Source organism: Pseudomonas sp. IT-P258 (assembly GCF_949767825.1).
GTDB lineage: Bacteria > Pseudomonadota > Gammaproteobacteria > Pseudomonadales > Pseudomonadaceae > Aquipseudomonas > Aquipseudomonas monachiensis.
Genome location: NZ_CATKPU010000043.1, coordinates 227464 through 342806, shown reverse-complemented (window position 1 = coordinate 342806; position 115343 = coordinate 227464). Strand labels below are relative to the sequence as shown.

At 60.9% G+C, this 115343-nt stretch carries 101 protein-coding genes and 3 pseudogenes (2 of these 104 only partly in view); 49 read left to right on the top strand and 55 right to left on the bottom strand.

What is annotated here, in order from left to right; translation table 11 throughout:
- The 3 genes and pseudogenes from ACM6G4_RS17470 to ACM6G4_RS17460 form a co-directional block, all read right to left on the bottom strand.
- Nucleotides 1-763 (bottom strand): annotated as a pseudogene (locus ACM6G4_RS17470) (cache domain-containing protein) (its annotated part extends 281 nt beyond the left edge of the window); the annotation flags it as partial.
- Nucleotides 764-908: 145 nt separating this feature from the next.
- The gene (locus tag ACM6G4_RS17465) at nt 909-1211 is read right to left on the bottom strand and encodes a cell division protein ZapA (protein WP_007981180.1); all 303 of its coding nucleotides are present in this window, start codon (nt 1209-1211) and stop codon (nt 909-911) included.
- Nucleotides 1208-1417 (bottom strand): hypothetical protein, encoded by a 210-nt coding sequence (locus ACM6G4_RS17460; protein WP_056725587.1) that lies wholly within the window; start codon nt 1415-1417, stop codon nt 1208-1210. The genes ACM6G4_RS17465 and ACM6G4_RS17460 overlap by 4 nt, the downstream gene beginning before the upstream one ends.
- 327 nt (nt 1418-1744) lie before the next feature.
- On the opposite strand from ACM6G4_RS17460, the gene ACM6G4_RS17455 reads away from it, so the two are divergent.
- The 4 genes from ACM6G4_RS17455 to trxC all read left to right on the top strand — a co-directional run bounded on the left by ACM6G4_RS17455 (nt 1745) and on the right by trxC (nt 8910).
- Nucleotides 1745-3487, top strand: a complete 1743-nt coding sequence (locus ACM6G4_RS17455) for a potassium/proton antiporter (protein WP_056725589.1) — start codon at nt 1745-1747, stop codon at nt 3485-3487.
- Nucleotides 3488-3521: 34 nt separating this feature from the next.
- Nucleotides 3522-6890 carry a mechanosensitive channel MscK gene (mscK, locus tag ACM6G4_RS17450; protein ID WP_414914193.1) on the top strand — a complete coding sequence of 1123 codons (3369 nt, stop codon included), beginning with the start codon at nt 3522-3524 and terminating at the stop codon, nt 6888-6890.
- 48 nt (nt 6891-6938) lie between these two features.
- Complete coding sequence (selO, locus tag ACM6G4_RS17445; RefSeq protein ID WP_414914192.1) at nt 6939-8402, top strand: protein adenylyltransferase SelO; 1464 nt, start codon at nt 6939-6941, stop codon at nt 8400-8402.
- Between the two features lie 73 nt (nt 8403-8475).
- Nucleotides 8476-8910, top strand: a complete 435-nt coding sequence (gene trxC, locus ACM6G4_RS17440) for a thioredoxin TrxC (protein ID WP_414914191.1) — start codon at nt 8476-8478, stop codon at nt 8908-8910.
- A gap of 93 nt (nt 8911-9003) precedes the next feature.
- Here trxC and ACM6G4_RS17435 read toward each other — a convergent pair whose 3' ends face one another.
- Nucleotides 9004-9774, bottom strand: a complete 771-nt coding sequence (locus ACM6G4_RS17435; protein ID WP_015093167.1) for a ParA family protein — start codon at nt 9772-9774, stop codon at nt 9004-9006.
- 356 nt (nt 9775-10130) lie between these two features.
- Between ACM6G4_RS17435 and ACM6G4_RS17430 the strand changes: the two genes are divergently transcribed.
- The 19 genes from ACM6G4_RS17430 to ACM6G4_RS17340 all read left to right on the top strand — a co-directional run bounded on the left by ACM6G4_RS17430 (nt 10131) and on the right by ACM6G4_RS17340 (nt 27653).
- Entirely contained in the window at nt 10131-10856 is a 726-nt protein-coding gene (locus tag ACM6G4_RS17430; RefSeq protein ID WP_414914190.1) for a beta-ketoacyl synthase chain length factor, read from the top strand.
- Nucleotides 10832-11641, top strand: coding sequence for a lysophospholipid acyltransferase family protein (locus ACM6G4_RS17425; RefSeq protein ID WP_223541755.1), 810 nt, complete (start codon nt 10832-10834; stop codon nt 11639-11641). Before ACM6G4_RS17430 ends, ACM6G4_RS17425 begins: the two co-directional genes overlap by 25 nt.
- Nucleotides 11622-11882, top strand: coding sequence for a phosphopantetheine-binding protein (locus ACM6G4_RS17420; RefSeq protein WP_056725601.1), 261 nt, complete (start codon nt 11622-11624; stop codon nt 11880-11882). The genes ACM6G4_RS17425 and ACM6G4_RS17420 overlap by 20 nt, the downstream gene beginning before the upstream one ends.
- Before the next feature lie 9 nt (nt 11883-11891).
- Complete coding sequence (locus ACM6G4_RS17415; protein WP_007992314.1) at nt 11892-12146, top strand: acyl carrier protein; 255 nt, start codon at nt 11892-11894, stop codon at nt 12144-12146.
- Nucleotides 12143-12688: a hypothetical protein gene (locus tag ACM6G4_RS17410; protein WP_056725603.1), complete on the top strand. Its 546-nt coding sequence runs from the start codon at nt 12143-12145 to the stop codon at nt 12686-12688. Before ACM6G4_RS17415 ends, ACM6G4_RS17410 begins: the two co-directional genes overlap by 4 nt.
- On the top strand, nt 12685-14364 hold the full coding sequence (locus ACM6G4_RS17405; protein WP_414914189.1) for an AMP-binding protein: 1680 nt from the start codon (nt 12685-12687) through the stop codon (nt 14362-14364). Before ACM6G4_RS17410 ends, ACM6G4_RS17405 begins: the two co-directional genes overlap by 4 nt.
- A complete protein-coding gene (locus ACM6G4_RS17400; RefSeq protein WP_414914188.1) occupies nt 14357-15091 on the top strand; it encodes a glycosyltransferase family 2 protein in 735 nt (244 codons plus the stop codon). The genes ACM6G4_RS17405 and ACM6G4_RS17400 overlap by 8 nt, the downstream gene beginning before the upstream one ends.
- A complete protein-coding gene (locus ACM6G4_RS17395; RefSeq protein ID WP_414914187.1) occupies nt 15088-16029 on the top strand; it encodes a glycosyl transferase in 942 nt (313 codons plus the stop codon). Before ACM6G4_RS17400 ends, ACM6G4_RS17395 begins: the two co-directional genes overlap by 4 nt.
- Nucleotides 16010-17554, top strand: coding sequence for an HAL/PAL/TAL family ammonia-lyase (locus ACM6G4_RS17390; RefSeq protein ID WP_056725628.1), 1545 nt, complete (start codon nt 16010-16012; stop codon nt 17552-17554). The genes ACM6G4_RS17395 and ACM6G4_RS17390 overlap by 20 nt, the downstream gene beginning before the upstream one ends.
- Nucleotides 17547-17972 (top strand): acyl-CoA thioesterase, encoded by a 426-nt coding sequence (locus tag ACM6G4_RS17385; protein ID WP_056725634.1) that lies wholly within the window; start codon nt 17547-17549, stop codon nt 17970-17972. Before ACM6G4_RS17390 ends, ACM6G4_RS17385 begins: the two co-directional genes overlap by 8 nt.
- Nucleotides 17973-18169: 197 nt before the next feature.
- Nucleotides 18170-18718 carry an outer membrane lipoprotein carrier protein LolA gene (locus ACM6G4_RS17380; RefSeq protein ID WP_414914297.1) on the top strand — a complete coding sequence of 183 codons (549 nt, stop codon included), beginning with the start codon at nt 18170-18172 and terminating at the stop codon, nt 18716-18718.
- Nucleotides 18702-21041, top strand: a complete 2340-nt coding sequence (locus ACM6G4_RS17375) for an MMPL family transporter (RefSeq protein WP_414914186.1) — start codon at nt 18702-18704, stop codon at nt 21039-21041. The genes ACM6G4_RS17380 and ACM6G4_RS17375 overlap by 17 nt, the downstream gene beginning before the upstream one ends.
- A complete protein-coding gene (locus tag ACM6G4_RS17370) occupies nt 21038-22198 on the top strand; it encodes a sodium:proton antiporter (RefSeq protein ID WP_414914185.1) in 1161 nt (386 codons plus the stop codon). The genes ACM6G4_RS17375 and ACM6G4_RS17370 overlap by 4 nt, the downstream gene beginning before the upstream one ends.
- Nucleotides 22185-23432, top strand: a complete 1248-nt coding sequence (locus ACM6G4_RS17365; RefSeq protein ID WP_414914184.1) for an NAD(P)/FAD-dependent oxidoreductase — start codon at nt 22185-22187, stop codon at nt 23430-23432. The genes ACM6G4_RS17370 and ACM6G4_RS17365 overlap by 14 nt, the downstream gene beginning before the upstream one ends.
- A gap of 94 nt (nt 23433-23526) precedes the next feature.
- Nucleotides 23527-24051, top strand: coding sequence for a hypothetical protein (locus ACM6G4_RS17360; protein ID WP_056725644.1), 525 nt, complete (start codon nt 23527-23529; stop codon nt 24049-24051).
- A complete protein-coding gene (locus ACM6G4_RS17355; RefSeq protein ID WP_414914183.1) occupies nt 24048-25244 on the top strand; it encodes a beta-ketoacyl-[acyl-carrier-protein] synthase family protein in 1197 nt (398 codons plus the stop codon). The genes ACM6G4_RS17360 and ACM6G4_RS17355 overlap by 4 nt, the downstream gene beginning before the upstream one ends.
- Nucleotides 25241-25699 carry a hotdog family protein gene (locus tag ACM6G4_RS17350; RefSeq protein WP_056725648.1) on the top strand — a complete coding sequence of 153 codons (459 nt, stop codon included), beginning with the start codon at nt 25241-25243 and terminating at the stop codon, nt 25697-25699. Before ACM6G4_RS17355 ends, ACM6G4_RS17350 begins: the two co-directional genes overlap by 4 nt.
- Nucleotides 25699-26427 (top strand): 3-oxoacyl-ACP reductase FabG, encoded by a 729-nt coding sequence (fabG, locus tag ACM6G4_RS17345; protein ID WP_056725650.1) that lies wholly within the window; start codon nt 25699-25701, stop codon nt 26425-26427. Before ACM6G4_RS17350 ends, fabG begins: the two co-directional genes overlap by 1 nt.
- On the top strand, nt 26427-27653 hold the full coding sequence (locus ACM6G4_RS17340; protein ID WP_056725652.1) for a beta-ketoacyl-ACP synthase: 1227 nt from the start codon (nt 26427-26429) through the stop codon (nt 27651-27653). The genes fabG and ACM6G4_RS17340 overlap by 1 nt, the downstream gene beginning before the upstream one ends.
- A 93-nt stretch (nt 27654-27746) precedes the next feature.
- On the opposite strand, the gene ACM6G4_RS17335 is transcribed toward ACM6G4_RS17340, so the two are convergent.
- Together ACM6G4_RS17335 and ACM6G4_RS17330 are read right to left on the bottom strand one after the other, a co-directional pair.
- Entirely contained in the window at nt 27747-28013 is a 267-nt protein-coding gene (locus ACM6G4_RS17335) for a DUF6124 family protein (protein WP_414914182.1), read from the bottom strand.
- A 520-nt stretch (nt 28014-28533) separates the two neighbouring features.
- Nucleotides 28534-29436, bottom strand: a complete 903-nt coding sequence (locus ACM6G4_RS17330) for a LysR family transcriptional regulator (RefSeq protein WP_056725655.1) — start codon at nt 29434-29436, stop codon at nt 28534-28536.
- 118 nt (nt 29437-29554) lie between these two features.
- On the opposite strand from ACM6G4_RS17330, the gene ACM6G4_RS17325 reads away from it, so the two are divergent.
- On the top strand, nt 29555-30835 hold the full coding sequence (locus ACM6G4_RS17325; RefSeq protein ID WP_056725657.1) for an MFS transporter: 1281 nt from the start codon (nt 29555-29557) through the stop codon (nt 30833-30835).
- Here ACM6G4_RS17325 and gspM read toward each other — a convergent pair.
- From gspM to ACM6G4_RS17205, 24 genes are all read right to left on the bottom strand, one after another.
- Entirely contained in the window at nt 30828-31259 is a 432-nt protein-coding gene (gspM, locus tag ACM6G4_RS17320) for a type II secretion system protein GspM (protein WP_056725659.1), read from the bottom strand. The genes ACM6G4_RS17325 and gspM overlap by 8 nt on opposite strands.
- Nucleotides 31256-32362 (bottom strand): type II secretion system protein GspL, encoded by a 1107-nt coding sequence (gspL, locus tag ACM6G4_RS17315; protein ID WP_409078543.1) that lies wholly within the window; start codon nt 32360-32362, stop codon nt 31256-31258. Before gspL ends, gspM begins: the two co-directional genes overlap by 4 nt.
- Complete coding sequence (locus tag ACM6G4_RS17310) at nt 32359-33210, bottom strand: general secretion pathway protein GspK (RefSeq protein ID WP_409078542.1); 852 nt, start codon at nt 33208-33210, stop codon at nt 32359-32361. Before ACM6G4_RS17310 ends, gspL begins: the two co-directional genes overlap by 4 nt.
- On the bottom strand, nt 33207-33749 hold the full coding sequence (locus ACM6G4_RS17305) for a type II secretion system protein GspJ (protein WP_056725666.1): 543 nt from the start codon (nt 33747-33749) through the stop codon (nt 33207-33209). The genes ACM6G4_RS17310 and ACM6G4_RS17305 overlap by 4 nt, the downstream gene beginning before the upstream one ends.
- Nucleotides 33742-34125: a type II secretion system minor pseudopilin GspI gene (gene gspI, locus ACM6G4_RS17300; protein ID WP_409078541.1), complete on the bottom strand. Its 384-nt coding sequence runs from the start codon at nt 34123-34125 to the stop codon at nt 33742-33744. Before gspI ends, ACM6G4_RS17305 begins: the two co-directional genes overlap by 8 nt.
- Nucleotides 34118-34585, bottom strand: a complete 468-nt coding sequence (gspH, locus tag ACM6G4_RS17295) for a type II secretion system minor pseudopilin GspH (protein WP_409078540.1) — start codon at nt 34583-34585, stop codon at nt 34118-34120. The genes gspI and gspH overlap by 8 nt, the downstream gene beginning before the upstream one ends.
- A gap of 3 nt (nt 34586-34588) precedes the next feature.
- Nucleotides 34589-35044, bottom strand: a complete 456-nt coding sequence (gene gspG / locus ACM6G4_RS17290) for a type II secretion system major pseudopilin GspG (protein ID WP_414914181.1) — start codon at nt 35042-35044, stop codon at nt 34589-34591.
- A gap of 3 nt (nt 35045-35047) precedes the next feature.
- Complete coding sequence (gene gspF / locus ACM6G4_RS17285) at nt 35048-36256, bottom strand: type II secretion system inner membrane protein GspF (RefSeq protein ID WP_056725675.1); 1209 nt, start codon at nt 36254-36256, stop codon at nt 35048-35050.
- Between the two features lie 3 nt (nt 36257-36259).
- Complete coding sequence (gene gspE, locus ACM6G4_RS17280; RefSeq protein ID WP_414914180.1) at nt 36260-37732, bottom strand: type II secretion system ATPase GspE; 1473 nt, start codon at nt 37730-37732, stop codon at nt 36260-36262.
- A gap of 4 nt (nt 37733-37736) precedes the next feature.
- Complete coding sequence (gene gspD / locus ACM6G4_RS17275; protein WP_414914179.1) at nt 37737-39656, bottom strand: type II secretion system secretin GspD; 1920 nt, start codon at nt 39654-39656, stop codon at nt 37737-37739.
- 8 nt (nt 39657-39664) lie between these two features.
- Nucleotides 39665-40207: a hypothetical protein gene (locus ACM6G4_RS17270; RefSeq protein ID WP_414914178.1), complete on the bottom strand. Its 543-nt coding sequence runs from the start codon at nt 40205-40207 to the stop codon at nt 39665-39667.
- Nucleotides 40208-40211: 4 nt separating this feature from the next.
- Nucleotides 40212-40580 carry a cytochrome b/b6 domain-containing protein gene (locus tag ACM6G4_RS17265; RefSeq protein ID WP_414914177.1) on the bottom strand — a complete coding sequence of 123 codons (369 nt, stop codon included), beginning with the start codon at nt 40578-40580 and terminating at the stop codon, nt 40212-40214.
- 59 nt (nt 40581-40639) lie between these two features.
- On the bottom strand, nt 40640-42106 hold the full coding sequence (gbpA, locus tag ACM6G4_RS17260) for an N-acetylglucosamine-binding protein GbpA (protein ID WP_414914176.1): 1467 nt from the start codon (nt 42104-42106) through the stop codon (nt 40640-40642).
- A gap of 290 nt (nt 42107-42396) precedes the next feature.
- On the bottom strand, nt 42397-43464 hold the full coding sequence (hemE, locus tag ACM6G4_RS17255) for a uroporphyrinogen decarboxylase (RefSeq protein ID WP_056725688.1): 1068 nt from the start codon (nt 43462-43464) through the stop codon (nt 42397-42399).
- Between the two features lie 252 nt (nt 43465-43716).
- Complete coding sequence (locus ACM6G4_RS17250) at nt 43717-45135, bottom strand: FAD-dependent oxidoreductase (protein ID WP_007975602.1); 1419 nt, start codon at nt 45133-45135, stop codon at nt 43717-43719.
- Nucleotides 45136-45167: 32 nt separating this feature from the next.
- Nucleotides 45168-49613: a glutamate synthase large subunit gene (gltB, locus tag ACM6G4_RS17245; RefSeq protein ID WP_414914175.1), complete on the bottom strand. Its 4446-nt coding sequence runs from the start codon at nt 49611-49613 to the stop codon at nt 45168-45170.
- Nucleotides 49614-49962: 349 nt separating this feature from the next.
- On the bottom strand, nt 49963-51552 hold the full coding sequence (locus tag ACM6G4_RS17240) for an AAA family ATPase (protein WP_414914174.1): 1590 nt from the start codon (nt 51550-51552) through the stop codon (nt 49963-49965).
- 10 nt (nt 51553-51562) lie between these two features.
- On the bottom strand, nt 51563-52663 hold the full coding sequence (gene aroB, locus ACM6G4_RS17235) for a 3-dehydroquinate synthase (RefSeq protein WP_056725692.1): 1101 nt from the start codon (nt 52661-52663) through the stop codon (nt 51563-51565).
- A gap of 150 nt (nt 52664-52813) precedes the next feature.
- Complete coding sequence (gene aroK / locus ACM6G4_RS17230; protein ID WP_056725695.1) at nt 52814-53332, bottom strand: shikimate kinase AroK; 519 nt, start codon at nt 53330-53332, stop codon at nt 52814-52816.
- 4 nt (nt 53333-53336) lie between these two features.
- Nucleotides 53337-55406: a type IV pilus secretin PilQ gene (gene pilQ / locus ACM6G4_RS17225; protein WP_414914173.1), complete on the bottom strand. Its 2070-nt coding sequence runs from the start codon at nt 55404-55406 to the stop codon at nt 53337-53339.
- Nucleotides 55407-55419: 13 nt separating this feature from the next.
- The gene (locus tag ACM6G4_RS17220) at nt 55420-55944 is read right to left on the bottom strand and encodes a pilus assembly protein PilP (protein WP_056725698.1); all 525 of its coding nucleotides are present in this window, start codon (nt 55942-55944) and stop codon (nt 55420-55422) included.
- Nucleotides 55941-56564: a type 4a pilus biogenesis protein PilO gene (locus tag ACM6G4_RS17215; protein WP_414914172.1), complete on the bottom strand. Its 624-nt coding sequence runs from the start codon at nt 56562-56564 to the stop codon at nt 55941-55943. The genes ACM6G4_RS17220 and ACM6G4_RS17215 overlap by 4 nt, the downstream gene beginning before the upstream one ends.
- On the bottom strand, nt 56561-57127 hold the full coding sequence (locus ACM6G4_RS17210) for a PilN domain-containing protein (RefSeq protein WP_414914171.1): 567 nt from the start codon (nt 57125-57127) through the stop codon (nt 56561-56563). The genes ACM6G4_RS17215 and ACM6G4_RS17210 overlap by 4 nt, the downstream gene beginning before the upstream one ends.
- Nucleotides 57127-58191 (bottom strand): pilus assembly protein PilM, encoded by a 1065-nt coding sequence (locus ACM6G4_RS17205; protein WP_414914170.1) that lies wholly within the window; start codon nt 58189-58191, stop codon nt 57127-57129. Before ACM6G4_RS17205 ends, ACM6G4_RS17210 begins: the two co-directional genes overlap by 1 nt.
- Before the next feature lie 217 nt (nt 58192-58408).
- Between ACM6G4_RS17205 and ACM6G4_RS17200 the strand changes: the two genes are divergently transcribed.
- On the top strand, nt 58409-60850 hold the full coding sequence (locus ACM6G4_RS17200; RefSeq protein ID WP_409078612.1) for a penicillin-binding protein 1A: 2442 nt from the start codon (nt 58409-58411) through the stop codon (nt 60848-60850).
- A 279-nt stretch (nt 60851-61129) separates the two neighbouring features.
- Here ACM6G4_RS17200 and ACM6G4_RS17195 read toward each other — a convergent pair whose 3' ends face one another.
- The 3 genes from ACM6G4_RS17195 to rpmE all read right to left on the bottom strand — a co-directional run bounded on the left by ACM6G4_RS17195 (nt 61130) and on the right by rpmE (nt 63623).
- Complete coding sequence (locus ACM6G4_RS17195) at nt 61130-62398, bottom strand: malic enzyme-like NAD(P)-binding protein (RefSeq protein WP_056725708.1); 1269 nt, start codon at nt 62396-62398, stop codon at nt 61130-61132.
- Nucleotides 62399-62580: 182 nt separating this feature from the next.
- Nucleotides 62581-63369 carry a thermonuclease family protein gene (locus ACM6G4_RS17190; protein WP_414914169.1) on the bottom strand — a complete coding sequence of 263 codons (789 nt, stop codon included), beginning with the start codon at nt 63367-63369 and terminating at the stop codon, nt 62581-62583.
- A gap of 35 nt (nt 63370-63404) precedes the next feature.
- Complete coding sequence (gene rpmE / locus ACM6G4_RS17185) at nt 63405-63623, bottom strand: 50S ribosomal protein L31 (protein ID WP_008047849.1); 219 nt, start codon at nt 63621-63623, stop codon at nt 63405-63407.
- Nucleotides 63624-63918: 295 nt separating this feature from the next.
- Here rpmE and ACM6G4_RS17180 point away from each other — a divergent pair, with 295 nt between their 5' ends.
- The 10 genes from ACM6G4_RS17180 (at nt 63919) to ACM6G4_RS17135 (ending at nt 76921) form a co-directional block, all read left to right on the top strand.
- Entirely contained in the window at nt 63919-66138 is a 2220-nt protein-coding gene (locus ACM6G4_RS17180; RefSeq protein WP_414914168.1) for a primosomal protein N', read from the top strand.
- A 209-nt stretch (nt 66139-66347) separates the two neighbouring features.
- The gene (gene argS, locus ACM6G4_RS17175) at nt 66348-68084 is read left to right on the top strand and encodes an arginine--tRNA ligase (RefSeq protein ID WP_056725713.1); all 1737 of its coding nucleotides are present in this window, start codon (nt 66348-66350) and stop codon (nt 68082-68084) included.
- 1 nt (nt 68085) lies between these two features.
- A complete protein-coding gene (locus ACM6G4_RS17170) occupies nt 68086-68799 on the top strand; it encodes an SPOR domain-containing protein (RefSeq protein ID WP_007975583.1) in 714 nt (237 codons plus the stop codon).
- 252 nt (nt 68800-69051) lie between these two features.
- Nucleotides 69052-69582 (top strand): ATP-dependent protease subunit HslV, encoded by a 531-nt coding sequence (gene hslV / locus ACM6G4_RS17165; RefSeq protein ID WP_007975582.1) that lies wholly within the window; start codon nt 69052-69054, stop codon nt 69580-69582.
- Nucleotides 69583-69636: 54 nt separating this feature from the next.
- On the top strand, nt 69637-70974 hold the full coding sequence (gene hslU, locus ACM6G4_RS17160) for an HslU--HslV peptidase ATPase subunit (RefSeq protein WP_056725716.1): 1338 nt from the start codon (nt 69637-69639) through the stop codon (nt 70972-70974).
- A 143-nt stretch (nt 70975-71117) separates the two neighbouring features.
- Nucleotides 71118-71495, top strand: coding sequence for a gamma-butyrobetaine hydroxylase-like domain-containing protein (locus tag ACM6G4_RS17155; protein WP_414914167.1), 378 nt, complete (start codon nt 71118-71120; stop codon nt 71493-71495).
- 259 nt (nt 71496-71754) lie between these two features.
- Nucleotides 71755-73434: a class II poly(R)-hydroxyalkanoic acid synthase gene (gene phaC / locus ACM6G4_RS17150; protein WP_056725720.1), complete on the top strand. Its 1680-nt coding sequence runs from the start codon at nt 71755-71757 to the stop codon at nt 73432-73434.
- A gap of 156 nt (nt 73435-73590) precedes the next feature.
- On the top strand, nt 73591-74445 hold the full coding sequence (phaZ, locus tag ACM6G4_RS17145) for a poly(3-hydroxyalkanoate) depolymerase (protein WP_056725721.1): 855 nt from the start codon (nt 73591-73593) through the stop codon (nt 74443-74445).
- Between the two features lie 116 nt (nt 74446-74561).
- On the top strand, nt 74562-76244 hold the full coding sequence (gene phaC / locus ACM6G4_RS17140) for a class II poly(R)-hydroxyalkanoic acid synthase (protein ID WP_414914166.1): 1683 nt from the start codon (nt 74562-74564) through the stop codon (nt 76242-76244).
- Between the two features lie 59 nt (nt 76245-76303).
- Nucleotides 76304-76921 carry a TetR/AcrR family transcriptional regulator gene (locus ACM6G4_RS17135; protein WP_223541769.1) on the top strand — a complete coding sequence of 206 codons (618 nt, stop codon included), beginning with the start codon at nt 76304-76306 and terminating at the stop codon, nt 76919-76921.
- Between the two features lie 132 nt (nt 76922-77053).
- On the opposite strand, the gene ACM6G4_RS17130 is transcribed toward ACM6G4_RS17135, so the two are convergent.
- The 3 genes from ACM6G4_RS17130 to ACM6G4_RS17120 all read right to left on the bottom strand — a co-directional run bounded on the left by ACM6G4_RS17130 (nt 77054) and on the right by ACM6G4_RS17120 (nt 78829).
- On the bottom strand, nt 77054-77914 hold the full coding sequence (locus tag ACM6G4_RS17130; protein WP_056725726.1) for a phasin family protein: 861 nt from the start codon (nt 77912-77914) through the stop codon (nt 77054-77056).
- 10 nt (nt 77915-77924) lie between these two features.
- On the bottom strand, nt 77925-78347 hold the full coding sequence (locus tag ACM6G4_RS17125; protein WP_056725728.1) for a phasin family protein: 423 nt from the start codon (nt 78345-78347) through the stop codon (nt 77925-77927).
- Nucleotides 78348-78553: 206 nt separating this feature from the next.
- Nucleotides 78554-78829: a polyhydroxyalkanoic acid system family protein gene (locus ACM6G4_RS17120; protein ID WP_150811973.1), complete on the bottom strand. Its 276-nt coding sequence runs from the start codon at nt 78827-78829 to the stop codon at nt 78554-78556.
- A 155-nt stretch (nt 78830-78984) separates the two neighbouring features.
- Here ACM6G4_RS17120 and ubiE point away from each other — a divergent pair, with 155 nt between their 5' ends.
- The 12 genes and pseudogenes from ubiE (at nt 78985) to ACM6G4_RS17060 (ending at nt 90744) form a co-directional block, all read left to right on the top strand.
- A complete protein-coding gene (gene ubiE / locus ACM6G4_RS17115; protein WP_007989286.1) occupies nt 78985-79755 on the top strand; it encodes a bifunctional demethylmenaquinone methyltransferase/2-methoxy-6-polyprenyl-1,4-benzoquinol methylase UbiE in 771 nt (256 codons plus the stop codon).
- Entirely contained in the window at nt 79755-80378 is a 624-nt protein-coding gene (locus tag ACM6G4_RS17110; protein ID WP_150717341.1) for an SCP2 domain-containing protein, read from the top strand. Before ubiE ends, ACM6G4_RS17110 begins: the two co-directional genes overlap by 1 nt.
- Nucleotides 80375-81979 carry a ubiquinone biosynthesis regulatory protein kinase UbiB gene (ubiB, locus tag ACM6G4_RS17105; RefSeq protein ID WP_056725732.1) on the top strand — a complete coding sequence of 535 codons (1605 nt, stop codon included), beginning with the start codon at nt 80375-80377 and terminating at the stop codon, nt 81977-81979. The genes ACM6G4_RS17110 and ubiB overlap by 4 nt, the downstream gene beginning before the upstream one ends.
- An 81-nt stretch (nt 81980-82060) precedes the next feature.
- Entirely contained in the window at nt 82061-82462 is a 402-nt protein-coding gene (hisI, locus tag ACM6G4_RS17100; protein WP_007975565.1) for a phosphoribosyl-AMP cyclohydrolase, read from the top strand.
- Nucleotides 82455-82787 carry a phosphoribosyl-ATP diphosphatase gene (locus ACM6G4_RS17095; protein ID WP_056725734.1) on the top strand — a complete coding sequence of 111 codons (333 nt, stop codon included), beginning with the start codon at nt 82455-82457 and terminating at the stop codon, nt 82785-82787. Before hisI ends, ACM6G4_RS17095 begins: the two co-directional genes overlap by 8 nt.
- 25 nt (nt 82788-82812) lie before the next feature.
- Nucleotides 82813-83085 carry a twin-arginine translocase TatA/TatE family subunit gene (locus ACM6G4_RS17090; protein WP_007989280.1) on the top strand — a complete coding sequence of 91 codons (273 nt, stop codon included), beginning with the start codon at nt 82813-82815 and terminating at the stop codon, nt 83083-83085.
- A gap of 10 nt (nt 83086-83095) precedes the next feature.
- On the top strand, nt 83096-83548 hold the full coding sequence (gene tatB, locus ACM6G4_RS17085) for a Sec-independent protein translocase protein TatB (protein WP_082562979.1): 453 nt from the start codon (nt 83096-83098) through the stop codon (nt 83546-83548).
- Nucleotides 83545-84339: a twin-arginine translocase subunit TatC gene (tatC, locus tag ACM6G4_RS17080; RefSeq protein ID WP_007989278.1), complete on the top strand. Its 795-nt coding sequence runs from the start codon at nt 83545-83547 to the stop codon at nt 84337-84339. Before tatB ends, tatC begins: the two co-directional genes overlap by 4 nt.
- Nucleotides 84336-85043: a 16S rRNA (uracil(1498)-N(3))-methyltransferase gene (locus tag ACM6G4_RS17075; RefSeq protein ID WP_414914165.1), complete on the top strand. Its 708-nt coding sequence runs from the start codon at nt 84336-84338 to the stop codon at nt 85041-85043. The genes tatC and ACM6G4_RS17075 overlap by 4 nt, the downstream gene beginning before the upstream one ends.
- A 144-nt stretch (nt 85044-85187) precedes the next feature.
- Nucleotides 85188-86249, top strand: a pseudogene (locus ACM6G4_RS17070) (methyl-accepting chemotaxis protein); the annotation flags it as partial.
- Entirely contained in the window at nt 86232-87104 is an 873-nt protein-coding gene (locus ACM6G4_RS17065) for a methyl-accepting chemotaxis protein (RefSeq protein ID WP_414914296.1), read from the top strand. The pseudogene ACM6G4_RS17070 and the gene ACM6G4_RS17065, both read left to right, overlap by 18 nt.
- Before the next feature lie 232 nt (nt 87105-87336).
- Nucleotides 87337-90744: a fibronectin type III domain-containing protein gene (locus ACM6G4_RS17060; RefSeq protein WP_414914164.1), complete on the top strand. Its 3408-nt coding sequence runs from the start codon at nt 87337-87339 to the stop codon at nt 90742-90744.
- Nucleotides 90745-90845: 101 nt separating this feature from the next.
- Here the strand turns inward: ACM6G4_RS17060 and mdoH are convergent, their stop codons facing one another.
- The 17 genes from mdoH to hutC all read right to left on the bottom strand — a co-directional run bounded on the left by mdoH (nt 90846) and on the right by hutC (nt 112416).
- Nucleotides 90846-93416, bottom strand: a complete 2571-nt coding sequence (gene mdoH / locus ACM6G4_RS17055; RefSeq protein WP_414914163.1) for a glucans biosynthesis glucosyltransferase MdoH — start codon at nt 93414-93416, stop codon at nt 90846-90848.
- Nucleotides 93409-95223 carry a glucan biosynthesis protein gene (locus ACM6G4_RS17050; RefSeq protein WP_056725743.1) on the bottom strand — a complete coding sequence of 605 codons (1815 nt, stop codon included), beginning with the start codon at nt 95221-95223 and terminating at the stop codon, nt 93409-93411. The genes mdoH and ACM6G4_RS17050 overlap by 8 nt, the downstream gene beginning before the upstream one ends.
- A 321-nt stretch (nt 95224-95544) precedes the next feature.
- Nucleotides 95545-95982, bottom strand: coding sequence for a D-aminoacyl-tRNA deacylase (dtd, locus tag ACM6G4_RS17045; RefSeq protein WP_414914162.1), 438 nt, complete (start codon nt 95980-95982; stop codon nt 95545-95547).
- On the bottom strand, nt 95979-96950 hold the full coding sequence (gene pip, locus ACM6G4_RS17040) for a prolyl aminopeptidase (RefSeq protein WP_056725745.1): 972 nt from the start codon (nt 96948-96950) through the stop codon (nt 95979-95981). The genes dtd and pip overlap by 4 nt, the downstream gene beginning before the upstream one ends.
- A 104-nt stretch (nt 96951-97054) precedes the next feature.
- On the bottom strand, nt 97055-97960 hold the full coding sequence (locus ACM6G4_RS17035) for an alpha/beta hydrolase (RefSeq protein ID WP_414914161.1): 906 nt from the start codon (nt 97958-97960) through the stop codon (nt 97055-97057).
- Between the two features lie 58 nt (nt 97961-98018).
- A complete protein-coding gene (locus tag ACM6G4_RS17030; RefSeq protein WP_056725749.1) occupies nt 98019-98975 on the bottom strand; it encodes a choline ABC transporter substrate-binding protein in 957 nt (318 codons plus the stop codon).
- A gap of 265 nt (nt 98976-99240) precedes the next feature.
- The gene (gene hutG, locus ACM6G4_RS17025; RefSeq protein WP_056725750.1) at nt 99241-100044 is read right to left on the bottom strand and encodes an N-formylglutamate deformylase; all 804 of its coding nucleotides are present in this window, start codon (nt 100042-100044) and stop codon (nt 99241-99243) included.
- Nucleotides 100045-100054: 10 nt separating this feature from the next.
- Nucleotides 100055-101260, bottom strand: a complete 1206-nt coding sequence (gene hutI, locus ACM6G4_RS17020) for an imidazolonepropionase (protein WP_056725752.1) — start codon at nt 101258-101260, stop codon at nt 100055-100057.
- Nucleotides 101261-101277: 17 nt separating this feature from the next.
- Nucleotides 101278-102684 carry an amino acid permease gene (locus ACM6G4_RS17015; RefSeq protein WP_056725755.1) on the bottom strand — a complete coding sequence of 469 codons (1407 nt, stop codon included), beginning with the start codon at nt 102682-102684 and terminating at the stop codon, nt 101278-101280.
- A 124-nt stretch (nt 102685-102808) separates the two neighbouring features.
- A complete protein-coding gene (gene hutH, locus ACM6G4_RS17010; RefSeq protein ID WP_409078526.1) occupies nt 102809-104341 on the bottom strand; it encodes a histidine ammonia-lyase in 1533 nt (510 codons plus the stop codon).
- Between the two features lie 113 nt (nt 104342-104454).
- On the bottom strand, nt 104455-105978 hold the full coding sequence (hutH, locus tag ACM6G4_RS17005; protein ID WP_414914160.1) for a histidine ammonia-lyase: 1524 nt from the start codon (nt 105976-105978) through the stop codon (nt 104455-104457).
- Nucleotides 105979-106086: 108 nt separating this feature from the next.
- The gene (locus tag ACM6G4_RS17000) at nt 106087-106917 is read right to left on the bottom strand and encodes a quaternary amine ABC transporter ATP-binding protein (RefSeq protein WP_110658356.1); all 831 of its coding nucleotides are present in this window, start codon (nt 106915-106917) and stop codon (nt 106087-106089) included.
- Complete coding sequence (locus ACM6G4_RS16995) at nt 106914-107765, bottom strand: ABC transporter permease (protein ID WP_046039591.1); 852 nt, start codon at nt 107763-107765, stop codon at nt 106914-106916. Before ACM6G4_RS16995 ends, ACM6G4_RS17000 begins: the two co-directional genes overlap by 4 nt.
- Nucleotides 107766-107835: 70 nt before the next feature.
- The gene (locus ACM6G4_RS16990; protein ID WP_056725760.1) at nt 107836-108804 is read right to left on the bottom strand and encodes an ABC transporter substrate-binding protein; all 969 of its coding nucleotides are present in this window, start codon (nt 108802-108804) and stop codon (nt 107836-107838) included.
- Nucleotides 108805-109014: 210 nt separating this feature from the next.
- Entirely contained in the window at nt 109015-110697 is a 1683-nt protein-coding gene (gene hutU / locus ACM6G4_RS16985) for a urocanate hydratase (protein WP_056725762.1), read from the bottom strand.
- Nucleotides 110698-111139: 442 nt separating this feature from the next.
- Nucleotides 111140-111709 (bottom strand): HutD family protein, encoded by a 570-nt coding sequence (locus ACM6G4_RS16980; protein WP_414914159.1) that lies wholly within the window; start codon nt 111707-111709, stop codon nt 111140-111142.
- Nucleotides 111706-112416, bottom strand: a complete 711-nt coding sequence (gene hutC, locus ACM6G4_RS16975) for a histidine utilization repressor (RefSeq protein WP_162135916.1) — start codon at nt 112414-112416, stop codon at nt 111706-111708. Before hutC ends, ACM6G4_RS16980 begins: the two co-directional genes overlap by 4 nt.
- 146 nt (nt 112417-112562) lie before the next feature.
- Here hutC and ACM6G4_RS16970 point away from each other — a divergent pair, with 146 nt between their 5' ends.
- Entirely contained in the window at nt 112563-113927 is a 1365-nt protein-coding gene (locus ACM6G4_RS16970) for a formimidoylglutamate deiminase (protein ID WP_414914158.1), read from the top strand.
- A gap of 117 nt (nt 113928-114044) precedes the next feature.
- On the opposite strand, the gene ACM6G4_RS16965 is transcribed toward ACM6G4_RS16970, so the two are convergent.
- Both ACM6G4_RS16965 and ACM6G4_RS16960 read right to left on the bottom strand, forming a co-directional pair.
- Nucleotides 114045-114614: a lipocalin family protein gene (locus ACM6G4_RS16965; RefSeq protein ID WP_056725768.1), complete on the bottom strand. Its 570-nt coding sequence runs from the start codon at nt 114612-114614 to the stop codon at nt 114045-114047.
- A gap of 30 nt (nt 114615-114644) precedes the next feature.
- Nucleotides 114645-114899 (bottom strand): hypothetical protein, encoded by a 255-nt coding sequence (locus ACM6G4_RS16960; RefSeq protein ID WP_056725770.1) that lies wholly within the window; start codon nt 114897-114899, stop codon nt 114645-114647.
- Between the two features lie 281 nt (nt 114900-115180).
- Here ACM6G4_RS16960 and ACM6G4_RS16955 point away from each other — a divergent pair.
- Nucleotides 115181-115343: pseudogene (locus tag ACM6G4_RS16955) on the top strand (cache domain-containing protein) (its annotated part continues 872 nt past the right edge of the window); the annotation flags it as partial.

Below are 115343 nucleotides of genomic sequence, written 5' to 3'. Positions count from 1 at the left end.
GCAAGCTCAACGCCAGATAATCTTCGCCATCACGCTGGAAGCCACTGTTGGTGGCGGACGCTTTGGAGGTAGAGAGTTGACCCATCACCGCTTGCGCTGCCGTAGCACCAATCTGCTCGGCCAAGGTACGTTTGCCGCTGAATTGCGCCTCGGGATGCACCTGGATCAAACCATCCGAACGCACGAGATAGACCTTGCCGCGCTCTCCGAAGCTGAAGTTGTGGATCAGCTCCGACAGCTCTTTCATGCTCAGGCCAAGACCCGCAACACCAACGATTTTGCCCGCCTGCTCCACCTTGAGATCGATGAAAAGCGCCAATTCTCCGGTCGCCGTGTCATTGTCGATATTGAGGGTGCGCGGCTGGTTGCTGTCGAGGAACGAGTAGAACCAGGCGTCTTTGGGATTGGAACGACTGAGGGTGCGGTCCAGGCCTTTTTCGCTGATGTAATGGCTGGACGCGGTGCCGATGATCAGCGCGGTAAAGGCTTTGTGCTCGGCGCGGATGCCTTCCAGGTACTGCGCGAAGCTTGCGGTTTGGGCACTGTCTTCACCCCCGGCCAACCAGTTGCGCACCATGCTGTTGCTGGCAATGTCCTTGGCGGCGGTGAGGGGTTGAACGAGGACCCGCTCGATATCGTTGCGCATCGCTTCGATGCTCGACGGCAAGGCTTGCTCGACCAGATAGCTCTGGGCGAGGCGGTTGACCACCAGGGTATAAATGCCAACCACGATCAGGATACTGACGAGCAGAGCGGTGCCCATGCTCAGGATCAACTGCCATTGAATACTGCGTCGCCAGAACTGCATGGAGCACCCCCAAAGAATAAGAGGCTGAAACACTGCAACAGCCGTGCCGATTGTATACAAGCCAACCGACAATTTATTCTTTGGTTGTGCGCAAAGCCGATCAGGCCTGATTGATCGTCTTGGAAATCACTTCAACCGTGGCGCTGACTTGCTCTTGGTAACGGTCGAGTTCGAGCTTGTGCTGCTTCTGCATTTCGATCTGCTGGGAGCACAGATTCATCGCCGCCAGCACCAGCAGTCGGTCACCGATCAGCGTCGGGTACTTCCTCTTGGTTTCGGCCAGGGCTGCCTTCAACATCATCGCGGCGTCCAGCAGGGTCTGTTCTTCCCCGGCCGGTGCCTTGATCGAATAGTCCTCCCCCAGGATCGAGACGACTTTTACCCCTGCGGCGTTGTAACTCATGCGCTGACAGGGCCTGCGCTGACGCGCTCAACCAGGGCCTGGATGCGAGCCGCCGTGGCGCCTTGCTTTTCTTCGTGCTCCATCAGGCTCAGTTGCAGGCTTTCGTTTTCATCTTTGGCCTGGGCCAGTTCCGCGGCCAGGTTCTGGTTCTGTTGCACCAGGTCGCTGACCAGTTGTTCCAATTGGCTAAGGGATGCTTCCAACATTTTGATTTTCCGGGCATTTTCAAAGGGCGCGTACGATAAAGAAAAGTCACCCTGGATGCCAGGGTTATACAGGCGCAAAGCCTTGATTTTGCTGACGGGCAACCTTCCTCGCGAGTTTTAAAGACTGTGATTGGCCAATCTGGTTCCTGCACTTCGTCGCCACAAGGTGCAACCGGTGGAAACGAGACGCGCTCAAGACCTCAGTCCGGCGCTCTGTGATGACACAAAACCTTTTTGACAGCATCACATTTCAACAGGTTAGAATCGCTGGCACGCAGACTGCATGGTCAGTTTGCGCCCGCCTTTCAGCTTTTTGGAGTACTGCCTTTGAATGCGACGACCATCAACAGCCTGTTCTTGATCGGCGCGTTGCTGGTAGGTGCAAGCATTCTGGTGAGCTCACTTTCGTCCCGCCTCGGCATCCCGATTCTGGTGATCATCCTGGCCGTCGGCATGGTGGCCGGTGTCGATGGCGCCGGCATTCTTTTTGATAACTACCCCACGGCTTATCTGGTCGGCAACCTCGCACTGGCAGTGATCCTGCTCGACGGTGGCTTGCGCACCAGGGTGTCGAGTTTTCGCGTGGCGTTATGGCCGGCGCTCTCTCTGGCCACGGTCGGCGTGCTGATTACCACCGGGCTGACCGGCATGGCGGCCGCATGGCTGTTCAACCTGAATCTGATCCAGGGCCTGCTGATCGGCGCCATCGTCGGCTCCACCGACGCCGCCGCGGTGTTCTCGCTATTGGGTGGCAAGGGCCTGAATGAACGGGTAACCGCCAGCCTTGAAATCGAATCCGGCAGTAACGACCCGATGGCGGTGTTCCTCACCGTCACCCTGATCGACATGCTCGCCAGCGGCCAGACCGGCCTGCACTGGAGCCTGCTGACCCACTTGCTGCGCGAGTTCGGTATCGGCGGCGTCATCGGTCTCGGTGGCGGTTGGCTGATGCTGCAATTGGTCAACCGCATCAATCTGGCCACCGGTTTGTATCCGATTCTGGTCATCGCCGGCGGGTTGGTCGTCTTTGCCCTGACCAACGCCCTGCACGGCAGCGGCTTCCTGGCGGTGTACATCTGCGGCCTGGTGATCGGCAACCGTCCGGTGCGCAGCCGCCACGGCATCCTGCACATGCTCGACGGCATGGCCTGGCTGGCGCAGATCGGCATGTTCCTGGTGCTGGGGCTGCTGGTGACGCCTCACGACCTGCTGCCTATCGCCTTGCCGGCACTGGCCCTGGCGCTGTGGATGATTCTGTTTGCCCGGCCACTGTCGGTGATGGTTGGCCTGCTGCCGTTCAAGGCATTCCATGGTCGCGAAAAGGCTTTCATTTCCTGGGTCGGCCTGCGCGGCGCGGTCCCGATCATTCTCGCGGTGTTCCCGCTGATGGCCGGCCTGCCCAACGCCCAGCTGTACTTCAACCTCGCGTTCTTTATCGTGCTGGTGTCGCTGCTGGTTCAGGGCACGAGCCTGCCATGGGTCGCCAAGCTGCTAAAGGTGACGGTGCCCCCGGAGCCTGCGCCCATCTCCCGCTCGGCCCTGGAAGTACACGTCACCAGCGAGTGGGAGCTGTTCGTCTATCGCCTCGGCGCGGAAAAATGGTGCATCGGTTCACCCCTGCGCGAGCTGAAAATGCCCGAAGGCACCCGTATCGCCGCTTTGTTTCGTGGCCAACAATTACTCCATCCGTCGGGTAGTACGGTACTGGAAGTCGATGATTTGCTGTGTGTTATCGGCCATGAACACAACCTGCCGGCCCTCGGAAAACTCTTCAGCCAAGCGCCGCAACGGGGCCTCGATCTGCGTTTCTTCGGCGACTTCGTACTCGAAGGAGACGCCCAGCTGGCCGCGGTTGCGGCACTGTATGGCCTGAAGGTCGAAGGCATCGATCCGGACATGTCCCTGGGCCACTTCATTGCCCAGAAGGTTGGCGGCGCGCCGGTGGTGGGTGACCAGGTGGAATGGAACAACACCATTTGGACCGTGGCCGTCATGGACGGGAACAAGATCGGTAAAGTGGGCGTCAGATTCCCCGAAGGAAGTCGCCCGGGCCCCGGACTCTTCCTCTAAACTGCTTCCACTCTCACTTGCTTGACCGGTCTTTATGCCTAACCTGCGCTCCATTTTCGCCATTGCCCTTTTGGGTTTGAGTCTCTCTGTCGGCACCCTTGGTTTATCGCAAGCGGCGCAAGCGGCCGAACCGCCTTCCAGCGAAGCCGTGCAAGCGAGCCTGGACAAGATTGCCGACCGCAAACTGCCGGAAGCCGATCAGAAGGCCCTGCAGTCGGTCCTGCAAGGCACGCTGAACCAGCTCAACAACAAGCGCGACTACGAGCAGAAGCTGATCGCGCTCAAGCAGCAATTGAGCAGTGCGCCCAAACAGACCATCGAGAACCAGCGTGAACTGACCCGCCTCAAGGCCAGTTCCGTGGTGCCGGTGGCGCAGCGTTTCGCCAAGGAACCGATCCAGCAGCTGGAACAATTGCTCACCGAGCGCTCCACCCAGCAAAGCGACCTGCAAAAGGCCCTGGCCGATGCCAACAGCCTGATCATCACCGCCCAGACCCGCCCCGAGCGCGCCCAGGCGGAGATATCCAGCAGCCAGACGCGCATTCAGCAGATCAACAACACCCTCAAGAACGGCAAAGACGCCGGCAAGACCCTGAGCCCCGAGCAGCGCGACCAGCTCAATGCCGAGCTGGCAGCGCTGAACGCCCTGATCCCGTTGCGGCGCCAGGAACTGGCCGGCAATACCCAGTTGCAAGACCTCGGCAACAGCCAGCATGACCTGTTGTCGGAGCGATCCGACCGCCTGGATCGGGAAATCCAGGAACTGCAAACCCTGATCAACCAGAAGCGCCTGGCGTTGTCCCAGGAAACGGTCACCCAGCAATCCATCGAAGCGCAGAAGGCCGGCGGCAGCAGCCTTTTGGCCACCGAAAGCGCGGCCAACCTGAAGCTCTCGGACTACCTGCTCAAAAGCACCGACCGCCTGAACGAAGTCACCCAGCAGAACCTGCAGACCAAGCAGCAACTGGACAGCCTGACCCAGAGCGATGCGGCCCTGGACGAGCAAATCAACGTGCTCAAAGGCAGCCTGCTGCTCTCGAAGATTCTCTACAAACAGAAACAGGCGTTGCCGCGCCTGCGGCTCGACCGCAACCTGGCCGACCAGATCGCCGACATTCGCCTGTATCAGTTCGAAGTCAGCCAGCAACGGGAATTGCTGAGCAACCCGACCACCTACGTCGAAAACCTGCTGTCGACCCAACCCCCCGAGCAAGTCACGGCGCAGCTGCGCAAAAGCCTGATGGAGCTGGCCACCACCCGCGCCGACCTGCTGGAGCGACTGAACCGCGAGCTGAGTGCGGTGCTCAATGAATCCATCACCCTGCAACTGAACCAGAAGCAATTGCTCAGCACCGCGCAAAGCCTGCGGGCGACCCTGGATGAGCAGATGTTCTGGATTCCCAGTAACAAGCCGCTGGACCTGGAGTGGATTCACAGCGTGCCGGATCGCCTGCAGCGGCAACTCGATTCGCTGCCGGTACTGTCAAGCCTGAGCGAACTGACCGACGGCCTGACCCAGCGCCCACTGCTGTTCCTGCCACTGGCCCTGCTGATCGGCGCGTTGCTGTGGCGGCGCAAGAATCTGTACGCGCGACTGAACAAGGTTCACCAGGACATCGGTCACTTCAAGCGCGATAGCCAGTGGCACACGCCGCAGGCGATTCTGATCAACATTCTGCTGGCGATGCCGGTTTCCCTGGGCCTCGCCTTGTGCGGGCTGGCCTTGCAGATCGACGCCCGTGGACAGAACGCCAATATGGGCGCGGCGCTGCTGCAAATGGCCGGGGCCTGGCTGGTGTTCTACACCGCCTACCGGATCCTCGCGCCAGGTGGTGTGGCAGAACTGCATTTCCGTTGGGAAAAGCCCCAGGTGGAATTCCTGCGCAGGTGGATCCGCCGCCTCGGTATCGTGGTGATGGCACTGGTGACCGTCGTCGCCGTTGCCGAACTGCAACCGGCGGCACTGGCCGATGACGTGCTCGGCATGCCGGTGGTGCTGATCTGCTACGCCTTGATGACCTTGCTGCTCAGCCGCCTGCTCAGCAGCAGCCCGACCCACGAAAACGCTTCGCTGTTCCGCAAACTGGTGGGGGTCCTGTTCACCGCCCTGCCCGTCGCCCTGTTCGTGGCGGTGTGCTTCGGCTACTACTACACCGCGCTGAAGCTCAGCGACCGTTTGATCAACACCCTGTACCTGCTGATGTTCTGGCTGGTGATCGAAGCCACCTTCGTGCGCGGCCTCAGTGTGGCGGCGCGGCGCCTGGCCTACCAGCGCGCCCTGGCCAAGCGGCTGGCCGCCAAAGAGGCCGGCGATGGCGAAGCGGTGATCGAAGAACCGACGATGGACATCGAGAAGGTCAACGAACAGTCCCTGCGCCTGATCCGCCTGGCACTGCTCGGCGGCTTCATGGCGGCACTGTATTGGGTCTGGGCCGACCTGATCACGGTGTTCTCGTACCTGGACAACGTCACCCTCTACGAATACACCAGCGGTACCGGCGCCAACATGAGCATGGTACCGATCAGCATCGGCGACATGCTCGGCGCGCTGATCATCATCGGCATCACCTTCGCCCTGGCGCGCAACCTGCCGGGCTTGCTCGAAGTGTTCGTGCTGTCGAAGCTGAATCTTGCCCAGGGCAGCGCCTACGCCACCACCACACTGCTGTCTTATGTGATCGCCGGCGTCGGTTTCGTCTCGACGCTGTCGACCCTCGGCGTGAGCTGGGACAAGCTGCAGTGGCTGGTGGCGGCCCTGTCGGTCGGCCTCGGTTTCGGCATGCAGGAGATCTTCGCCAACTTCATTTCCGGCATCATGATCCTGTTCGAACGCCCGGTGCGGATCGGTGACACCATCACCATCGGCAACCTGTCGGGCACCGTGAGCAAGATTCGCATCCGTGCCACGACCATCACCGACTTCGACCGCAAGGACATCATCGTCCCGAACAAGACGTTCATTACCGGGCAACTGATCAACTGGTCGCTGACCGACACCATCACCCGGGTGACCCTCAAGCTCGGCGTCGACTACGGCTCGGACCTGGACCTGGTGAAAGAGCTGCTGCTCAAGGCCGCACGGGATAACCCGCGCGTGCTGAAAGACCCGGAACCCCACGTGTACTTCCTCAACTTCGGCGAAAGCACCCTCGACCACGAGTTGCGCATGCACGTGCGCGATCTCGGCGACCGCAACCCCGTGCTCGACGAGGTCAACCGCTTCATCAACCGCGAATTCAAGAAGCAGCACATCAACATCTCGTTCCGGCAGATGGAGGTCTACCTCAAGAACCTGCACGGCCAGGAATACAAGATGGTGCCGATCGAACCGGAAGCGAAAACCATCGTGCCGATCGTCGACGGCAAGCCAGCGCAAGAACCGCCCGCCGCCAAACTCGACTAACCGGACTTTCCCCAGCAGAATGCTCGGACATTCTGCTGGAGCCGGCCCTTGAAAGCCCTCGACGAACTCACTTTCGATAACCGCTTCGACCGCCTGGGCGATGCGTTTTCCGCCCATGTGCTGCCCGAGCCCATCGATAATCCGCGCCTGGTCGTGGCCAGCCCCGCCGCCATGGCGCTGCTGGACCTTGATCCGGCCGTGGCCGAAACCCCGGAGTTCGCCGAACTGTTCAGCGGCCACAAGCTCTGGACCGACGCAATTCCAAGGGCGATGGTCTATTCGGGGCATCAGTTCGGTTCCTACAACCCGCAACTGGGCGACGGTCGTGGCCTGTTGCTCGGCGAGGTGTACAACGAGGCCGGCGAACACTGGGACCTGCACCTAAAAGGCGCCGGCCAGACGCCGTTCTCACGCATGGGCGATGGTCGGGCGGTACTGCGTTCGTCGATCCGCGAATTCCTCGCCTCCGAAGCCCTGAACGCGCTGAATATCCCGACCACCCGCGCCCTGTGCGTGATCGGCTCCGACACCCCGGTGTGGCGCGAAAAACAGGAGCGCGCGGCCATGGTCCTGCGCCTGGCGCCGAGCCATGTGCGCTTCGGGCACTTCGAATACTTCTACTACACCAAGCGCCCCGAGCAGCAGAAAGAGCTGGGTGATCACGTGCTGGCCATGCACTTTCCGCAGTGCCTGGAACAACCGGAGCCGTACCTGGCGATGTTCCGCGAAGTGGTGGAGCGCAATGCCGAACTGATCGCCAAATGGCAGGCGTATGGCTTCTGCCACGGGGTGATGAACACCGACAACATGTCGATCCTGGGCATCACCTTCGATTTCGGCCCGTTCGCCTTCCTCGACGACTTCGACGCCAACTTCATCTGCAACCACTCCGACGACCAGGGCCGTTACTCCTTCAGCAACCAGGTGCCAGTTGGCCAGTGGAACCTCAGCGCCCTGGCCCAGGCCCTGACGCCGTTCATCAGCGTCGAAGCCCTGCGCGAAACCCTCGGCCTGTACCTGCCGCTGTTCCAGGCTCATTACCTGGACCTGATGCGCCGCCGCCTCGGCCTGACCACCGCGGAGGATGACGACCAGAAATTGCTGGAGAACCTGCTGCAACTCATGCAAAACAGCGGCGTCGACTACAGCCTGTTTTTCCGCCGCCTGGGTGATGAAGCACCGGAACAGGCCATCACCCGCTTGCGTGATGACTTCGTCGACCTCAAGGGCTTTGATGCCTGGGGCGAACTCTACGTCGCCCGGGTGGCACGTGAAGGCACGCTTGATCAACAGCAGCGCCGCCAGCGGATGCACGCGGTCAACCCGCTGTACATCCTGCGCAACTACCTGGCGCAGAAGGCCATCGAGGCGGCGCAGAACGGCGACTACTCGGAAGTCCGCCGGCTACACGCCGTGCTGAGCAATCCGTTCGAGGAACAACCGGGGATGCAAAGCTACGCCGAGCGACCACCGGAATGGGGCAAGCACCTGGAGATCAGTTGTTCGTCGTGAGGCACTGCACGATTGAAAATCTGCAGTCCTGTCTCCAGATAAGGATCATTCGCTTTCGACTGGACGTTTTGTCATGACCGACCCACTCCTCATCCCCTGCCCCCACTGCAACGGCCTCAACCGCATTCCCGCCGAGCGCCTGAACGACCACCCGAAGTGCGGGCGCTGCAAGGCTGAAGTCCTGCTGAGCAAACCGTTTGAATTGAAACAAGGCGACTACGCCAGCCAGATCAAGGGCGATCTGCCGCTGCTGGTGGATGTGTGGGCGGACTGGTGCGGGCCGTGCAAGTCGTTTGCACCGCTGTTCGAGCAGGCGGCCGGGCAACTGGTGGGCAAGTGCCGACTGGCCAAGCTGGACAGCGAGGCGAACCAGCAGTTGTCGGCGCAATTGGGGATTCGCTCGATTCCGAGCCTGATCCTGTTCAAGAACGGCCGGGAAGTCGCCCGGCAGAGCGGGGCTTTTCCGTTACCGCAGTTGATGAGCTGGTTGCGTAGCCAGGGGATCTGAGACTGCCCGGAAAGATCGCAGCCTGCGGCAGCTCCTACAAGGACATCAGCGCCCAATCTGTAGGAGCTGCCGCAGGCTGCGATCTTTTGATCTTCAGGCGTTTTCCAGCAGGTTGTGCAACTCGACAAACTGCTGGGTCAGCTTGTGCCGCGGGTCGAGATGGATCAGTGGCGTATTGGCCTGGTGGGATTCGCGCATGCGTACCGAGCTGGCCAGGTACACCGGCAACACCGGCAGGCCTTCGGCGATCAACTCATCGAGAATCTGCTGGGGCAGGCTGGCGCGGGCCTGGAACTGGTTGACGACAATGCCTTCGACTTCCAGGCCTTCGTTATGGTCGTCCTTCAACTCTTCGATTTCCGCCATCAGGCCATACAGTGCCTGGCGTGAAAAGCTGTCGCAATCGAAGGGAATCAATACACGATCAGCGGCAATCAACGCTGAAACCGCATAGAAGTTCAGCGCGGGCGGGGTATCGAGGTAAATCCGGTCGTAGTCTTCGCTCAGCTCTTCAAGCAACTTACGCAGCTTGTTGATCTTGTGCTTGGCTTCAAGTTTTGGCTGCAAGTCCGCCAGTTCGGCGGTGGCGGTAATGACATGGAGGTTATCGAAGGGGGTTTCGTAGATGTCGACCTGATTCTTTTTGGAGAACGGCCCGGAAGACAGCGTCTGCTTGAAGAAATCGGCGATGCCCATCGGGATATCGCTACCGGTGAGCCCCGTCAGGTACTGAGTGGAGTTGGCCTGGGCATCGAGATCCACCAACAAGGTGCGAAAACCCTCGCTGGCACTGACCGCCGCCAGATTGCAGGCAATGCTGGATTTGCCAACGCCACCTTTCTGATTGAACACCACGCGCCGCATGTCAAAACCTCCGTGTATCAAAGAATGACCGAGTGTAGTGGTCCCCGGCATGGCTACGCTACCTCACCAGTGCAAGGACTACACAGTCAGTTGCCTTCTCCTGCTTGAAAGGCCCTGAACAGCCCGGCGATTCGACGCCAGAACTGACAGACGGAGTCATAATTCTGTGAATAATTACCAATCGTTCAATTTTTGCGAGCCAGTCGCTTCATCTTGCTGAGCAAAATGTAACCAGCATTTGCTACACGTTCCCGGCACCGGGATAATGCGCGCCACTCGGCGCCAAACGCCACGCAGGGTAAGTCCCGGCTTTCGGCCACTCCCCCGCGTCAAGTAAGCCCGTGAGGGTGGAATGAATGTCTGTGATCAACTTCAACATCGCCCAATGGCGCGCCTGGGCCCCTGGGCTTGATAGCGTGTCCGATTGGCAGGCCTGGTGCCGACAACCGGTTGTGCTGCCGGACAGCGATGCCGCTCCCGACGTTTCCTTTCTGCCGGCCATGCAGCGTCGGCGGCTCAGCCGTCTGGCGCGCATGGCATTCAGTGTCGGCTGGCCATTGGCCGAAGGCCGGCAGGATCTGCCATTGGTCTTTGTTTCCCGTCACGGCGAAACGCCCCGCACGATCGAGATCCTCAGCGACCTGGCCACCGATCAACCGCTGTCGCCAACCCGCTTCAGCTTGTCGGTGCATAACGCGATCATTGGCCTGTGGTCGATCATGCGTGGTGAAACCAGCGAAATGACCGCCCTGGCCGCCGCAGGCGATGGCCTGGAACATGGCATGCTCGAAGCTGCCGCGCTGCTGGCTGAAGGCGCTGGCGCGGTACTGCTGGTAGTCACCGAAGAGCGGCCGCCCGAGGCTTACTCGACCTGGATCGACGACGTACCGTTCCCTTATGCCGTCGGCCTGCTGATCACGCCCGGCACCGACTGGCGGTTGTCCCTGAACAGCCCCCCGGATGCGTTGTCCAAATCCCGCTGGCCCCACGCGCTGAATCTGCTGCGTACGCTGCTCGGCCAGCAAACCACCTGCCAACATGCCTGGAAAAATCGTGTATGGACCTGGCAACGCAACCCGTGACCGAGAAAAACCGCGACGCCTACCACTGGCGCTTGCTGGCCACCGCCGCGAGCTTTGCCCTGTTCGGGTTGGGCGGGCTGTGCCTGCGCCTGGTGATTTTCCCTGTGCTGAACTGCCTGCCGGGCGACGCCCGGACCCATCGGCTGCGGGCCCGGCAAACGGTCAGCCGCTGTTTCTGGATTTTTGTGCGTTTCATGGCCCGTACCGGGGTACTGACCTATAACATTGAAGGCGCGGAAAAACTCGGTCGTCCCGGGCAAATGATCATTGCCAATCACCCATCGCTGATCGACGTGGTCTTTCTGATCGGTCTGGTGCGTCACGCCAACTGCGTGGTCAAGCAAAGCCTCTGGGAAAACCCTTTCACTCGCGGGCCGCTGCGCTGCACCGAATACATCAGCAACGACGGCAGCATGGACATGCTCGACGCGGCTGCCGACGCGCTGAAAGACGGCCAGACCCTGATCATTTTCCCGGAAGGTACGCGCACCCGACCCGGCCAGCCGCCGGCCTTTCATCGGGGCGGCGCGGCAATCGCCCTGCGGGGTGCGAAAATCCTCACCCCGGTCATTATCAAGGTCAGCCCGACCACGTTGACCAAGGCCGAGCCCTGGTATCGCATCCCCAAGCGGCGCGTGCACTTCAGTTTTCGGGTCGGGGCCGATATAGACCCACAGACCTTCGCCACGCAGGGGCCGGCTCCGCAGGCCTCGCGCAAGCTCAACGATTATCTACATTCTTACTTTATTAAGGAGCTCGCCGAAGATGAGCGATCTGCACCGTGATATCAAAATGCTTATCATCGACGCCCTTGGCCTGGAAGACATCAGTGCCGACGACATCGGCAATGAGCAGACCCTGTTCGGCGAAGGCCTGGGCCTGGACTCGGTGGACGCCCTGGAACTGGGCCTGGCCATCCAGAAAAAATACGGCATCAAGATCGACGCCGATGCCAAGGACACGCGCAATCACTTCAGTAACGTGGCGAGCCTTGCGGCGTTCGTCATTGCAAAACAGGCAGCTTGAGACCGGACCATGCAAACTCGTGACGACATTTTCAACACCCTGCGCGATGCCTTGGTCGAGCTTTTCGAGCTGGACCCTGAGCGTGTGAGCCTGGAATCCAACCTGTATCAGGACCTGGAAATCGACAGCATCGACGCGGTCGACCTGATTGATCACATCAAACGTCAGACCGGCAAGAAAATCGCCGCCGAAGAATTCAAATCGGTGCGTACCGTCAGTGACGTGGTCGAGGCGGTCTACCGTCTGGTTCAACCGGCCGCATGAATCGACTGATTGGCCTCGGCCTGCTGCTGGCGGGCCTTTTGTATCCCTTTGCGGTGTATTTCGGCATGGAGCATTTCGCCCCGTGGCAGTTCGGGATGCTGCTGGGCGCACTGTGGCTGGGCCGGGCGCTGACCGGCAAGCGACGGCCTGGCAGCCGGTGGATGGCCACGGTGGCCATTATGTTCTGCCTGTTGCTGGCACTGTTCGACAGCCCGGCGCTGTTGCGCTGGTATCCGGTGCTGATCAGCAGTTTCATGCTGGCGCTGTTCGGATCGAGCCTGATATTCGGCCCACCGATCGTTGAACGCCTGGCCCGGGTACGCGAGCCGCATTTGCCCGCCAAGGGTATTCGCTACACCCGTCAGGTAACCATCGCCTGGAGCGTTTTTTTTCTATGCAACGGTTTGTGTGCCGCCGCCCTGACACTCTGGGCGCCGCTGAGCTGGTGGACGCTGTACACCGGGCTGATTTCCTACGGATTGATAGGCCTGATGTTTGCCATTGAATGGCTCATACGACAAAGGGTACGAGGCCGCCCATGAATTGGATAAAACTTGAGCACCTGCTGCTCAAGGCTCAGCCTGAGCGTGCCGTAACGACCGCCCCGGCACTGGATCACGCCCGACTGTGCGAACAGGCACTGCGCCTGGCCGCCGGCCTGCAAGCCCGGGGTGTGCGGCAGATGGCCGTGCACCTTGAGGATGCCGCCGACCTGGCGATTGCCCTCTTCGGCGCCTGGCGTGCCGGGGTCAGTGTGCTGCTGCCGTCCGACCTGCAACCCCAGACCCGCCAACGCTGGTCAGGTGAAGTCGATCTGTGGCTGAGCGATCAGCCCGACGATGCGCACCTTGGCGACCTACAACAGCAGCCACTGAGTGCCGCCGCCCTGGACCTGGATAACTGCCGACTCAGCCTGTGCACCTCCGGCTCGAGTGGCGAACCCAAGCGCATCGAAAAAAACCTGCGCCAACTGGCCAATGAAGTCGAAGCCCTGGAACAGCTGTGGGGCGCCGACCTGGGCCCGGCATGCATCATTGGCAGCGTCGCCACCCAGCACATCTACGGCCTGCTGTTCCGGGTGCTGTGGCCGCTATGCGCCGGGCGCCCGTTCGTACGTCGGCAGTTGGCCTTTCCGGAAGACCTGCAACGCGCCAGCCGCGAGCACCCGGCCTTCGCCTGGGTGGCCAGCCCGGCGCTGCTCAAGCGCATGGGCGACAACCTCGACTGGCCTGCCTTGAGTTCCGTACGCCGGGTGTTTTCCTCCGGCGGCGCATTGCCGGTCGAGGCCGCACAGAGCCTGCATGAGCGTCTGGGGCAATGGCCAACGGAGATCTTCGGCAGTTCGGAAACCGGTGGCATCGCCTGGCGTCAGGGCGCGGAACTCTGGCAGCCCTTTGCCGGTGTCACGCTGACCCAGGACAGTGACGGTGCACTGCTGATCGCTTCGCCGTATTTGCCCCATGGCCATGTCGAACACACGGCCGATGCCGTGCGTATCTCTGTCGACGGTCGTTTCGAATTGCTTGGGCGACTGGACCGGATCGTCAAGCTGGAAGAAAAACGCATCTCGCTGCCGATGCTGGAACAAGCGCTAACGGCCCATGAATGGGTCATCGAAGCGCGGCTCGGTGTCGTTCAGGAAAACCGCGCCTCCCTGGGGGCATTGCTGGTGCTGAGCGATGCCGGTCTGCATGTGCTGCGCAATCAGGGGCGACGCAGCCTCACCGAGCAATTGCGCCAGCACCTGAGCCAACACTGCGAAGCCCTGGCCCTGCCAAGACGCTGGCGCCTGCTGCGCCAACTGCCGCTGAACGCTCAGGGCAAACTGCCCCAGGCCGACGTCGACGCCCTGCTGTTGGCGCCGCGCCCCAAGGCGCCCGAAGTGCTGGAACAAACCGAAAGCGATGGCGAGTGGAGCCTGCAACTGGCGGTACCACCGGACCTGGCCTATTTCAGCGGACACTTCCCCACGGCGCCGGTGTTGCCTGGCGTGGTGCAGGTGGACTGGGCGCTGAGCCTGGGCCAGCAACTGATGAACCTGCCGAAAAAATTCGCCGGCATGGAAGTCTTGAAGTTCCAGCAACTGGTGCGTCCGGGGGATGAAATCCAGCTGCACCTGCGCTTCGACCCGGCCCGCGGCAAATTGTATTTCACCTATCGCGACGAAACCGCCACCTGCTCCAGCGGGCGGATCTTGCTGGAGGCGGCGCATGCATAGCCCCTGCGCCATCGTCCCGGTGTATAACCACGAAACAGCCATTACCACGGTGGTCGATGCGCTGATCGCCAGCCATCTGCCGTGCATCCTGGTGGACGATGCCAGCAGCCCGCGTTGCGCCCGGGTGCTGGATCGCCTGGCCCAGCGTGAAATGGTTTACCTGATCCGCCTGGCCGAAAACCAGGGCAAGGGTGGCGCGGTCATGACCGGTTTGCGCGAAGCTTCGCGCCTGGGTTTCAGCCATGCCTTACAGGTGGATGCCGATGGCCAGCACGATTTGCAGGACGTCCAACGCTTCATCGAACAGTCACGCCGCTACCCACGAGCGTTGATTTGCGGTTATCCGCAATATGACGCCAGCGTGCCGAAAGGCCGTTTGTATGCACGCTACCTGACTCACGTCATGGTCTGGATCAACACCCTGTCATTGCAGATTCGCGACTCCATGTGCGGTTTCCGGGTCTACCCTTTGGCACCGGTCCTGGCGTTGATCGAGTCAGCAAAAATCGGCAAGCGCATGGACTTCGACTCGGACATCCTGGTGCGCCTTTCCTGGCGCAATCAGCCGATGTTATGGCTGCAAACCAAGGTCCATTACCCGCTGGACGGCGTTTCGCACTTTCGGATGTTCCACGACAACGTCCTGATTTCCAGCATGCACACGCGGCTGTTCTTCGGCATGTTGCTGCGTGCGCCAGTGATCCTCTGGCGACGGTGGCGGGCATGAGTGCAGACAAGCAACACTGGGCCGACCGCAAAGAACGGGGCAGTTTCTGGCTGATGAAGCTCACTGCGTTCGGCGCCAAAGTGCTGGGCCGTCGAGTACTGAGCCCAGTGTTGTACGGCATCGTCCTGTACTTTTTCCTGTTCGGTCGCAGCGCCCGACACAGTGCCTGGCAATACCAGCAACGACTGGCCGACTGGAGCGGTCGCAGCGAATTGCGCCCGAGCCATTGGCGGGTGTTCGGCCAGTTCATGGCTTTCGCCGATTCGATGCTCGACAAACTCGACGTATGGAACGGCAAGCTGAGCATCGAACAAATCGAAATCATCGACCCGGCGCTGCTGCGTGACCAGCTGCGCGGTGCCCGCGGGCAGATGCTGGTGGGCGCACACCTGGGCAATCTGGAAGTCTGCCGCGCACTGGCGGAGATCGGCGAAAAGGTCACGATGAACGTGCTGGTGCACACCAAGCACGCCGAACAGTTCAACCGTTTACTGGGTGAAGCCGGGGCGACCAATTTGCGCTTGATCCAGGTCAGCGAACTGGACCCCGGGATCATGCTGCAACTGAGCGAGCGCCTGGAGCGTGGCGAGTGGCTGGCGATCGCCGGCGACCGCGTGCCGCTGCATGGCGGACGCTGCGCGACCGTGGACTTCCTCGGTCATCCGGCCAGGTTCCCCCAGGGCCCGTGGCTGCTGGCCGGCCTGCTGAAATGTCCGGTCAACCTGCTGCTGTGCCTGAAAAAGCCCGACGGTGACTATCGACTGACCATCGAGCCGTTCGCTGAGGCAATCACCTGGAAACGTACTGACCGCGAACAGGTCATTCATCAGTGGGCCTCCCGCTACGCCGAACGCTTGGGTCACTATTGCCTTGAAGCGCCCCAACAATGGTTCAACTTTTACCCTTTCTGGAAGACCGATGACGACGCCAACGCTTGAGCCGGTAACCTTCGGCGAACGCCCTTTGCGCATAGAAGATGTGCTGGCACTGGCCAACCGCAAAGTGCCGACGCTGTTGCAAAGCGATCCCGCCTACCGCGAGCGCATCGCCAAGGGCGCGCGTTTTCTGGACTCTCTGCTGGACAAGGAAGGCGTGATCTACGGCGTGACCACCGGTTACGGCGACTCTTGCGTGGTCGCGGTACCGCTGCATCACGTCGAGGCGCTGCCCCGTCACCTGTACACCTTCCACGGCTGTGGCCTGGGCAAACTGCTCGACGCCCAGGCCACCCGCGCGGTACTGGCGGCGCGTTTGCAGTCGTTGTGCCACGGTGTTTCGGGAGTGCGGGTGGAGCTGCTGGAGCGCCTGCAGGCGTTCCTTGAACACGACATCCTGCCGCTGATTCCAGAGGAAGGCTCGGTGGGCGCCAGTGGTGACCTGACGCCGCTTTCGTACGTGGCCGCCACGCTGTCCGGTGAACGCGAGGTGATGTTCCGCGGCGAGCGCCGGCAAGCTGCCGATGTGCACCGCGAACTCGGCTGGCAGCCACTGGTGTTGCGTCCGAAAGAAGCCTTGGCGCTGATGAACGGCACCGCTGTGATGACCGGACTGGCCTGCCTGGCGTACGCCCGCGCCGATTACCTGCTGCACCTGGCCACGCGCATTACCGCGCTGAACGTGGTCGCCCTGCAAGGCAACCCGGAGCACTTCGACGAGCGCCTGTTCGCCGCCAAGCCACACCCGGGGCAGATGCAGGTCGCCGCATGGTTGCGCGAGGATCTGGCCATCGACGCGCCCACCGCGCCCTTGCATCGTCTGCAAGATCGCTACTCCCTGCGTTGCGCCCCCCATGTGCTGGGCGTACTGGCCGACAGCCTGAACTGGCTGCGCTCATTCATCGAGATCGAGCTCAACAGTGCTAACGACAACCCGATCATCGACGCCGAGGCCGAGCGAGTGCTGCATGGTGGGCACTTCTACGGAGGCCACATCGCCTTCGCCATGGACAGCCTGAAAAACCTCGTGGCCAACGTCGCCGACCTGTTGGATCGACAACTCGCGCTGCTGGTGGACGAGCGCTACAACCATGGCTTGCCGAGCAACCTGTCGGGTGCCACTGCCGACCGCGCCATGCTCAACCACGGCTTCAAGGCGGTGCAGATCGGCACCAGCGCCTGGACTGCCGAAGCCCTGAAGAACACCATGCCGGCCAGCGTCTTCTCGCGCTCCACCGAATGCCACAACCAGGACAAAGTGAGCATGGGCACCATCGCCGCCCGGGATGCGATCCGCGTGCTGGAACTCACCGAACAAGTGGCGGCCGCCACGCTGCTGGCGGCCAATCAGGGCGTCTGGCTGCGCGGCCAGGCCGAAGATGCACGCCCCCTGCCACCCGCTTTGGCTACCATGCACGAAGCCTTGGCCAAGGACTTCCCACCGGTCATCGAAGACCGCGCGCTGGAAGGCGAATTGCGCCTGTGCCTGCAACGCATCGCCGAACAACACTGGAGGCTGCATGCGTAGCAAGGGATTTCTCTACACCGACACGGAAATCGTCGTACCGTTCTTTGACGTCGACAGCATGCACGTGGTCTGGCACGGCCATTACGTCAAATACCTGGAGGTGGCCCGCTGTGCGCTGCTGGACAAGATCGGCCACAACTACACGGCGATGAACGAATCCGGCTATGCCTGGCCGGTGATCGACCTGCAATTGCGCTACGTGCGCGGCGCGGTGTTCGGCCAGACGCTCAACGTGCGCGCCAACCTGGTGGAGTGGGAGAACCGCTTGAAGATCAACTACCTGATCAGCGACCTGCAAACCGGTGAGCGCCTGACCCGAGCCATGTCGGTACAGGTGGCCGTCGACATCGCCAGCCGCGAGATGCAACTGGCCTCGCCGACAGTGTTCACCGACGCGGTTGAGAGGGTACTGGGATGATCGATATTTCCCTTGAGACCAGCCGCCCCGCCTGTGGCGAGCGAGCTTGCTCGCGCTCGAGTGCGCAGCACTCGCAACCCCGCCGAGGTTTGCTGACGTATTGGGGCCGCTACGCAGCCCAGCGCGAGCAAGCTCGCTCGCCACGTTTCTCAGTGTTCAAATTCCTCAGTGTTTTGGCGTTACTCGGGGTGTCGTCGATGGCCAGCGCCTTCGACCTGCAACAACTCAGCGATCAACTGGCCAGGCCCGAGGTGATCCACGGCAGTTTCATCCAGGAAAAACACCTGCGCGCCCTGCCCCAGCCGCTGACCAGCAAGGGCACGTTCGTGCTGGCCAAAAACCACGGCTTGTTGTGGCTGCTGAAAACGCCACTGCAACAGGACTATCGCATCACCGCCAAAGGCATTGCCCGGCGCGACGGCATTGTCTGGCAAATGCTGCCGGGCAAAAGCGCCGGTGCCGAGCAGAACCGTTTGTTCCTCGCCGTTCTGCAAGGCGACAGCAGTGGCCTGCAACGGGATTTCGAACTGTCCCTGAGCGGCGATGCGCAGAACTGGAAACTCACGCTGCTGCCGCGCTCGATGCTGCTCAAGCAGGTGTTCAACCAGATCAACATTACCGGCGCAGAACTGGTGCACAGCATCGAACTGCTCGAGACCCAGGGCGACAGTACGTTATTGCGCATGCAGGACAGCACCAGCAGCCAGCCGTTGAGCGACGCGGAGCAGCATGACTTTGCCGAGTGAACGGTGGTTGCCACGGTTGTTCCTGATCCTGCTGCTGGCAGTACTGGCGCTCGCCGGTTGGCAATGGCGTGACGCCGCGCCGCTGTCGGCCAACCTGATGGACCTGGTGCCCGGTACGGCGCCCGACGCTCTGGAACTGCGCGCCGAACAACGCATGCAAGAGCCGCTGAACCGCGAAATGCTGGTGCTGGTCGGCCACCGTGATCGCCAGCAGGCCGTCGCCATGGCGCAGACACTCGGCGAGCAATGGCAGGCCAGCGGCTTGTTCGAAAAGGTCCAGTGGACCCTGCAAGCCGACTTGCCGGCGTTGCGCACACAATTGCTGCAAGGTCGCCTGGCGATGCTCCAGGCGGCGGACCGGCAACTGCTGATCGAGCACCCCGACACCTTTATCCAGCAACGGGTGCAAGCGTTGTTCGACCCGTTCAACGGGTACAGCCTGGTGCCGAGCCAGGACGACTGGCTGGGCCTGACCGGGCGCATCCAGAACAGCCAGCCGCAACGTGGTTCGGTGCAACTGGACATCGGCAGCGGCGCCCTGGTCGCCGATGCCGATGGCAAGAGCTGGGTGCTGCTGCGCGCGCGCACCACCGGCAACGCCTTCGACATGAACCTGCCGCTGCAGGTGGCCGACCTGCTTGAACACAGCCGCGAGGAAGCCGCCCGGCACGACGTGCAACTGCTCGCCGCCAGCGGCCTGTTGTACGCCGCCAGCGGTCAACGACAGGCCGCCCGGGAGATGACCTGGGTCGGTGGCGGTGCCACCGTGGGGATTTTGTTGCTGCTGCTGTTGGCCTTCCGGCGCTGGCGCGTCTTGCTGGCGTTCGTGCCGGTGCTGGTGGGCATGCTCTTCGGTGCGGTGGCCTGCGTTGCGTTGTTCGGCCATATGCACGTGATGACCCTGGTACTGGGCTCAAGCCTGATCGGTGTCGCCGTCGACTACCCGCTGCATTACCTGTCCAAGAGCTGGAGCCTGAAACCCTGGCACAGCTGGCCGGCCCTGCGCCTGACCCTGCCCGGGCTGACCCTGAGCCTGATCACCAGCGGCATCGGCTATCTGGCCCTGGCCTGGACACCCTTCCCGGCGCTGACCCAGATTGCCGCCTTCTCTGCCGCCGGTTTGCTCGGCGCCTATTTATCCGCCGTGTGCCTGCTGCCGGCATTGCTCAAGGGCGTAGACCTGCGCCCGGCGCAATGGCCATTGCGCGTTTGCGAGTTTTTGCTGGGCTGTCGTGAAGCACTGCTCAAACACCTGAAAACGCCAGCCTTGCTGGCACTGCTGATCGCTTTTTGCGTGGGTGGCCTGCTGCAACTGGACAGCAAAAACGACATTCGTCAGTGGATCAGCGCGCCGCAACAATTGACCGACGAAGCCCAGGCTATTGCCCGGATCACCGGCTATCAACCCACCAGCCAGTTCTTCCTGATACGCGCCGCCGATCAGCAGCAGTTGCTCGAACGCCAGACCGCCCTGAGAGAGCGGCTGGATCAATTGATTGGCCTGGAAAAGCTCCAGGGCTATCTGTCGCTCAATCAACTGGTCAGCCCGCCGAACGAACAGCAACAGGTGCGCGAAACGCTGAACAAACTGCCTTCCTTCTGGCAACCCTTGCTCGACATCGGCGTACCGGCCGAGGCGCTGCAAGCCGAGCTGACGAAGCTACAGGCACTGCCGACCGTGGACATCGACGCAGCGCTCAGCGGCCCGTTGGCAGAACCCTACCGGCCCTTGTGGCTGGGGCCGACCGATGACGGCGTGGCGGCGATGGTCAGCCTGCAAGGCATCAACAACCCGGCCCTGCTGCGGCTCCAGGGCGAGGACTTGCCCGGCGTGACACTGGTGGATCGACTGGGTGAGTTGAACAACGTCTTCGCGGCCACCCAAATCAGTGCCGCTGAACTGAAGCTCGCCTCCTGCGTGCTGATCGTGCTGGTGCTGATCCTGCCATTCGGCCTCGGCGGCGCGTTGCGAATCGTGTCCCTGCCCCTGCTGGCGGCGTTGTGCAGCCTGGCCAGTCTCGGCTGGCTGGGGCAGCCGCTGACCCTGTTCAGCTTGTTCGGCCTGCTGCTGGTGACGGCGATCAGCGTCGATTACGCGATCCTGATGCGCGAACAGGTCGGCGGCGCAGCCGTGAGCCTGCTGGGCACCCTGCTGGCGGCGTTGACCACCTGGCTGTCGTTCGGCCTGCTGGCGGTGTCGAGCACCCCGGCGGTGAGCAACTTCGGGCTGTCGGTGAGCCTGGGCCTGATCTTCAGCTTCCTGCTCGCACCGTGGGCCGGTCGCCAGGTGCATGAGCCCACGGCCATGGAGCGGGCAATATGATGGTCGTTCTGTTCTGGGCGATGGCGTTGGTGTTGTTCGCCCTGGCGACCCGTGCCGGCCGGCATTTCGGCCTGATTCCCATCGTCAGCCAATTGTTGCTGGCGACCCTCGGCCTGCCGCTGTTGATGTATTTCTGGATCGAGCCCCAATGGCAATTGAGCGGTGCGCTGCTGGTGTCGCCGGGCTGGCTGAAGAACCTCTACAGCCTGAGCTTTGCCCTGTTGCTGGGCTACATCCTCAGCGATGTGATCGACCTGCAACTGGATCGCCAAAGCCTGAAAATCGCCCTTCCCAGCTTTTGCATTCCGTTTGCCTGCGGCCTGGCCACGGCGGTCTGGTTGTTGCCGGCACAACCGTGGATCAGCTCGCTGGCCGTCGGCCTGTTGTTCGCCATCACCGCGATTCCGGTGCTGTACCTGTACCTGCGGCACATCGATTACCCACCCGCCGCCACCCGACGTCTGGTGCAAACCGCGATCCTCATCGACCTCGCCTGCTGGACGCTGTTCGGCATCGCCCAGGGCAGCCTGCACCTGAGCAGCCTGTTGCTGCCGTTGGCCGGCGCGTGCCTGCCGGTGCTGCTGCGGTTGCTCGGTTTGCGCCAGACATGGCTTTACAGCCTGAGTTTTTTCGCCCTGCTGGTCGTCGCCGAACACTTCAAGCTCAATGCGCTGATTTTCGGCATCGGATATGTGTTGATCATGGCCGCGCTGAAAGCCCCACTGGTCCTGCCACTGCCAGCCGTGTGGATGGGCCGCTTGCAGACGTACATCGCCATCCCGCTGATCCTTACGTTCGGCATTGTGCAGATCAATGTGCACAGCGCGATGGACAGCCTCGGTTGGGTGCAACTGCTCGCCCTGCTGCTGTTGCCGATGCTGAGCAAACTGCTGGGCAACTGGCTCGGCCTCGGCTGGGCCGGGGCCTCGTTCCAGGGCGCCAGCCGCTGGCGGGAAAGTGTGCTGCTGAACATCCGCGGCTTGAGCGAGATCGTTTTTCTCAACCTGCTGCTGCAACAACAACTCATCAGCCCGCCGCTGTACTTTGCCCTGATGCTGATGGGCCTGATCGCTACACTGCTGCCAGCCCTGACCGGCATGCACCGAATTCCCCTGAAAGCCGCTGTCCCCGCAAGGAGCCCCCATGCCAACCGTTGAAATGGAATGTCGCCAGGTCGTGGTCATCGGCGCCGGTCCATCCGGCGCCATCGCCGCCGCGTTGCTCAAGCGCAAGGGACACGATGTGCTGGTGATCGAGCGCCAGCATTTTCCAAGGTTTTCCATCGGTGAAAGCCTATTGGCCCATTGCCTTGATTTCGTCGAAGAGGCCGGCATGCTCGACGCCGTCAACGCCGCCGGCTTCCAGCTGAAAACCGGTGCCGCGTTTGCCTGGGGCGAGCGCTACAGCGCGTTCGATTTCGGCGAGACGTTCAGCCACGGCAAATCGACGACATATCAGGTCCTGCGTGCCGATTTCGATAAGCTGCTGGCCGATCAGGCTACGTTGCAAGGCGTGGAGATCCGCTATGGCGAAACCATCGTCGACGTCAACATTACCCCCGAAAAACCGCAGCTCGGCGTGCGCCGCGAAGACGGTAGCGAGTACCGCGTCGAGGCCGGTTTCCTGCTCGATGCCAGTGGCTACGGTCGCGTACTGCCGCGCTTGCTCGACCTCGAGGCGCCGTCGAACTTCCCGGTGCGTCAGGCCGTGTTCACTCACGTCGAAGACCGTATCGACCTCCCGACCTTCGATCGCAGCAAGATCCTGGTGACCACTCACCCGACCCTGCGCGACGTATGGTTCTGGACCATCCCGTTCAGTAACGGGCGTTGCTCGGTCGGCGTGGTCGCCGCCGAGGAACGTTTCGCCGGCCGCAGCGATAATCTGGACGAGTGCCTGCGCAGCTTTATTGCCGAGACGCCAAGCCTGGCCAGCGTGTTGCAAAATGCGCAGTGGGATACCGAGGCCCGAACCATCGGCGGATACTCGGCCAACGTCAAAACCCTGCACGGTCCGGGCTTCGCGCTGCTGGGCAATGCCGCGGAATTCCTCGACCCGGTGTTTTCCTCCGGCGTGACCATCGCCATGCGTTCGGCGAGCATGGCCGCCGGGGTTTTGCACCGTCAGCTGCAAGGCGAAGCCGTCGACTGGCAAACCGAGTTCGCCGAACCGCTCAAGCGCGGCGTCGACACGTTCCGCTGCTACGTCGAAGGCTGGTACGCGGGGACCTTCCAGGATGTGATCTTCCATGAGGGCAGTTCGCCGGAAATCCGCAGGATGATCAGCTCCATACTTGCCGGATATGCCTGGGATCAAAGCAACCCGTTCGTCAGCGAAGCCAGGCGCCGGTTGAAGGTGATATCAGAATTCTGTGCAAGGGATGCGTCATGAACCACTCGTGTGTGCAAGCCAGCCCCCTTTGGCCAACGGGAAGACCCTCTGGTCAATGTGATGGCGCGCAAAAACCTTTTGAAGGAACTGTGTGATGTTGATTAGCCGTCGCTTGAACTGCACAGGGGTAGCCAGTGCATTGCGATTGCTGTTAATCGCCGCAACCCTGCTTTTGAGCGCCTGCGCCGGCCGGGCGCCGCTGCCCGTGCACAATCCGGATCTGCCGCTGCCGCTGCAATTGCACATCCAGCGCGGGCAGGCCGACGAACGCGAGGACTGGGTGCTGGTGATCCAGCGTGAAGAGGCGGGTATCCGCTGGTCGATGATGGACCTGTTGGGCATTCCCCAGGCCCGCCAGAAATTGGTCGATAAAACCTGGGAGTCCGATGGTTTATTACCGCCCAACCCGCGAGCCCGGGAGCTGTTCGCGGCGCTGCTGTTTGCGCTGACGCCGCAAGATGAACTGGCGGCCAACTATCCCGGCGCCTGGCAGCACGGCAGGCAACGGTACCTGCCCGAGCGCTGGGACATCCACTACGTACAACCGCAGAATTTTGAGTTGAAGCTACCGCGTGGTCCGGCCTATCAAGTCACCCCCCTGAGCGGTGAAACGCCATGACGGCTTACCTCAATGCCCTCGGATTGGTCTGCGCGCTGGGCCGCGACAAGCAGGAAGTTGCCCGCAACCTGTTTGCCGGCGACTGCGGCGGCATGCGCGAACAAACCGGTTGGGTGCCACAACGCACGCTGCCGGTCGGTGCGGTCCAGGGCAAACTGGCAAGCATTCCAGCCGATATGTCGCGCCATCACAGTCGCAACAATCAGTTATTGCTGGAAGCCACGCTGCAAATCCGCCCGGACATCGACAGCGCGATCCAGACCTACGGCCGCGACCGCATCGGTGTGGTGCTGGGCACCAGCACCTCGGGCATCGACGAGGCCAGCCAGAGCCTGGCGCATTACCTGCGCGAAAAACAGTTCCCTGCCGAGTACGACTATCAGCAACAGGAACTCGGGGCACCGGCGGACTTCCTCGCCGAGTGGCTGCAGTTGAGCGGGCCGGCCTATGTCATTTCCACGGCCTGCACCTCCAGCGCCCGGGCCTTGATGAGCGCCCAGCGCCTGTTGGACCTGGGCATTTGCGACGCGGTGCTGTGTGGCGGCGTCGACACCTTGTGCAAGCTGACCCTCAACGGTTTTTCGGCGCTCGAAGCGGTCTCGGAACAACGCTGCAATCCGTTTTCGGTGAACCGCAACGGCATCAACATTGGTGAAGCGGCGGTGCTGTTCCTGATGACCAGGCGTGCAGGCGACAGCCAGCCGATTGCCTTGCTCGGCAGCGGCGCCAGTTCCGATGCGCATCACATATCCGCCCCGGAGCCGACTGGTCGTGGCGCCCTGCAAGCGATGCGCAAAGCCCTGGGCCGCGCCAACCTGCAACCAGAGCAGATCGCTTATCTGAACCTGCACGGCACCGCCACCCAGCACAACGACGCCATGGAAAGCCAGGCCGTGGCGACGCTGTTCCCGGCCGGCGTGCCCTGTTCGTCGAGCAAACCCATGACCGGCCACACCCTCGGTGCCGCCGGGGCGCTGGAAGCGGCGTTCTGCTGGTTGAGCCTGAGCCCGGACAATCGAGAGCATGCCCTGCCGCCACACGTCTGGGACGGACAGCCCGACCCCGAATTGCCGCCGCTGCAATGGGTGACCCCGGCCACGCGCCTGACGTCCATTGCACCTCGCTACCTGATGAGCAATTCCTTTGCCTTCGGTGGCAACAACGTCAGCCTGATTATCGGAGACGCCCCATGATTGACTGGCCGATCGCTGAATTGCTGCCCCACGCTGGCGACATGATCCTGATCGACCGGATCCTGGCGTTCGATGAAGAACAGATTCACACGCGCCTGACCGTCAAGCCCGATGGCCTGTTCAATCTCCCCGACGGCAGCCTGCCGGCCTGGGTCGGCATCGAACTGATGGCCCAGAGCGTGGCCGCCTTCGCCGGTTGCCATGCGCGCCAGCGCGGTGATGAGGTGGAATTGGGCTTCCTGCTCGGCAGCCGCAAATTCGAATGCAACGTCGAAAGTTTTCCGGCCGGTACCGAGTTGACCATCCACGGTATTCGCTCCCTGGAAGACGATAACGGCATGGGCGTGTTCGAATGCCACATCAACGCCCCCGGCATTCACGTTACCGCCCGTCTGAACGTGTACCGCCCACCCCAGGCCGCTCAATATCTCCATGAACCCGAAGGAGTCCAGTGATGACTGAATCCGTACTGGTCACCGGTTCCAGCCGTGGCATCGGCCGCGCCATCGCCTTGCGCCTGGCCCAGGCCGGGCACGACATCGTGTTGCATTGCCGCAGCGGCCTGGCCGACGCCGAAGCCGTCAAGGCCGAAGTCGAGGCCCTGGGCCGTCGTGCGCGCATCCTGCAGTTCGACGTGTCCGACCGCGCCCGTTGCAAGGAAGTTCTCGAAGCCGACGTGGAAACCCACGGTGCCTATTACGGTGTGGTGCTTAATGCCGGGCTGACCCGCGACGGGGCCTTTCCGGCCCTGAGCGAGGAGGATTGGGATGTGGTGATGCGCACCAACCTCGACGGTTTCTACAATGTGCTGCACCCGGTGATGATGCCGATGATCCGTCGTCGCGCCGCCGGGCGGATTGTCTGCATCACTTCGGTGTCGGGGCTGATCGGCAACCGTGGCCAGGTCAACTACAGTGCCTCCAAGGCCGGGTTGATCGGCGCGGCCAAGGCATTGGCGATCGAGCTGGGCAAGCGCAAAATCACCGTTAACTGTGTCGCACCCGGCCTGATCGACACAGCCATGCTCGACGAGAACGTGCCGGTGGAAGAACTGATGAAAATGATCCCCGCACAACGCATGGGCACCCCTGAAGAGGTGGCCGGCGCGGTGAATTTCCTGATGTCGGCGGAAGCCTCGTACATCACCCGGCAGGTTCTGGCCGTCAACGGAGGCCTGTGCTGATGAAGCGCGTCGTCGTCACCGGCATGGCCGGCATCACCTCACTGGGCAGCGACTGGGAGACCATCGCCGGCAACTTCGCGGCCAACCGCAGCGGCATCCGCCGGATGGACGAGTGGGATCGTTTTACCGAACTCAACACGCGCCTGGCTGGCCCCATCGATGACTTCAAGGTGCCGAGCCACTGGACCCGCAAGCAACTGCGCAGCATGGGCCGGGTTTCGCGGCTGGCCGTCGGCGCGTCGGAACTGGCACTGGCCGACGCCGGATTATTGGGTGACGAATCGATCAAGGACGGGCGCATGGGCGTCGCCTGCGGCTCCTCCACCGGCAGCACCGACGAGATCAAGGCGTTCGGCAACATGCTGCTCAACTCAGTGGCCGAGGGCCTGAACGCCAACTCCTATGTGCGCATGATGCCGCACACCACGGCAGCCAATATCAGCATCTTTTTCGGCCTCACCGGTCGCCTGATTCCCACCTCCAGCGCCTGCACCAGCGGCAGCCAGGGCATCGGCTATGCCTACGAGGCCATCAAGTTCGGGCGCCTGCCACTGATGCTCGCTGGGGGCGCCGAGGAACTGTGCCCGACCGAAGCCATGGTCTTCGACGCGCTCTACGCCACCAGCCTGAAAAACGACACCCCGCAACGCAGCCCGCGCCCTTACGACACCGCACGCGACGGCCTGGTGATCGGCGAAGGCGGCGGCATGCTGGTGCTCGAAGAACTGGAACACGCCCTGGCCCGTGGTGCGCGCATCCATGCCGAGATCGTCGGTTTCGGCAGCAACGCCGACGGCCAGCACACTACCCGTCCCGAACAAGTCACCATGCGCCGGGCCATGGAACTGGCCCTGGAAGACGCCGGGCTGAAACCGTCGGACATCGGCTACGTCAACGGCCACGGCACCGCCACCGAACAGGGCGACATCGCCGAAACCCTGGCCACCAGCAGCCTGTTCGGCGAACACATGCCGATCAGCTCGCAGAAAAGCTTCCTCGGCCACACCCTCGGCGCCTGCGGTGCGCTGGAGTCCTGGTTCAGCATTGAAATGATGAACCGCGACCTGTACGCCCACACCTTCAACCTCGACGAAGTCGACCCGCATTGCGGCAAGCTCGACTACCTGCGCGGCGAGTTCCGGCAGATGAGCAACCAGTACGTGATGAACAATAACTTTGCGTTTGGCGGGGTGAATACTTCGCTGATTTTCAAGCGCTGGTCTTAATCAACGTCAAAAGATCGCAGCCTTCGGCAGCTCCTACAAGGAACCCGTAGGAGCTGCCGAAGGCTGCGATCTTGTTAATGTGCGATGTAACTATCAGGGCGAGTCGAGATTATCAAACACCCGATTCACCGCCATTTCCCCCAGCATGATCGACTGCTGAATGCCCAGCAGGGTGTTGCTTTGCGCTCCGTTCAGACTCCTCGCGAAGTCGCTCGCCATGGCATTGGCTGATGCCAGTGAAACACAGGCGTACTCCAGCAGAGTGTGGTTGTCGACTTCAGGAGCGACGAGGAAGATTTGGCCGGGTTGGCGTGAGGTAACCGGTTCGGTATCCGACCGTTTTTTTGCTTTATTGGTCATGATTCAGCGCCCAGAAAAGTGGAGCCGACACCGTGTCGCTACGAATCAAAAGGGTGGCAGCTGTACGCAGGTTAGTAGACCGGGTCTTCGCCAAACCGGCGCGCCCGAAGGCGCCCTGCGCACAGCTACCGTCAAGGGCAGGTACAGACATACCTGCCTATCAGGAGCGCAAATGCACTTAGCGAAAACACGGGCTACTAAACCCGATCACTGACCATCAGTGACACGAATCAAGTTAGCGATGGCCCTCAAAGCGCACAAGCCGGCGGATTCTGGAGTAGTTGCAGGCAACGTCGCAAGGCGCTGTAGCCTTTGCGAAGGATTTCGGAAATGTCCCACGGCGGGTGGTGAAGCTTCCGGCAGGACTGATGCTTCTTGCTCCATACAGCTAGTCTTTTTGGTGTTCTCTCGGACGCCATCGCGAGCAAGCTCGCTCCCACAGGGTCCAGCGCTGTGAACACAATGCTCGCCATACCACCCACTGTGGGAGCGAGCTTGCTCGCGATTGACTGCGCAGCAGTCACGCCTGCAAAGGCTCAACCTTTCTTGTCAGCAGTTCAACAAACGCTTTGGCCATCGCCGACTTCTGATCCTTGCGCTGCACCAGCCAAACTGCTGACACCGCCGCCGGATCGAGCAGCGGGCGATAGACCACACCGTCAATACGCATCCGCTGATAAGACGCCGGCAGCACCGACACACCGAGCCCCGCCGCCACCAGCCCGATGATGGTCATCGCCTCACCGGCCTCCTGGGCGAAGTGCGGGCTGAAGCCGGAGTCCCGCGCCAGGCTGAGCAACTGCGCATACAGGCCACTGCCGTAGCTGCGCGGAAAAAACACAAAGGGCTCAAGCGCCAGGGCTGACAGAAACAAGCCCTCCTCGCTGCCCTCTACCAACGGGTGCTTGGAGCTGAGTACCGCGACCAGCGGCTCGCGCATCAATTCGACCACGCTAAGGCAGTCCGGCAGCCCGAGCGGGCGCATGATGCCGACTTCAATCGACTCGTCCACCAGCGCATCGGCCACCTGGGTGCTGCTCATTTCCCGCAGGTTCAGGTGCACCGCCGGGAAGCGCTGGCGGAAAGAGAAAATCGCCTGGGGAATGGTCGAGTTGAAGGGTGCCGACGAGGTGAAGCCGATTTTCAGTTCACCCAACTCGCCCAGTTGCGCCCGTCGCGCGACATCCGCCGCTTTGTCGACCTGCGCCAGCACCAGCCGTGCCTCTTGCAGAAACAGCCGACCGGCCTCGCTCAGCTCGACCCGACGATTGGTACGCTCGAAAAGCCGCGCGCCGACTTCCTGCTCCAGCGCCTGAATCTGCTGGCTCAGCGGTGGCTGGGAGATGCCCAGCACCTGTGCGGCGCGGCCGAAGTGCAGTTCTTCGGCGACAGCGATGAAGTAGCGCAGATGACGCAATTCCATGGAAACCCCATTAGGTCGTTAAAGCTATCAAACAGGTCGAACAATATATTGGATTGAATCATTAGCCAGCTATATGCTTTTTTCATTGCCTGACCGGCTGCGTCCTCCGAGGTCCCCCGTGAAAACTGCTGTCGCCCCACTCGCCCATGAAGTTCCTCCCGCAGCACCGGACGCTATTGCCGCTGAGCTGGCGGAGATCTACATCGAAAAAGGCACCCCGGCGTTCATGCGCACGGTGCTGGCGTTGTTCTGCGGCGGCTTCGCGACGTTCGCCCTGCTCTACTGCGTGCAACCGATGATGCCGCTGCTGTCCGACGAGTATTCCATCAACGCGGCGCAGAGCAGCCTGATCCTGTCCATCGCCACTGGCATGCTTGCCATCGGCCTGCTGATCACCGGCCCGATTTCCGACCGTATCGGGCGTAAACCGGTGATGGTGGCCGCATTGTTCGCCGCGGCGCTGTGCACCATGGCCAGTGCGATGATGCCGAGCTGGCACGGTGTGCTGCTGATGCGTGCGCTGATTGGATTGTCGTTGAGCGGTCTGGCGGCGGTTGCGATGACCTATCTGAGCGAAGAAATCCACCCACAGCACATCGGCCTCGCCATGGGTTTGTACATCGGTGGCAACGCGATTGGCGGTATGAGCGGACGCTTGATCACCGGGGTATTGATCGACTTCGTCAGCTGGCACACGGCGATGCTGGTGATCGGTGGCCTGGCGCTGATTGCCGCGGCGGTGTTCTGGAAAATCCTCCCGGAATCGCGCAACTTCCGCGCCCGCTCGCTGCACCCGCGCAGCCTGCTCGACGGTTTCACCATGCACTTTCGCGACGCCGGGTTGCCGCTGCTGTTTCTTGAAGCCTTTGTGTTGATGGGCGCGTTCGTCACGCTGTTCAACTACATCGGCTATCGCCTGCTGGCCGCGCCGTACCACATGGAACAGGCCTTCGTCGGGTTGCTGTCGGTGGTGTACCTGTCGGGCATCTACAGCTCAGCGAAAATCGGCTCGCTGGCCGACAGACTCGGTCGCCGCAAAGTGCTCTGGAGCACCATCGCGCTGATGATCGTTGGCCTGGCCCTGACGATGTTCACGCCACTGCCGCTGGTGATCATCGGCATGCTGATCTTTACCTTCGGCTTCTTTGGTGCCCACTCGGTGGCCAGCAGCTGGATCGGCCGCCGCGCCACCAGGGCCAAGGGGCAGGCATCGTCCTTGTACCTGTTCAGCTACTACGCCGGGGGGAGCATCGCCGGTACGGTGGGTGGCGTGTTCTGGCACCTGGGCGGCTGGAACGGTATCGGGTTGTTCATCGGCACGCTGTTGGTGATTGCGCTACTGGTCGCGTTGAAGCTGGCGAAGTTGCCGTTGTTGCCGCAGAACACCTCGACTACCTGAGCACCACCCGTGCCTCCAGGGCATCGTCGCGTTTTTCCAGGGTCAGCGATTGCAACGCGACACCGTTGCGCTCCATGCCGTCGAGCCACTGCATCAACGGTTGTGCATTGCCATTGAGGGTCACGCGCAGCAGATCGGTGTCGCTCTCCATCTGACGGATCTCCAGCCCCGTCGCCGCGGCGCTTTCGCTGATGCGCAGCGATAGCGGTTTTTCGCTGTCGACGGGGACATCGCTGCGCGGTAACGCCCGTTGCAGTTGCGCGGCCAGCCCCGCCTGCTGTTGATACTGTCGCTCGGCGGTTTCCAGTCGCTGCCGGGTCGGTTGCCAGATCAGGCTGAACGCCACGACCGCCAACAAAAAAGTCCCCGACACTTGCAACAGCCGTTGTTCGCGCACGGAAATGCGCCGCCATGCCTGCTTCATGCCCCGTCCTCCACGGTGAGGGTGGCGTGTACCCGGCCAGCCGTTTTGTTCGCGCTGTCGAGCCGCACGGGCATGCCTTGTTGTCGCCCGCGTTCGCGCAACTGCTCCAGCTCGGTAAAGCCGCTGGCGGTCAGCTGAATTCTCCAGCCTTCGCCTGCTCGAAACTCGATGCGCTGGACCTCGACCGGGCTGGCGCCAATCACCTGTTCGATCAACCGGATCAGCCCGGCAATGCGGCTGTTTTGCGAATCCACAGGCTGGCTTTGCAGGGCCTTGAGTTGCGCGGCCATATCGACGATGCGGCTTTGCTCCGGGTAAAGCGCCTTGAATCGCTGTTCATTCTGGGTGGCCAGGCGGCGGGCTTCGCTGTCGAGGAAGCGGATGCGCGTTTCGCTGGCACCCCAGGTCAACAGCGCCAGCATCAACAACGCCCACCCGCCGGCGCGCCAGGGCAGACGCTTGCCCCGTGGGGCAAATGCGCCTTGCAGCAGATTGATGGCCCGTGTCGGGCGCTGGGTCAGGCATTGGTCGATGACGGCGGGGGCCTCACGGGCATCCAGCCATTGCATGTCCTTGGGCAATAACGGAGTGAGCAGAGCCAGGTCGTCTTGCGATATCGCGAGGCGCGCCGACAGGCCTGCACCCAACAACCAGCGACCGAACCACCATGCTCCGCACGGCTGATCGCCGGACAACAGATCGGCATCGACGAACACCCCGCGCACCTCAATGCCCGCCTCTCGCAGCAAGTCGAGCACGGCGGCCAACCGTTCACGGCCAATGACCATGACCGGGAAGCAGCCGTCACGATCACGAGCGCCAACGCTCAGATGCACGCCTTCCAGCGCTTCACTCAGTTGATCTTCCACGGCGTAGGCCATGGCCTGGGCTTCGGGCCTGCGTCGCGACGGCCATGGCTCGCTGCGAACCCAACTGCACATTTCCATGGGCATTAGCACATCGACTACCTGGCCTTGCAATGCCGAGGCCGCCTGATTCAGTGGCATCGGCTGGCGTTGACCGGTTTTTGACCACAGGACGCAGGGCCAGAGGCCTGATGGCGCGTCCTGCCCTTCGGCGGTCAGGTAAAGCCAAGTGTTCATCGCGGTCTCTCGTGGCTGTTCATGGGAAGAAAACGTCGTTGCAGCACCGTCAGCTGTCGAGTCTTGGGGTCGTGCCCGACATCCGTGGCCAGGTGCAGTTCGCGCCCGTCCCGGGTCACCCGCACCCTTATCCGATACCAGCGGCTTTGGGTGCCAAGTCCGTGACTGCTCAGGCCCTGCCCGGAGAGCAAGGGGTCCTGGGTAAACGCCTGGACGCTCGCCCAAGGCGTTGTTGCCGCCTGACGCGCCAGCGCATCAGCGGTCGCGGCGTCCACCTCGCCGAGTGCTCTCAACAGCAGTGCCGGCGCGGTGTTGATGTTCAAGGCGGCTTCGGTGGGCAGCAGCGCCACCCAAGGCTCCAGCCGCTGCAGCAAGCGAGCGTCAATGCCGGGCAGCAAGCGCAGCTGGCTGAGTTCCCGCAGCGGCCCGACCTGGCTCAGTTGCACAGGAGGAAGATCGAGCAATTCAAGCAGGCGCGCCCAACGGTTGAGGGTGACTTGATCCACCTGACCCTGGCGTAACAACGCATTGAGGTTGAAGCGTCCGGCGAGGTCGTCGATATCGATAAGGAACTGCGCATCGTCAACCTCGAAGTCAGGCGCCATGTCAGTCCAGCCTTGCAACCGTTCGACGGGTTTTTTCGCGTCCTGCAACGCGTCGCGCAACAGCAACAACGCCCAGGTTTCCCCGCCCGATGCGAGCTGCCGCAGCTGTATCTGCTGCAACTGTTGCCCACTGCTTTGCAGCGAAAGGTGATGACTGCGCAACACGCCGCCGATGATCAGCAGTGCCAGGCTCATGACCAGCAATACACTGATCAAGGCAATGCCGCGTTGGCGCCCGTTCATGGCAATGCACCCGGCATCGGCAACACCCGACGAATCGATTCGAAGCGCCCGACAGAGACTTGCACCTCCAGCGCCATGGGCGCCTTCGCGTCCTGCCCGGCCGGCCAATGAGCAACCCAGCCGGACTGGCTGTCGAACAGACGCCAGCCCAATTCGCGAACGTCTTCGAGCAACTTTTGCCGCTGCACGAACTCCGTACCTTCGCCCTGGCTTTCGCGCCACAGCACGCCGCCGTCGAGCCGATAGCTCAGCATCTGGCGCTCACTGCGGGGTTGGTCCAGAGGGTTGCGCCAGTGACTGCGCTGGAACTGCAAAAGCGGCCCGGCGAGCACCACCGGCTGTGCGGTGACGTGCAGCAGATCCCGCTCGATCACCGCCATCGCTCGTTGCAGGCTCCTGAGTGCTCGCTCGTGGGCCGCCGTGCCCTGTTGCACTCGCAGCACGCTATCGAACAAACCCCAACTGGCCAGCCCCAGCACGGCGAAGATGGCCAGGGCGATAACCAGCTCCAGCAAGGTGAACCCACGCTGCCTAGTCATGAACCGCAAGTATCCAGCCGCTGGCACGATGCAAGGCGTGCGCACTGTTCGCCGGGCTGACCTGGATGTCGACCTGGAGCAAACGCGGATCGCCGGTGGCGCTGATGTGCTGTTGCAGCACCCAGTCGCGTTGATCCATGGACACGATCTGTTGTTGCTGACCGGCCGACAAACCCGATTGCAGGCGCAATTCGTTCAAGCGGTTGTCCGCCAGCCACGCTGCGAACAGCCGAGTCTCGACGGCGCCGCGCTGCTTCACCGCGTATTGACTGGCCGACAGCACGGCTGCCGCCAGTGTCGCGAAGACCGCCAGGGCCACCATGATTTCCAGCAGCGTGAAGCCGCCCATGGACGACAAGGGTGGCCGACTAGTCATCGATCACCACCTCGCCGATACCATCGCCGGACAGGCTCAGCCAGGTCCTGTCGCCGGACTCGAATGTCAGCGTGAAGGCACTGGTTTCATCGTTGCTGAGCAAGAGCAACTGCGGCGGTCCTTCGTCAGCGTCCAGCCCTACCCCATAGCCATCCTGCTGCAAACGTACTCGTATGCTCAAAGGCCAGGTAGTCAGCCCCTCCACCGGCTCCCACCCGCCATCACCCCGGCGCATCACCCGGTGGCCATCGGTACCCAGCCGCAAGCCATATTCCTGCCCCTCGAACACCGCGCGCTCACGCAATTGATGAATCACCTGCACCATCGCCTCGGCTACCTGCCTGACCTCGCGCGCGGGACTGCCCCCACCGACAAAGCTCACCATGCCCAGCAAGACGCCAACCACGACAATCACGATCATCAGCTCCAATAACGTAAACCCCCGACTGCGGTAGCCCACGGATCAATGGCCCCAATTGCCGATTTCGGCTGCAAACCCTTCGCCGCCCGCTGCGCCATCGGCGCCCAGGGAATACAGGTCGTAAGTGCCGTCTACCGATCGCATACCCGGATTGAGGTACTGATAAGGCGTGTTCCACGGGTCGACCGGCATGCTCTTGAGGTAACCCTGGGGGTTCCAGCCCCGCGCCACGGGCAGTCCGGAAGGACGCTTGACCAACGCTTCCAGGCCTTGCTGGGTCGAGGGGTAATGGGCGTTGTCGAGGCGGTACATTTCCAGGGCGGTGGCGATGGCCTGGATATCGATTCTGGCGGCAGTGACCTTGGCTTGATCGGGGCGGCTCATGAACTGCGGTACCACAATGGCCCCCAGCACGCCGATGATGACCACCACCACCATGATTTCGATCAGGGTAAAACCGCGTTGCGCGCGGGAAGGTTTTTTTCGGACAGGTTGCATGGATCAATTCACCAATTGGTTGAGGCTGAGAATCGGGAGCAGGATGGCCATGACGATCAGCAGCACGACGCCGCCCATCAGCACCAGCATGGCCGGCTCGAAGAGGCCCACCACCAGCGCGATGCGCGCGGCGAGGCTGTTTTCCTGTTGTTCGGCGGCCCGGGCCAGCATGCGGTCGAGTTCGCCGGCACGTTCGCCGCTGGCGATCATGTGCAGCATCATCGGCGGGATGTCGCCGCTCATCTCCAGGCCACGGGTCAGCGTTGCGCCTTCGCGGACCGAGCGGGCGACATCGACCATCCGCGCGCGGATGGTCAGGTTGCCGATGACTGCGGCAGCAATTTCCAGGGCGTCCACCAAGGGCACGGCACTTTTGCCGAGGATTGCCAGGGTGCTGGCAAACCGCGCGGCTTCCATGGCGCGCAGCACTTCACCGATGACGGGGGCATTGAGCACCCAACGATGCCAGCGCAGACGCCACTGCGGCTGCTGCCAGCTCCAGCGCCACAGGCCGAGCAGCACCGCCAGCACGCCCATCAACAACAGGAAATGGTCGCGCAGGCCGTTGCTCACGCCGATCAGCGCCCGGGTCAGCCAGGGCAACGGCTGGCCGCTGTCGACGAAGATCTTCACCACATCCGGCACCACGTAACCGAGCAGAAAACCGACGATTGCCACGCTGGCCAACATCAGGATCAACGGGTACACCAGGGCCATCTGAATCTTTTGCCGCGAGGCCTGGCGGGCCTGGGTGTAGGCCGCCAGTTGCTCCAGCACATGGCCCAGATGCCCCGAGCGTTCTCCGGCGGCCACGGTGGCGCGGAACAACTCGGGAAAGGCCCGGGGAAATTGCCCCAGTGCCGAGGCCAGGGCGTGACCTTCCATTACCCGGCTCCTGACCGCCGAGAGCAAGCTTGCAACCTTGCGCTTTGAGCTCTGCTTCGCCACCGCATCGAGCGCTTCCTCAAGGGGCAGTCCGGCCTGAACCAGCGTTGACAGTTGCAACGTCAACAGCGCCAGATCAGCGGCACTCAGGCGTCCACCTCGCGACCGCTGGCCCGCACCGCCGCCAACCCTGACCTCGATCAAGACACGCGGCCACAAACCACGCTCACGCAACAACTGTCGCCCATGGCGGGGTCCATCGGCCTCCAGCCGTCCCTTGCAGGATCGTCCCTGGGCATCGTGGGCGCGGTAGTCGAAGGTCGGCACCGATCAGTTCTCCTGGGTCACACGCAGCAATTCATCGAGGCTGGTCAACCCTTCAAGCACCCGCTGGCGCCCGTCCTGGAACAGGCTGCGCGAGACCTTGCGTGTTTCGTCGACGAGCAATTGCTCACTGGCGCCCTGATGGATCAGCGCCGAGACGGCGGGCGTCACGCTGATCAGCTCGTAAATGCCGATGCGGCCGCGATAGCCGTGCTGGCACTGTTCACAGCCCGAAGCCTTGAACAGGGTGTGCGACGTGCTGGTGTCGAGCCCCAGGCGCTGGCAGGCTGCCGCGTCGGCGAGGTACGAAACCTTGCAATGGGGGCACAAGGTGCGCAGCAGGCGCTGGGCCAGAATGCCCACCAGCGAGGACGCCAACAGATAGGCATCGACACCCATGTCTACCAGCCGCGTGACCGCGCCGGCCGCGCTGTTGGTGTGCAGGGTCGAGAGCACCAGATGCCCGGTCAAGGACGCCTGGACAGCGATCTCGGCAGTTTCGCGGTCACGGATTTCGCCAACCATCACCACGTCCGGATCCTGGCGCAAAATCGCCCGCAGGCCCCGGGCGAAGGTCATGTCGACCTTTGGGTTGACCGGCATCTGGCCGACACCCGGCAGGTGATATTCGATCGGGTCTTCGACCGTGAGAATATTGCGGGTCTGGTCATTCAGGCTGCTCAGGGCGGCGTACAGGCTGGTGGTCTTGCCGGAACCGGTCGGCCCGGTCACCAACAAAATGCCGTGGGGCTTGCCCAACAACTGGCGCAGGGCCGCGAGGGTATCGTCCGGCATGCCCAGCCGATGCAGGTCCAGGCGCCCGGCCTGCTTGTCGAGCAAACGCAGCACCACCCGTTCGCCGTGGGCCGAAGGCAGCGTCGAGACCCGTACATCGACTTCATGCCCGGCCAGGCGCAAGGCCATTCGCCCATCCTGGGGCACGCGTTTTTCCGCGATGTCCAGGCGCGCCATGACCTTGATCCGCGACACCAACAGCGTCGCCAGTTCGCGCTTGGGCCTGAGCATTTCACGCAGTTGGCCATCCACCCGCATGCGCACCGACAGGTACTGCTCGAAGGTTTCCAGGTGCACATCCGAGGCATGCTCACGCACTGCTTCACCGAGTAGCGCGTTGATCAGGCGAATGATCGGTGCGTCGCCCTGTTGCTCCAGCAGGTCGGCGGTTTGCGGGACCTGATCGACCAGGCTGAGCAAGTCCAGTTCTTCGTCCAGCCCTTGGGCAACCTGCTCCACCGCACTGTGCCCCTCGCGATAGGCCGCCGCCAGGCGCGAGGCGTACTCATCGGCCCCGACGATTTGAAACGGCAACGTCCGTCCGCACACCCGGCGCGCTTCCGCCAATGCGGTGAGCGGCGCATCACTGCGCAGGGCAATGCGCAGTGATGCGCCGTCATGCTCCAGCAACACACCAAAACGCCGGGCGAAACCGAAGGGCAATTGCTCGCAGAGTTCGCTCATGGATTCACTGCGCCTTGCCGCGCAAATCGAACACTGGCGCGTCGCTGGCCGGTTCGAACAACCCGCGCGCCTCGGAAGGCAGCAACAGCGAGTTGTTTTCCCCCGCCCCTGATTTGCTCAAGTCACGCAGCGCGTTGTAACGCTGCTGGCTGACCTGAGACAGGTCTTCCTTGCTGCGCACGATGGTCGGGCGCAAGAACACCATCAGGTTGCTTTTGGTCTGGGTGTCGCGGCTCCAGCGGAACAACGCGCCGAGGTAGGGAATGTCTCGCAGCAGCGGCACGCCGCTTTTCTGGGTGCGCACGCTGTCCCTGATCAGGCCGCCGATCACGATGATTTCGCCATCGTCGGCGAGAATGGTGCTCTTGAGTGCTCGCTTGTTGGTGATCAGGTCCGAGGAATCGATGCCCGACACCGACGGCGCGATGTCCGACACTTCCTGCTCGACCTCCAGGCGCAGCGTCGAGCCTTCGTTGATGTAAGGCTTGATCTTCAGGCTGATGCCGACGTCCTTGCGCTCGACGGTGGTGAACGGATTCTCCGCGCCGTTGCTGTTGGTGGCGTAGGAGCCGGTCTTGAACGGCACGTTCTGGCCGACGATGATTTCGGCTTCCTGATTGTCCAGGGTCAACAGGCTCGGCGTGGACAGCAGGTTGCTGTGGGTGTTGCTGGCCAGGGCCGAAATCAGCGCACCGAAGCGGTCGCCGCCCAGTTGCAGGATCGCCCCCTCCGGCGCCGATCTTTTCTCGTCGAACTTCAACCCGCCGACGATCGGAATGTCGGTGCCGGGAAAGTTGATGAAGCCCTTGGCGTCACCTGTGCTGAGGTTCCACTGCACACCGACGGCCTCAGCGATGTCGCCGGAGATTTCGACGATGGCGGCATGGATCAACACCTGGGCCCGTGGCTGGTCCAGCTGGCGCACGATGTTTTCGATGGTCCGTACCTGCGCCGGCTCGGCGATCAGCACCAGCGCGTTCTGGCTTTCGTCGGCCTTGATCATGAAGCTTGCACCGCCAGACGTGTCCTTGGCGTTGCCGATGGCGGATGTCTGCTTTCTGCCCTGCCCCATCGACTCCAGGATCTCGGCCAACTGCTTGGCATCGCTGTGACGCAGGCGAATCACCCGGGCATTGTCGAGGGTCGTGGTAGCCGGCGTATCGAGACCTCGGGCCAGTTCGATCAAGCGCTGGCGAACGACCGGCGGGCCAATGAAAACCAGGCGATTGGTCCTGGTGTCCGCCAGTACCTGTATCGCTGAATCGGTATTGCGCTTGCCCATGGAGGCCTCGATAACCGGCGCGACATCGCCCGCCAGGGCATGCTTGAGCGGGACCACCGCGTGCAGGTTGTTCTGACCGGAGTCCAGTTCGCGGATCACCCGCGCGATGCGCTTCACATTGGCAGCCGTGTCGGTCAGCACCAACGCATTGGCCGACACCGAAGGGCCGACATAACCATTGGCAGACACCAACGGTCGCACCAGCCCGGCGATATCGGAGGCACTGCTGGTGTTCAAGCCGATGACTTCGGTCACGAACTGCGACGCCGTAGTGGTTTTCACCGTGCCCTGGCCGGCCCGGGTCTTGGCCTCGGCAACCGGGGTGATGAGGATCCGGTCGCCCTCATCAATCACCGTGAAGTGGTGGGCGTCGAGCACCGAATAGAACAACCGACGCACGCCTTCACGATCGAGGGCCTGTCGGGACATGACCGTGACGCGACCGGAGACTTTGGGGTCCAGCACCACGGTGGTCCCCAGAATGTTGGAGATCTCTTCGACGATGTCGCGCAGCTCTGCGTTGTTCATCGCCAGCTGCCATTTTTCTTCCTCGGCCAGAAGCGCGCCGTGGGAAAGCGTTACCACCATGGCGACGAAAAAAATCACCGGTCGCAGTGCTTGCGCACCGAGAAAGCTATTCATGAACTTGATCACTCTGTCGACCCGGCAAGCGGGCTAAAAAAACGCGGAGAAACGCTGGGCACTTGGGGCTTGCCGTGGGGATCGAGCCGTTGCAGAAAATCCGCTGCGGGAGGCTGGAGCATCAATAGTTCCTCTCGGCCTTTGCTCCACAACACCGCGTGGTCGGGCTCGACGCGACGCAAGACGCTGCCACCGGGCAAGCGCTCGCCGACCTGGTAGATGCGCGCGCCTTGTGAGTCCGCCAGCAACACCCGGGACAAGCCATGAGTGACGACGAATCTTGCCTTCAAGGTCAGCGGTTCCGCGCTCGGCAGCAACTCGGCGCCCGTCGTCAGACCGAGCACCGTTGCAACCGCCGTTGCGTCAAGCGCTTGCCGGGGTGCGGGTGCGGTTCGCGAGGTTTCGACCGGCGCTGGCAGCATCAACTGTTCGCGATAGCGCCACTCCTGCCAGCCCAGGAACACCCCATAGGCCAGCGGCACGACCAGCAGGCTCGCCTTGCCCAGGAGCAAGACCAGTCCAGCCAAGCGTTCGCGCGAAAGCATCACCATGGCCTCACTCAAGTCGCCCGGCCCCAGGCTTGCCACACAGACGCAAAGACATCCGTTGCAGCACCCGGTGGTTGCAGGCCTCATGCACGATGACGGCACCGATGTGGACGGCCAACAGCAGCGACAACACCACACACGCCCACGTGTGGACCGTAACAAACAGGGCGATCAGGCATGGATCGCTTAACGGTTGAGCGATCCCGATAACCCCGAATACATTGATCGGGTGATCCATCATCAACACGCCGGTCACCAGGACGGCCCCGACGATGAGGTAAATCGAGGTCCACAGGATCACCGCCGCAGACAACCAATGCAGCAGCACGCGCAGTCTGGAATAACCCGAAACCGTCATTTTCAACTCGATCAACATCAAGGGAATAAAGCTTCAGGCGATCGGCTACCGATCGCCTGAAGTGCTACGAGGGGGACTTACAACTTGTTCCACGCCATGTGCCAGTGAGCACCGACACTCGGTTCGAAGCCGTTGGCGGAGGGGCTGTACTGCTTGCAGTAACCCGACTCGGGGAACGGTTTGCACTCAAAGACTTCGTTGGTCTTCGGATGCAGCACCTTGGTACCGGCTGTGTAGTCGCTGAGGCCTTCAGGGAACACGAAATCGTATTCGATGCCGGCGCCCTCACCGGTCAGTTGGGTGGTCTGGGTGTCCTGACGGGTCGTGCGGCCATCCAGGGTGGTGCCGACCAGGGTCAAGGTGTGCGCGCCCGGGTTGCTGCGCACATCCATGGACAGCGAGGTGGAGCCACTGGCCACTTGTGCCGAGGTGGTGCCTACCGGTTTGTTGTTCTGGTCGAGCAAAGTGGCTTCGACGTTCATCGCACGGTTCGCGATCATGCTGAAATCGACCTTCGCCCGGCCCTTATCCAGAACGTATTCGGCTTGCTGCGAGGCCACCGACATGCGCGCAGCGGTGTCCTCCTTCATGTCCAGTTGCACTTCGTAGCGCACTACCCCGCTTTCTTTTTGTGCGTAGAGGCTGTTGGTGCCTTTGACCGGCTCGACATTGCCGCTCTCGTCGCGGATACCGGCGCGAACAAGGGTGTGGGTCTGGTTGATTTTCTCTGCCAGCTTGAACGACCAGTTTTGCGGCGTGCCTTCTACAGCGTTATCGATGCTGATTTCGACACTGTAGTCCGGGCTCTCGCCATTGCCGGTGAATGCGCGGGCCTTGACCTTGTCGCCCACCAATAGCGCCGTCGAAGGCGCAATGCTGCCTACGGAGGACCAGCCGCCAGGCAGTTCAGGCTCCGCCAGGATGTTCAGATCCGTAGCGTTGTAGAACGCGGCATCGGTATCGCCCACGGTCCAGATGGCCAGGACGACGTGATGACCAGACTTGTCTGCCGGAATGTTGCAGTTGTGCTTGTCGCTGGACTCCGGACGCTTGTTGCCGCCGTCGATGGTGCAGAACGGCGTGCTTTCGAAAGTGGCGCGCTTGAGCGATTCGTTCGGATTCCAGCCGTTGCGGGTGATGAAATACTCGTGTTTGGTAGCCGGGTGAACCGCTGTGTAATGCCACTTGAAATCGATGTTGCGGTCCTTGATTTCAGTCAGGTGCCAACGGGTGGCGGACTGTGCATCCATGGCAGAAAACAGCGAGTGACCACCGCTGGCGATCTTGCCATCGACCGGCCCCTGCAAGGGAGCACCGCCGACGCCCGCCGGAAAGCCTTTGAAGGTTTCACCGACACTCTGCGGTTCGTACTGGGCGCCACCGCAGTTGGTGTTCAAGCCTTTCTGGCAAGCCAGCGCGCGCGACGGCGGCACTTCCAGATAGCCATGGGCGGAAACGGTTTGAGAGGCCAGCATTGCCGATAACAGGATCATCGATGAAGTGCAGGCCGTTAAAGCACTTCTTTTATCAAATGTAATTTTCATGATGTATTCCAGACTGCTTATCGAAAACAGGGCGCCTTGTGGGCGCCCCTGTTCGCTTCGTGATTGTTCGGCAATACGCCGGACAAGGGCCTGGAACCTTACGGGGATGGAGGAAAATTCTATGTAGGAGTAATCACCACGCGAGGCAGGAACAGTCTCTCCATGCCTCAATCCGACAAAAAAAGAAAACATTCTTACAGTTGGTGATGCTTTATTTTTTGAGCTTTTAAGCGGCACAAAAAAACCTGTCCGGCACGAGGCGGGACAGGCTTTGTGAAAACGGGCAATCGCTACTCGTGATACTGCGCCGACAGCTCATGTACCGCGCGCAGGAATGCACCAGCATGTTCCGGATCGACTTCCGGCGTGATGCCATGGCCGAGGTTGAATACGTGGCCGCTGCCTTTGCCGTAGCTGGCCAGGATGCGCCCGACTTCGGTACGGATGGCTTCCGGCTTGGCGTAGAGCACGGTCGGGTCCATGTTGCCTTGCAGCGCGACCTTGTCGCCAACACGGGCACGGGCGCTGCCGATGTCGCAGGTCCAGTCCAGGCCCAGTGCGTCGGCGCCGGCATCAGCGATGCTTTCCAGCCACAGGCCACCGTTCTTGGTGAACAGGATGACCGGCACCTTGCGACCTTCGTGTTCGCGGATCAGGCCGCTGACAATTTTCTTCATGTAGGCCAGGGAGAACTCCTGGTACGCCGCCGCCGACAGGCTGCCGCCCCAGCTGTCGAAGATCTGTACCGCTTGCGCACCGGCCATGATCTGGCCGTTAAGGTAGCTGGTGACTGTCTGCGCGAGCTTGTCCAGCAGCAGGTGCAAGGCTTGCGGGTTGTCGTAGAGCATGGTTTTGGTCTTGCGGTAGTCTTTCGACGAGCCGCCTTCGACCATGTAGGTCGCCAGGGTCCACGGGCTGCCGGAGAAACCGATCAGCGGTACGCGGCCGTTCAGTTCGCGGCGGATGGTGCTGACCGCGTCCATCACGTAACCCAGGTCTTTGTGCGGATCAGGAATCGGCAGGGCTTCGATGTCGGCCAGGGTGCTGACGACTTTCTTGAAGCGCGGACCTTCACCGGTTTCGAAATACAGACCCTGCCCCATGGCATCGGGGATGGTCAGGATGTCGGAGAAGAGGATCGCCGCATCCAGCTGTGGATAACGGTCGAGCGGCTGCATCGTGACTTCGCAAGCGAACGCCGGGTTCATGCACAGGCTCATGAAATCGCCGGCCTTGGCACGGCTGGCGCGATATTCAGGCAGGTAGCGACCGGCCTGACGCATCATCCACACGGGGGTGACGTCTACGGGTTGCTTGAGCAGGGCGCGCAGGAAACGGTCGTTCTTCAGGGCAGTCATGTCGGCATCCGGAAAAAAAGTGAGGGCATTTTCTCAGAGCCGGGAGCAAAAGGCACGGTTGCAGGTCAGCCTTTTGTCTATCGGGTCAATTTGTCGCGGTGGAATGCAGTATTTGACTCACCACAAAACGACTGTGGGAGCGAGCTTGCTCGCGATGAGGGCTTCACATTCAACATCTCTGCTGACTGATCCACCGCTATCGCGAGCAAGCTCGCTCCCACAGGGGGTATTACATTTAGTTCCGGGGCGGGGTTACACGCCCAGGTAATCCAGGATCCCTTCGGCGGCATTACGGCCTTCGAAGATCGCCGTCACCACCAGGTCGGAACCGCGCACCATGTCGCCACCGGCGAAGATCTTCGGGTTGCTGGTCTGGTGCTTGTACTGACCTTGTTCCGGCGCCACCACGCGGCCCTGGCTGTCGGTCTGGATTTCGAACTGCTCGAACCACGGAGCCGGGCTTGGACGGAAACCGAAAGCGATGACCACGGCGTCGGCCGGGATGATCTCTTCGGAGCCCGGGATCGGCTCGGGGCTACGGCGGCCACGGGCGTCCGGCTCGCCGAGACGGGTCTCGACCACCTTCACGCCTTCGACCTTGTCTTCACCGACAATGGCGATCGGCTGGCGGTTGTAGAGGAATTTCACGCCTTCTTCCTTGGCGTTCTTCACCTCTTTGCGCGAGCCCGGCATGTTCGCTTCGTCACGACGATAGGCGCAGGTCACCGACTTGGCGCCCTGGCGGATCGACGTACGGTTGCAGTCCATCGCCGTGTCGCCGCCGCCGAGTACCACGACCTTCTTGCCTTTCATGTCGACGAAATCTTCCGGCGACTTTTCAAAGCCCAGGTTGCGGTTGACGTTGGCGATCAGGAAATCCAGCGCGTCGTACACGCCCGGCAGGTCTTCCCCGGCAAAGCCGCCCTTCATGTAGGTGTAGGTGCCCATGCCCATGAATACCGCATCGTATTCTTCGAGCAGTTGCTCCATGGTCACGTCCTTGCCCACCTCGGTGTTGAGGCGGAACTCGATGCCCATGCCAGTGAAGACTTCGCGACGATTGCTCAGCACGGTCTTTTCCAGCTTGAACTCGGGGATGCCGAAGGTCAGCAGACCGCCGATTTCCGGGTTCTTGTCGAACACCACCGGGGTCACGCCGCCGCGCACCAGCACGTCGGCACAGCCCAGGCCCGCAGGCCCGGCACCGATGATCGCGACACGCTTGCCGGTCGGCTTGACCTTGGACATGTCCGGGCGCCAGCCCATGGCGAACGCGGTGTCGGTGATGTACTTCTCCACCGAACCGATGGTCACCGCGCCGAAGCCGTCGTTGAGGGTGCAGGCACCCTCGCACAGACGATCCTGCGGGCACACCCGGCCGCAGACTTCCGGCAGTGTGTTGGTCTGGTGCGAGAGTTCGGCGGCCTGGAGGATGTTGCCCTCGGCCACCAGCTTCAGCCAGTTGGGAATGAAGTTGTGCACCGGGCACTTCCATTCGCAATACGGGTTACCGCAACCCAGGCAGCGGTGGGCCTGGTCGGCCGACTGCTGGGGTTTGAAGGGTTCGTAGATTTCCACGAACTCTTTCTTGCGTTGACGCAACAGTTTCTTCTTCGGATCCTTGCGCCCGACCTCGATGAACTGGAAGTCATTATTCAGACGTTCAGCCATTTTAAAACCTCATCAAACTCTTCAGGCGCATATCACTGCGGGTTGGCACGGGTGCTGGAAAGCAACGATTTCAGGTTGGCAGCCTTGGGCTTGACCAGCCAGAAACGACGCACGTAATCATCGAGGTTCTCGGCGAGTTCACGACCCCACTCGCTGTCGGTCTCCTCGACGTACTCGTTCAGCACGCGTTGCAGGTGGCTGCGATAGGCTTCCATCGCCTCGCCGCTGATCCGCTGGATTTCCACCAGTTCGTGGTTGACCCGGTCAACGAAGCTGTTGTCCTGGTCGAGCACGTAGGCGAAACCGCCGGTCATGCCAGAGCCGAAGTTGTACCCGGTCTTGCCCAATACGCAGACGAAGCCACCGGTCATGTACTCGCAGCAGTGATCGCCAGTGCCTTCCACAACGGTGTGGGCACCGGAGTTACGCACGGCGAAACGCTCGCCCGCGGTGCCGGCGGCGAACAGCTTGCCGCCAGTGGCGCCGTACAGGCAGGTGTTGCCGATGATGGCACTGTCCTGGGTGCGGTAGACGCTGCCCTTCGGCGGAACGATGACCAGCTTGCCGCCGGTCATGCCCTTGCCGACGTAGTCGTTGGCGTCGCCTTCCAGGTACATGTGCAGGCCACCGGCGTTCCATACGCCGAAGCTCTGCCCTGCCGTGCCCTTGAAGCGGAACGTGACCGGCGCGTTGGCCATGCCCTGGTTACCGTGTTTACGCGCGATTTCGCCGGAGATCCGTGCGCCGATGGAACGGTCGCAGTTGCAGATATCCAGGTCGAACTCGGCGCCGCTCAAGTCGTTGATTGCCGTGGAGGCCATGTCGACCATTTTCTCGGCCAGCAGGCCCTTGTCGAACGGCGGGTTGCGTTCAACGCCACAGAACTGCGGCTTGTCCGCCGGTACGTGGTCGCTGCCCAGCAACGGAGTCAGGTCCAGGTGATGCTGCTTGGCGGTCTGGCCTTCGAGGACTTCCAGCAGATCGGTACGGCCGATCAGTTCTTCGAGGGAGCGCACGCCCAGCTTGGCCAGCCACTCACGGGTTTCTTCGGCGACGTAGGTGAAGAAATTCACCACCATGTCGACGGTACCGATGTAGTGATCCTTGCGCAGCTTCTCGTTCTGGGTCGCGACGCCGGTGGCGCAATTGTTCAGGTGGCAGATACGCAGGTATTTGCAGCCCAGGGCGATCATTGGCGCGGTACCGAAGCCGAAGCTTTCAGCGCCGAGGATCGCAGCCTTGATCACGTCGAGGCCGGTTTTCAGGCCGCCGTCGGTCTGTACCCGGACTTTGCCGCGCAGGTCATTGCCGCGCAGGGTCTGGTGGGTTTCGGCCAGGCCGAGTTCCCACGGAGCGCCCGCGTATTTGATCGAGGTCAGCGGCGATGCGCCGGTTCCGCCGTCGTAGCCGGAGATGGTGATCAGGTCCGCATAGGCCTTGGCCACACCGGCGGCGATGGTACCGACGCCCGCTTCTGCTACCAGCTTCACCGAGACCAGCGCCTTCGGGTTGACTTGTTTCAGGTCGAAAATCAGCTGCGACAAGTCTTCGATCGAATAGATGTCGTGGTGCGGCGGTGGCGAAATCAGGGTCACGCCCGGCACTGCGTAACGCAGCTTGGCGATCAGACCGTTGACCTTGCCGCCTGGCAGTTGACCACCCTCGCCGGGCTTGGCGCCCTGGGCGACCTTGATCTGCAGCACTTCAGCATTGACCAGGTATTCCGGGGTTACACCGAAACGGCCGGTGGCAACCTGCTTGATTTTCGAGCTCTTGATGGTGCCGTAGCGCGCCGGGTCTTCGCCGCCTTCACCGGAGTTGGAGCGCGCACCGAGGCGGTTCATGGCTTCGGCCAGGGCTTCGTGAGCTTCCGGCGACAGGGCGCCCAGGGAGATACCGGCGGAGTCGAAGCGCTTGAGCACCGATTCCAGTGGTTCGATCTCGCTGATGTCCAGCGGCGTGTCCAGGGTTTTGACTTTCAGCAGGTCGCGGATCATCGACACCGGGCGGTTGTCCACCAGCGACGTGTATTCCTTGAACTTGCTGTAGTCGCCCTGCTGCACAGCGGCTTGCAGGGTGCTGACCACGTCCGGGTTGTAGGCGTGGTACTCGCCACCGTGGACGAACTTCAGCAGGCCGCCTTGCTGGATCGGCTTGCGCGGGCTCCAGGCTTCGGTGGCCAGGGCTTTCTGCTCGGCTTCGATGTCGACGAAACGCGCACCCTTGATGCGGCTTGGCACGCCACGGAAGCTCAGGTTGCAGACTTCCTCGGACAGACCGATGGCTTCGAACAACTGCGCACCGCGGTACGAGGTGATGGTCGAGATGCCCATCTTCGACAGGATCTTGAGCAAGCCTTTGGTGATGCCTTTACGGTAGTTCTTGAACACCTCGTAGAGGTCGCCCAGTACTTCACCGGTACGGATCAGGTCGCCCAGCACTTCGTAGGCCAGGAACGGGTAAACGGCAGAGGCGCCGAAACCGATCAACACGGCGAAGTGATGCGGGTCACGCGCAGTCGCGGTTTCCACCAGGATGTTGGAGTCGCAACGCAGGCCTTTTTCGGTCAGGCGGTGGTGCACAGCACCTGTGGCCAGGGACGCGTGGATCGGCAACTTGCCAGGGGCAATGTGACGGTCACTCAGCACAACCTGGGTACGACCTGCGCGCACGGCTTCTTCAGCCTGATCGGCGACGTTGCGGATCGCCGCTTCGAGGCCGACGCTTTCGTCGTAGTTCAGATCGATGATCGCGCGCTCAAAGCCCGGACGATCGAGGTTCATCAGCGAGCGCCACTTGGCCGGGGAAATGACCGGCGAGCTGAGGATCACGCGCGAAGCGTGTTCCGGCGACTCCTGGAAGATGTTGCGCTCGGCACCGAGGCAGATCTCCAGCGACATGACGATGGCTTCACGCAGCGGATCGATCGGCGGGTTGGTGACCTGCGCGAACTGCTGGCGGAAATAGTCGTACGGCGTGCGCACGCGCTGGGACAGCACGGCCATCGGCGTATCGTCGCCCATCGAGCCCACGGCTTCGTAGCCCTGTTCGCCCAGTGGACGCAGCACCTGGTCGCGCTCTTCGAACGTGACCTGATACATCTTCATGTATTGCTTGAGCTGATCGACGTCGTAGAACGCCGAACCGTGGTCGTTGTCTTCCATGGTCGCCTGGATGCGCAGGGCATTCTTGCGCAGCCATTGCTTGTACGGATGACGGGACTTCAGACGGTTGTCGATCGCGTCGGTGTCGAGGATCTGGCCGGTTTCGGTGTCCACGGCAAAGATCTGGCCCGGGCCAACGCGGCCTTTGGCGATCACGTCTTCAGGCTGGTAGTTCCAGACACCGATTTCCGAGGCCAGGGTGATAAAGCCGTTCTTGGTGGTGACCCAACGCGCCGGACGCAGACCGTTACGGTCGAGCAGGCACACCGCGTAACGACCGTCGGTCATTACCACGCCGGCCGGGCCGTCCCACGGTTCCATGTGCATCGAGTTGTATTCGTAGAACGCACGCAGATCCGGGTCCATGGTTTCGACGTTCTGCCACGCAGGCGGAATGATCATCCGCACGCCACGGAACAGGTCGATGCCGCCGGTGACCATCAGCTCCAGCATGTTGTCCATGCTCGAGGAGTCGGAACCCACACGGTTGACCAGCGGGCCGAGTTCTTCCAGGTCCATCAGGTCGTTGGTGAACTTGGTGCGACGGGCCACGGCCCAGTTGCGGTTGCCGGTGATGGTGTTGATCTCGCCGTTGTGCGCCAGGAAGCGGAACGGTTGAGCCAGCGGCCATTTCGGCAGGGTGTTGGTGGAGAAGCGCTGGTGGAACACGCAAATCGAGGTTTGCAGGCGCTCATCGCTCAGGTCCGGATAGAAGGCGGTCAAGTCCGCCGGCATCATCAGGCCTTTATAAATGATGGTCTTGTGGGAAAAGCTGCACACGTAGTGGTCGGTGTCGGCGGCGTTGGCCACGGACGAGCGACGACGGGAAGTGAACAGCTTGACGGCCATGTCCTGATCGCTCAAGCCTTCACCACCGATGAACACTTGCTCGATCTGCGGCAGGCGCTCAAGGGCCAGGCGGCCGAGGACGCTGGTGTCGATCGGCACTTTGCGCCAGCCGACCAGTTGCAGACCGGCGGCCAGGATCTCGCGGTTCATGTTCTCGCGAGCGGCTTCGGCCTTGACGGGGTCCTGGTTGAAGAAAACCATGCCCACAGCGTATTGCTTGGGCATTTCGACGCCGAAGGTTTCCTGGGCGATGGCTCGCAGGAACACGTCCGGCTTTTGAATCAGCAGACCGCAACCGTCACCGGTCTTGCCGTCGGCATTAATCCCACCGCGGTGGGTCATGCAGGTCAGGGCCTCGATGGCCGTTTGCAAAAGGGTATGACTGGGCTCGCCCTGCATATGAGCAATCAGGCCGAAACCGCAGTTATCCTTGAATTCATCTGGTTGGTACAGACCTGCTTTCATAGACACTTTCTCACCAGGCTGCTTCTCTCGAAGCAAATTTCTTTTCAATTCAACCACTTACCAACCGCGCCGAACGTACGCCAGCTTTGCGGGGGCAAAAGGGAGGTCATTGTACACACCGACACGGAGGCTCACAAATTTGACGACGAAATGTCGCAAATCTATGTCGCATTTGTGAAAGGTTTAAAGCGATCTGCTGTGCTAGTCAAAACTTTTTTTAATTCTGACCGCAACGACTCAAAGACTACTGTGACGCAGACACCACAAGGCACGCAGCCCGGAAGGTTGCGCGCACTTGTAGAAATTTTGAGGTGCTTGGAGAGGCGGCCTGGGTAAGGCCGCCGAATCTTCAGCGAGTTGTTGCCAGTTCCTGTTGGACGCTGGCGACAGTGCGAGGCCAAGGTTTACCAGCCTGAACCTTCGCTGGCAAGGCCTTGATGGCGGAAACGGCTGCATCACGATTGGCGAAGCTGCCGTAGGTGATCACGTAGAGCGGCTTGCCATTGAGGACTTTCTTGAAATAACGGTACTCGCCGCCCTGCTCCTTGACGAAGCTTTGCGCGGCGGTCTCGGAGCTGGTGCCGAGGATTTGCACCACGTAGTTACCCGGTGCCTGACCAGCGTACCAGGTACCGCCAGCAGCTTTGGCCACCGGAGCGGATTTCTCCGCGGGCTTGGCCGCCGCGGCAACGACTGGCTTGGCTGGCGCTGGAGCAGGCTTGGCCACTGGAGCAGGCGCAGGCTTGGCAGTGGCGACCTGAGTCGGCGCAGGTGTCGGCTTGGCCGCTGGTGTCGGCGCAGGGCCGGCAGGTACACCCGCTGGTGGTGCAGTAGTCGTGACTGTCGGCGGCGTAGCGCTGGAGCCTTCTACCGGAACGCCATCATCGCCTTCGGTGATGCCGCCCGCGGCTTCAGCCAGTGGGGCGCGCATGACCGGTTGCGAGTTACCGACCAACGGCAATGGCATCGGCTGCGTGCTGCCGGCGAATTCGACGGCCGGAGCACCGCCATTCGCGGCTGGCTGACCCTGGCCAAGCGGCAGTTGCGCCTGTTCATTGGTCGGTGCACCGGTGGTCGGCGCCTTGTTGCGACCCGGAATCAACCAGGCGGCAGCTACCGCGACCACGACCACGGCGGAAATCGCCAATACGTGTTTCTTCGGCATATTGAACCCCATTTTTGGACGCTTGACCGCTGAGCGGCTGGCGATCATGGCTTCGATCATTGCATCGCGGGCGACCTGATTGATGCTGCCAGGCCAGCCTTCGGAGCTTTCGTGAATATCAGAGATCTGATCCGCGGTGAAAAGTTCGATACCGCGACCCGCGCCTTCGAGCCGCTGCTCCAGATATTCGCGGGTTTCTTCTTCGGTGTAGGGCTGCAACTCGATGACGTGGAAGCGCTCTTCCTCGAGATGCAGAGCCTCAAGTTGACCGATCAGCGAGGTCTCACCGAACAGGAACACATGCGGGCGACCCTCAGGCGCGCCGGCAGCCAGGACCATCAGAGTCTCAAGGGCGGATTCGTCGAGTTGTTCGGCGTCATCGACCAGCAGATAGACTTCTTGCCCGGTCAGTGCGAGTTGCACCACTTGGGCCAGAATCGCGTCGGCATCAGCCTGGCCGACGTTCAGTGCCTGGGCCACCTGACGCAGCACACCGGCCGCATCGCCGGCGCCGCGGGCAGAAACCACCACACTTTGTACCGATTGCTTGTTGGTGCTGGCGACCAGGGCCTGACGCAACAGGGTCTTGCCACTGCCTTCGGGGCCAGTGACTACCAGCAGCAACTGGCTGTAGCGGGCCAGGTGATGCAGTTGTCCCAGCACGGGTTTGCGCTGGGCCGGGAAAAATTTGAAGCCAGGTACCCGTGGAGCAAAAGGGTCATGACTCAACTGGTAATGGCCGAGGAAAGCCTCGTCGGCATGCAAACTAGTCATCGTGTTCTTATTAACCTTTAAGCTGAGCCAGGGCGCGGTAGTCTGCTCCCAGCGTGGCCTGTAGAACCTCTTTCGGATAATCGTCGGTCACCACCGCTTCGCCCATGTGGCGCAGCAGCACCAGGCGCAAACGACCGTCGATCACTTTTTTATCAATGGACATATGTTCGAGGAAATCGGCTTCTGTCATCTCTTGCGGCGGAATGACCGGCAGCCCCGCACGCTGGAACAGACGAATACCGCGATCACGCTCCTGCTCGCTGATCCAGCCGAGTCGCGCGGACATTTCCAGCGCCATTACGGTGCCAGCAGCCACTGCCTCACCATGAAGCCATACACCATAGCCCATGTGGGTTTCGATGGCGTGGCCAAACGTATGGCCCAGGTTCAAAGTGGCACGAACGCCCGTCTCTTTCTCATCGGCACCGACCACCGCCGCCTTGGCCGCGCAGGAGCGCTCGATGGCATAGGTCAGGGCTTGCTGGTCCAGACTGCGCAGGCGGTCAACGTTGTCTTCGAGCCAGGTCAGGAACGGCTCATCACAGATCAGCCCGTACTTGATGACTTCGGCCAGCCCGGCGGACAGCTCGCGCGCCGGCAAGGTGTTGAGGCTGGCGGTATCGATCAGCACCACGTTCGGCTGATAAAAGGCGCCGACCATGTTCTTGCCCAGCGGATGGTTGATCCCGGTCTTGCCGCCCACCGAGGAGTCGACCTGCGACAGCAGCGTGGTCGGAACCTGGATGAAATCGACGCCGCGCTGGTAGCAGGCGGCGGCAAAGCCGGCCATATCACCGATCACACCGCCACCGAGGGCGATCACCGTGGTGCGCCGATCATGCCGGGCGGTCAGCAGGCCGTCGAAAATCAGTTGCAGGGTTTCCCAGGTCTTGAAGGCTTCGCCGTCGGGCAGCACCACGGAAATCACCGAGAACTGCGCCAGGCTGCGGGTCAGACGCTCGAGATAGAGCGGCGCAACCGTCTCGTTGGAGATGATTGCTACTTGCCGTCCGCGAATGTGCGGGGCCAGCAGCTCAGGCTGATCCAACAAACCTTCGCCAATATGAATCGGGTAGCTGCGCTCGCCCAGATCGACCTTGAGTGTCTGCATGTGTCCCCACAGTGAAGATGGAATCAGGCGTTCTGCCCTGAGTTAACGAATATCCACGGCCTCATCTGGTGTGACGCCGTTCGGTAGCCATCCGCCACAACCTGGAGTGGTCCTGGCGGACGCCGAGGATAGCGCATTTCCCGCGGCGCTTTAACGGGGTGGCAACTGCTGCAGGCGCTCCAGAATGTCGAGTACGACCATTCGTGGCGGCCGCTCATCGGTTTCGACCACCAGGTCGGCAATTTCCCGATAAAGCGGATCGCGGATCGCCAGCAGATCCCGAAGGGTCTTGGCGGGATCAGCGGTACGCAACAATGGCCGATTGCGGTCGCGAGACGTGCGGCCGACCTGTTGCTCGACCGACGCATGCAGATAAACCACACGCCCACCGGCATGCAGTGCCCGACGATTGGCTTCGCGCATGACCGCGCCCCCGCCTGTCGCCAGCACCACACCGTCGTAATCGCACAGCTCGGCAATCATTGCCTGCTCGCGATCACGAAAGCCCGGTTCGCCTTCCTTATCGAAGATCCAAGGGATATTGGCGCCCGTGCGCAATTCAATTTCCTTATCGGAATCTTTGAATGGCAGGCGCAGCTCTTTGGCCAGCAACCGGCCGATGGTGCTTTTTCCAGCACCCATCGGTCCAACAAGAATCAAATTTCGCACAGAATCAATGACTCACAGCAATCGCCCGATTATTCATGATACGCGGAGTGAGGAATACCAACAGCTCGGATTTTTTCTCCGAAACCACGTCACGCCGGAAAAGGCGGCCAAGATACGGCACATCGCCAAGAAATGGCACCTTATCTACAACCTTGCTCTGAGTATTTGAGAAAACACCGCCAATGACGATGGTCTCGCCATCGTTGACCAGGACCTTGGCGTTGACTTCGTTTTTCTTGATGGGCGGTACATCCTGAACCTTGTTCAGGAAGTCCGGTTCGTCCTTGGTGACCTTGACCTCCATGATGATCCGGTTGTCGGGCGTGATCTGCGGCGTCACCTCCAGCGACAGCGAAGCCTCCTTGAACGAGACCGAAGTCGCGCCGCTGGAGCTGGCTTCCTGATAGGGAATCTCGGTGCCCTTGAGGATTTTCGCGGTTTCCTTGTCGGACGTGACCACTTTGGGCTGTGAGACGATTTCCCCGTTGCCGGTTTTCTCCATGGCCGTCAGCTCCAGGTCCAGCAAGACGTTATCGGTGATGAACGCGATGCCGATTCCCGAGGTGTTGTTGGCTACACCCATGTCGACGAACGGTGAGTTGGTGCTGGTACTGCCGGGCGTGCCGATGGTCGATGACCCATTGAGCCCATTGCTGACGCCGGAGGTGTTCCAGTTGCCCTTGTTCTGTATCGAACCGCCCCAGCGCACCCCGAGGCTTTTGTCATAGTCGACGTTGGCTTCGACTATGCGCGCCTCGATCATCACCTGACGCACGGGGATATCCAGCTGCGTAACGATCCTGCGCAACTCATCCAGCCGGTCCTGGGTCTGGTAGGCAATGATGTTGTTGGTACGCTCATCGACAGTGATCGACCCCCGTTCGTCGGGCTTCGCTTCAGCACTGGTCACTGACTGGAAGAGCTTGGCGATGTCCGCCGCCTTGGCGTAATTGACCTGCAACAACTCCCGACGCAACGGCGCCAGATCGGCAATCTGCTTCTGCGATTCGAGCTCCTGACGCTCACGGGCAGCAATTTCATCGGCCGGCGCAACAAGCAGGACATTGCCGACCTTGCGCTTGTCCAGCCCCTTGGTTTTCAGCACCAGATCCAGCGCCTGATCCCACGGCACGTTCTGCAGACGCAGGGTAATTCCCCCCTGGACCGTATCGCTGGCCACCAGATTGAGGTTGGTGAAATCGGCGATCAGTTGCAGCACCGAGCGCACATCGATGTCCTGGAAATTCAGCGATAGCTTCTCGCCGCTATAGGCCTGTTGCCCGGCATTGCGCTTTTGCAGTTCGTCGACCGTCGCCGGGCGAACGCTGATAGTGAGCTTGTTGTCAGTCTGATAGGTCGAGTAATCGAACGTGCCGCCGGGTTCAATACTGATGGTGGCTCGATCGCCGCTCGCGCTGGCATTGACGAACTGCACGGGCGTGGCGAAATCCTTCACGTCCAGTCGCACGCGCAATCGCTCGGGCAATAAGGTTTTGGCAAATCCGACGATGATCCTGCCTTCGCGCTCTTGTATGTCGGGTGCAATCGATGGATCCGACAAGTCGATCACCACGTTGCCTTCGCCCTGGGTTCCCCGCTGGAAATCCACACCCCGAATGACCTTGCCCGCCGTCGCGGCGGCCCGTGCCGGAACCGGCATTGCTGCGGTCGCCGGCCTGGATGTCGACGGTTTGACTCCCTGCCCGACAACGACCAGCAGATTGTTGCCTTCAATTCGCGAGTCGTACGGGGCCGACTGGGCCAGGTTGATGATCAATCGCGTACGGTCCCGGGATTCCACCACCGTTGCACTGCGGGCATTTCCACTGCCGAGATCGCGAGTCTTGCTGGCCAACTGACTGGCGACACCCGGCAAGTCCAGGGCAATCCGGGCCGGCGAATCCGTCGTGTAGCCGTGGGGCACCGGGGGTGGTGCATCGAACGACAACTTCAACTCGACACGGTCACCGGGCAGCGCAGCGACATCCAGCGCCTTGAGATTGGCTGCTTGTACCATCGGCGACAACAACGCTATCCATAGCGAAAGGCCGACGGTGGAAAGAATCCTGTTCATTATTGGAGTTCCACTATGAGTGCTCTTTCAAGGAAATGGTCCGGGGACGCTCCAGCCAAGCACCCTGACCATCCGGGACAATTTCAACCACATCGACTTGAGAGCCGCTGATCGCAACGATCCGTCCGTCGTTGCGCCCCAGGTAATCGCCGACTTTCAGCCGGTGCACCCCACCCGCCCCACGCAGCAGGGCATAGGAGCCCGTCGCATTGGAAAGGGTGCCGACCATTTGAAACTGCTCGATGTTGAAGCCTTCGAGGTATTGCTTGACCCGACCCGGGTCGGGTTTGACGTTGTGCGAGCCCCTGCGCCGGGCCGCCAGATCAGTGCTGATCTGCGGCGAAAACGGGCTGCGCAGATTCGCCGCGTTGTAAGTGAATGCCGGGTAAGACCGGAATACCGGCGTTGGTTCAATCTTCCCCGGCCCATGCAGGCGCGTTTCGTTCATGTACGCGTCCAGATCGGTGTAGTCATCGCCTGCGCCACAACCGGACAGGGCAGACAGCAACACCACCACAAAACAACGTCCCGGGATCATTGATGCGGTCCCTTGTCGTTGTAGCGGTAGGTCTTGGCGAGGATGGTCAAGCGCAGCTTCGGACCACCCTCGGGGCTGACGGGGGCAAGGTCGAAATCGTGCAAGGTGACGATTCGCGGCAACCCGGCCACACCACTGACGAAAGTGGCCAGGTCGTGGTAGTCCCCGTTGACCGTGATCTGGATCGGCAGTTCGATGTAGAACGGCTGGGCGACTTCAGGCAGCAACTTGATCTCTTCGAACTCCAGGCCGCTGCCCAGGCCCGTACGCGTGATGTCTTCCAGCAAGCCGGGGACTTCGGTGTCGCTGGGCAGTTGACGCAATAGCACGACGAAGGCGCTCTCCATCTCCTTCAACTGCCGGGTGTAGAGATCCAGATTCGCCGCCATGCGGGCCTTGTCGGCGAACTGTTCCTTGAGTGCCGACTCCTCTTCGCGCTTGAGATCGAGCTGGCTCACAAGGTCGCGGGTGGAAAAGCTATAGCCAAAGGCCAGCACCAGAAGCACGAGCAAACCAGCCACCAGACACTTGATCGCTGGCGGCCAGGAACCCATGTTGCTGGTATCCAGATCATTGATGTCGATCTTGCGCAGCCCTTCAAACCATTCAGACAGACTCATTTGCCTTCCTCCGGTTTTGCGGGCTGAGTCTGGCGAACGGTCAGCTGGAAGACGTTGGCCTGCCCCACCTGACCGGCAGCCGTGGCCTTGACTTCGGTCAGGCTCGGCGCATCGAACCAGTCTGATGCCTCCAGGTTGCGCATCAAATCCGAAACACGGTTGTTGGATTGCGCGGCGCCGGTGATGGACAAGGTCTTTGCGGTCATTTTCACCTCGGTGAAATACACGCCGTCGGGCAGGGCTCGCGCCAATTGGTCAAATATTCGCCCGCTGATCTGGCGATTACCTTGCAGGTCCTGGATGACGCCCATGCGCTCGACCAGTTGCTGGCGGCGCGCCTTGAGATCATTGATCCGGGTGATCCGCTCATCGATCTCGGCGACTTGCTTGCCGATGTAATTGTTACGGGCGACTTGCCGGTCGATGGCACCGCTGATGACCTGGTTCGCGACCAGCACCGCACCCATCGTGCCCACCATCACCGCCACCAGGGTCAGAAGGAAACGCTTGCGGCGAACTTCACGTCGCTCCTCGCGCCAGGGTAAAAGGTTGATCCGTGCCATCAGTCGAAGCTCCTGAGGGCCAGACCGCAGGCGATCATCAACGCCGGGGCATCACTCGCCAGGGCAGCACCATTGACCTTGCTGCCCAGAGTCATATCGCAAAAAGGGTTTGCGACCTGGGTCGGCGTGCCCAATTGCCGCTCGATCAAACGGTCCAGCCCCGGGATCGATGCGGTACCGCCAGCCAGCAGGACATGGTCGACGGTGCTGTACTGGCCGGAGGCAAAGAAGAAATGCAACGAGCGCGACACCTGCTGCACCAGCGCCTCTCGAAATGGCTGCAAGACCTCACCTGCATAGTCATCCGGCAAACCGCCCTTCTTTTGCGCCAGCCCCGCCTGCTCCAGCGTCAGGCCGTAGCGACGCTGGATTTCCTCGGTCAGTTGTCGACCGCCAAACAGTTGTTCGCGGGTGTAGATGATCCGCCCGTTGTGCAGCACGCTCAGGGTGGTCATGGTGGCGCCGATGTCGATCACGGCGACCGTCGAAGGTCCCCCGGAAACCGCGAGCCGACTGGCCAGCAATTCGAATGAGCGCTCCAGCGCGTAGGCCTCGACATCGACCACACGAGCGGTCAGCCCCGCCAGGGCCAGGGCGGCCTCGCGGACCTCGACGTTTTCCTTGCGACAAGCGGCGAGCAGCACGTTGACGCGCTCGGGATTGCGCCCGGAGGTGCCCTGTACTTCAAAGTCGATCGCGACTTCGTCCAGGGGATAAGGAATGTACTGATCAGCCTCGATCTTCAGCTGGCTTTCCATCTCGTCCTCGGAAAGTCCGGCCTCCATCTCGATGGTCTTGGTGATCACCGCCGAGCCCGCCACGGCCACGGCCACGTTCTTCTGGCCGGTTCTGGCCTTGGCCAGCGCGCGCGCAAGGGCCTGCCCCACGCCTTCGAGTTCGGCGATATTCTTTTCGATCACCGCGCCGACCGGCAACGGCTCGACCGCATACGCCTCGACCCGGTAGCGCTCGCCCTGACGGCTCAACTCAAGAAGTTTCACCGAGGTGGAGCTGATATCGATTCCCAAGAGCGTATTGGATTTTTTGTTGAAGAGTCCTGGCACTACCAATTCCCTATGACTTTCCGTGAGTTACGGACTCTGCAATGTCCATTGCGTTCAATCCGCCCGTCTTGACAGCAGCGCCAGCCGCGCTCCCGATCAGAAAAATGCTTATAATGCCCAGCGTTTTTTTTCCGCATTTGCTCAAGCGCGGGTCGTTCTGATTTAGCCTGAACCCTGTTGCCCAATTCATTTTTACCCTGGATATCCAAAAGCCTTGATTCGTCTGCTGAAGTTTTTCGGTTGGTCCATCGTCGCGGTTTTCTGCGGACTCCTTCTGGGTCTGAGCGGGGCGTACCTCTACCTTAGTCCCGGACTTCCGTCCGTGGAGGCGCTGAGAAGCATCCAGTTGCAGATCCCTTTGCGGGTCTACAGCAGCGATAACAAGTTGATCGCAGAATTTGGCGAAATGCGCCGTACACCGATCCGTTTCGCCGACATTCCCCCCAACTTCATCAATGCGTTACTAAGTGCTGAAGACGACAATTTCGCCAACCACTACGGCGTCGATCCGAGCAGCCTGATGCGTGCCGCGACCCAGCTGGTCAAAAGCGGACACATCCAGTCCGGCGGCAGCACGATCACCATGCAGGTGGCGAAGAACTTCTTCCTGACCAGCGAACGCAGCTTTTCACGCAAGACCACCGAGATCCTCCTGGCCCTGCAGATCGAACGCCAGCTGACCAAGGACGAGATCCTCGAGCTGTACGTCAACAAGATCTATCTGGGTAACCGCGCCTACGGCATCGAGGCGGCGGCGCAGGTCTATTACGGCAAATCGATCCGCGATGTCAGCCTGGCGCAGATGGCGATGATTGCCGGCCTGCCCAAGGCGCCGTCGCGCTTCAACCCATTGGCCAACCCGGCGCGCAGCAAGGAGCGTCGCGACTGGATCCTGGGGCGCATGTACAAGCTCGGGAAAATCAGCGAGGCCGACTACACCGCTGCGGTCAACGAGCCGCTGAACGCCAGCTATCACGTGCCGACTCCGGAAGTGAACGCCCCGTACATCGCCGAAATGGCCCGTGCCGAAATGGTCGGGCGTTATGGCAGCGACGCGTATACCGAAGGCTTCCGCGTCACCACCACGGTGCCGAGCGATCTCCAGGAACTGGCCAACACCGCGGTCCACGAAGGCCTGATGACCTACGATCAGCGCCACGGCTATCGCGGGCCCGAGTCGCGGCTGCCGGGCAAGACTCGCGAAGCCTGGGCAACCGAGCTGACCAAACAACGCACCATCAGCGGCCTGGAACCGGCCATCGTGACCCTGGTCGACAAGAGCGGCCTGCAAGTGCTGACCCGCACCGGCCAGGAACACGTGAACTGGGACACCATGAAGTGGGCCCGACCGTTCCTGAACACCAACAGCATGGGGGCCAACCCGAAACAACCTTCGGACGTGGCCCAGGTCGGCGATCTGATTCGCGTACAGCGTCAGCCTGACAATTCGCTGAAGTTCAGCCAGATCCCGCAGGCCCAGGGCGCACTGGTATCCCTGGACCCACAGAACGGTGCCATTCGCTCGCTGGTCGGCGGTTTCGCCTTCGAGCAGAGCAACTACAACCGCGCACTGCAGGCCAAGCGCCAGCCAGGCTCGAGCTTCAAGCCATTCGTCTACGCCGCCGCACTGGATAGCGGCTACACCGCCTCCAGCCTGGTGAACGACGCGCCGATCGTGTTCGTCGACGAGTACCTGGACAAGGTCTGGCGTCCGAAGAACGACACCAACACCTTCCTCGGCCCGATTCGCCTGCGTGAGGCGCTGTACAAGTCGCGCAACCTGGTGTCGATCCGCTTGCTGCAAGCGATGGGCGTGGGCAAGACCATCGACTACATCACGCGCTTCGGCTTCAACAAACAGGACCTGCCACCCAACCTGTCCCTGGCGCTGGGCACCGCGACCCTGACGCCAATGGAAATCGCCACCGGCTGGAGCACCTTCGCCAACGGCGGCTACAAGATCACCCCGTTCATCATCGACAGGATCGAAAGCCGCAACGGCGACACGCTGTTCGTCGCCAACCCGCCGAGCGTGCCTCAGGGCGGCGCCGCCAGCGACGGCATTGCCGCGCCAGCCGTCCCTCAAGCCTTCACCGTCAACGCGACGCCAGGCGAAGCCCCGGGCACTACGCCGATGCCACAAGCACCCGCCGTGGCCGAACGCATCGTTGACGGGCGCACCACGTACATCCTCAACAGCATGCTTGAGGACGTGATCAAGCTCGGCACCGGTCGTCGCGCGCTAGCCCTGGGCCGCCCTGACATTGCCGGCAAGACCGGTACGACCAACGAATCCAAGGACGCCTGGTTCTCCGGCTACAACGCCGATTACGTGACGACCGTGTGGACCGGTTTCGATCAACCGGAAAGCCTGGGTCGCAAGGAATTCGGCGGCACCGTCGCACTGCCGATCTGGATGAACTACATGGGCGCCGCGCTCAAAGGCAAACCGCCGCATACGCAAGCGGAGCCCGAAGGCATCCTCAGTCTGCGAGTCGACCCAATCAGCGGCCGCGCGGCCAGCCCGGGCACGCCAGGCGCCTACTTCGAACTGTTCAAGGTCGAAGATACGCCACCGTCCGGGAGCGAACTGGGCAACGGCCTGGCACCTGGCAGCCCGCTGCCAGCGGATGAAGCGGCGCCGATCGATTTGTTCTGATTGCCGCAATACTGAAAAGCCCCGCCTTCGAAAGAAGTGCGGGGTTTTTTTGCCTGCCGGTTTTGATGTTGTCTGGTCCGGCCTCTTCGCGGGCAAGTCGAATCGTCGCACCGCCGCTCCCACAGGAATCAGCGGCGTATATAAATTCGATGAACACCATCGCCCACAGTGGGAGCGAGCTTGCTCGCGAAGAGGCCCTCATAGGCGGCGCAAAACTGTCAGGCACAAAAAAGCCCCGACTCTCACAAGCCGGGGCTTTCATTGAAGCGCTACAACGGCTTAGCCGTTGAACACGTCATCCACGCTCTTGAGCGGGTAGTTCTTCGGATACGGCAGGGTCGCCACGCCGGTCTCGATCGCAGCTTTGGCCACGGCATCGGAGATCAGGGTGATCAGACGGGCATCCATTGGCTTCGGAATGATGTACTCACGACCGAATTCCAGCTTGATGCCGCCGTAGGCGTCGCACACTTCCTGAGGTACTGGCAGCTTGGCCAGTTCACGCAGGGCGTTGGCCGCAGCCACTTTCATTTCTTCGTTGATGCGCTTGGCGCGAACGTCCAGGGCACCACGGAAGATGAAAGGGAAGCCCAGTACGTTGTTGACCTGGTTCGGGTAGTCGGAACGACCGGTGGCCATGATCACGTCGTTACGGGTCGCGTGCGCCAGCTCCGGGGAGATTTCCGGATCAGGGTTCGAGCACGCGAACACGATCGGGTTCGGCGCCATCGACAGCAGGCCTTCAGCGCTCAGCAGGTTCGGGCCGGACAGGCCAACGAACACGTCAGCGCCTTGCAGGGCGTCAGCCAGGGTGCGCTTGTCGGTCGCGTGAGCGAACACAGCCTTGTACTGGTTCAGGTCGTCACGGCCGGAGTGGATCACGCCGGTACGGTCGACCATGTAGATGTTTTCGATGTTGGCGCCCATGCTCACCAGCAACTTCATGCAGGAGATAGCGGCAGCGCCGGCACCCAGGCAGACGATCTTGGCTTCCGGCAGGGTTTTGCCAGCGATTTCCAGCGCGTTGATCATGCCGGCGGCGGTCACGATAGCGGTGCCGTGCTGGTCATCGTGGAATACCGGAATATCGCACTGCTCGATCAGAGCGCGTTCGATTTCAAAGCACTCCGGTGCCTTGATGTCTTCCAGGTTGATGCCACCGAAGGTGATGGAGATGCGCTTGACGGTGTCGATGAAGGCTTGCGGGCTTTCGGAGTCGACTTCGATGTCGAAAACGTCGATGCCGGCGAAGCGCTTGAACAGTACGCCTTTACCTTCCATCACTGGCTTGGAAGCCAATGGGCCGAGGTTACCCAGGCCGAGAATCGCGGTGCCATCGGAAATGACTGCAACCAGGTTGCCTTTGCCGGTGTACTTGTAGGCCAGTTCAGGATCGCGGGCGATCTCGCGTACTGGTTCGGCTACGCCCGGGCTGTAGGCCAGCGACAGGTCGCGGGCGGTAGCGGTGGCCTTGGTGAGCTCGACACTCAGCTTCCCTGGACGAGGATTGGCGTGATATTCGAGAGCGGCAGTTTTCAGATCAGACATTTTGGCATTCCGCTTTTACTGTTGGACAGACTGGTCAGCGAGGATACGCGCCTCGCAAAATCCCCACAAGACTGACCGGTCACCCCTGTCAAGCGCCCGGCCCTACGACTTTGGGCCAAGAGCCACGGCACACAAGGGCTAGACTGTTCACAATCGACAGAAAAAATGTCTACAATTTTTTATCACTGCATCACTTGAAACATCGCCGGGTCGGTCAAGGGCAACATCCAGCGCGCCTGACCTTCTTTCAGTCCGCCACGTCGCGAACGATCCAGCACCCAACCGCGCGCCTCGATCTGCTTGCCTTCGAGCCGCTCCAGCGAGGCTGCATCGAACCGTCCCAGCAGATTGGGCGCAACCTTCAATACAACCGAATCCTGCAATTCGATCCAAACCCCGCCGCGATTGCGTTGAACCTTGCTCACACGACCGCTGAGCACGGCAAAGCCGGAAGTGCTGATCTGCTCCGCCTTCAGTACAGGCGACTGGCGCCACACACCGAGCCCGGCCTGCCGAGCGCTGTTTTCTGCGGCTTGCTGACAGGCGACCAGATCGACATTCGGTGCCACCGCCACCTGAAACCCCAGGCCTTCGGCGAGCATTTGCGCTTCGAGGTTGGCGCCATCGGCACCGTAGACATGAGCCAGGGTGCGACCGTAATGGTCTTTGCTTTCTTTGCCGGGCAGCAAACCAACCTGCCCGTCACTCGCCGCCACCAGGGCTTCAAGTCGCTTGCGCGCGACCACGGCGAACGGTTCGTCGGAACGGCCATTCTTGCCCAGCTCCGGCGTGTTCAAGCCGATCATGCGCACGCTGCGGCCATCGCTCAGGCGCAGGGTGTCGCCGTCCACCACCCGCTGCACCGCGACGGGCGTCAGGCCGCCGGGTGCCGGGCAAAACGCCTGGGCGCCGGATAGCCAAATCGCGGACATAAAAAAGGCGCCCGCGAGGGACGCCTTTTTCATCAGCATGGAAAAACCGGAACGGCTTCCCAAGTTGATTGGCCTTAGGCCTTTTTCGCGCCGAAAGCACCGAAACGGTCGGCGAAGCGCTGTACGCGGCCGCCAGTGTCCAGAGTCTTCTGCTTACCGGTGTAGAACGGGTGGCATTCGTTGCAAACGTCGATCGCCAGGGCTTTGCCGAAGGTCGAACGGGTTTCGAACTTGTTGCCGCAGCTGCAGGTAACAGCAACTGCCGGGTATTCTGGATGGATATCAGCTTTCATGGTGTCTTCCTCAGGCTAGCGTGCCGCCACCCAACACTATTGTTGAATACCGCACGTAATTAGGCCGCGGATTCTACCAGACAATCCTGATCACGCAAGCTGTCCCTGAGACCGACCGTCTGCTAGGCTCCCGGCCTCAAGCGCATTCCCATGTGGGAGCGGGCTTGCTCGCGAAAGCGATGTGTCAGGCGATAAATGCGTTGACTGACACTCCTTCTTCGCGAGCAAGCCCGCTTCCACAATTGATCTGCGTCCACCCCTTCTTTATGTTGCCTGCTAACCGAGATCCCCCCGCGTGCCCGACGCCATTTTGCGCCTCGCCCTGCCTTCGCCGCTGCGCCGCCTGTTCGACTACCGCGCTCCGGCTGGCGTACTGCGCGCCCAGTTGCACCCCGGCATGCGCCTGCGGGTACCGTTTGGCCGGCGCGAGATGATCGGCATTCTGGTGGAAGTCACCGACACCAGCGAAGTGCCAGTCGAGAAGCTCAAGCCGGCCCTGGCCCTGCTTGACGCTACGCCACCGCTGCCACCCGCGCTGTTCAAGTTGTGTCTGTGGACGTCCCAGTATTACCAGCACAGCCTTGGCGATACCTTGAGCTGGGCGCTGCCGGTTTTGCTGCGCCAGGGTGAGCTGGCTGAAGCGCGCCAGGAGCGTTTCTGGTCTGCCGTGCCGGGGGCAAGCCTCGATGATCCGCGCATCGCCCGCGCCCCGCGCCAGCGTGAAGCCCTGGCCACGCTGGCCCAGCACCCCCACGGCGTCGCCCATCAATTGCTGAGCAAACTGATGCTGAGCAAGGACAGCCTGGATTTGCTGCTGGCCAAGGACCTGGTGCAGGTCGAGATCCGCCGGCACGCCCCGGGTGCACGCCACGAACACTGGCTGGCGCAACCGGAACTCCCGCTGAACCCGGAGCAGCGCGCTGCCTATGAGGCGATTCGCGCCGGCTTCGACAGTTATCACGCGTTCCTGCTGGCCGGCGTCACCGGCAGCGGCAAGACCGAAGTTTATCTGCAATTGATCCGCGAAACCCTTGAGGCCGGCAAGCAGGCGTTGGTGCTGATCCCGGAAATCAACCTCGGCCCGCAGACCCTGGCGCGCTTCGAACAGCGTTTCAATGCCCGGATCGCGCTGATCCATTCGGCGGTCAATGACCGCGAACGCCTCGAGGCCTGGCTGGCCGCCCGGGACGGTGAGGCCGACATCATCATCGGCACCCGCTCGGCCCTGTTCACACCGATGAAGAACCCAGGCCTGATCATCATCGACGAAGAGCACGACGGCTCCTATAAACAGCAGGAAGGTTTGCGCTATCACGCCCGTGATCTGGCATTGGTGCGGGCGCGACAGGAAAACATCCCGATTGTCCTCGGCTCCGCCACCCCTTCGCTGGAAAGCCTGCACAACGCCTACACCGGTCGCTATGGGTTGCTGCGCTTGAACGAGCGTGCCGGCGGCGCCAAACAGCCGCGTTTCCTGCGTCTGGATGTCAAAAGCCGCCCGCTGGACAGCGGCATTTCCGGGCCGATGCAACAAGCCATCGGCCAGACCCTGGCCGCCGGGCAACAGGTCCTGGTGTTCCTCAACCGCCGCGGCTTTGCTCCGACCCTGCTGTGCCATGACTGTGGCTGGATGTCCGAGTGCCAGCGCTGTGATGCGCGGATGACCGTGCATCAGCGTTACGGCGAGCTGCGCTGCCACCATTGCGGCTACGTCGAACGCGTACCGCGCCAGTGCCCGAAGTGCAGCAAGGTCGATCTGCGCCCCGTTGGCGCCGGCACCGAGCGGGCCGAGGAGCGCCTGGCGATTCTGTTCCCGGACTATCCGGTGCTGCGGGTCGACCGCGACAGCACATCGCGCAAGGATGCGATGAACCAGTTGTTCGCGACCATTCAAAAAGGCCAGCCGTGCATCCTGATCGGCACGCAGATGCTTGCCAAGGGTCACCACTTCCCACGGGTGACGCTGGTGTCGATCCTTGACGCTGACGGCGGCCTGTTCTCCGGTGACTTCCGCGCCAGCGAGCGCATGGCTCAACTGATCGTCCAGGTCGCCGGCCGTGCCGGTCGCGCCGAAGAGCCGGGCAAGGTGATTATCCAGACACACCTGGCCGACCATCCGCTGCTGATCCAGCTGACCGAGCAGGGCTACTTCGCCTTTGCCGAGCAAGCCTTGAGCGAGCGACGCGCTGCCGGCCTGCCGCCATTTGCGCACTTGGCGCTACTGCGGGCCGAGGCGCATAAACCGGGCCAGGCCGAAGGCTTCCTCGATGAGGCTTGCAGCGAGGCGGAGCGTTTGCTGGCCGAGCAGAATCTGACGGGAATCGAGCTACTGGGACCGGTCCCGGCACCGATGGAGCGCCGGGCCGGGCGTTATCGTGCGCAGCTGTTGGTACAGGCTACGGCGCGGGCACCCTTGCATCGATTGCTGGCCAGTTGGTTGCTGGTGCTGGAGCAGATGCCGAGTGGACGGGCGGTGCGCTGGTCTTTGGATGTTGATCCGGTCGATTTGTATTGAAAGGTCAAAAGATCGCAGCCTTCGGCAGCTCCTACAGAAACGCGCAATCCGTGTAGGAGCTGCCGAAGGCTGCGATCTTTGCCTCTTTTGTCACCACACATCCATATCCTGCCTGCTATGGTTGGCAAGCCCGTCTTCGCAACGGATAATGCCCAGTTTTTCCACCAGCGCATGATGCGCCGCCGCGCCTGCGGTCGAAAGAGAAGACCATGAAAGACACCATCCGCCAGCTGATCCAACAAGCCATCACCCAACTCGTCAACGAAGGTGTGTTGCCTGAAGGCCTGTCGCCGGCGATCCAGGTGGAAAACTCCCGCGACAAGAAGAACGGCGATTTCGCCAGCAACATCGCCATGATGCTGGCCAAGCCCGCCGGCATGAAGCCCCGCGACCTGGCGGAAAAAATCATCGCCGCGCTGCCGACTGACGAAAATGTCGCCAAGACCGAAATCGCCGGCCCCGGCTTCCTGAATTTCTTCCAGAACACCGACGCCCTGGCCTCGCGCCTGGACGCTGCCCTGGCCGACGCCCACATCGGCGTGCGCAAGGCTGGCCCGGTGCAGCGCACCGTGGTCGACCTGTCGGCGCCGAACCTGGCCAAAGAGATGCACGTCGGCCACTTGCGCTCGACCATCATCGGCGACGGCGTGGCCCGTGTGCTGGAATTCCTCGGCGACACCGTGATCCGTCAGAACCACGTCGGCGACTGGGGCACCCAGTTCGGCATGCTGATGGCTTACCTGCAGGAAAACCCGATCACCAGCGACGAGCTGTCAGACCTGGAGAACTTCTACCGCGCCGCCAAGCAACGCTTCGACGAATCCGCAGAATTCGCCGACCGCGCCCGTGGCCTGGTGGTCAAGTTGCAGGCCGGCGACGCCGACTGCCTGGCACTTTGGACCAAGTTCAAGGACATCTCGCTGTCCCACTGCCAGAAGATCTACGAACTGCTCAACGTCAAACTGACCATGGCTGACGTGATGGGCGAAAGCGCCTACAACGATGACCTGATCAACGTGGTCAACGACTTGAAGGCCGCAGGCATGCTGGTCGAGAGCAACGGCGCCCAGTGCGTGTTCCTCGACGAGTTCAAGAATGCCGACGGCGACCCGCTGCCGGTGATCATCGTCAAGGCTGACGGCGGCTATCTCTACGCCACCACCGACCTGGCAGCCGTGCGCTACCGCAGCGGCAAGCTCAAGGCCGATCGCGCGCTGTACTTCGTCGACCAGCGTCAGGCCCTGCACTTCCAGCAAGTGTTTGCCGTGGCGCGCAAGGCCGGTTTCGTGACCCATCCAATGGAAATGGAACACATGGGCTTCGGCACCATGAACGGCGCGGACGGTCGTCCGTTCAAGACCCGTGATGGCGGCACCGTGAAGCTGATCGACCTGCTGACCGAAGCCCAGGAGCGCGCCTACACCCTGGTCAAGGACAAGAACCCGGAACTTGCCGAAGCCGAGTTGCGCAACATCGCCAAGGTGGTGGGCATCGGCGCAGTGAAATACGCCGACCTGTCCAAGCACCGCACCAGCGACTACAGCTTCAACTTCGACCTGATGCTCAACTTCGAAGGCAACACCGCACCGTACCTGCTGTACGCCTACACCCGCGTGGCCGGTGTGTTCCGCAAACTCGGCAAGGACTTCAGCGAAGTCGACGGCCAGATCGTCCTCGAAGCGGCCCACGAACACGAACTGGCGGCGAAGCTCGCGCAGTTCGGCGAGATCCTGAACAACGTGTCCGAAAAAGGCACCCCGCACATCCTCTGCACCTACCTGTACGACGTCGCCGGCCTGTTCTCCAGCTTCTACGAGAACTGCCCGATCCTCGCCGCCGATACCCCGGCACAAATGCAGAGCCGCTTGCGCCTCGCCGCGCTGACCGGACGCACCCTCAAGCAAGGCCTGGAACTCTTGGGCCTGGAAACTCTGGAGCGCATGTAAGTTGGCTGCCAAGAAAAAACCTGCACCCAAGCGTGGCGCCAGCCGTTACCAAGCTCCTGCAAAGCAACCGATCCCGGGTTGGTTGTGGATGGCGATCGGCCTGACGGTCGGCGCCTTCATCGTATTCCTGATGAAGCTGGAACCGGGCAAGGGCAGCGACACGGTCAAGCGTGAGAAAGTCGAGCAACAGCAACAGCAGAAAGCCAGCAAGATCGCCGAGGCCAACAAGACCCCGCCGAGCCCGACGCAACCGGTGAAGCCGAAGTACGACTTCTACACCTTGCTGCCGGAATCGGAAGTCATCGTGCCGCCGGATGCCGTGCCGGAGAAAACCCTGCCGACACCGCAAGTGCCGGCTATCCCGACCACGCCGGTCACCCCGGCCGAAGCGGCGAAGATCGACACGGCTCGCGCCCAGGCTGCCTTGGCCGGGATTACGCCGCCTCCTGCGCCGCCGGTGAAGGCTGCGCCGGTGACCAAGTTCTTCCTGCAGGCTGGCTCGTTCCGCAAAGAGACCGATGCGGACAAGGTTCGGGCACAGATCATCCTGCTGGGCCAGGCCGTGGCGGTTGAGTCCGGCACGGTGAAGGACGAAACCTGGTATCGGGTGCTGGTCGGTCCGTTCAGCAACCGCGAACAACTGACCACCGCGCAGAAACAATTGGCCGGTGCAGGTTTCAGCAATTTGTTGTTACAACAACGCCAGAGCCGCTGACCGACTGCCACAGCAGCTCCTACAGAGGTATCTACCCCTGTAGGAGCTGCCGCAGGCTGCGATCTTTTCAAGGCTCGCGCGGCATTCGTCTTCCCGGTATAAAGAGCGAGATCAAAAGATCGCAGCCTTCGGCAGCTCCTACGCGCCTCGCACCACTCGTCCCCTCTCCCGTCCTACAGTTGAAATCCTCTCCACCACCCCCATATGAATGGGCATAAGGCATTTTCGCCCCGCTGCGTGGAGACTCTTCCCTTGACCACCATCGTTTCAGTTCGCCGCCACGGCAAAGTCGTCATGGGCGGCGACGGCCAGGTTTCCCTTGGTAATACCGTGATGAAAGGCAACGCGAAAAAAGTTCGCCGCCTGTACCACGGTCAGGTCATTGCCGGTTTTGCCGGTGCCACCGCCGACGCCTTTACCCTCTTCGAACGTTTCGAAGGCCAGCTTGAAAAACACCAGGGCCACCTGGTGCGCGCCGCCGTCGAACTCGCCAAAGAATGGCGCACCGACCGCTCCCTGAGCCGCCTTGAAGCCATGCTCGCGGTCGCCAACAAGGACGCCTCCCTGATCATTACCGGCAACGGCGATGTGGTTGAACCCGAAGACGGCCTGATTGCCATGGGTTCCGGTGGCGCCTACGCCCAGGCCGCGGCCAGCGCGCTGCTGAAAAAGACTGATCTGTCGGCCCGTGAGATCGTCGAAACCGCCCTCGGTATCGCCGGCGACATCTGTGTATTCACCAACCACACCCAGACCATTGAGGAGCAGGACTGCGCCGAGTAAGCCTGTTTCGGCCCCGCGCCACGGCTCATTCTTGCTTGAGGTCCTTTAAATACTATGTCCATGACTCCCCGTGAAATCGTCCACGAACTCAACCGCCACATCATCGGCCAGGACGATGCCAAGCGCGCCGTCGCCATTGCCCTGCGCAACCGCTGGCGCCGCATGCAACTGCCTGAAGAGCTGCGTGTTGAAGTAACGCCAAAGAACATCCTGATGATCGGCCCGACCGGTGTCGGTAAAACCGAGATCGCCCGTCGCCTGGCAAAACTGGCCAACGCGCCGTTCATCAAGGTCGAAGCAACCAAGTTCACCGAAGTCGGCTATGTCGGCCGCGACGTCGAATCGATCATCCGTGACCTGGCCGATGCCGCGATCAAGCTGCTGCGCGAACAGGAAATCGTCAAGGTTCGCCACCGCGCCGAAGACGCCGCCGAAGAGCGCATCCTCGACGCCCTGTTGCCACCGGCACGCATGGGCTTCAGCAGCGACGACGCCCCGACGGCCGATTCCAATACCCGCCAGCTGTTTCGCAAACGCCTGCGCGAAGGTCAGCTGGATGACAAGGAGATCGAAATCGAGGTCGCCGAAATGGCCGGCGTCGATATCTCCGCGCCACCGGGCATGGAAGAAATGACCAACCAGTTGCAAAGCCTGTTTGCCAACATGGGCAAGGGCAAGAAGAAAGCCCGCAAACTCAAGGTCAAGGAAGCGCTGAAGCTGGTGCGCGACGAAGAAGCCAGCCGCCTGGTCAACGATGAAGAGTTGAAGGCCAAGGCCCTGGAAGCGGTCGAACAGCACGGCATCGTGTTCATCGACGAAATCGACAAAGTGGCCAAGCGTGGCAATTCCGGTGGCGTCGATGTGTCCCGCGAAGGCGTGCAGCGCGACCTGCTGCCGCTGATCGAAGGCTGCACCGTCAACACCAAGCTGGGCATGGTCAAGACCGACCACATCCTGTTCATTGCCTCCGGTGCGTTCCACCTGAGCAAGCCGAGCGACCTGGTGCCCGAGTTGCAAGGCCGCCTGCCGATCCGTGTCGAACTCAAGGCCCTGAGCCCCGAGGACTTCGAACGCATCCTCAGCGAGCCTCACGCCTCGCTCACCGAGCAATACTGCGCACTGCTGAAAACCGAAGGCCTGGGCATCGAGTTCCAGCCGAGCGGTATCAAGCGCATCGCGGAAATCGCCTGGCAGGTCAACGAGAAAACCGAAAACATCGGTGCCCGTCGCCTGCACACCCTGCTCGAGCGCCTGCTCGAAGAGGTGTCGTTCAGCGCCGGTGACCTGGCCAGCGTCCATGACGGCAAGGTGATCCAGATCGACGCCGACTACGTCAACAGCCACTTGGGCGAATTGGCGCAGAACGAAGACCTGTCCCGTTATATCCTGTAGGTCACCTATTCTCCTGTGAGAACGAAACACTTGTAGGAGCTGCCGCAGGCTGCGATCTTTTGATCTGGTTTTTGAAGCAAGATCAAATGATCGCAGCCTGCGGCAGCTCCTACAGATCGTTCCACATAGACGGACGACCAGCCATGACCCAACTCCCCACCGACATCAAGCTGCACAAAGCCTCGAAAACCCTGACGCTCAAATACGCGTCCGGCGAGGAATACACCCTGCCCGCCGAATTCCTGCGCGTGCACTCTCCTTCCGCCGAGGTCCAGGGCCATGGCAAACCCATCCTGCAATTTGGCAAGATCAACGTAGGACTGACCAAGCTGGAACCGGCCGGCCAGTACGCACTGAAACTGACCTTCGACGACGGCCACGACAGCGGCTTGTTCACTTGGGAATATCTGTACGAGTTGGGGCGACGTTATGACGCACTCTGGGAAGATTATCTGGCCGAGCTCAAAGCCGCCGGAAAAACCCGCGATCCGAACGAATCCGTCGTCAGGCTGATGCTCTAATCCGAGCCTCTTGCTCTTTAGAGGGCATTTTCTAATTTCATCTGTTTGAATGCTCCGCTCCAGGGCCGCCGATTGGCCTGCTTGCGAAAAAAATTAAACTCGGGTAACCAATGGAACTGGCAAGTTCCCTGCAGTGCTCTCTGCATTAAAAAAGCAGCGATGCAGTATTAACGGTCACCCCGAGCAGTAGTACCTGGCATTGGCTGTGTGACTACACAGCAGGACCCGGTACTCGTCTCAGGACAATGGAGCGTCGTAGATGAGTAACAAGAATAACGATGACTTGAAGAGTCAAGCCTCGGAAAACACCTTGGGGCTGAATCCTGTCGTTGGACTGCGTGGAAAGGATCTACTGGCTTCTGCTCGAATGGTGCTCAGGCAGGCCATCAAGCAACCGATTCACAGCGCCAAGCATGTCGCTCATTTCGGCCTTGAACTCAAGAACGTGCTGCTCGGTAAATCCGAGCTGCTACCGACCAGCGATGACCGTCGTTTCGCGGATCCGGCCTGGAGCCAGAACCCGCTCTACAAACGCTATCTGCAAACCTACCTGGCGTGGCGCAAGGAACTCCACGACTGGATCGACGACAGTAACCTGCCGGCCAAGGACGTCAGCCGCGGGCACTTCGTGATCAACCTCATGACCGAGGCCTTCGCCCCGACCAACACGGCGGCCAACCCGGCGGCGGTCAAGCGCTTCTTCGAAACCGGGGGCAAGAGCCTGCTCGATGGCCTCTCGCACCTGGCCAAGGACCTGGTGCATAACGGCGGCATGCCGAGCCAGGTCAACATGGGCGCATTCGAGGTCGGCAAGACCCTTGGCGTGACCGAGGGTGCGGTGGTCTTTCGCAACGACGTGCTGGAGCTGATCCAGTACAAGCCGATCACCGAGCAGGTGCATGAACGCCCACTGCTGGTGGTACCGCCGCAGATCAACAAGTTCTACGTTTTCGACCTGAGCCCGGAAAAGAGCCTGGCGCGATTCTGCCTGCGCAACAACATGCAGACCTTCATCGTCAGCTGGCGCAACCCGACCAAGGAGCAGCGCGAGTGGGGCCTGTCGACCTACATCGAAGCGCTCAAGGAAGCGGTTGATGTGGTCACCGCCATCACCGGCAGCAAAGACGTGAACATGCTCGGTGCCTGCTCCGGTGGCATCACCTGCACCGCGCTACTGGGCCACTATGCGGCAATCGGCGAGAACAAGGTCAACGCCCTGACCCTGCTGGTCAGTGTGCTCGACACCACCCTGGACAGCGACGTGGCCCTGTTCGTCGACGAGCAAACCCTCGAGGCCGCCAAGCGCCAGTCGTACCAGGCCGGTGTGCTGGAAGGCCGCGACATGGCGAAAGTCTTCGCCTGGATGCGCCCCAACGACCTGATCTGGAACTACTGGGTCAACAACTACCTGCTGGGCAACGAGCCGCCGGTATTCGACATCCTGTTCTGGAACAACGACACCACCCGGTTGCCCGCCGCGTTCCATGGCGACCTGATCGAGATGTTCAAAAGTAACCCGTTGACCCGTGCCGATGCACTGGAAGTGTGCGGAACGCCGATCGATCTGAAGAAGGTCACCGCCGACATCTTCTCCCTGGCCGGCACCAGCGACCACATTACCCCGTGGCGTTCCTGCTACAAGTCGGCGCAACTGTTCGGCGGCAACGTTGAATTCGTGCTGTCCAGCAGCGGGCACATCCAGAGCATTCTGAACCCGCCGGGCAATCCGAAATCGCGCTACATGACCAGCACCGAAATGCCCGCCAATGCTGATGACTGGCAGGAAGAGTCGACCAAGCACGCCGACTCCTGGTGGCTGCACTGGCAGGCGTGGCAAGCACAGCGTTCGGGCAACCTGAAAAAAGCTCCGCTGAAACTGGGCAACAAGGCCTATCCAGCGGGTGAAGCCGCACCGGGCACCTATGTACACGAGCGGTAACTGACACACCTCATCCTCCTGTGGGAGCGGGCTTGCTCGCGAAAGCAATTGATCATTCAACATTGATGTCGATTGACCTGACGCATTCGCGAGCAAGCCCGCTCCCACAAGGGGATCGAGGAAGAATTTGAGATAGCGACCCACAGGGCCAGAAGCATGCCGCAACCCTTCATATTCCGTACCGTCGATCTGGATGGCCAGACGCTCCGCACGGCAGTACGCCCCGGCAAGCCTCACTTGACGCCCCTGCTGATTTTCAACGGCATCGGCGCCAACCTGGAGCTGGTGTTCCCGTTCATCGCGGCACTGGACCCGGACCTGGAAGTCATCGCCTTCGACGTACCCGGCGTTGGCGGTTCGTCAACACCGAACCGGCCTTATCGTTTTCCGAGCCTGGCGAAACTCACGGCGCGCATGCTCGACTATCTCGACTATGGGCAAGTCAACGTCATCGGCGTGTCCTGGGGGGGCGCACTGGCCCAGCAGTTCGCCTTCGACTATCCGGAACGCTGCAAGAAACTCGTGCTGGCCGCGACGGCGGCGGGTGCGGTGATGGTGCCGGGCAAACCGAAAGTGCTGTGGATGATGGCCAGCCCGCGACGCTACATCCAGCCGTCCCACGTGATCCGCATTGCACCGATGATCTACGGTGGTGCGTTCCGTCGCGACCCGACGCTGGCCGCGAGCCATGCGGCCAAGGTGCGTTCGGCGGGCAAGCTCGGTTACTACTGGCAGCTGTTTGCCGGCCTCGGCTGGACCAGCATCCACTGGCTGCACAAGATCCGCCAGCCGACCCTGGTACTGGCCGGCGACGATGACCCTCTGATCCCGTTGATCAACATGCGCGTGCTGGCCTGGCGGATTCCCAACGCCCAGTTGCACATCATCGATGACGGGCATCTGTTCCTGATTACCCGGGCTGAAGCGGTGGCCCCGATCATCATGAAATTCCTGGAAGAGGAGCGCCAGCGCGCGGTGATGCATCCGCGTCCGGCGCCATTAGGCGGCTAACACCGCTGCATCAGCGGTCGGCAGGACGCCACGCCGCGCAACAACCCGTTACAGCGTCTATGGTGTTTTGGTTCGGTGTGTTTGTTTTTGGCCTGAAGACGAAGGAGTGTTGACTCATGCGCGAGAAACCAGCGAGGGATTCTTTACCGACTCCCGCCGCGTTCATCAATGCACAGAGTGCGATTACCGGTCTGCGCGGTCGGGATCTGCTGTCGACCCTGCGCAGTGTGGCCGCCCATGGCTTGCGCAATCCGGTGCACAGCGCCCGACATGCCCTCAAACTCGGCGGTCAGCTTGGCCGTGTGCTGCTGGGCGAAACCCTGCATCCGACCAATCCGCAGGACGCCCGCTTCACCGATCCGGCGTGGAGCCTCAACCCGTTTTATCGGCGTAGCCTGCAGGCCTATCTGAGCTGGCAGAAACAGGTCAAGAGCTGGATCGACGAGAGCGACATGAGCCCGGACGACCGTGCCCGCGCCCACTTCGCTTTCGCCTTGCTCAACGACGCCGTATCGCCCTCCAACACTCTGCTCAATCCACTGGCGGTCAAGGAGCTGTTCAATTCCGGCGGCAACAGCCTGGTGCGCGGCATCAGCCATTTGGTAGACGATCTACTGCACAACGATGGCCTGCCCCGGCAAGTCACCAAGCAAGCGTTCGAGGTTGGCAAGACGGTCGCCACCACCACCGGTGCCGTGGTGTTTCGCAACGAGCTGCTGGAGTTGATCCAGTACAAGCCGATGAGCGAAAAGCAGTACTCCAAGCCCCTGCTGGTGGTGCCGCCGCAAATCAACAAGTACTACATTTTCGACCTGAGCCCCCACAACAGCTTCGTCCAGTTCGCCCTGAAAAACGGCCTGCAAACCTTCATGATCAGCTGGCGCAACCCGGATGTGCGCCATCGCGAATGGGGGCTCTCGACCTACGTGGAAGCCGTGGAAGAAGCCATGAATGTCTGCCGGGCGATCACCGGCGCACGAGAGGTCAACCTGATGGGCGCCTGCGCCGGCGGGCTGACCATTGCCGCATTGCAGGGTCACTTGCAGGCCAAACGGCAACTGCGCAGGGTGTCCAGCGCGACTTACCTGGTGAGCCTGCTCGACAGTCAGATGGATAGCCCCGCGACGCTGTTCGCCGACGAACAGACCCTGGAAGCGGCCAAGCGCCGTTCCTATCAGAAAGGTGTGCTGGACGGCCGCGACATGGCCAAGGTCTTCGCCTGGATGCGCCCCAACGATTTGATCTGGAGCTACTTCGTCAACAACTACCTGTTGGGCAAGGAGCCACCGGCGTTCGACATCCTCTACTGGAACAACGACAACACGCGTCTACCGGCCGCCCTGCATGGCGACCTGCTGGACTTCTTCAAGCACAACCCGCTGACTCACCCGGGTGGCCTGGAAGTGTGTGGCACACCGATCGATTTGCAGAGGGTCACCGTCGACAGCTTCAGCGTCGCCGGCATCAACGATCACATCACGCCGTGGGACGCGGTGTATCGCTCGACGCTGTTGCTCGGTGGCGAGCGCCGCTTCGTGCTGTCCAACAGTGGTCATGTGCAGAGCATCCTCAACCCGCCGAGCAACCCGAAAGCCAACTACGTCGAGAACGGCAAACTGAGCAGCGACCCCCGTGCCTGGTACTACGACGCCAAGCGTGTCGACGGCAGTTGGTGGACCCTGTGGCTGAGCTGGATTCAGGAACGCTCCGGCGCGCAGAAGGAAACCCACATGGCCCTCGGCAACCAGAACTATCCACCGATGGAGGCGGCACCCGGTACTTACGTGCGCGTGCGCTGACGTTCAACGAGCCACGGCCGCTGTCGGCCGTGGCAAGACCCGATCATTAAGAAGACTGGATGAAAACCCGCGACCGGATTCTCGAATGTGCTCTGCAGTTGTTCAATCAAAAGGGCGAACCGAATGTCTCCACCATGGAAGTTGCCAATGAAATGGGCATCAGCCCGGGCAACCTCTACTACCACTTCCACGGTAAGGAACCGCTGATTCTCGGGCTGTTCGAGCGCTTCCAGGGAGAACTGGCGCCCTTGCTCGATCCACCGGCCGATGCCGAACTGGCACCCGAAGAATACTGGCTGTTCCTGCACCTGATCGTCGAGCGCCTGTCCCACTACCGGTTCCTGTTCCAGGACCTGTCGAACCTCGCCGGGCGCCTGCCGAAACTGGCCAAGGGCATTCGCAATCTGCTCAATGCACTCAAGCGCACACTGGCGTCGCTGCTGGCGCGGTTGCAGGCGCAAGGACTGCTGGTCAGCGATACCCAGGCACTGGGGCAACTGGTGGAACAGATCACCATGACGCTGCTGTTCTCACTGGATTACCAGCGGATCCTGGATCGTCAGGGCGAGGTGCGATTGGTGGTTTACCAGATCATGATGCTGGTGGCGCCGCACCTGCTGCCGTCGATGAAGGCTGCAACCGAACAGATGGCGATGGAGTATCTGGAAGACCATTAAGATCAAAAGATCGCAGCCTTCGGCAGCTCCTACGATTGCCCTGTAGGAGCTGCCGAAGGCTGCGATCTTTTTCTATACGCAAACAAAAACGCCCGGCCTTCACAGGCCGGGCGTTTTCTTGAGCCCTGAAAATCAGGACTGACTGGTTGGCGTCGTTGGAGCTGGCGCGACAGTCGGGGTGACAGCGGGGGTCGGTGCGGTCGCGGAGTTCGATGCGCTGACCGGAGCTGCCGGCGTTGCCGGTTTGGCAGCTGCCACTGCTGGTTTTGGCGCGGCGGCTTTTGGAGCTGCCGGCTTTTTCACCGCTGGTTTTTTCGCTGCAGCGGGTTTGGCTGCTGGCTTGGCCGCTGCAGTTTTCGCTGCAGGCTTGGCGGCCGGTTTAGCCGCAGGTTTAGCGGCGGCTTTTGCGGCAACCGGCTTGGCCGCTGGTTTGGCTGCGGCCGGTTTGGCGGCTGCAGTTTTAGCCGCAGGCTTGGCAGCAGGTTTGGCCGCTGCTTTTGCCAGTGGCTTGGCTGCGGTTTTGGCGGCCGGTTTGGCAGCAGGCTTGGCTGCCGCGGTTTTCGCCGCAACAGGCGCAACCTTGGCACCGGTCAGTTTTTCGATTTGCTTGGTCAGTGTTTCGACCTTGCTGTGCAGTGCCTTGACTTCGTTGCGGCTCGGTACGCCCAGACGCGAAATGGCGCTGTTCAGACGCTTGTCGAAAGCACCTTCCAGCTCATCCCACTTGCCCAGTGCGCGATCTTTCACGCCGCTGATACGCGATTTGGCCGAAGAAGCGGAGTCCTTGGCGGCGTCGACAGTCTTGCCAACAGCGCTCTTGGTGAGCTTCTCGGCTTTCTCGCCGTCTTTAACCAATGCATCGAAGAGTTTGCTGCCGTCAGTGTCGATCTTCGAGTACACGCCTAAACCAGCCAGCCAGATTTTTCGGGAGTAATCTTCAACCTTCCCGATCCACGAGCTGCCTTCTTTTTCGGTTTTCTTTTTAACAGCCATCCCGTTCTCCTTAAGATTTACGCGCGACACGTTCGAGCAATGCCGTCAGCTCATCGAGCTTAGCAGAGAGTGTCTCAACGTCATGTTTAGACGGAATACCGATACGATTCAAGGCACTTGCGACACGCGTGTCGAACGCCTTCTCGACCTTGTCGAGTTGAACTTCGACACGGCCTTTGAAAGTGCTGACTTCACTCTTGGCTTCATCGATCTCGGCATTGGCCGCTTCAAGTTTCTCGGCAACTACCTTTTTGCCTTTCTTTTCAACAACCTGACCAGCCTTGATCAGCTCTTGAAAGTACTCGCTGCCCTCTTGGCCGACCTTGGCGTAGGCACCCAGGCCTGCCAGCCAGATCTTGCGGGCATAGGATTTGACGTCGCCCAGCGTGCCAGTCGACGGGTCGATTTTTTTCTTCAAAATAACTTTGGCCATGGTGCACCTCACGCGCAGAAGGTTTGAGGAACTGCCCGCGAAATTGTCGGGCTTGGGCACAAAGTAGGGAGAAAAATTAGAAACGGCACCCTAACAACTGACATAAATCGGTGGTGCCTTCAGGAAAAGATCGCAGCCTTCGGCAGCTCCTACATTGGTACGGCATAAGTCTGTAGGAGCTGCCGAAGGCTGCGATCTTTTTCGTGTTACGCCAACGCTTTATCCAGCGCCTTCTCGATTTCCGCTTTGATCATGCCGCTCATGGCCGACATCATCAGGCCCAGTTCCACGTCGACCTTGATCGAGTCTTCACTGACATGGACCGCGCCCTTCACACCCGAGCGCTTGAGGTTCAGGGTGTCGCCGGACCACTGCGGCTCCAGGCCATACTGGTCGGAAAGTTTCTGCGCCAGCTTGTCGGCCTTTTCGCGAGCCGCTTCCTTACCCAGGCCATGGGCACGTTCAACACTAATACGGGCCATCGAATGACTCCTGCTTTATGGATGCTTTCCCGAGGCATCTTGACCTCTGCTGCGTCAAAACGTCCCGATGGTTGCCCATCTTACCTTCAGCCTTGCCAAGACAAAGCATGCCTTGGGGATTAGAATGTCGCGCATTCTCTTTTGGTGACAGCGATATGACTGATCAGCGCAAAGGCAGCGATGCCGAACCCACCACTCACTTCGGCTTCAAAAACGTTCCGGAAAGCCAGAAAGCGGAAAAAGTCGCTGAGGTTTTCCACTCGGTAGCCGCCAAGTACGACCTGATGAACGACCTTCTGTCGGGCGGCATGCACCGCCTGTGGAAGCGTTTTGCGATCGAATTGTCGGGCGTGCGCACCGGTAACCGCGTGCTGGACATCGCCGGCGGTACCGGCGATCTGACCCGCAAATTCTCGCACCTGGTAGGCCCGACCGGCCAGGTCGTGTTGGCCGACATCAACGAATCCATGCTCAAGGTCGGTCGTGACCGCCTGCTGGACCTCGGTGTGGCCGGCAACGTCGAATTCGTCCAGGCCGACGCGGAAAAACTGCCGTTCCCGGACAACCATTTCGACTGCGTGACCATCGCCTTCGGCCTGCGTAATGTGACCCACAAGGAAGATGCCCTGCGCTCGATGCTGCGCGTGCTCAAGCCTGGCGGCCGTTTGCTGGTGCTGGAGTTCTCCAAGCCGACCAACGCGCTGATGTCCAAGGCCTACGACGCCTACTCGTTCGCCTTCATGCCGCTGATGGGCAAGCTGATCACCAACGATTCGGAAAGCTATCGCTACCTGGCCGAATCGATCCGCATGCACCCGAACCAGGAAACCCTGAAGTCGATGATGGTCGAGGCCGGTTTCGATCGCGTGACCTATCACAACATGACCGCAGGCATCGTTGCCCTGCACCGCGGCATCAAGCCCTGATGCTGCTCGCCGGCCTGCTCGCCAGCGTTGAACTCGGCCTGAACCGGGTGCTGCGTCTCGACAGCACGGCGCTGCCGCGGCTGGCGCACTTGACCGGCAAAGTGATTGCCGTCGATTGCCGCAGCCCGGCGCTGCAACTGTTCATCCTGCCCAGCGACGAAGGCCTGATGCTCGCCTCCCAGTGGGAAACCGGCGCCGATTGCACCTTGCGTGCACCGGCCTCGAGCCTGTTGAAACTGGCCATGAGCAAGGACAAGACTTCCGTTCTGCACGCCCCTGAAGTCGAACTCGACGGCGACAGCGGCGTGCTGCTGGAGCTGGCGGCGATCCTTCAGGACCTGGAGCTGGACTGGGAGTACGAGCTGTCGCGCTGGCTCGGCCCGGTAGCCACGCAGCTGGTCGGCGGTCACCTGCGCAGCCGCGCCCGCTGGTATCAACAAGGCTTTGCCAGCCTGGGCCAGAACCTGGGCGAATACCTGGCCGAAGAATCGCGCACCCTCGTCGGTCAGCGCGAGGCCGAAGCCCGATTCAGTGAACTGGACCAGATCAAGCTCGATCTGGAACGTCTCGAGGCGCGTTTCGAGCGCCTTTCCCGATCCCTCGACCCAAGCGATAACGCATGAAGCTGCTTGCCGTCCGCCGTTTGTTGCGCATCCAGCGCGTCGTTATCCGTTACCGCCTCGATGACCTGCTGTTCGCCCTGCCACTGCCCTGGTTCTTGCGGGCGCTGCGTTATGCCTTGCCGTGGCGCTGGTTCCCACGCAAGACCCTGGACCTGAGCCGTGGCGCGCGCTTGCGCCTGGCATTGCAGGACCTGGGGCCGATCTTCATCAAGTTCGGACAGATCCTGTCCACCCGCCGCGACCTGCTGCCCGAAGACATCGCCGATGAGCTGATGAAGTTGCAGGACCGGGTGCCGCCGTTCGACTCGCAAGTGTCGGTCAAGCTGATCGAAGAACAGCTGGGCAAGAAAATCAGCGAAGTGTTCAGCCGTTTCGACGTCGAACCGCTGGCCTCGGCCTCGGTGGCGCAGGTGCATGCCGCGCAACTGAAAACCGGTGAAGAAGTCGTGGTCAAGGTGATCCGCCCAGGCCTCAAGCCGGTGATCGCCCAGGACCTGGCGTGGCTGTTCATCCTCGCCCGCGCCGCCGAAAAACTCTCGGCCGATGCGCGCCTGCTGCACCCGGTGGACGTGGTCAGCGACTACGAAAAAACCATCTACGACGAACTCGACCTATTGCGCGAGGCGGCCAATGCCAGCCAGTTGAAGCGCAATTTCGAAGGCTCGCCGCTGCTGTACGTGCCGCAAGTCTATTGGGACTGGTGCCGGCCGAAAGTGCTGGTGATGGAACGCATCTACGGCATTCAGGTCACCGATCTGGCGACTCTTGCCGACCAGCGCACCGACATGAAAATGCTCGCCGAACGTGGCGTGGAGATTTTCTTCACCCAGGTGTTCCGCGACAGCTTCTTCCACGCCGACATGCACCCTGGCAACATTTTCGTCAGCACCGTGAATCCGTGGAGCCCGCAGTACATTGCCATCGACTGCGGCATCGTCGGCAGCCTGACCCCGGAAGACCAGGATTACCTGGCGCGCAACCTGTTCGCCTTCTTCAAGCGCGATTACCGTCGCGTGGCGCAGTTGCACATTGATTCGGGCTGGGTGCCGGCGGAAACCAAACTCAACGAGTTCGAAGCAGCGATCCGTACCGTGTGCGAGCCGATCTTCGAAAAACCGTTAAAAGATATTTCCTTCGGCCAGGTGCTGATGCGCCTGTTCCAGACTGCGCGCCGCTTCAACATGGAAGTGCAGCCACAATTGGTCCTGCTGCAAAAAACCCTGCTGAACATCGAAGGCCTGGGCCGCCAGCTGTACCCGGACCTCGATCTGTGGAACACCGCGCAGCCGTTCCTCGAACGCTGGATGCGCGAGCGGGTCAGCCCCAAAGCCCTGCTCGGCAATGTGCACAGCCAGTTCGAACAGATCCCGCACCTGGCCAACATGGCCCGCGACCTGCTCGAACGCATGTCACAACCCCATGCCCTCAACCCGCCGCCTTCGTGGCACCGACGCCGTGACGACTGGTTCCTGCGCCTGCTCGGTACGGCCCACCTGGCCGGTGGCGCCGTCCTTGCCGCGGGCGGTCCGCTGAACCAGTTGGCCTATTGGCCGGCGGGAATCATGATGGCGGTCGGTTTGTATCTGGTCGTGCGCCGATAGCCAGTTGTGTGAACGACTGGCACACTGTTTGAACGCCTGAGCTCGGCTATTGAAGTGTCGAGCCCGCTGTCGGAGTCGAAGATGAAAAACTGGCTGGACGAGATCAAGTGGGACGCTGACGGCCTGGTGCCGGCCATTGCCCAGGATCACAAGACCGGGCGCGTCCTGATGATGGCCTGGATGAACCGCGAAGCACTGGAACTGACCGCTGCCGAGAACCGCGCCATTTACTGGTCACGTTCGCGTGGCAAGCTGTGGCGCAAGGGCGAAGAGTCCGGCCATGTGCAAACCCTGCACGAGATGCGCCTGGACTGCGACGCCGACGTGATCATCCTGATGGTCGAGCAGATCGGCGACATCGCCTGCCATACCGGCCGCCAGAGCTGCTTCTACCGCGTCTATGAGAACGGCGACTGGACAACCGTCGACCCGGTCCTGAAAGATCCGCACGCCATCTATTGCGCAGGGCACAAACATGAGTGACACGCTGAACCGTCTGGCCGAGGTACTGGAAGAGCGCAAAGGCGCCGCTGCCGACAGCTCATACGTCGCCAGCCTGTACCACAAGGGCTTGAACAAGATTCTGGAAAAAGTCGGCGAAGAGTCGGTCGAAACCATCATCGCCGCCAAGGACGCCGCCGTCAGCGGCGACTGCAGCGATGTGATCTACGAAACCGCCGACCTGTGGTTCCACAGCATGGTCATGCTCGCCCAACTGGGGCAGCATCCACAGGCTGTACTCGATGAACTGGACCGTCGTTTCGGTCTCTCCGGACACGCCGAGAAAGCCTCGCGCCCGTCCGCCTGAATAACTATTAGAGAGGAGCAGCAGCATGGGCATTTTTGACTGGAAACACTGGATCGTCATCCTGGTGGTCGTGGTACTGGTGTTCGGCACCAAGAAACTGAAAAACCTTGGCACCGACGTCGGCGAGTCGATCAAGGGCTTCAAGAAAGCCATGAACGATGACGAAAAACCGGCCGATCCAAATGCGACCCCGGCCCAACCGGTTCCACCGGTACAGCCTCAGGCCTCTGTAAATCAGCCGCACACCATCGACGTGCAGGCACAGAAAGTCGAAGAGCCGATCCGCAAAGACGTGTGAGCACTGACTAATGTTTGGTATCAGCTTCTCTGAACTGCTGCTCGTCGGCCTCGTCGCCCTGCTGGTGCTGGGTCCCGAGCGCTTGCCGGGCGCTGCGCGCACCGCTGGCCTGTGGGTCGGGCGCCTGAAGCGCAGCTTCAACGCAATCAAACAGGAAGTTGAACGTGAAATCGGTGCCGACGAAATCCGTCGGCAACTGCACAACGAGCACATCCTGTCGCTTGAGCAGGAGGCGCGGAAAATCTTCACGCCGACCCAGCAGGAGCCGACGCCGGTGGAGCACGTGGGCGCGCAGACGATTCATGCGCCTGCCGCTGCCGTCGACCCGACACCCGCTCCCGTTGTCGCGCCTGTCGAACCTGCGCCTGTTGTTGCAGCCACTGCGGTTGAACCCGTTACACCTGCGGCTGCGCCCGTTGCGCCGGCCCCTCATGACCCAACACTGCCGCCGCGAGCCCCATGAGCGATCTTCCTGAAAACGACCAGCACATGCCGCTGGTTTCGCACCTCACCGAGTTGCGTACCCGTCTGCTGCGCTGCGTAGCGGCGATCTTCATCATCTTTGCCGGGCTGTTTGCCTTTACCCAGCAGATCTACACCTTCGTCTCCACGCCGCTGCGCGCGTACCTGCCCGCTGGCGCGACGATGATTGCCACTGACGTGTCGTCGCCGTTCCTGACGCCACTGAAGCTGACAATGATGGTCTCGCTGTTCCTGGCCATCCCGGTGATCCTGCACCAGATCTGGGGTTTCATCGCCCCGGGCCTGTACAAGCATGAAAAGCGCATCGCCGTGCCCTTGCTGGTCTCCAGCATCTTTCTGTTCTACGCCGGCATGGCGTTCGCCTATTTCCTGGTGTTCCCGCTGATCTTCAAGTTCTTCGCCTCCGCCACCCCGGCCGGCGTGGAAATGATGACCGACATCACCAGCTACCTCGATTTCGTCATGACGCTGTTCTTCGCCTTTGGCGTGGCGTTCGAAATTCCGGTGGCCGTGGTGCTGCTGGTGTGGATCGGCGTGGTCGACGTCAAGTACCTGAAGAAGATCCGCCCGTACGTGATCATCGGCTGCTTCGTGGTCGGCATGATCCTGACGCCACCGGACATCTTCTCGCAGACCCTGCTGGCCGTGCCGATGTGGCTGTTGTTCGAGATCGGCATCCTGTTTGGCAGTCTGATCAGCAAGCGTGGCGAGCATCCGGACGACCAGCCGGCTGACGATCACAACGACCAGCCGCCAGCGACTCAAGCGTGAACCTGCTGCTCCTCGAAGAGGCCGATTTCATTGCGGCCGACCGCGTGGTCCTGCGTGATCGCCGGTTGACCCACATGCAGGAAGTCCACCGCTGTGAAGTGGGCGACAGCATGCGCGTCGGGCGGATCGGCGGGCTGATGGGCTCGGCTGAAGTGCTGCGCCTGGGCGCCGACGAAGCGCAATTGCGCGTCACCCTCGACCAGCCACCACCGGCCAAGCTGCCATTGACCCTGGTATTGGCCCTGCCACGACCCAAGATGCTGCGTAGGGTGTTTCAGACCGTGGCGGCCATGGGTGTGCCGCGTATCGTGCTGGTCAACAGCTATCGCGTCGAGAAGAGCTTCTGGCAGACCCCGTTCCTGGAGCCCGAGGCGATTCGCGAGCAGCTGATCCTCGGCCTCGAACAGGCCCGGGACAGCGTACTGCCGCAAGTCGTGATCGAGAAGCGCTTCAAGCCGTTCGTCGAAGACCGTCTGCCCGCGATCACTGAAGGCACCCTCGGCCTGGTGGGTCATCCGGGCAATTACCCGCCTTGCCCTCGCGCCCTCAGCGAACCGGTGACCCTGGCTATCGGCCCCGAGGGTGGCTGGATTCCCTACGAGATCGACCTGCTGGGCAAGTCCGGCCTGCAACCGGTGCAACTGGGCGAGCGCATCCTGCGCGTCGAAACCGCCGTAACCGCGTTGCTGGCACGCCTTTTCTAATCCCGAACACAATCCCTTGTGGGAGCGGGCTTGCTCGCTCCCACAGGTCATCATCCGCCCATACATCGGGCGACGCCTACAGAACCGCGCCCTCCTGCCGATACATCCCCCATAAAACCAAATTGTGGTCCAGGGAGTTTCAGCATGTACCAATGGCTAGCCGAGAATCTGGGAAACGTCAGCGTTAAACGCAAGCTGGGGATCGGCTTCGGCCTGGTGCTGTTATTGACCCTGCTGATCACCTTCACCGGCTGGAGCGGCCTGAGCGACGTGACCAGCCGTGGCGACAAACTGGGGTTCATCGCCAGTCTCAACGACCTCACCAAGGATCTGCGCATCGCACGTCTGTATTACGAGATGCGTCGCGGTGAACAAGGTCCCGGTGCTGTCAACGATCTGTTGGGCAAGCTCGAAAGCGGCCTGCAGACCGCCCGTGGCCTGATCGAGCAACCGGCCGATACGGCCATGGTCGATCAACAACTGGCCGCGGTCGCCGAATACCGTCGTGCCTTCAACGACATGACCCAGGCTGGCGCCCACCGTGAAGATGCCCGCAGCAAACTCGGCGCCACCGCCGACAACGCCGTGGCCCGCGTCGCCGAAGTGGAAAAATCCATGCTGCAAGGTGACAGCGTGGCGGCGTTCAACAGCGTGATCGACCTGAGCAAACTGATCCAGCAGGCGCGCTTCCAGGTGCGTGGCTACACCTATAGCGGCAAGAGCGAAGCCGAACAGCCAGCCCTAGACGCAATCGACAATGCCCTGAAGAACCTCGAGAGCCTGCCGGCCAAACTGCCTGAAGAACACATCGCCAACCTGCAACAGGCAACTGACTCGCTGAAGGCCTATCGCGCCGCCGTCAGCCAGTTCCGCGACTCTCAGGTGGCCAGCGCCAAGGCTCTGGCACGCATGTCTGCCCAAGGCGAAATCCTGTTGGACATGAGCCAGAAACTCACCGCCTCGCAAACCGTCGTGCGTGATACCGACGCCGCCCACGCCAAGAACATGCTGACCCTCGCCACCGTGCTGGCCATCGCCTTCGGCCTGTTGGCCGCCTGGGCGATAACCCGGCAGATCATCATTCCGTTGAACCAGACCCTGCTCGTGGCCCAGCGCGTCGCCAGTGGCGACCTGACCCACAACCTGACGTCCCAGCGTCGCGACGAACTCGGCCAGTTGCAGCGTGCCATGCAAAGCATGACCCAGGGCTTGCGCGAACTGATCGGCGGCATCAGCGATGGCGTCACGCAGATCGCCAGCGCCGCCGAAGAGTTGTCTGCCGTCACCGAGCAGACCAGCGCGGGGGTCAACAGCCAGAAGGTCGAGACCGATCAGGTTGCCACCGCCATGAACGAAATGGCCGCCACCGTACAGGAAGTCGCGCGCAACGCCGAAGAGGCCTCCGAAGCCGCCGTCGCCGCCGACCAACAGGCCCGTGAGGGCGACAAAGTGGTCGCTGAAGCCATCGCCCAGATCGAACGCCTTGCCAAGGAAGTCGGCCACTCCACCGAGGCCATGGGTGAACTCAAACGCGAAAGCGACAAGATCGGCAGCGTGCTCGACGTCATCAAGTCCGTGGCCCAACAAACCAACCTGCTGGCCCTCAACGCCGCGATTGAAGCTGCTCGCGCCGGTGAAGCCGGGCGTGGTTTTGCCGTGGTCGCCGACGAAGTCCGCAGCCTGGCCCAGCGCACCCAGAAGTCCACCGAAGAGATCGAAGAACTGATCGTCGGCCTGCAAAACGGCACCCAGCAAGTCGCGACCATCATGGACAACAGCCGCACCCTGACCGACAGTAGCGTTGAACTGACCCGCCGCGCCGGCGGTTCACTGGAAAGCATCACCCGCACGGTGTCGGCGATCCAGGCGATGAACCAGCAGATTGCTGCTGCCGCCGAACAGCAAAGCGCCGTGGCCGAAGAGATCAACCGGAGCGTGCTGAACGTGCGGGATGTGTCGGATCAGACCTCGGCGGCGAGTGAAGAGACCGCGGCGTCCAGCGTTGAATTGGCGCGGTTGGGGACCCATTTGCAGATGTTGGTGGGGCGGTTCAAGGTTTGATGTGATTCGGCAACTGCTTGCAACCCCAACGTACCCGAATATATTGATCGCCGGTGCAAGCCACACGCCGGCGATTTTACTCAAGCCTGAGCTTCACATCCGAAAGATCGTCTGCGCATAACCCTTAAAAATAACAGAACAACCACCAGTCTTTACTAACAGTTCTGTTAGTTACGCAGTGCGTTAAAACTGCTCATGATATTGGTCCTGCTTTTTTCACAGGAGCAATATCATGTATAACGACCCAATCGACTCCACTGCCACTTCACAAAAAGAACTCTCTGACTCTATCGCACCCAATGCCAATTACAGCCGTTGGATGACCGACATGGCAGCGGACATCGCCCACCTGAAAATACACCAACTGGCCATTCCTGGCGCACACAACTCCGGTGTCGACAAGGATGGTAAATTTAATATTGGTTCGCATTGGGCAGTTTGCCAATTATACAGCTTCTCTCGTCAACTAGCTGCTGGAGCACGATATCTGGATTTACGTCTTGTTGACGCCAGCTACAAAAAGGATGTCGGGGGAAGCAAAATTCCAAGGTACAAATTCATTGAAATTTTCGAATTTGCACATGACTTTGTTTCCGTAGGCCGACACCTGAATCATTTAGTTGATGCAGTCAGGAACTTTTCAGACGCCAACCCAGGTGAAATTGTAACAATTGACTTCCGCAAATACGATCGGGGACGCAACCATGCGCACAACAGTCTCGAACGCTGCCTGGCTAAATTCAGCTCAATAAAAGATCGCTTAATACCTCCCTCAGCTGAAAACTTAAGCATCGGTGAAATACGTAAAAACCATCCAGGCTGCAATATAATTCTACGTCTCAACCACAACTATCCAACACCCCCCAGTGGAAACATAGACAAATGGCCGGGTGGAACAGTACGCAGAGAACAAATATGGTATCCCATCGATCATAGATGGACACCCGATACATCTGAAGAAAGCATTACAAATTTGGTCACCAGCGCAATGCTTAGACCACAGGAAGGCTACTCGGTACTATCAGCTACAGTTTCAAAACATTTAAGTCCATATGACCTGGATCCCGATAGCCCCGTAAGAACGGAGGCTTTCAAACCAGGCTTCCAAAATGTAAATATACTTATGGTTGATTTTATCAACTCTGAATCTTCGAGAGTCAGCGTTGTCGACAAATGCATAGAATTAAATAAATTAAGAGCAAAGGACAATATTGCCCCAATATTCACATCAGCCAACCTGACCGTAACAGCAAAAGATGAAACCATAATCGATGGATCATTTCAAAACACTTTGGTATTTAGCTGGAATCCAGCATCTGACAACCTTGGCGTGAAAAAATATGAAATATACCAAAATGGTGACCTCATCGCAACTACTGCCGATAACCCATATATGCACAGAAACTTTGCGCTTAGAAACTATTCATTCAAAATCAGAGCGATCGATAACACGGAGAACAAGTCGGAATTTTCTGACGAATTTGTTTTAATCTTAGACACTGTTCCTCCAACAACCCCTGTCAACCTTACCCTGGAACAAGGACTCAATGGAACCTCCGTGACTCTAACGTGGGACCACTCAATCGACCTTGCCGGATTAGAAGGTTATGAAGTTTATCTAGATGATACCTTCTTAAAAACGGTACCCTACTCACCAACCAACAGGGGATTCACTGATATTTACGGATTGATACATACTCAGCAATACGATGTTAAAATCCGCGCGAAAGACAATAATGGTCTCTACTCTGAGTTTTCGACAATCACGCTTTATCCCCGCCCAACTGTTATCAATGCTAAATATTTCATCACCGGATATGACGAAGCAACCGAAAAATATGATGCCTGCATTCTATGGGAAACCGATGCATACTCATTATATCCAGACGTATACTACCAAGGCGAGACACAAAACCGTTGGGATTTCTCCCGCCCCGAACCCGGTAAATTGCCGACGTTCAACTTTCAAGCCAGTCAAGGCGAGCGCATATCTCACCGCTGCATGACCTGGTATGAGCGTTACCCAGTAAGCGACTTTATCCAACACGATTTTGTTTTTGATGCAACATCTCCAGTGAAGCCATGGAACCTAACCGTCACATCTCGCACCGAAGCAGGCACGTCTATTTCCTGGGCCCGCTCAAGCAGCGCCAATGTAATAAATTATGCAGTTTCGATAAACGAGGAAGCCCCTCTATTAATTCCAAGCACAGAAAACAGCTATACGTTCAAGGAATTACCACTGGACAAGTCCTTTCTCATCGAAGTCTGGGCTATCAACGACAAAAATGTCCCTTCCACTATCGACGCAATCACAATTGAATCTGTTGACAACATCTCCCCAATAAAACCGGGAACCCCGGTTATTACAAACATCACACAAACATCTGCAACAATCAGTTGGACACCATCCAGCGACAACATCGCGGTAACCGGTTACACAATCACGACAAATAATAAACCACCTATTTCAACCCCCACAACGCAATACACGCTTACCGAATTAGATGAGGCAACCCAATATACAGTTGAAATAAAAGCCTTTGACGCCGCCGGAAACTTATCACCGTCTGCCAGCGTATCCTTCAGGACCAAGGCAAGGCCCACTTCGCCAAGAGAGCTTAGCTACAGCAACCTGACTTCTGCTAGTGTCAAGTTGTCATGGCTGGCTGGCAGTGACGATGGATGGGTGGCTGGTTATCAGGTTTTTCGCGATGGCACATCGCTTCGCATGGTTGATATCACCACTTACGACACTTATTGGCTGTCCCCAGGCAGAACCTACCTTTTCGAAGTACGAACCAAAGACAATGAAGGGTACTTCTCCGAACCTGCCCACCTGCAAGTCACGACACCTGAGGCCTCTACACCGCCGGGGCCCGTTGGAAACCTACGACTGAATACCACTGGCACTCCAACCCTGCTTTGGCATCCACCTGAAACCGGTGCAGCGATTCAATACATCGTGACCAAGGACGATCGCCAATGGGCTGCTACCCCTGCGTCACCGATCCCTCAATGCCTGATTGCGATGCCTGCAAGCGGCGAAGCTTATCTTTATGAGGTACGTGCGCGCAGTATGGCCGATCAGTTTTCCGAGCCTGTCGCTATTCGAATAGGTTTTGCCCCCCCTCATGTACTGCACTTGAGAGATGTGACAAAAACATCATTCAGGTTGGTCTGGGATGCACCACTTGGCGCAGTGGGGATAACGGGTTATCAGCTTACCCTTGACGATGCGCCGCCGTTTTTTGTCGCGGAAACTCAACATGTTTTTTCTGGACTGACGCGCGCAGGCAATTACACCGTTACCGTGAAAACGCAAATTGAATCCGGCGAATTATCCGAGCCAACTTCAATCGATTTATACATACAAGGCAATGCACCAAGTGCACCTCAGAATTTCCGCTATACCCAACCAACAGATGAAACAATTCTTGAATGGGATGCACCAAGTGAACCTGTAACCGGCTACCAAGTCACGCTGGTCAATCCGGAGGGGAGGGAGTTCAACTACCGTCCGAGCGCAACAACCATGAGGGAGCGCCTGCCTTCACGCACGCGTTACGAAGTGAGAGTCGTCGCTATCAATAATGAGGGACCATCTCAACCGTTAATCTCTGAGTTCACCACAAAGTAATAAGTGGCGACCCAAGGCTAATCACCGCATCTGCAAAACCAGTCGCAAGAACTATCACCCCAAGCAAGCAAAAAAAACCCCGCTTTCGCGGGGTTTTTTCATCAGGCCGGTTGAGCCTGCAAGCTGACAGGTCGAAGCGGCAACAGCGGCGCATGGGGATCGGCTTTCACCGATGCCCGCCACGCATCCAACCACTCGGCATGCCCTTCGCCCCAGACCTGCTCATGCAAGCGAGCCAAGGCCACCGGGTCGCTCAGCAGTTGCACCTTCTCGTTGTTGGTCAACCCTTGCGGGCCAACCTTCATCGCGTGGCGAACCCGCTCGATCCGCAGCCATTCAATCGGCTCGGCCTGATTGTGCCGGGAAGTCGCCAACGAGCACGCCAGGGCGTTCTGTTGTGGGTCGACCACCGAACGGACAAAGCCGTCGTTCAGCGCATGCCAGCGGTTTTCGTGGGTGTACTGGTCGGTCGCCAGCAGGGCCTGCGGCGGATTGTATTCCTCAGGGATCAGGAACAGGCTCTCGTCACGTGACTTCAGGCCCAGGCCGACACGGCTGGAGATCACCGATACCGGGATCGACAGCATCAACGAACCGACGATCGGCACCAGCCACCACAGGAAGCTCGGGTTCAGCCAGATCACCAGCATGGCCCAGAAGAAGCCCAGCAGGGTTTGCGGCCCGTGGCGCTTGACCGCCTCGCTCCATGGCGTGGAGTCGTCGTCACGTTGCGGCGAGTTCCAGGTCGCGGCCCAGCCGAGGAACGCGGCGAGGACGAAACGGGTGTGGAAGATCATCCGCACCGGTGCCAGCAGCATGGAGAACAGCATCTCCAGCAGCATCGACAGGGTCACCTTGAACTTGCCGCCGAACTCTTTGGCGCCCTTGGCCCAGATCAGGATGATGCTCAGCAGCTTCGGCAGGAACAGCAGCACGATGGTGGTCGAGAACAGCGCAATCGCCTTGTCCGGGTGCCATTGAGGCCACAGCGGATAGAGTTGGCGCGGTTCGAGGAAGTACTGTGGCTCCATCAGCGTGTTGACCGCCAGCAGCGCGGTCGACAGCACCAGGAAGAAGAACCACAACGGCGCCGACAGGTAGGACATCACGCCGGTCAGGAACACCGCGCGGTGCACCGGGTGCATGCCCTTGACCAGGAACAGGCGGAAGTTCATCAGGTTGCCGTGGCACCAGCGACGGTCACGCTTGAGTTCGTCCAGCAGGTTCGGCGGCAGTTCTTCATAGCTGCCCGGCAAGTCGTAGGCAATCCACACGCCCCAGCCAGCACGGCGCATCAACGCGGCTTCTACGAAGTCGTGAGACAGGATCGAGCCGGAGAACGCGCCTTTACCCGGCAACGGCGCCAGGGCGCAGTGGTCGATGAACGGCTTCATGCGGATGATCGCGTTGTGGCCCCAGTAGTGCGACTCGCCCAGCTGCCAGAAGTGCAGGCCGGCGGTGAACAGCGGGCCATACACGCGAGTGGCGAACTGCTGCATGCGCGCATACAGGGTATCCATGCCCGACGCCCGTGGCGCGGTCTGGATGATCCCGGCGTCCGGCGTGGCTTCCATCAGGCGCACCAGACTGGTCAGGCACTCGCCGCTCATCACGGAGTCGGCGTCGAGTACGACCATGTACTTGTAGTCACCGCCCCAGCGACGGCAGAAGTCGTCGAGGTTGCCGCTTTTGCGTTTTACGCGACGACGGCGACGGCGATAGAAGATCTTGCCGAAGCCCCCGGCTTCACGGCAGACGTCCAGCCAGGCCTGCTGCTCGGCAACGCAGATGTCAGCGTCGTTACTGTCGCTGAGCACGAAGAAGTCAAAGCGGTCCAGGTCACCCGTGGCCGCCACCGACTCGAAGGTCGCGCGCAGGCCGGCGAATACACGAGGCACGTCTTCGTTGCAGATCGGCATCACCAAAGCGGTGCGTGCATCCTTCGGAATTGGCTCATTGCCGGCACTTTTACCGGAGATACGGTATTTATCGTGACCGGTCAGCAATTCGAGGAAGCCCATCAGCGCGGTCCAGAAACCGGCCGACACCCAGCAGAACAGAATCCCGAACAGGATCAGGATGCTGGTCTGCAAGGCATACGGCAGCACTTGCGTGGCGGTTTGCAGCAGCGGTTGGTGCAGGACTTCTTCGAGGTCGACGAACGACCAGCCCTGGTACGGCATGATGCCTTTCATGTACCAGCCGGCGACGATGGTCTGGCCGAGCATCAGCAGCAACAGAATGTAGCGACGGATCGAACCCACGGTGCGCCAGCGTGCGGCCGGCAGGACACGCTCGTCCTTCGGCGGCTTCGGCGGGTTGGTACGACCGGTCATCCGGCGCCAGCCACGCACCAGAATGTTGGTGCGCCACGGCTCCGGCACGACCTTGGTCCGCCGGATCGGCGGGGTCGCCTTGAGGCAGACCCGGCCGTTGGCGTCGAGCACCAGCATTTCCGCGTCCTGCAGCTCTTCGGCAGTGCTCAGGGTCAGGCGTTTGCCCACCGAAGCCTGGGCGGCTTCGGTCGGGGCGTCGAACGTCGACGATGACAGGCGTTCGTGCAATTCGCTGAAAGACTGGCAGCCCGCGAGTTCCGCGCGCTGCTGGTCGGTCATCGGCAGATGCGCCAGATACTCGGAAAGAGTTTCTGGCCGTACTTGAGAGTTACTCATCGGCAGGCAACTGATAGCTCCAGGTTTCGGTCAGGACTTCTTCAGTCGGTGCCGATTCCGGTGTGGCTGGGGCCGCGTCGGCAGCAACAGGCTGCTTGGCGTCTTTATTGGCCTGGTCCTTGGCATCTGCAACAGGCTTGGCTTCGGCCTGCTTGGCCTCCGCTTGCCTGGCTTCCTTGTCCGCTTTCTCTTGTTGCTTGGCGGCAACCTTGTCGGCCTTGGCAACCGACGAGTTCGACGCTGGAATCGAAGTCTTGGCCAGGTCCGCCGGCACGATGTTCTGCACCAGCGCGGCACGCATCTCGGTGGACTTGCCCGGATCCTTGATCTTCATCCGCAGGGTCAGGCGCCAGCCCTTGGTTTCAGGGTTGTAGCGCACGCTGTTTTCCACCAGCTCGGCGTTGTCGCCGACGCTGACCTGGCTGCGAACTTCCGTATCGGCCGGCAATGCCGCCAGGGACGGGCCTTCGAAGTCCACCAGGTAGGCAACGCTGCCGTCCGGCTGACGAATCAGGTTGGACTGCTTGACGTCACCCGTGGACCGCAGGGTCTGTTTGACCCAGGCGCTGTCCGGCGCGTGAATCGAGGCTTCATCCATGGTCCAGTGCATACGATAAGCGACATCGAGCGGCTGGCCAGGTTCCGGCAGTTTTTCCGGATTCCAGAAGGCAACGATGTTGTCGTTGGTTTCGTCGGCGGTCGGAATCTCGACCAGGTCGACTGTGCCCTTGCCCCAGTCACCCTTCGGCTCGATCCAGGCGCTTGGACGCTTGTCGTAACGGTCGTCGAGGTCTTCGTAATGGCTGAAGTCGCGGCCACGCTGCAGCAGACCGAAGCCGCGCGGGTTTTCCACGCTGAAGTTGCTCACGGCCAGGTGTTTCGGATTGTTCAGCGGGCGCCAGATCCACTCGCCGTTGCCGGCATGGATCGCCAGACCGCTGGAGTCGTGCAGCTCGCGACGGTAGTTCAGTACTTTCGACGGCTGGTTGGCGCCGAACAGGAACATGCTGGTCAACGGGGCAATGCCCAGTTTGCCGACCTTGTCACGCAGGAACATCTGCGCCTTGACGTCGACGATGGTGTCGCTGCCCGGACGCAGGGTCAGGCGATAGGCGCCGGTGGCACGCGGCGAATCCAGCAGGGCGAAGATCACCAGGTGCTTGTCGCCTGGCTTGGGCTGCTGAATCCAGAACTCGCGGAAACGCGGGAATTCTTCGCCGGACGGCAATGCGGTATCCAGCGCCATGCCGCGAGCGGACAAACCATAGACGTGACCCTTGCCGACGACGCGGAAGTAACTCGCGCCAAGCATGGTCATGATTTCGTCTTGCTTGTCGGCCTTGTTGATCGGGTACAGCACACGGAAACCGGCATAACCCAGTTGTTCAGTGGCCTTTGGATCGAACTGCAAGTCGCCGAAGTCGAAACGACTCGGATCGTATTTGATCTCTTCGACGGTGTTGGCGGTGATTTCGTTGATTTTCACCGGCGTATCGAAATGCATGCCCTGGTGATAGAAGGACAGCTTGAACGGCGTCTTCTGATCAGCCCACTCGGCCTTTTCCGTCAGAAAACGAATTTTCTGATAGTCCGCGAATTTCATGTCGCGGAACTCGTTCGGCAGGTTACTGCGCGGCGCTTCGTATTTCTGCGCGGCCAGCTCTTTTGCCTTGACCGATACATCATCCAGACTGAATGCCCAAAGCTGACCGGCGCTGAGCAGGCAGAGCAGTGCAGAGCCCGCTACCAGGGCGCTGCGTAACCGTTTGGCAGACAATTTTGGTGCGTTACAGGGACTAACAATCACGAGCAACCCTCGCCGAAAACAGATCAAAAAACCAACGGCCAGTTAAAGGGCCTGCACGGTGTACGGTCTGAAAAAACCGCCCTTGCAAACCACTCTTGCCAAGTTGGCGAGCATTGTTCCGACTCCGCTGAGGCGAAATGATTCCCCAATCGGATCCGGACAAGTCTCTACCTAAGTCAAAATGGACCAACGAACGCTGATCCCCGTAGCGCGGGATTATCTAGTAGGCCGCGTTACAACGCATCAGGGGTAACAAAGTATTTATCGCGAAAAAGCCCTGTTTTCAGTCGAAATGAGCGTAAAAACTTGTTTCAAACGCTTTCAGGTCTGTAACAGGAAGGTTACCGGGCCATCATTGACCAGGTGCACCTGCATATCCGCGCCGAATCTACCTGATGCCACAGTGCCATGCACCTGTTTCGCTTTGCTTAATAGATAGTCGAACAACTCCTCGCCCAGCGCCGGAGGGGCCGCGGTCGAGAACCCCGGACGCAGTCCGCTTTTGGTATCGGCAGCCAGGGTGAACTGAGAGACCAGCAGCAGCCCGCCGCCCACATCCGCCAGGGACAGATTCATCTTGCCCTCGGCGTCACTGAATACCCGATAGTTAAGCAGTTTATTAAGGAGTTTGTCGGCGTTGGCCCGCGTATCGTCGGGCTCGACGGCTACCAGGACCAGCAATCCCTGATCGACGGCACCCACGATCTCGCCCGCGACCTCGACCCGCGCGCCGCGCACACGCTGTAGCAGACCCTTCATGCTTCTTCAGGCGGCAGGTCGAGCAGACGCCGGGCCATCTGATCGGCGGCGCGTACCAGCGCGTCGGTGATGCCCGGCTCGGAAGCGGCATGACCGGCATCGCGGATGACCTGCAGTTCGCTGTTCGGCCACGCTTGATGCAATTCCCAGGCGTTATCCAGCGGGCAGATAACGTCATAGCGACCATGGATGATCACGCCAGGCAAATGGGCGATCTTGCCCATGTCGCGAATCAGCTGGTTCTGCTCCAGGAAGGCATTGTTGGTGAAGTAGTGGCATTCGATGCGGGCAATCGACAACGCACGTTGTGGTTCGGAGAAGCGATCGACCACCAGCGGGTTGGGACGCAAGGTCGCGGTACGGCCCTCCCAGGTGGACCAGGCCTTGGCCGCGTGCATCTGGGCGATCTGGTCGTTGCCGACCAGGCGCTTGTGGAACGCGGTGAGCAAGTCGTCGCGCTCGTCCAGCGGGATCGGCGCGATGTAGTCCTGCCAGTAATCGGGGAACAGGCGGCTGGCGCCGGCCTGGTAGAACCATTCGATTTCCTGCGGGCGGCAGAGAAAGATCCCGCGCAGGATCAGGCCGTGTACCCGCTCAGGATGGGTTTGTGCGTAGGCCAGCGCCAGGGTCGAACCCCAGGAACCGCCAAACAGCACCCACTTATCGATGCCCAGGTGCTGGCGAATCCGCTCGAGGTCGGCGACCAGGTCCCAGGTGGTGTTGTTTTCCAGGCTGGCGTGGGGGGTGGATCGACCGCAACCGCGCTGATCGAAGGTGACAATGCGATAGAGGTTTGGATCGAAGAAACAACGACTTTGGGCATCACATCCGGCGCCGGGGCCACCGTGGATGAACACCACCGGCAAACCTTCCGGTGAACCGCTTTCGTCGACGTACAGGGTGTGGGTTTCGTCGACGGCCAGATCGTGCCGGGCGTGGGGTTTGATCTGCGGGTACAAAGTCTGCATTGCGCACTCCGTAAGGGGTCGAGGTCATCCCTGGGGGGACTTCTATTATTCTGCCGTCCGGCATCATAAACCCGAATTACGTCAATGAGCATGCCCGCGCGAAGTCAGAGTCTTTGCGCAAGATAACCAAACAGGGTTTCGTACAGCGCATCGACCTCGGTTACCTGCCCGCGGGCCCGCAAACAGCCATGGACCAAACCCTCGCCGACATACAGAGTGGCAATCACGCCCGCGGCATTCAGTCGCTCGGCATACAGCACGCCGTCATCACGCAACGGGTCGAATTGCGCCACCGCGATCAACGCCGGTGGCAGTCCACTGAAATCCGTGGCGAGCAATGGCATGGCGCAGGCGCTCGGATGGCGGGTGCCTTGCAGGTAAAGCGCGTGATAGTAATCGACGTCACTGCTGCTGAGTAACGGCGCGTCGATGCACTCACTGCGCGACGGCAGCCGGTGATCGCCGCCCAACCCCGGATAGATCAGCACCTGCGCGCACGGCAGCGGCTCGCCGGCATCGCGTAGCGCCAGGCACAACGCCGCCGCCAGGTTGCCACCGGCACTGTCGCCGGCCACCAGCGTTCGCTCGGGGTCGAGTTTAAACGGCCCGGCGCGCAGTGCTCGCCACACCGTCAGGCAATCATCGAACGCGGCGGGAAACGGATGTTCCGGTGCCCGACGGTAATTGACGGCGATCACCCGTACACCGAGTGTCGATGCCCATTCGGCGCAGATGAAGTCGTGGGAATCGAGGTCCCCCACCACCCAGCCACCGCCATGCAAATAAACGATGCACGACGCACCGCTGGCCGGTGGCTGATAGGAACGAACCGCAACACCGTCCAACTCGAAATCGACCACCTGCAACCCGGCGGGACGTGCCGGGGTAAATGCCCGGCACATCTCGCTGTAGGCCTGGCGCAACCCGCTGATACTGCTGTCGGTGCTGTTGAAACTCAGGGTTTTGTCGACGAAAGCCGTCATCTGTTTGGAAAGCGGGTATGGAGCCATGAGCCTGGTGCTCGTTCAGGGAAATGTGTGGGACCCACAGGACTTGATCAGACAGGGATCAGTTCTTCAGGCTGGCCTGAACCGTGGCCACGCCGTCCTTGCCATCGAAACTGCTGACACCCGCCAGCCAGCGCTGCAAGTCCTCGGGATGGTCACGCAGCCATTTTTTCGCGACATCCTGAGCCGTCTGGCGCTCCATGATCGGCACCATCAACTGGCTTTCCTGGGCGGCGGTGAACGTCAGGTTTTCCAGCAACCGATTGACGTTCGGGCAGCGCTGGGCGTAATCCGGTGCAGTCACGGTGGAGACCGTCGCGGCGCCTTCATTCGGTCCGTAGACGTCTTCGCTGCCGGTCAGATAGTCGATCTTCATGTTGATGTTCATCGGGTGCGGGGTCCAGCCGACGAACACCACGAACTCCTTGCGATTCACCGCCCGCTGAACGGCAGCGAGCATGCCGGCTTCACCGGACTCGATCAGTTTGAAGTCCTTGAGGCCAAAGTGATTGGTTTCGATCATGGTCTTGATCGTGGTGTTGGCGCCGCTGCCCGGCTCGATGCCGTAGATCTTGCCGCCGAGCTGATCCTTGAACTTCGCGATGTCGGCAAAGGTTTTCAGGCCCGCCGCTGCCACATAATCCGGGACCGCGAGGGTGGCCTGGGCATCGGCCAGGCTTGGCTTGTCCATGACCTTGACCTGATTGGCAGCCACGAAGGGCGCGATGTTTTTATCCATCGCCGGCTTCCAGTAGCCAAGGAAGATGTCCAGGCGCTTGTCGCGGATACCGGCGAAGATGATTTGCTGTACGGCGCTGGTTTGCTTGCTTTCGTAGCCCAGACCGTTGAGCAGCACATCGGCCATGCCGCTGGTGGCGATCACGTCGGTCCAGTTGACCACGCCCATACGCACGGTTTTGCAGGAGGCGTCGTCCGCGGCCATGGCGCCGGCGCCCAACAGAGCGGTGCCGCAGAAGATTGAGAGACAGCGGGTGAACAGACCTTTGGGGCTTGTCATAGTGAGCATTCTCGTGCGGCAGCGGATTATTGTCGGGGCGGTGTCTTTGTGCACCGTGGCCAGAACATTACGCAGCGGACGAGTGGTGAAAGCGAACTGTGGCGACCGTGTTTTGCACGGTGGCGACTCATGATCCGTTATCAAATCGAACACATACCCTGTGGGAGCGGGCTTGCTCGCGAAGAGGCCGTGTCAGCCGACATCAATGCTGGCTGATCCACCGCATTCGCGAGCAAGCCCGCTCCCACAGGGTTTTGCGACAGTATTAACGGTTGTAGTGCTTCTCGCCCCAGGCCAGCAACCCTTGCAGCAACTCCTTCAACACCACCCGCGTCGGCTCCGCCAGGTCCGGGCGATAACGGAACGGCACGAACTCATCCATGTAGGTGCACTGCCCCAACTCCAGCTGCACCGCATGAATGTTTTCTGCCGGGTTACCGTAATGACGGGTGATGTGCCCGCCCTTGAAGCGCCCGTTGAGTACGTGGGTGTAGTTGTCGTGAAGCGCGCAGATCGCTTCCAGACGGGTCGCAAGCTGTGGATCGCAACTGGCACCGTTGAAGGTGCCGAGGTTGAAGTCTGGCAGCTTGCCGTCGAACAGGTGCGGGATGATCGAGCGGATCGAGTGCGCATCGAACAGCAGCGCATAGCCGAACTCGGCTTTCAGCCGCGCCAGCTCCTGCTGCAAGGTGCTGTGGTACGGCGTCCAGATCTGCTCCAGATAAGTCGCACGTTCTTCTTTCGACGGCTCCAGCCCTTCACGGAACAACGGCACGCCGTCGAACAGCGTGGCCGGGTACAGGCCTGTGGTCGCGCCCACGTACAGCGGCTTGTCGTCGGATGGCCGGTTCAGGTCGATGACGAACCGCGAGTACTCGGCGGCCAGGGTGCTTGCACCCAGTTGCGCGGCGAAGTCGTAAAGCTGCGGGATATGCCAGTCGGTATCCGGCAGGCTTTTCGCGTCAGGGATCAACCCGGCTTCGACCGCAGGTGTCAGGCGCACGCCAGCGTGGGGCATGCTGATCAGCAGCGGTACGCGGCCTTGTTTGAAGTTCAGAACCTTATCCACAACAGATCTCCTACAGACTTGATTCGACGCCGTGGCGCACGACGCGTTTTTCCAGGTCGCCGCCCAGCCAGTAACACAGGTCGGCCGGACGATCGATTTGCCAGGCGACAAAATCCGCGACCTTGCCGACCTCCAGCGAACCATGGGTGTCAGCCATGCCCAGTGCGGTGGCGGCATGAATCGTCGCGCCGGCCAGGGCCTCTTCCGGGGTCATGCGCAAGCAGGTACAAGCCATGTTCAGCATCAGGCGCAACGACAGTGCCGGCGAGGTGCCCGGGTTGAGGTCGCTGGCGATGGCGATTTTCACGCCGTGCTTGCGCAGGGCCTCCATCGGCGGCAATTGGGTTTCGCGCAGGAAGTAAAAGGCGCCGGGCAACAGCACCGCGACCGTGCCGGACTTGGCCATGGCAATGGCGTCATCCTCGGTCATGAACTCCAGGTGGTCGGCGGACAATGCGTGATAACGCGCCGCCAGGCTTGAACCATGCAGCGACGACAACTGCTCGGCATGCAGCTTCACTGGCAGGCCCAGTTTCTGGGCGGTGATGAACACCCGCTCGACTTGTGCCGGGGAGAACGCCAGGTACTCGCAGAACGCGTCCACCGCATCGACCAGACCTTCGGCGGCCAGGGCCGGGAGCATGTCGGCGCAGATGTGATCGATATAGTCGTCAGCGCGATCCTTGTACTCCGGCGGCAAGGCGTGAGCCGCCAGGCAGGTGCTGCGCACGCTGACCGGCAGTTCGGCGCCGAGGCGACGGGCCACGCGCAGCATCTTGCGTTCGTTGGCCAGGTCCAGGCCGTAGCCGGACTTGATTTCGATGCTGGTGACACCATCACGCATCAGGCTTTTCAGGCGCTTGGCGGCACTGGCGAACAGTTCATCTTCGCTGGCTGCGCGGGTGGCGCGCACGGTGCTGGCAATACCGCCACCGCTGGCGGCAATTTCCGCGTAGCTGACGCCTTGCAGGCGCTGTTCGAATTCACCGCTGCGGTTACCGCCGAACACCGTGTGAGTGTGGCAATCGATCAGGCCCGGCGTGACCCAGGCCCCACTCAAATCATTGACGGCCGGGTACTCGCCCGCCGGCAATTCACCGCGTGGGCCGATCCACTCAATGTGCGCTCCTGACGTCACGATGGCCGCGTCCTCGATGATCGAGTAGACGCCTTGTGCCATGGTTGCGACGTGACAGTGTTGCCAGAGAGTTTTCATCCGTGGCCTCCATTAGGTTATCGATGAGAAAAAACAGGGTCCTGTGTCACCAGGGCTGCCTGGCCCGCCGCCGGTTTCACCCACGTCAGGTAGGCCAGCACCAGCAACACGATCCAGACCACGCCGACGATCAGCGCTGCCTGGGTGTCCGGGAAATAGCCCAGCACGCCGAAGATGAACAGCATGAAGACAATCGCCGCCGCTGGCGCATAAGGCCACAGCGGTACCGGGAATTTCAGTTGTGCCACCTGCTCGGCGCTCATGGACCGGCGCATGGCCACCTGGGTCACCAGAATCATCAGCCAGACCCACACAGTGGCAAAGGTCGCGATGGAAGCGATCAACAGGAACACGTTTTCCGGGATCAGGTAATTCAGCAACACACCCAGCAACAGCGCGGCACTCATCACCACCACCGTCATCCATGGCACGCCATTGCGCGACAGGCGGGCGAAGCCCTTGGGTGCATGCCCTTGCTGGGCCAGGCCGAACATCATGCGGCCAGCGCCGAAGATGTCACTGTTGATCGCCGAAATCGCCGCCGTGATCACCACGATATTGAGGATGGTGGCCGCCGAGCTGATCCCCAGCTTGTCGAAGATCTGCACGAACGGGCTGCCCTGGCTGCCGATCTGCTGCCATGGAAAGATCGACATCAGCACCAGCATCGTCAGCACGTAGAACAGCAGGATCCGCAACGGTACGGCATTGATCGCCCGGGGCAGCACGTGCTGCGGATCCTTGGCTTCACCTGCCGTTACGCCGATGATTTCAATACCGCCAAACGCAAACATCACTACCGCGAACGAAGCGATCAGACCGCCCATGCCATTGGGCATGAAACCGCCGTGGTTCCAGAGGTTGCTGATGTCGGTCGCCTGGCCTGGGGCCGAGCTGATGCCGAACCACATGATGCCGAAACCGCCCAGGATCATCGCGACGATGGCCGCGACCTTGAGCAGCGACAGCCAGAACTCCATTTCACCGAAGACTTTGACGTTGCACAAGTTCAGGCCGCCAACGATGGAAACGACACCCAGCACCCAGATCCAGCGGGAAACCTCCGGGAACCAGAAGCCCATGTAAATACCGAATGCAGTGACGTCGGCCATGCCGACGATGACCATTTCGAATGCGTAGGTCCAACCGAGGATGAAGCCTGCCATCGGCCCCAGGTAGGTGCTGGCGTACTGGCCGAAAGAGCCGGCCACCGGGTTGTGCACCGCCATCTCACCGAGGGCGCGCATGACCATGAACACCGCCGCGCCGCCGATCAGGTAAGCGAGCAGTACCGCAGGCCCGGCCATTTGAATGGCCGAGGCAGATCCATAAAACAGCCCGGTGCCGATTGCCGACCCCAGCGCCATGAAGCGAATATGTCGGGCAGAGAGCCCGCGTTTCAAACCTTTTTCTGGCTGTTGCATTTCTCGTCCCTAATTATTGTTATTCGACGCTAAATCGAATCGCTGGCAAGCCAGCTCCTACAGGTTCAACGCGATCCATGTGGGAGCGGCGGTGCGACGATTCGACTTGCTCGCGAAGGGGCAATTACAGGCTAGGCAGCAACTTCGCCGTTACCAGTTCGTTCAGGCAACGCGAGGCCAACAATTCAGACGCCGCATTGATGTCCGGCGCAAAGAACCGGTCCTTCTCATAGAAAGGCACGTCGGCACGCAGGATGGCACGGGCCTTTTCCAGCTTTGGCGAAGTCTTAAGGCCGTTGCGCAGGTCCAGGCCCTGCACTGCCGCCAGCCATTCCACCGCGAGAATCCCGCGGGTGTTCTCGGCCATTTCCCACAGACGCTTGCCAGCCGCTGGAGCCATGGAAACGTGGTCTTCCTGGTTGGCGGAAGTCGGCAGGCTGTCCACCGAATGCGGATGGGACAATGCCTTGTTCTCGCTGGCCAGTGCCGCAGCGGTCACCTGGGCGATCATGAAGCCGGAGTTCACGCCACCGTTGGCCACCAGGAACGGCGGCAGTTGCGACATGTGCTTGTCCATCATCAGCGAGATACGGCGCTCGCTCAGGGAGCCGATTTCGGCGATGGCCAGCGCCATGTTGTCAGCGGCCATGGCCACTGGTTCTGCGTGGAAGTTGCCACCGGAGATCACGTCACCTTCAGCGGCGAACACCAACGGGTTGTCGGAAACGGCGTTGGCTTCGATCGCCAGTACTTCGGCCGCTTGACGGAACTGGGTCAGGCAGGCGCCCATGACTTGTGGCTGGCAGCGCAGGGAGTACGGGTCTTGTACCTTTTCGCAGTTTTCGTGGGAGTCGGACACTTCGCTGCGCTCGCCCAGCAGGTCGCGGTAAGCGGCGGCGGCGTCGATCTGGCCTTTCTGGCCACGGGCAGCGTGGATGCGGGCGTCGAACGGCGAACGCGAACCCAGGACCGCTTCAACGGTCAGGCCGCCCAGGGCCAAGGCACCGGCGAACAGGTCTTCGCCTTCAAACAGGCCACGCAAGGCGAAAGCGGTGGACACCTGAGTGCCGTTGAGCAGCGCCAGGCCTTCTTTCGCGGCCAGGGTCAGCGGGGTCAGACCTGCAACTTTCAGCGCTTCGGTGGCTTCCATCCACTCGCCTTTGTAGCGTGCCTTGCCTTCGCCCAGCAGCACCAGGGACATATGGGCCAGAGGCGCCAAGTCACCGGAAGCACCGACCGAACCTTTCAATGGAATGTGCGGGTACACCTCGGCGTTGATCAGGGCGATCAGCGCGTCGATCACCACGCGGCGGATGCCAGAGAACCCACGGCTCAGGCTGTTGACCTTGAGCACCATGATCAGTCGCACCAGCTCATCGCTGATCGGCTGGCCGACACCGGCGGCGTGGGACAGCACCAGCGAGCGTTGCAGGTTTTCCAGGTCTTCGCTGGCGATGCGGGTCGAGGCCAGCAGGCCGAAACCGGTGTTGATGCCGTAGGCGGTGCGATTTTCGGCGAGGATCTGTTCCACGCAGGCAACGCTGGCTTCGATCTGGGCCGAGGCGCTGTGGTCGAGGGTCAGTTTCACCGGCTGCTGATAGACGTCACGCAGTTGGGCGAGGCTCAGTTGGCCGGGAATCAGGTTTAGCGCAGTCATTTTGTGCTCCTTTTGAGAGTTGTTGTTAACTCACCAGACGCTCCGGAGATGTCCGTTGTCCGTCGCGTCTGCCTTTTGGGGAGCCGCGCCTTGGCACGCTGGTGTTGTTGAAATCAGTTCAGGTTGGGAAAAGTGTTGTGCAGCAAAGTCGGGTCTTTCAATACAGCGGCAGCGGCGGCGATGTCCGGTGCCAACCAGCGATCCTGGTCGTAGGGGGCAACATGCTCGCGCAGCAGACGCCAGGCCGCATCGGTGCCGGCGCCGAAGCGTTGTTCTTTCAAAAATTCAAACGCCTGGGCTGCCAGCAAATACTCGATGGCGAGGATCTGCGTGCAGTTTTCGAGCGCGCGGTGCAGCTTCAGCGCGGCGTTGGTGCCCAGGCTCAGGTGATCTTCCTGCAGGCCCGACGTCACGAAGTTATCCAGCACCGCCGGTTGCGCCAGTTGACGGTTTTCCGCACACAGCGAAGCGGCGACGTATTGCACGATCATCATCCCGGAGTTCACCCCCGGGTTGGCCACCAGGAAGGCCGGCAGGCCACTGACGTGCGGGTTGATCAAACGGTCCAGGCGACGCTCGGCGATGGAGCCGATTTCCGCCATGGCAATCGCCAGCAGGTCCGCCGCCATTGCCACGGACTGGCCGTGGGGGTTGGCTTGGGACACCACGCGATAGCTGTCCGCAGTACCCAGTACCAGCGGGTTATCGGTGGTGCCGTTGAGTTCGGTTTCGATCTGTTTGCTCGCGTGTACCAATTGGTCGCGAGCGGCGCCGTGCACCTGCGGGATCGAGCGGATGCTCAGGGCGTCCTGGGTACGGATGCCTTTGCTCTGGGCAATTACTTCGCTGCCGTCGAGCAAGGCCCGCAGGTTGATCCCGACCTGTTGCATGCCAGGGTGCGGCTTGAGCGCGATGATCTCGGCATCGAAGGCGTCGATCTGCCCGCGCTGGGCCTCGAAGCTCATGGCACCGATCACGTCGGCCCATTCCAGCAGGCGCGTGGCATCGGCAATCGCCAGGCAGCTCAAGCCGGTCATGCACGGCGTACCGTTGACCAGGCACAAACCGTCCTTGGCACCGAGCTTGACCGGTTGCAAGCCTTCTTCGGCCAGCGCTTGCTGCGCGGAAACGACCTGGCCGCGATAGCTGACATTGCCAACGCCCAACAGCGCGATGCCGATGTGCGCCATGTGGGTCAGGTAGCCCACGGAACCCTGGGACGGCACTTGCGGCGTGATGCCACGGTTGAGCAGGGCCAGCAGGGCTTCGACGACCTGACGGTGCAGGCCGGATTTACCGTGGCTGTAGTTGACGACGGCGGCGCACATGATCGAGCGGGTCTGCTCGTTGGTCAGTGGCGCGCCAACGCCACAGGCGTGGCTGAGCAAGGTGTTGCGCGACAACTGGCTGAGTTGTTCGTCCTGCAGCGAGACGTTGCACAGCGCGCCCAGGCCGGTGTTGATGCCGTAGGCACGTTCGCCACTGGTAACGATGCGCTGGACGATGGCCTGCGCGTTTTCGATGCGCGCCCAGATCGGTGCCGACAGTTCAAGCTGTGCGCCATGACGAGCAACGGCGACCACGTCCTGCCAACTGACCTGCGCCTCGGTGATAACGATTTTTTCAGCCTGGGACATCTTCAACCTCATCTAAATAAAATCAAAAGATCGCAGCCTTCGGCAGCTCCTACACCGAGTACGGCTCACTTCTGTAGGAGCTGCCGCAGGCTGCGATCTTTTAGAGCCTTAAACCACCGCCGCCCGACGCTGCACAAAGCGGTCTACATACTCATCCGCCGGCGAATGCAGGATCTCTCGTGGCGTGCCGACCTGAATCAGGCGGCCATCCTTGAGGATCGCGATGCGGTTGCCGATGCGCACGGCCTCGTCGAGGTCGTGGGTGATGAAGACGATGGTCTTGTGCAGGGTCTTTTGCAGCTCCAGCAACTGGTCCTGCATCTCGGCGCGGATCAGCGGGTCGAGGGCGCTGAACGCTTCGTCCATCAGGATGATGTCGGTGTCCGCCGCCAGGGCGCGGGCCAGGCCCACACGCTGACGCATGCCGCCGGAAAGCTGGTGCGGGTATTTGTTTTCGTAGCCCTTGAGGCCCACGGTGTTGATCCAGTGCAGCGCACGCTCGGCACACATGGCTTTGCTTTCGCCACGGATTTTCAGGCCGTAGGCGACGTTGTCCAGCACGCTCTTGTGCGGCAACAGGCCGAAGCTCTGGAACACCATGCTGATCTTGCGCCGACGAAATTCGCGCAGGGCTTCCATGTCGTATTGCAGGATGTCCACGCCGTCCACCAGGATCGCACCGCTGGTCGGGTCGATCAGGCGGTTGAAGTGGCGGACCAGGGTCGACTTGCCGGAACCCGACAGGCCCATGATCACGAAGATCTCGCCGCTGCCGATGCTCAGCGACAGGTCGTTTACGCCGACCACGCAGCCGGTTTCGGCCAGCACCTGGTCCTTGGTCTTGCCCTGGCCGACCATGGCCAGGGCCTCCTTGGCACGGTTGCCGAAAATCTTGAAGACGTTCTTGACTTCGATCTTGCTCACGGTTGCGTTGTTCATTTGCTCACCTCATGCCGTGCGCGACCGTACGCCTGTGTAATGCGGTCGATCACCACAGCCAGAATCACGATCGCCAGACCGGCTTCAAGGCCACGTCCGACGTTGAGGGTCTGAATCCCCACCAGCACGTCTTCACCCAGGCCACGGGCACCGATCATCGAGGCGATCACCACCATCGAAAGGGCCATCATGGTGGTCTGGTTGATCCCGGCCATGATGCTCGGCAGGGCCAGCGGCAGTTGCACGCCGAACAGTTGCTGCCAGCGGTTGGCACCGAAGGCGTTGATCGCTTCCATCACTTCGCCGTCGACCTGGCGAATGCCCAGATCGGTCAAGCGGATCAGCGGCGGCGCGGCGTAGATCACCGTGGCGAAAATCGCCGGGACCTTGCCCAGGCCAAACAGCATCAGCACCGGGATCAGGTACACGAAGCTCGGCATGGTCTGCATGATGTCCAGCAACGGCATCAGTATCGAACGCAGGCGATTGCTGCGCGCCGAGAGAATGCCCAGCGGAATGCCGATCAACACCGAAATGATCGTCGCCACCATCATCAGCGCCAGGGTCTGCATCAGTTTGTCCCAGAGGCCGACCGCTCCCACCAGGAACAGCAAACCAACGATGACGGCAGTGGTCACGACCTTGCGGGTCGCATGCCAGGCCACACCGGCCACGATCGCCAGCATCAGCCACCAGGGTGCGGCACGCAGCAGGCCTTCAAGATTGACGATGGCCCACAACAGGGTGTCGGAGATGTGCCGGAACACGTCGCCGTAGTTGGTGACCAGCGAATCGACCCAACCGTTGACCCAGTCGGCGATGGAAAAGGTAAAGCTTTCGGGAAACATAAGAGACTCTCAATCAAGGGGTTGCGATCAAGCATCCGACTGCCGTTGCCGACAGCCGGAGAAGCTCGACCTACAAGGCCGCGTCGATTTTCTTGGCTGCGTCTTCGCTCACCCATGCGTGCCAGACTTCAGGATGTTCCTTCAGGAAGATCTTGGCCAGTTTTGGTGATTCGATCCGCTCTTTGGTCATGCGCCCAAGGTTCTGGTTCAGCAGGTCGATCGGCACGTTGACCTTTTCCAGCACGGCCACCAGCTCCGGGGCTTCGTCGTGGAAAGTCTTGGACAGGCCGACCTTGATATCCACGGTCTTGTTCACGCCTGGTTTCTCTTCGAGTTTCACCGCGTCGATCTGGCCCATCAGCGGCGTTGGCGACCAGTAGTAGAACAGGATCGGCTCGCCACGCTTGTAGCTCGACAGCACCGCGGCATCCAGCGCCGGGCCGGTGCCTGGGCGGAAGTTGGTGTAGGTGCTTTCCAGGCCGTAGCTCTTGAGCATTTCGCTGTTGTCCAGCTCACAGGTCCAACCGGCCGGGCAGTTGTAGAAACGCCCCTTGGACGGCTCTTCGGCGTCCTTGAAGATCGCCGAGTATTTGCCCAGGTCAGCAATGTTTTTCAGGTCCGGAGCCTTGGCTTCCAGCTTGCGCTTGGCGTCGCCTTCGATCACGTAGCGCGGCACGTACCAGCCTTCGATCGCGCCAACCACCGGTGCGCCGACACCGACGACCTTGCCGGCCTTCTCGGCCTTGTTCCAGACTTCACTGCGGCCGACCCATTCTTCGGCAAACACTTGAATATCGTTGCTGCTCAGGGCGTTTTCCATGGTGATGGAGTTGCCTGGCAGGCTGTCGGTCTTGCAGTCGTAGCCTTTCTCCAGCACGACTTGCATCACGTCGGTCAGCAGCATGGCGCTTTCCCAGTTCAAACCGGCGAACTTCACCGGTTTGCCCGACTCGCACCAACCCGCCGCCTGAGTGGCGCCAGCGCTGGCCAGCAGGCCCATGGAAAGCAATGTGGTCAGCAGGGTCTTGTTCGATTTCATTGTTGTGACGCTCCTAATCATGAATTGGCTTACGGCAGTCAAGAGGCATCCAGCCCTGTCCACGTCCAATCAGGCCTGCGCCGCAGCGCGACCGACTTCGCTTGTTGTTAGGTCTGCAACGTCGTGATCTCTGTAGGAGCTGCCGCAGGCTGCGATTAAAAGATCAAGATCAAAAAATCGCAGCCTGCGGCAGCTCCTACAGAGCAAGCATTACTTGCCGGTAATCATCGGCAGGTTCAGCCCTTGTTCCTTGGCGCAGTCGATGGCGATCTGGTAACCGGCATCGGCGTGACGCATGACGCCGGTCGCCGGGTCGTTGTGCAGCACGCGAGCGATACGCTCGGCCGCTTCGTCAGTACCGTCGCAGACGATCACCATGCCCGAGTGCTGGGAGAAGCCCATGCCGACGCCGCCGCCGTGGTGCAGGGAAACCCAGGTCGCGCCGCTCGCGGTGTTCAGCAGAGCGTTGAGCAGTGGCCAGTCGGAAACGGCGTCGGAACCGTCCTGCATCGATTCGGTTTCGCGGTTAGGGCTCGATACCGAACCGGAGTCCAGGTGGTCGCGGCCGATCACGATTGGCGCGGACAACTCGCCGCTGCGCACCATTTCGTTGAACGCCAGGCCCAGCTTGGCGCGCAGGCCCAGACCAACCCAGCAGATACGTGCTGGCAGGCCCTGGAAGCTGATGCGCTCGCGGGCCATGTCCAGCCAGTTGTGCAGGTGGGCGTCGTCCGGGATCAGTTCCTTGACCTTGGCGTCGGTCTTGTAGATGTCTTCAGCGTTGCCCGACAGCGCAGCCCAACGGAACGGCCCGATGCCACGGCAGAACAGCGGACGGATGTAGGCCGGTACGAAGCCTGGGAAGTCGAATGCGTTTTCCACGCCTTCTTCCTGCGCCATCTGACGGATGTTGTTGCCGTAGTCGAAGGTCGGCACGCCCATTTTCTGGAACTCGAGCATCGCCTTGACGTGCACGGCCATCGATTGCTTGGCGGCCTTGATCACAGCGGCAGGTTCAGTCTTGGCGCGAGCGCGGTACTGGTCCCAGGTCCAGCCGGCAGGCAGGTAACCGTTGAGCGGGTCGTGGGCGCTGGTCTGGTCGGTGACCATGTCCGGGCGCACGCCACGCTTGACCAGCTCCGGCAGGATTTCAGCGGCGTTGCCCAGCAGCGCGATGGAAATCGCCTTGCCTTCCTTGGTGTATTTGGCGATGCGGGCCAGAGCGTCGTCGAGGTCGGTAGCCTGCTCATCGACGTAGCGGCTTTTCAGACGGAAATCGATGCTGACCTGCTGGCATTCGATGTTCAGCGAGCAAGCGCCGGCCAGGGTTGCAGCCAGGGGCTGGGCGCCGCCCATGCCACCAAGGCCGGCAGTCAGGACCCAACGACCTTTCAGGTCATCGTTGTAGTGTTGGCGACCGGCTTCTACGAAGGTTTCGTAGGTGCCCTGGACGATGCCCTGGCTGCCGATGTAGATCCAGCTGCCGGCGGTCATCTGGCCGTACATGGCCAGGCCTTTGGCGTCCAGTTCGTTGAAGTGTTCCCAGCTCGCCCAGTGTGGAACCAGGTTGGAGTTGGCAATCAGTACGCGCGGGGCGTTGCTGTGGGTCTTGAACACGCCGACCGGCTTGCCGGATTGCACCAGCAGGGTCTCGTCGTCGTTCAGGTTGGTCAGGCTTTCGACGATCTTGTCGTAGCATTCCCAGTTACGTGCAGCGCGACCGATACCACCGTAAACCACCAGTTCTTTAGGGTTCTCGGCGACTTCCGGGTCGAGGTTGTTCATCAGCATGCGCAGCGGCGCTTCGGTCAGCCAGCTCTTGGCGGTCAGCTTGTTACCGCGTGCGGCACGGATTTCAACGTCACGAAACTTAGTAGGTTTAATGTCAGTCACGAAAAAGACTCCTCAGCAATCAATCCAAACCAACCCAGGCAGTGGGCGAGCAAGCCAATGGGCATCAGTGCACACCAGCGAATCAGTGGACGATGGTTGAGTCCTCGTGACTCATACACATACGTCTTTACTTGTACATACAAGCATATGCAATCAAGCGGCCAACTTGTTGGATGAGCATTCAAGAAAAATTCGGAAATGGCTGGAGAGCGCCTGGAACAAGGGTTCTGGCGTAGATGAAAAATTTTCGGGGGGATTTTTGTGGCGAGGGGATTTTGTTACTTGAGCGTGATATTGCGCCACGCTGGGGCATTCGGTAACAAAGTGGTGCGCTTTCGGGAACGCTGAAATGCAAAAAATCGCAGCCTTCGGCAGCTCCTACATGGGATGGTGTGCATCCTGTAGGAGCTGCCGAAGGCTGCGATCCTTTGAAAATTCAGAATCAGCGTGCGGCCAGCTCAATCACACAGCATGGACCATTGACGGAGACTTCCAGCAGCCCGGCGTTACCGTCGAGTTGCAGGCAGTCATGACGACCGAGCTTCGAAGCGCTGTTACCGACCACAACTTCCAGCGCATCGCTGATGCTGAACACCAACACCGTGCCCGCTGAACTGAAGAACCGCTGCTCACCGCTCAACCACTGCAACCGCGCGGCATAACGCTGCGGCGCGTAAATCAGATTGAAATCACGAATCGACCCGCCCAGCAATGTGCAGGCAACCTTGCTTTCACCACTGAAGGCAAACGGGTCCAGCGGTAACAGTGGCCGAGTGTCCTGGCCATCCACCGTCAGGCTCATGCCGTCGCCCTGCAAAACGGTGATCACTCGCTCGTAACCGGCGAAGGTGGAAAAGCCGCCCGATTCGCCAATGTCGGCAATCGACAGGCGCCAGCCAAAGCCATCCAGGCCGGTGCCGGCATCGCGGGTGATCTCTTCGGTGCTGCCGCCGCCGTTTTTCCACGGCATGCGCGGGTAATCTTTGGCGCGTAAAACCTTCAACTGATTCATTTATGAAACCGACCTTCCAGACGATGACGGGAACCGGGGTGGATCAAGCGAGCGGCGGTCACTGGCTGACGACCGGACCAGGTGCGGCGACGGATCAGCAGGCACGGCTCGCCTTTTTCAATCTGTAGCAATTTGCATTCGGACGGCTCGGCCAGGATCGCCTCAACCACGTGCTCGCCTTCGGTCAGCGGCGCGACCTGATTCAGGTAGGCGTAGGGCGTTTGCAGGGTGAAGTCCTGTTTAAGGTAGTCCGGCGCCACCAGCGCATTGACGAAACGGTCTTCGATTTGCACCGGAATATCGTTTTCGAAATGCACGATCAGCGAATGGAACACCTTCTGCCCTTCGCGCATGTCCAGGGCCAGGGCGCGCTCGGAGCCGGCGGCTTCTTCTTCGAGCGTGATGACCTTGCAGGTGTGGCGATGGCCGCGAGAGGCGATTTCGTCGGCGATGTTGTGCACTTCAAACAGCGCAGACTGGCTTTTCGGCTCGGCGACGAACGTGCCGACGCCCTGCATGCGCACCAGCAGGCCATCGGCGGTCATCTCGCGCAGGGCGCGGTTGATGGTCATGCGGCTGAAGCCCAACTGGCTGACCAGCTCGCTTTCCGACGGAACGCGGTAGTGCGGCGGCCAGTTTCCACTGTCGATTTGCTGGGTGATCATTTGTTTGACGCGGGCGTACAAGGGCGCCGGACTGTCGCCCATGTTCGCGGCCAACGGAGAGACTGGAGGCGGAGTCGGCACGGTTAATCCTTGGTCATTTGATTGATGTCGCTAGCTTGCCGGAGTTTACCGGGCAGGCAAACGTCTGTATATGTATATACAAATAACACACGATGGGGTGCTGAACCATGTCCGCCTTCTTTGCCGAACGCGCGCTGCTGCCTAGTGGATGGGCCAACAATGTACGTCTTGAGGTCAGCGCCGACGGCGTATTGACCCATATCCAGGCCGATTCCAACGCAGATGGCGCCGAACGGTTAAGCGGTCCGCTGTTGCCTGGCATGCCGAACCTGCACTCCCACGCTTTCCAGCGGGCCATGGCCGGGCTGGCGGAAGTGGCGGGCAATCCGAACGACAGTTTCTGGACCTGGCGCGACCTGATGTATCGCCTCGTCGGAAAAATCAGCCCGGAGCAACTCGGCGTCATCGCCCGTCAGCTGTACATCGAAATGCTCAAGGCCGGTTACACGTCGGTGGCGGAATTTCATTACGTACACCATGACATCAATGGCCAGCCTTACGCGGACCCGGCCGAACTGGCCCTGCGTATCAGCCAGGCTGCGGGTTCCGCCGGTATCGGCCTGACCCTGCTGCCGGTGCTCTACAGCCATTCCGGTTTTGGCGGCCAGGCTCCGAACGAAGGCCAGCGCCGTTTCATCAACAGCACCGAAAACTACCTCAAGCTGCAATCGCGCCTGCAACCGGTGCTGGCGCAGCAACCGGCGCAAGCACTGGGCCTGTGTTTCCACTCGCTGCGCGCGGTAACACCGCAGCAGATAAGCGAAGTGCTGGCGGCCAGCGACAAGCAATGCCCGGTGCACATCCACATTGCCGAGCAGCAGAAAGAAGTCGACGACTGCCTGACCTGGAGCGGTCGTCGTCCGCTGCAATGGCTGTATGAAAACGTCGATGTCGATCAGCGCTGGTGCCTGGTCCACGCGACCCACGCCAACCCGGAAGAAGTCACGTCGATGGCCAGAAGCCGCGCCATCGCTGGCCTGTGCCTGACCACCGAAGCCAACCTGGGCGACGGGATTTTCCCGGCGGTGGATTTCCTCGCTCAGGGCGGTCGCATGGGCATCGGTTCCGACAGCCATGTGTCGTTGAGCGTGGTGGAAGAATTACGCTGGCTGGAATACGGCCAACGTCTGCGCGACCAGCGGCGAAATCGTTTGTATGGCGCAGATCAGCCAATGGTCGGTCGTACGCTGTTTGATGCGGCGCTGGATGGCGGCGCCCAGGCACTGGGCCAGCCGATTGGCGCCCTGGAAGTCGGCAAGCGCGCCGACTGGCTGGTGCTCGACGGCAACGATCCGTACCTGGCAACGGCCAGTGGCGACGGGATTCTCAACCGTTGGTTGTTTGCCGGCGGCGATCGCCAGGTGCGGGATGTGCTGGTCAATGGTCAATGGGTCGTGCGTGACGGTCGGCATGCGGACGAAGAGGAAAGCAGCCGCGCCTTCACCCAGGTCCTGCGCGACTTGCTCGGTTAAAAGCAAAAGATCGCAGCCTGCGGCAGCTCCTACAGGTTCCGTGTTTATCCGCATGATTGCGACCAACCGGATCGATGTAGGAGCTGCCGCAGGCTGCGATCTTTTTCAGTCGCACCGCTAGTTAGATGTCTTCGCCATCTGCTGTTCCGATGCCCGCCAGATCAGCCGCGTGGTGTCGTAACCCTGCTGACGCGCCTTGCTCAGCAGCTCCTCACGCACCACACCGTTCACGGTCGGCGTGCGCGACAACAGCCACAGATACTTGCGGCTCGGATCACCGACGATGGCGGTCTTGTAGTCATCGCTGACATACAGCACCCAGTATTCGCCCTTCGCCGTACCCGGGATCAACCTGGAAAACCAGGTATCGAACTCGACCCACAGCTTGTCGTTCTTGCCGGGCGTCTGTGGATAAGCCGTGCCCTTGACCTCTTCCCATTGCCACTGCGCCGTCAGGCAGCGGTTCAACACCGCGACGTTGCCGTCGGGCTTGAGCGTGTAATGGGCTTCGGACTGCGCGCAGTCGCGCTGGAAGTACATCGGCATGCGAGCCAGCTCGTACCAGGTGCCCTGGTAGCGCTTGAGGTTAACGCTATTGACTGTCTTGGGGGCCAACGGGTCCGGGCCAGACGTGGCACAGCCGGCCAACACCAGGCCGGCAAAAAGGATGATCAATAACCGCTTCATTATTTTTCTCCCGTGGGCGATCGCCCCGGTTTACTTCAGGCCTTGGCCGGAAAACATCAGCACTTTGTCACCGGCGAACTGCACGCTGATAAAGCTGTTCTTGTCGCCCCAGGTGCAGCTGGACATGCCGAGCGCGCCTGAACAATCGGCGGGTTTGCCCAACAGGGTCTCCACTTCGGCCTTGGCCATGCCGGCGGAGAGCTTCGAGTAGTTTTCCTGATTGACCTTGCTGCAGGCAGCGAGCAATACGCAGAACGAAAGCAGGGCGATGGAACGCAACGACATGGTGAAACTCCGGGGGCGTAGGGGATTGGCATGGCTGCCAAGCTGAAGCTTAGAAGAGAAAACCCCTGTCTGGTTCCCTGCCCGGCAGGCTATTTATCGGGCCACTCGTCTACCTTTTGCCGAAAATCAGCCACTTTGCCTGTTTACCGGGCATTTCATCGTTTTTCAGAAAATCCGCCTAATCTTTGGCGCCGTTCAGTCGACATAAATGCAACGCAAAGCCACGTCGCTGGCGCTTGCTCTCCCATTTTGTCGAACAGCCCCTCTGCGGTAGCTCATCCATGACCCGAAACATGAAGTTCAGCCACAAGATATTGCTGGCTGCCGCCCTCGTGGTGGCCGTCGCATTCGCTTGTTTCATCCTGTTCAACGACTATCGCCAGCGCGAAACCTTGCGCAACAGTACCGAGGCCTCGATGCAGGAACTCGGCAGCCTGACCACCA

What these genes read in the sequence shown, in the direction of transcription:
- ACM6G4_RS17465 (WP_007981180.1), bottom strand. Translation starts at nt 1,211, where the DNA reads ATGAGTTACAACGCCGCAGGGGTAAAAGTCGTCTCGATCCTGGGGGAG.
- ACM6G4_RS17460 (WP_056725587.1), bottom strand. Translation starts at nt 1,417, where the DNA reads ATGTTGGAAGCATCCCTTAGCCAATTGGAACAACTGGTCAGCGACCTG.
- mscK (WP_414914193.1), top strand. Translation starts at nt 3,522, where the DNA reads ATGCCTAACCTGCGCTCCATTTTCGCCATTGCCCTTTTGGGTTTGAGT.
- trxC (WP_414914191.1), top strand. Translation starts at nt 8,476, where the DNA reads ATGACCGACCCACTCCTCATCCCCTGCCCCCACTGCAACGGCCTCAAC.
- ACM6G4_RS17435 (WP_015093167.1), bottom strand. Translation starts at nt 9,774, where the DNA reads ATGCGGCGCGTGGTGTTCAATCAGAAAGGTGGCGTTGGCAAATCCAGC.
- ACM6G4_RS17430 (WP_414914190.1), top strand. Translation starts at nt 10,131, where the DNA reads ATGTCTGTGATCAACTTCAACATCGCCCAATGGCGCGCCTGGGCCCCT.
- ACM6G4_RS17425 (WP_223541755.1), top strand. Translation starts at nt 10,832, where the DNA reads ATGGACCTGGCAACGCAACCCGTGACCGAGAAAAACCGCGACGCCTAC.
- ACM6G4_RS17420 (WP_056725601.1), top strand. Translation starts at nt 11,622, where the DNA reads ATGAGCGATCTGCACCGTGATATCAAAATGCTTATCATCGACGCCCTT.
- ACM6G4_RS17415 (WP_007992314.1), top strand. Translation starts at nt 11,892, where the DNA reads ATGCAAACTCGTGACGACATTTTCAACACCCTGCGCGATGCCTTGGTC.
- ACM6G4_RS17410 (WP_056725603.1), top strand. Translation starts at nt 12,143, where the DNA reads ATGAATCGACTGATTGGCCTCGGCCTGCTGCTGGCGGGCCTTTTGTAT.
- ACM6G4_RS17405 (WP_414914189.1), top strand. Translation starts at nt 12,685, where the DNA reads ATGAATTGGATAAAACTTGAGCACCTGCTGCTCAAGGCTCAGCCTGAG.
- ACM6G4_RS17400 (WP_414914188.1), top strand. Translation starts at nt 14,357, where the DNA reads ATGCATAGCCCCTGCGCCATCGTCCCGGTGTATAACCACGAAACAGCC.
- ACM6G4_RS17395 (WP_414914187.1), top strand. Translation starts at nt 15,088, where the DNA reads ATGAGTGCAGACAAGCAACACTGGGCCGACCGCAAAGAACGGGGCAGT.
- ACM6G4_RS17390 (WP_056725628.1), top strand. Translation starts at nt 16,010, where the DNA reads ATGACGACGCCAACGCTTGAGCCGGTAACCTTCGGCGAACGCCCTTTG.
- ACM6G4_RS17385 (WP_056725634.1), top strand. Translation starts at nt 17,547, where the DNA reads ATGCGTAGCAAGGGATTTCTCTACACCGACACGGAAATCGTCGTACCG.
- ACM6G4_RS17380 (WP_414914297.1), top strand. Translation starts at nt 18,170, where the DNA reads ATGGCCAGCGCCTTCGACCTGCAACAACTCAGCGATCAACTGGCCAGG.
- ACM6G4_RS17375 (WP_414914186.1), top strand. Translation starts at nt 18,702, where the DNA reads ATGACTTTGCCGAGTGAACGGTGGTTGCCACGGTTGTTCCTGATCCTG.
- ACM6G4_RS17370 (WP_414914185.1), top strand. Translation starts at nt 21,038, where the DNA reads ATGATGGTCGTTCTGTTCTGGGCGATGGCGTTGGTGTTGTTCGCCCTG.
- ACM6G4_RS17365 (WP_414914184.1), top strand. Translation starts at nt 22,185, where the DNA reads ATGCCAACCGTTGAAATGGAATGTCGCCAGGTCGTGGTCATCGGCGCC.
- ACM6G4_RS17360 (WP_056725644.1), top strand. Translation starts at nt 23,527, where the DNA reads ATGTTGATTAGCCGTCGCTTGAACTGCACAGGGGTAGCCAGTGCATTG.
- ACM6G4_RS17355 (WP_414914183.1), top strand. Translation starts at nt 24,048, where the DNA reads ATGACGGCTTACCTCAATGCCCTCGGATTGGTCTGCGCGCTGGGCCGC.
- ACM6G4_RS17350 (WP_056725648.1), top strand. Translation starts at nt 25,241, where the DNA reads ATGATTGACTGGCCGATCGCTGAATTGCTGCCCCACGCTGGCGACATG.
- fabG (WP_056725650.1), top strand. Translation starts at nt 25,699, where the DNA reads ATGACTGAATCCGTACTGGTCACCGGTTCCAGCCGTGGCATCGGCCGC.
- ACM6G4_RS17340 (WP_056725652.1), top strand. Translation starts at nt 26,427, where the DNA reads ATGAAGCGCGTCGTCGTCACCGGCATGGCCGGCATCACCTCACTGGGC.
- ACM6G4_RS17335 (WP_414914182.1), bottom strand. Translation starts at nt 28,013, where the DNA reads ATGACCAATAAAGCAAAAAAACGGTCGGATACCGAACCGGTTACCTCA.
- ACM6G4_RS17330 (WP_056725655.1), bottom strand. Translation starts at nt 29,436, where the DNA reads ATGGAATTGCGTCATCTGCGCTACTTCATCGCTGTCGCCGAAGAACTG.
- gspM (WP_056725659.1), bottom strand. Translation starts at nt 31,259, where the DNA reads ATGAAGCAGGCATGGCGGCGCATTTCCGTGCGCGAACAACGGCTGTTG.
- gspL (WP_409078543.1), bottom strand. Translation starts at nt 32,362, where the DNA reads ATGAACACTTGGCTTTACCTGACCGCCGAAGGGCAGGACGCGCCATCA.
- ACM6G4_RS17310 (WP_409078542.1), bottom strand. Translation starts at nt 33,210, where the DNA reads ATGAACGGGCGCCAACGCGGCATTGCCTTGATCAGTGTATTGCTGGTC.
- ACM6G4_RS17305 (WP_056725666.1), bottom strand. Translation starts at nt 33,749, where the DNA reads ATGACTAGGCAGCGTGGGTTCACCTTGCTGGAGCTGGTTATCGCCCTG.
- gspI (WP_409078541.1), bottom strand. Translation starts at nt 34,125, where the DNA reads ATGACTAGTCGGCCACCCTTGTCGTCCATGGGCGGCTTCACGCTGCTG.
- gspG (WP_414914181.1), bottom strand. Translation starts at nt 35,044, where the DNA reads ATGCAACCTGTCCGAAAAAAACCTTCCCGCGCGCAACGCGGTTTTACC.
- gspE (WP_414914180.1), bottom strand. Translation starts at nt 37,732, where the DNA reads ATGAGCGAACTCTGCGAGCAATTGCCCTTCGGTTTCGCCCGGCGTTTT.
- gspD (WP_414914179.1), bottom strand. Translation starts at nt 39,656, where the DNA reads ATGAATAGCTTTCTCGGTGCGCAAGCACTGCGACCGGTGATTTTTTTC.
- ACM6G4_RS17270 (WP_414914178.1), bottom strand. Translation starts at nt 40,207, where the DNA reads ATGGTGATGCTTTCGCGCGAACGCTTGGCTGGACTGGTCTTGCTCCTG.
- ACM6G4_RS17265 (WP_414914177.1), bottom strand. Translation starts at nt 40,580, where the DNA reads ATGTTGATCGAGTTGAAAATGACGGTTTCGGGTTATTCCAGACTGCGC.
- gbpA (WP_414914176.1), bottom strand. Translation starts at nt 42,106, where the DNA reads ATGAAAATTACATTTGATAAAAGAAGTGCTTTAACGGCCTGCACTTCA.
- hemE (WP_056725688.1), bottom strand. Translation starts at nt 43,464, where the DNA reads ATGACTGCCCTGAAGAACGACCGTTTCCTGCGCGCCCTGCTCAAGCAA.
- ACM6G4_RS17250 (WP_007975602.1), bottom strand. Translation starts at nt 45,135, where the DNA reads ATGGCTGAACGTCTGAATAATGACTTCCAGTTCATCGAGGTCGGGCGC.
- gltB (WP_414914175.1), bottom strand. Translation starts at nt 49,613, where the DNA reads ATGAAAGCAGGTCTGTACCAACCAGATGAATTCAAGGATAACTGCGGT.
- ACM6G4_RS17240 (WP_414914174.1), bottom strand. Translation starts at nt 51,552, where the DNA reads ATGACTAGTTTGCATGCCGACGAGGCTTTCCTCGGCCATTACCAGTTG.
- aroB (WP_056725692.1), bottom strand. Translation starts at nt 52,663, where the DNA reads ATGCAGACACTCAAGGTCGATCTGGGCGAGCGCAGCTACCCGATTCAT.
- pilQ (WP_414914173.1), bottom strand. Translation starts at nt 55,406, where the DNA reads ATGAACAGGATTCTTTCCACCGTCGGCCTTTCGCTATGGATAGCGTTG.
- ACM6G4_RS17220 (WP_056725698.1), bottom strand. Translation starts at nt 55,944, where the DNA reads ATGATCCCGGGACGTTGTTTTGTGGTGGTGTTGCTGTCTGCCCTGTCC.
- ACM6G4_RS17215 (WP_414914172.1), bottom strand. Translation starts at nt 56,564, where the DNA reads ATGAGTCTGTCTGAATGGTTTGAAGGGCTGCGCAAGATCGACATCAAT.
- ACM6G4_RS17210 (WP_414914171.1), bottom strand. Translation starts at nt 57,127, where the DNA reads ATGGCACGGATCAACCTTTTACCCTGGCGCGAGGAGCGACGTGAAGTT.
- ACM6G4_RS17195 (WP_056725708.1), bottom strand. Translation starts at nt 62,398, where the DNA reads ATGTCTGATCTGAAAACTGCCGCTCTCGAATATCACGCCAATCCTCGT.
- ACM6G4_RS17190 (WP_414914169.1), bottom strand. Translation starts at nt 63,369, where the DNA reads ATGCTGATGAAAAAGGCGTCCCTCGCGGGCGCCTTTTTTATGTCCGCG.
- rpmE (WP_008047849.1), bottom strand. Translation starts at nt 63,623, where the DNA reads ATGAAAGCTGATATCCATCCAGAATACCCGGCAGTTGCTGTTACCTGC.
- argS (WP_056725713.1), top strand. Translation starts at nt 66,348, where the DNA reads ATGAAAGACACCATCCGCCAGCTGATCCAACAAGCCATCACCCAACTC.
- hslU (WP_056725716.1), top strand. Translation starts at nt 69,637, where the DNA reads ATGTCCATGACTCCCCGTGAAATCGTCCACGAACTCAACCGCCACATC.
- ACM6G4_RS17155 (WP_414914167.1), top strand. Translation starts at nt 71,118, where the DNA reads ATGACCCAACTCCCCACCGACATCAAGCTGCACAAAGCCTCGAAAACC.
- phaC (WP_056725720.1), top strand. Translation starts at nt 71,755, where the DNA reads ATGAGTAACAAGAATAACGATGACTTGAAGAGTCAAGCCTCGGAAAAC.
- phaZ (WP_056725721.1), top strand. Translation starts at nt 73,591, where the DNA reads ATGCCGCAACCCTTCATATTCCGTACCGTCGATCTGGATGGCCAGACG.
- phaC (WP_414914166.1), top strand. Translation starts at nt 74,562, where the DNA reads ATGCGCGAGAAACCAGCGAGGGATTCTTTACCGACTCCCGCCGCGTTC.
- ACM6G4_RS17135 (WP_223541769.1), top strand. Translation starts at nt 76,304, where the DNA reads ATGAAAACCCGCGACCGGATTCTCGAATGTGCTCTGCAGTTGTTCAAT.
- ACM6G4_RS17130 (WP_056725726.1), bottom strand. Translation starts at nt 77,914, where the DNA reads ATGGCTGTTAAAAAGAAAACCGAAAAAGAAGGCAGCTCGTGGATCGGG.
- ACM6G4_RS17125 (WP_056725728.1), bottom strand. Translation starts at nt 78,347, where the DNA reads ATGGCCAAAGTTATTTTGAAGAAAAAAATCGACCCGTCGACTGGCACG.
- ACM6G4_RS17120 (WP_150811973.1), bottom strand. Translation starts at nt 78,829, where the DNA reads ATGGCCCGTATTAGTGTTGAACGTGCCCATGGCCTGGGTAAGGAAGCG.
- ubiE (WP_007989286.1), top strand. Translation starts at nt 78,985, where the DNA reads ATGACTGATCAGCGCAAAGGCAGCGATGCCGAACCCACCACTCACTTC.
- ACM6G4_RS17110 (WP_150717341.1), top strand. Translation starts at nt 79,755, where the DNA reads ATGCTGCTCGCCGGCCTGCTCGCCAGCGTTGAACTCGGCCTGAACCGG.
- ubiB (WP_056725732.1), top strand. Translation starts at nt 80,375, where the DNA reads ATGAAGCTGCTTGCCGTCCGCCGTTTGTTGCGCATCCAGCGCGTCGTT.
- hisI (WP_007975565.1), top strand. Translation starts at nt 82,061, where the DNA reads ATGAAAAACTGGCTGGACGAGATCAAGTGGGACGCTGACGGCCTGGTG.
- ACM6G4_RS17095 (WP_056725734.1), top strand. Translation starts at nt 82,455, where the DNA reads ATGAGTGACACGCTGAACCGTCTGGCCGAGGTACTGGAAGAGCGCAAA.
- ACM6G4_RS17090 (WP_007989280.1), top strand. Translation starts at nt 82,813, where the DNA reads ATGGGCATTTTTGACTGGAAACACTGGATCGTCATCCTGGTGGTCGTG.
- tatB (WP_082562979.1), top strand. Translation starts at nt 83,096, where the DNA reads ATGTTTGGTATCAGCTTCTCTGAACTGCTGCTCGTCGGCCTCGTCGCC.
- tatC (WP_007989278.1), top strand. Translation starts at nt 83,545, where the DNA reads ATGAGCGATCTTCCTGAAAACGACCAGCACATGCCGCTGGTTTCGCAC.
- ACM6G4_RS17065 (WP_414914296.1), top strand. Translation starts at nt 86,232, where the DNA reads ATGCAAAGCATGACCCAGGGCTTGCGCGAACTGATCGGCGGCATCAGC.
- ACM6G4_RS17060 (WP_414914164.1), top strand. Translation starts at nt 87,337, where the DNA reads ATGTATAACGACCCAATCGACTCCACTGCCACTTCACAAAAAGAACTC.
- mdoH (WP_414914163.1), bottom strand. Translation starts at nt 93,416, where the DNA reads ATGAGTAACTCTCAAGTACGGCCAGAAACTCTTTCCGAGTATCTGGCG.
- dtd (WP_414914162.1), bottom strand. Translation starts at nt 95,982, where the DNA reads ATGAAGGGTCTGCTACAGCGTGTGCGCGGCGCGCGGGTCGAGGTCGCG.
- pip (WP_056725745.1), bottom strand. Translation starts at nt 96,950, where the DNA reads ATGCAGACTTTGTACCCGCAGATCAAACCCCACGCCCGGCACGATCTG.
- ACM6G4_RS17035 (WP_414914161.1), bottom strand. Translation starts at nt 97,960, where the DNA reads ATGGCTCCATACCCGCTTTCCAAACAGATGACGGCTTTCGTCGACAAA.
- ACM6G4_RS17030 (WP_056725749.1), bottom strand. Translation starts at nt 98,975, where the DNA reads ATGACAAGCCCCAAAGGTCTGTTCACCCGCTGTCTCTCAATCTTCTGC.
- hutI (WP_056725752.1), bottom strand. Translation starts at nt 101,260, where the DNA reads ATGAAAACTCTCTGGCAACACTGTCACGTCGCAACCATGGCACAAGGC.
- ACM6G4_RS17015 (WP_056725755.1), bottom strand. Translation starts at nt 102,684, where the DNA reads ATGCAACAGCCAGAAAAAGGTTTGAAACGCGGGCTCTCTGCCCGACAT.
- hutH (WP_409078526.1), bottom strand. Translation starts at nt 104,341, where the DNA reads ATGACTGCGCTAAACCTGATTCCCGGCCAACTGAGCCTCGCCCAACTG.
- hutH (WP_414914160.1), bottom strand. Translation starts at nt 105,978, where the DNA reads ATGTCCCAGGCTGAAAAAATCGTTATCACCGAGGCGCAGGTCAGTTGG.
- ACM6G4_RS17000 (WP_110658356.1), bottom strand. Translation starts at nt 106,917, where the DNA reads ATGAACAACGCAACCGTGAGCAAGATCGAAGTCAAGAACGTCTTCAAG.
- ACM6G4_RS16995 (WP_046039591.1), bottom strand. Translation starts at nt 107,765, where the DNA reads ATGTTTCCCGAAAGCTTTACCTTTTCCATCGCCGACTGGGTCAACGGT.
- ACM6G4_RS16990 (WP_056725760.1), bottom strand. Translation starts at nt 108,804, where the DNA reads ATGAAATCGAACAAGACCCTGCTGACCACATTGCTTTCCATGGGCCTG.
- ACM6G4_RS16980 (WP_414914159.1), bottom strand. Translation starts at nt 111,709, where the DNA reads ATGAATCAGTTGAAGGTTTTACGCGCCAAAGATTACCCGCGCATGCCG.
- hutC (WP_162135916.1), bottom strand. Translation starts at nt 112,416, where the DNA reads ATGGGCGACAGTCCGGCGCCCTTGTACGCCCGCGTCAAACAAATGATC.
- ACM6G4_RS16970 (WP_414914158.1), top strand. Translation starts at nt 112,563, where the DNA reads ATGTCCGCCTTCTTTGCCGAACGCGCGCTGCTGCCTAGTGGATGGGCC.
- ACM6G4_RS16965 (WP_056725768.1), bottom strand. Translation starts at nt 114,614, where the DNA reads ATGAAGCGGTTATTGATCATCCTTTTTGCCGGCCTGGTGTTGGCCGGC.
- ACM6G4_RS16960 (WP_056725770.1), bottom strand. Translation starts at nt 114,899, where the DNA reads ATGTCGTTGCGTTCCATCGCCCTGCTTTCGTTCTGCGTATTGCTCGCT.